This is a genomic window from Mycobacterium sp. 852002-51613_SCH5001154, assembly GCF_001667425.1.
Taxonomy (GTDB): Bacteria; Actinomycetota; Actinomycetes; order Mycobacteriales; family Mycobacteriaceae; genus Mycobacterium.
Map to the genome: position 1 here is coordinate 57,672 of NZ_LZII01000031.1, position 88,445 is coordinate 146,116.

Consider the following 88,445-nt stretch of genomic DNA (forward strand, 5'->3'; position numbering starts at 1 on the left):
CATTGCTCAGCAGATCCGAATCCGTCTGCGCCACAAGGCCATTGGCCGCAGCCAGGCCGCCGACCACGGCCGCCGCGGACGAGCCCAGGCCACGGGAGTGCGGAATGGCATTGCGGCAGCGGATCACCAGGCCCGGGGCCTGGACGCCGACGGCCCGCAGTCCGCATTCGACGGCACGCACCACCAGGTGTTCTGAGCCCCGCGGCACCTGCTCGGCGCCCTCCCCTTCGACCAGCACGACCAGGCCGGAATCCGTTGTCTCCACGACGATCTCGTCGCAGAGGCTCAACGCCAAACCGATGCTGTCAAAACCGGGACCGAGGTTGGCACTGGACGCCGACACCACGGCGCTCGCCACCAGCCCGGCGGACAGCATCTGGCTCACCGACAAACCGCCATCGGCTCTGCCGCGCTTTCGATCGCCACTATGCAAGCCCCAGCTTCTCGACGACGAGCACCGGATCGACGGGTAGCGGGGAGACGGTCGGCATGTCCCTCAGCGCGGTGTCGGGATCCTTGAGGCCGTTGCCGGTCACCGTGCACACCACGGTCGACCCGCGCTCCACCCAGCCGTCATCGACGGCCTTGAGCAGACCCGCGATGCTGGCCGCCGAGGCGGGCTCGACGAAGACGCCTTCACTTTCGGCCACCAGGTGGTACGCGGCCAGGATCTCCTCATCGGTGGCGGCCAGGAAGCGCCCGTTGGACTGCTGCTGCGCGTTGACCGCGGCCGCCCACGAGGCGGGCGCGCCGATGCGTATCGCGGTCGCGATCGTCTCGGGGTTGCTGACCGGGGCGCCGTGCACCAGTGGTGCGGCGCCGGCAGCCTGGGTGCCCAGCATCCGGGGCAGCTTGTCGATCACGCCGTCCTGGTGGTACTCGGTGTAGCCCTTCCAGTACGCGGTGATGTTGCCCGCGTTGCCCACCGGGAGAGCGTGCACATCCGGCGCGGCACCAAGCGCGTCGACGATCTCGAACGCCGCCGTCTTCTGGCCCTCGATGCGGACCGGGTTGACCGAGTTGACCAACGCGATCGTCGGGAAGTCGGCGGCCATTTTGCGGGCCAATTCCAGGCAGTCGTCGAAGTTGCCGTCGATCTGGATGATCTTGGCGCCGTGCATGACCGCCTGAGCCAGCTTGCCCATCGCAATCTTGCCCTGCGGAATGAGCACCGCGCAGGTGATGCCGGCACGAGCGGCGTATGCCGCCGCCGACGCCGACGTATTGCCGGTCGAGGCGCACAACACGGCCTGCTGGCCCCGCGCCAGTGCGTCGGTGACCGCCATGGTCATGCCCCGGTCCTTGAACGAGCCGGTCGGGTTGAGGCCCTCGACCTTGAGGTGGACCGTGCAGCCGGTCTTTTCCGAGAGACGCGTCGCGGCGATCAGCGGAGTGCCGCCCTCGAGCAGGGTGACCGGGGTCCAGTCGTCGCCCACCGGCAGCCGGTCGCGGTACGCCGCGATCAATCCGGGCCACGGTTGGTGCACGGCGGTATGCGGGACGCTCATGAACCGGTCTCTTCCAATCGCAGGACACTGGTGACGCCCTGCACGACGTCCAAATCCGCCAGCGCATCGACGGTTTCGGAGAGTGCGGCGTCGGTGGCGCTGTGGGTGACCACCACGACACGGGCTCCCACCCGCCGCCCGCCTTCGTCGGACACCCCCTCCTGCCGGACCTCGGCGATGCTCACCTCGCGCTTGGCGAATTCGGCCGCCACCGTGGACAACACGCCCGGCTTGTCGGCGACGTTCATGCTGACGTAGTAGCGGGTGCTGATGAAACCCATTGGGGCGATGGGAAGCTGGGCGTATTTGGACTCTTTCGGCCCGCGGCTGCCCAGTACCCGGTTTCGGGCGGCCATCACCAAGTCACCGGTGACCGCGGATGCGGTGGGTGCGCCACCGGCGCCCTGACCGTAGAACATCAGCCGGCCGGCCGCCTTGGCTTCGACCACCACGGCGTTGAACGCCCCACTGACGGTGGCCAACGGGTGCGACAGCGGCACGAGCGCCGGATAGACGCGGGCCGAGACCCGTTCCTGTCCATCGTCACCCGGGATGCGCTCGCAGATGGACAGCAGCTTGATGGTGCAGCCCAAAGACCGTGCGGAGGCGAAGTCGGCCGGGGTGATCTTGGTGATGCCCTCGCGATAGACGTCGTCGGCGGTGACCCGGGTGTGAAAGGCGATCGATGCCAGGATCGCGGCCTTGGCCGCGGCGTCGTAGCCTTCGACGTCGGCCGTGGGATCGGCCTCGGCGTAGCCCAGGGCGCTCGCCTCGGCCAGGGCGGTTTGGTAGTCGGCGCCGGTGCTGTCCATGGCGGACAGGATGTAGTTGGTGGTGCCGTTGACGATGCCGGCGACCCGCAGCACGGTGTCCCCCGCCAGCGACTGGGTGAGCGGGCGGATGACCGGGATCGCACCCGCGACCGCCGCCTCGAAATACAGGTCGACGTGAGCGTTTTCGGCGGCCTGCGCCAATTCCCCGGTGGAGGTGGCCAACAGCGCCTTGTTCGCCGTCACGACCGATTTGCCGTGCTCGAGCGCGCGCAGGATGGCCTTGCGGGCCGGTTCCACCGGCCCCATCAGCTCCAAGACGATGTCGACGTCCTCGCGGGAGACGAGTTCCTCGATGTTGTCGGTGAGCAACTCGATCGGGACACCGCGGTCGGCGGCGACCCGCCGCACTCCGACGCCGCGCAACACCAAGGGCGCGCCGACCCGAGCCGCGAGGTCATCGGCGCTGTCCTCGATGATTCGGACGACTTCGCTTCCGACGTTGCCGAACCCGAGTACCGCTACGCCGACAGGCTTTTCGTCACGGGGCACAGTTCACCTCACTTCCAGACTCAGTAGATCGTCAACCGTCTCGCGGCGCAGGATCAGCCGGGACCGCCCCGCGCGCACCGCCACCACCGCCGGCCGGCAGATCATGTTGTAGCGGCTCGACAGCGAATAGCAGTACGCGCCGGTCGCCGCGACCCCGAGCAGGTCACCGGGCCGAAGGTCGTCGGGCACCCACGCGTCGCGCACCACGATATCGCCGGTTTCGCAGTGCTTTCCGACGATCCGCGCCAGCGTCGCCGGTGCGTCGCTGTCGCGCGAGACGAGCCGGGCGTCGTACTGCGCGTCATAGAGCGCGGTGCGGATGTTGTCGCTCATCCCGCCGTCGACGCTGACATAGCGGCGTTGGGCCGAGCTGCTCACGTCGACGTCCTTGACCGTGCCCACCTCGTACAGGGTGATGGTGCCGGGCCCGGCGATGGCACGTCCGGGCTCCACCACCAGCCTCGGGGTGGGCAGCCCCACGGCCGCCGACTCGTTGCCGACGATGGCAGTTAGCTTGGCCGCCAGTTCCGCCACCGGTGGCGGGTCGTCGGTGCCCAGGTATGAAATCCCCAGTCCCCCACCGAGATCCACGGTCGAGATCTGCCCCGTCTTGTCGACGCCGAATTCGTCGACGATTTGCTGCAGCAGCCCGATGACGCGATGAGCGGCGACCTCGAAACCGTCGACGTCAAAGATCTGGGAGCCGATGTGGCTGTGCAGGCCCACCAACCGCAGGTGATCGGTGGCGAACACCCGGCGCACCGCGGCCATCGCTGCGCCGCTGGCCACCGACAGCCCGAACTTCTGGTCTTCGTGTGCCGTGGAGATGAACTCGTGCGTGTGCGCCTCGACCCCGACGGTGAGACGCACGTAGACGTCCTGGACGACTCCGGCCTCCCCCGCGATGGCGTCGAGGCGCTCGATTTCGGTCATCGAGTCCAGGACGATGTGCCCGACACCGACTTTGACCGCCGCGGTCAGCTCCGCGACGGATTTGTTGTTGCCGTGGAAGGTGATCCGCTCCGGCGGGAAATCGGCGTGCAGCGCGACCGCGAGCTCGCCGCCGGTGGACACGTCGAGCGAGAGGCCTTCCTCATCAACCCAGCGCGCGATCTCGCTGCACAGGAAGGCCTTGGCCGCGTAGCACACGTTGTGCCCACCGCCGAAGGCCGTCGCCAGCTCGCGGCACCGAGAACGGAAGTCGTCCTCGTCGACGACGAACAGCGGGGTGCCGTACTCCTGGGCGAGTTGGGTCACCGGGATTCCAGCGAGGCCGGCCACACCCGCGTCGTCGCGAACGATGTTGCGCGGCCACACGTTCGGCGCGAGCCGCAGCAGCTCGTCGGGGGATTGCGGTCGCGGCGGGCTATTGAGGGGCCGAGTCTCTTCGGCGTGCCGCGGACCGGCGGGGTGTACGTTCACATTCGCTCCGGAGCGGTGACGCCGAGGATCGTCAGCCCGTTGGCGATGACCTGGCGGGCGGCCTCGCACAGCGCCAGGCGCGCGACGTGCAGGTCGCTGGGTTGTTCGTCGCCCTGGGGCAGAACCCGGCATGAGTCGTAGAACCGGTGGTAGTCGCCGGCCAGGTCCTCCAAGTAACGGCACACCCGATGCGGTTCCCGCAGGGACGCAGCCGTTTTCAGCACACGGGGGAATTCCCCGATGCTGCGCAGCAGGGTGCCCTCTTTGTCGTGGCTGAGCAGCTCGAGATGGCCGGTGTCGGGGGCCAGGCCCAGTTCGGCGGCGTTGCGGGCCAGCGCCGAGAGCCGGGCATGCGCGTATTGCACGTAGTAGACCGGGTTTTCGTTCGACGCCGACGACCACAGCGCCAGGTCGATGTCGATCGGGGTGTCGACCGACGAGCGGATTAGGCTGTAGCGCGCCGCGTCGACGCCGATCGCCTCGACCAGGTCGTCGAGCGTGATAACGGTTCCGGCCCGCTTGCTCATCCGGACCGGCGCGCCGTCGCGGACCAGGTTCACCATCTGCCCGATGAGGACCTCGACGGTCGCCGGGTCGTCACCGAACGCGGCGGCAACGGCCTTGAGCCGGGCGATGTATCCGTGGTGGTCGGCGCCGAGCATGTAGATACACAAGTCGAAGCCGCGCTGCCGCTTGTCCAGGTAGTAGGCGATGTCACCGGCGATGTAGGCGGGCTTACCGTCGCTCTTGATCACGACGCGGTCCTTGTCGTCACCAAAAGCGCTGGTGCGCAACCAGGTTGCGCCGTCCTTTTCGTAGATGTTGCCCGTCCCGCGCAACCGGGCGATGGCTTGGTCGACCCGGCCGCTGGTGTGCATCGAGTCTTCGTGGGTGTAGACGTCGAAGTCGGTCCCGAACTCGTGCAACGACTCTTTGATGTGGGTGAACATCAGGTCGACGCCGATGGCGCGGAACGTCTCGCGCATGTCGGCGTCGGGCAGGCTCAGCGCGTCGGGCGCCTTCAGCAGCACCTGCGCGGCGATGTCGTTGATGTAGGCGCCGGCATAGCCGTCCTCGGGCGTTGGTTCGCCCTTGGCGGCGGCGATCAGCGAGCTGGCGAACCGGTCGATCTGGGCGCCGTGGTCGTTGAAGTAGTACTCGCGCTCGACGTCGGCGCCCTGGGTGGCCAGCAGCCGCCCCAAGGCGTCGCCGACGGCGGCCCAGCGGGTGCCGCCGATGTGGATGGGTCCGGTGGGGTTGGCCGAGACGAATTCCAGGTTGATCTTGTGGCCGCCCTGCGCGTCGGAGTGGCCGAAGGTGTCGCCGGCGTCGATGACGGCGTTGACGATCTTGGCCTGCGCGGAGGCCTCGAGGCGCAGGTTGATGAAGCCAGGACCGGCCACCTCCGCCGAGGCGACACCGTCCGCCTCGGACAATGCCTCGGCCAGCCATCCGGCAAGTTCACGCGGGTTGGCGCCGACCCGCTTGCCCAGCTGCAGCGCCAGGTTGCTGGCGTAGTCGCCATGCTCGGGATTGCGGGGCCGCTCCACGGTGACGGTCGCCGGCAACGCGGCAGCATCCAGCCCGCGCTCGACCAGCACCGCGGAGGCGGTGGTCTTGAGCAGCTCAGCGAGGTCAGCGGGGGTCACGAGCGTCCATCCTATTGGCTGAGGTGCCCGCGCCCCGAATCCATTGCGGTGGCAAAGCGGCTACCGACATGCGCTAGTCTGGCGGGGCCCAATGGCGCAACACCGAAGTCGTAGCGCCCCCGTAGCTCAGGGGATAGAGCGTCTGCCTCCGGAGCAGAAGGCCGCAGGTTCGAATCCTGCCGGGGGCACAAAAATAGTTGCAGGTCAGACGGTGTTTCCGTTAGTCAGCTCGGCTAATGAAACGCCGTTTCGGGCCTCAGTGTTACGAGGATGCCACCACTGTTCCCAAAGTCTTTCCGGCCGGCAAAAGCGCGTCGTCCTCGCCTTGGCTGGAATCGCCATCACGCACGCTGAAACGTTCACCGCGCATAAACCGGACTCAGATGGTGCATTTCAGCCCGACGTGGGCGGCGTGGTACCCGAGCCGGCGATAGAACGCCCGAGCCCTTTCGCGAGCCTCGTCTGTGGTCACCTGCGCCAGCTGTGCCCCGTGCGCTCGGCCGTAGTTGTGTGCCCACTCGATGAGCGCAGTACCAAGCCCCTGTGCGCGTTCGGCTTTGGCGACCCGTAATCCCTCGATCTGCAGCCGGGTGGCGCCGCCGCGGGAAAGGCCGGGAATGATCGTCAATTGCACAGTCGCGACGACCATATCGGAACCGTTCAGGACGACTCCGAGATAGTTGGATCGGTTGCGAACGACGATGTCGTAGGCCGCCTCGTAGCGTTCGAGTTCGGCGTCTTCGCGATCCTGACCGAATTCGTCGTCGGAGAGCAGCTGGGCGATCACCCCCACGTGTTCGCGCGTCGCGCGCTGCACACGATATGTGCGGCCCGCTACCCGCAGCAGTCCTCGGACCGAGGACTGCGCCAGTGCCTGTAGGCGCGCCACCAACAGGTCCAGCCACGCCCCCACGTTGGTTCGTGCCTCCGCGGTATCCGGGTAGCGGCATCGCAGATGCAGCCCGGACTCGTCCTGGATGAACCAGAGCATGACGCCGTCGGTGTCAACGCTCGCGCTCACATACTGGGCGTCGAGTCCGACCGAGTCGATGCGCACCGGAAGTCTGCTTTGGTCCAGCCAGGAAATGGCGAACATTCCGGGCGCGATGGGCATTCCACCCCACGGAGCCAGAACGTCGGCCAGTGGCCAGGAACCAAGCTGCACGGCTTCTTTGACGGCGGCGGCCGCGGCGTGCGGCTCGGCAACCGCCGACTCCAGGACCGAATTGGTGATGAACCAGCCCACCGAGTCGTGCCATTTGTCTTCAAATCGGCTGTGCACGGGGAAGACCGCGCGCAGCGGCGCCCCGGCCAACTCGCGGGTCACCCCTGTCATGGCGACCACAGCGAGTGCCAGCGTCGAGACACCGTCCTCGCGTGCCTGCGCCGCGAACGCGGCGCCGTCATCGACATCGAACACATCACGCACTTCAACGCGTTCCGGATGCGGCCCGGACTCACCCAACGGCAGCGGAAACCGTGGCATCACCCCACCGCTGTCGCTGATGATTTGCGCCCATCGCGCGCGCACGCGTTCCGGTGCCGCGGGACGGTCCAACAGTGCTTGCGTGTGCACGACAAATGCCGGCGGCGGCTGCAGCGACGACGTACGTCCGATCCGCGCGTCGGCGAGCATCGACAACAGGTCTCGGGCAATCACCAGCATTGACCACATGTCCACGTGGGCGTGGTCGGCAGCGATCACCACCGTCAATCCGGCGGCAGTCTCCAGCACACACAATCGATGTGAGGGTCGCTGATAGGGCGAGCACGTCGCATTGAGAACTACTCGCAGTGCGTCGTTGACCGCCTGGCCCGGAGTGATCTCATGCTCTACCCACTTGCCTGGGTGAATATCGATCTCATTCAGCTGCGGATCGCCGTCCGCCCCGAGCGTGAATGCCGTCCGTAGGGTGCCGTGGCGGGCGATCACAGCCAGCCACGCATCGGCCAACGATTGGCGGCTGACCCCCGCCGGCAACCGAATGGACAAAGCCATCCAGGAGCCGGGTCGTGCGCCCGCACCAACGTGTATGCGCTGGTCGAAAGACACCGGGAGCTGCCGGCCGAGGTCAGACACCGACACGTCGTAGCCCCAGAGTCGTCCAAAGGGTAGCCGCAGGTGCGCGACGTTGGTCAGCCGCATGGCGGTACCCTAACGCCCCGGTTAGCCTGAGTGCTCGGTCTGCGCGGTCGGCTCCGGGGCGAGTCGTCCGGTCGTGAGAAGAGTTGCGTGATGTCCACTTTCGTGGTTCCTGGAGCAGAGCTTGCGGTTGAACTGAGCGACGAAGGTGGTCATCCGGTAGTTCAACTGCACGGACTTACCTCCAGCCGCGCGCGTGACCGGGTGCTCAATCTTGACCTCGGAAGAGGCCTCAGCGGGACCCGGTTGCTGCGGTACGACGCACGCGGCCATGGCAAGTCGACTGGGCGCAAGGTCCCGGAGGATTATCGATGGGAAAGCCTTGCCGAGGATCTTCTGCAGCTGCTCGACAAATGGTTTCCCGGCGAACGGGTGCACGGAGTCGGCCCGTCCATGGGTACCGGCACGCTGCTGCACGCGGCTGCCCGCGAGCCGGACCGCTTCGCCGGCCTCACGCTCATGGTGCCGGCCACCGCGTGGGAAACCAGGCCCGCGCAGGCGGCGATCTACCGGGTTGCGGCCGAAGTTATCGAAACCGAGGGGGTCGGGGCATTCATCGCGTCGGCTCGTGGGGCGACTCCGCCGCCAGCCACGGTCGGCGCGCCCGAAACAGTTCCCGATGTGGCCGACGCGCTGCTGCCGTCACTGTTTCGAGGCGCGGCTCTCAGCGACCTGCCCGCACGCGAAGCGGTCGCACGAATCGATGTGCCGACGACGATTCTGGCCTGGGTCGGCGATCCGGCGCACCCGATGTCGACAGCGGAATCGCTTGCCGCACTGATGCCGCGGTCAACGCTCACCGTGGCGCACATCCCGGCCGATGTCGAGACCTGGCCCCAGATCCTGAGCCAAGACGTCGCCCGCAGAGGCTGACTTGTGCGCGGACGTCACGTCGGCTCGTGCCTGGGCTGAGTCGGCGCCTTGCATGGTGTAGGCCATCAGCGGCTTCCGTCTCTACGGAGTACCTACACCGCACGCCGCCCGAATCAATCGAGAGATCCCAGATGAATCCCGCTGCGATTGAGCGCATTGCCCAGCCGTTGGCCCAACGCGGCGGCGACGCCTTCGGGTGATCAGATTGGAACCGGTTGTCGCACAACGGAATTCATTTCGACCGAGCTGAGGCATCCGACAACGATCCGACACGCACACCGGCATTACGCATCTGAACTGCGAATAGTGGCCCTAAATCGCCTGCAGGACAGGAGAATCGGGCTTACTTCAACTTCGCGCCAGGACGAACGCTTCGATGTGGCGCTTGCCGGCTCGCGCTTCGTACTTTCGCCAGCCGGGGTAAAGCTCTAGGCCCTTCGCCCAGATTTCGTCGCGCTCGCCCGGCGAGGCGAGCCGCGCGTTCGCATGCCAGGTGTCCCGGCCGATCGCCACCGTCGCCTCCGGGTGCGCCTTGAGGTTGTGGTACCAGGCGGGATGCTTGGCGCCGCCGAAATTGGACGCGATGAGGGCCAGGCCATCCGGATGCGGGATTCCGTACACGGCGACGGTGCGGGGCTCACCGGATTTAGCGCCGGTGGTGGTGAGCATCACCACGGGGATGCCGGTCGCGAGCCCGGCGAAGCTGCTTCTGCCGCCCGTGAGCTTGGTGATGAGTCGGTCGAGGTGGTGCGCCGTGGGGCGCAGGAGCGCCACACCCACCGGGGTGGAGGCGAAGCGACGCACGATCCGGTGGAACGCATTGGCATCGCCGAACGATTGGCTGGGCATGGTGACATTGTGACCCGACCTTGGGTCGCTTAGGGCCTATTCGTCCGAGCTGAATAACTGGACGAAAACGTGTCACAGACGTCGCTTGCGGCACTAAGCTGCTGGTCGTGGGCAAGAACGTGTTAGCCAACGGCAGGGGCCGCTGGCTGGCGATTGTGGCCTCGTTCGCGCTTGCGGCCGCCATGGTCTACGCCCAAGACACAAAGCCGCGCTGCTGTGCGCCGAACGCGGTGGCCGCGGCCCCCACCACCACGGCCGCCGTGTCGATCAACGCCGCCGCCCCGCCGAACACCCCGCACACCGCCAGCCCCGCGGAAGTGGAAATGTTGACCGCCAGCGCACCGGCCGCCGCGCAGCAATTCCAGGTCGCGCTGCCCCGTGGAATCGCGTCGGAGGACAGGCTGCAGGTCAAGACAATCTGGGCGGAACGCGCCATCAGCGTGCTGTTTCCGCAGATCAAAACCATCTATGGGTACCGGGAAGACCCGCTGCCGTGGCACCCGAACGGGCTGGCGATCGACGTGATGATCCCGAACCACGGCAGCCCCGAGGGCATCGAGCTCGGCAACCAGATCGCCGGGTACGCCCTGGCGAATGCGAAGCGATGGGGAATCAACCACGTGATCTGGCGGCAGAAGATCTACCCGGGCGTCGGCGGGGGCAGCTGGACCGCCGACCTCGGTTCGGAAACCCTCAACCACTACGACCACGTGCACATCGCCACCAACGGCGGCGGCTACCCGACCGGGCACGAGGTCTACTACATCGCCTCGATGACGCCCGCGCCGCAGCAATGATTGGGTGACAACGAGATTCACTCCGGCCCGGCAGGAAACGCCGCCACCGGCATCTCGACGGTTCCCCGGCACGGGCCGCCGTTGATGTCGGTGTGCCAGGTGCCGCGCAGCGAACCGTCCGCCTGCGGCGTGTAGAACGCCCACGACCGCGCGGGCGCCCACACCTTCGGGACGCCGTCGCCCATGAAGCAATCCCATTGGAAGTCGAAGCGCTCAACCCAACGAGTGCCGTCCCAGGCGTAGTGAGACGGCTGGGGCAGCGTCGGGTTCTTGGGCGTGGGGCCGTTGGTGGCGGTAGCCACGTACTTGCCTGACGGGCAGGCGGTGACGAAGACGTAGTCGGCGCTGAACGTCGGCTCGGGCTGACTGGCCGCCGTGCTGGTGCCGGACTTGCTCGCGGCGTACCTCACCAGCGAATATTTCCCGTTCCACGCCGGTGTCGCCGCGTGCGCCGGAACGACGGTCATCGCGAGCACCGCCGCCGCGACGCCGACCAGCGGCACGGCGCCGAACCGCCACCCGGGAAACATCACGTCCATGGTGGGGGTTCGACGGCGCAGCCCATACTCCGCCAAGAATTCTTTGAGACTCCGTTAAGGCTCCGTGCTGATTCTGTGATCAACGCACTCCGCGTCCGTCAGAAAAGCCACCTCAGCACAAGGAGACCCCGATGTTTTCTCGCCGTTTCACCGCCTCCGTCGTCGGCACCGCCGCCCTGGGCCTGGCCGCGCTCGGCCTCGCCGGCACGGCGGGTGCGAGCTCGGTCGATGACGCGTTCCTCGCCCAGCTGGCATCGGATGGCATCACCCCGCCGAGCGCGTCGGTCGCCATCAAGGACGCGCACGCCGTTTGCAACGCGCTCGACCAGGGCCAGTCGAGCAAGGAGGTCATCAGCGCCGTGGCCAAGGCGACCGGCTTGAGCACCAAGGGCTCCAAGACGTTCGCGGTCGACGCGGCCTCGGCCTACTGCCCGCAATACGTCACGTCGGCCTGACACCGACCACCACAGTGCGGGGACCCGGCGGGCCCCCGCACTGTTCATGGCCGCCGCAACAGAAACAGGCTGTAGGCGGCGACGGACTGAGCGTCGGCGATCACTCCCGACCGGATCATCTGCTCGACGTCCTCGCGGGCGAACCAGGCACTGCGCAGGTCTTGTTCCTCGTGCTCGAGATCCGGCTCCCCTTCGGCGATTCCGGTGGCCAGGAACACCCAGCCGCGCTGGCTGGTCATGCCCGGAGCGACGTCGAGCTGGCCGAGCACCTCGAATGACGACGCACTCAATCCCGTTTCCTCGCGCAGCTCACGCTCGGCCAACTCGGACGGGTCGGTGTCCGCCAAGCCGGGAGCGGTGCCCTGCGGGAATTCCCACCGCCGCTCCCCGAGCGGATACCGGAATTGCTCAACCAGCCGGAATCGGTGCCCGTCGAACGGCATCACCAGCGCATAGTCCGGTTTGTCCACCACGCCGTAGATGCCCGGGCTGCCGTCCGGGCGACGGATGTCGTCTTCGCGGAGCACCATCCATTGGCTCCGATAGATCTCGCGGGACGCGACGCATTCGATGAAGGGCACCAACCCAGTATCACTGGGATGCCGTGAAGCGGTCGTACGTGCGGCGCAGGGCGCCGCGGTCGACGGAGTGCAGCGCCCGGGTGAGGACTTCGAACACGTCGACGTGCCCGACGGTGGGATCCGCCGTCTCGCCACGCGTGTATTGCCACGGCATGGACCGGCCGCGCCGCAGCACTTCGCCGAGGTACCACACGGCGCCATCGACGAACGGTTCATTCCGCTCTTCGTTCAGGAGCTGCTCGGGTGTCGAGGCCTTCTGAATGACAAGCTCTTCCAACGCGTCTAACGACTCCGGCGAGAAGTCCCACACGGCATCGCCGCCGTAATGACCTGCCCAGACCGGGAATTGGGCCCCCCGCTCGGCAAGCCAGCATCTCAGGTATTCCTCATCCGAAAACCGCTGGGTGACTTGCCTTTTAGCGCTGAAGCGGCGCTTTCCAGCTTCTTCGACCCGGTCGCGTAACTCGGCCACCCATCGGTGGTCCTCGGCGCGGTCGCGCCACTTCGCCAGCTCCTCCCTGGCCGCGACGGTGACCGGATTGTCTTCGCCGAAGACTCGTGCTTCGTCGAAGACCAGTGCCTGCCAGGTAGCCACCTTGTCCCCGTAGTCCATGGGTTCTGGCTCCCACAGTGCGATGGTGTGCCGCGCGATCAGCGTGTGGCGGTGGTCGTCGCCCAGCTTTTCGCGCATCACCTCGACCAGCGACTCGAGCTCAGCCACGGCGCCGGCGCCGTCCACCGATTCGCCGTGCCATTGCGCCAGCGACAACCGCATTCCCAACGTGTCCTCGTGGTCGTCGCCGAGCACCCTTCGCCGGGCGGCAAGGACGCGCTCGCCCTCGGCGACGGCACCCGGGTAGTCACCAAGCTCCTTGCGCTTGTGCGCCACGCGGTCCATGGACGTCAGCACGGTGGGGTGCTCGGCGCCCAGGACGCGTTCTTCGTCGGCCAGCAGCTGTGACCATTCGGCCAACGCGGCCCGCGCTTCCTGCTGGGGCCGGTCCGCGAACATGTGGCGCGCCGTCAACGTGGTGATGTGATCCCAACCGAGCACCTCCTCGAACTCGGGTACCAGCTGCTCGAGCACGGCGTAGGCCCCGGCCTGGTCTCCCATTTGGAGCTGCAGGTGTACCAGCGCAAGCTTCATGTCCAAGACGTTGGGGTGCCGTTCCCCCAGGATCGGGCGGCAGACCGCGACCAGCTCGTTCATGAGTGGCAACGCCCCGGCGAAGTCGGCCGCGGCGATGCGCTCCGAGATGAGCCGGGTCAAGGCGGCGAGCGGCCCAGGCAGTTCCGGCTGCGTCATACCGCTATCGAATCTCTCCTGCGGCCCCGTGGCAATTCACTCTGCGGCCGGTGTCGCGCTGGCATGAATCGGCACGGTGCCCGATAGTCATAGGAACAAAACTCCAACGTCAGCAGAGGTGGGGGTCATGCCGGACGACCCGGGGCGTGCCTGACCATGCGCGGGCACATCATCGTCAGTGGTGACGACGCGCTGGCGACCACGATCGTCGAGGAGCTCAACAACGCCGGTGTACACATCGTCAAGCTCCAAACCGCCGGCGAGCTCGACACCGCCGGTGTGACCCGTGCTCGCGCCGTGATTTGCGTCGGTGACGACGACGCGACCAACCTCGAAATCGCACTGCTGGCAAGGAAAGCCAACCCCCGGGTGCGCGTGGTGGCACGGCTGGGCAACGATGTGCTGCGGACGGCGATGGCGGCCGACAAGCGTCCCGGCGCGATCCTGGACGTCGCCGACCTCTCCGCGCCCTCGGTCGTCGAGGCGTGCCTGGCGCACACCGTGCACCCCTTTGAGGCGGCGGGCATCGAATTCGTCGTCTCCGGCGCCGAGGCACCGTATAGCGCGACGCTGCGCGAAATCTACGGTGACCTGGCACCGGTGGCGGTGATCCACGGCGAGAACTGCGCCACCCCGGGCGAGGTGGTGTCCTGTCCAGGCCGTGATCTGTCGGTGCACGCCGGCGACTGGACCGCGATGATCGGCACCGCCGAGGAATTGGCCGAACGCGGCATCAAGGTCCCGCGGCCGACCGTGACGCGCTATCGCCTGCCCCGGCTGCGGCGGATCCTCGACAGTGCGCGCGCGCTGCGCGACGACGTCAACCCGATGTTTGCCCGAGCGTTGCTGGCCGCGGCATGCCTACTGGTCGGGTCGACGGTAATCCTGCGGTTCAGCTACCAGCCGGGTCCGAAGATGACCTGGCTCGACGCGCTGTATTTCAGTACCGAGACGATCGCGACGGTCGGTTACGGCGATTTCAGCTTCCTCCATCAGCCGACCTGGCTGCGGCTGTTCAGCATCATGCTGATGTTCGCCGGCGTAACAACCACCGCGCTCCTCGTCGCTTTCGTCGCGGACCTGCTGATATCGCGGCGCTTCGCCCACTCCGTCGGCCGCCGCCGGGCGCGCCATCTGCGCAATCACGTCATCGTCGTCGGGCTCGGTTCGTTCGGCAGCCGCGTCGTCGCCGACCTGAGGTCAGCGGGATACGACGTCGCCGTGATCGAGCGGGACGAAAACAACCGTTTCCTGTCGGCGGCGGCCGACCTCGACGTACCCGTGATCTTCGGGGACGCGACGCTGCGCCAGACGCTGGAGGCCGCCCGCGTCGAGCATGCCCGCGCGGTGGCGGTGCTGACCCAGGACGACATGGTGAACATCGAGACCGGGATCGTGCTGCGCGAGATGCTGGGCCCCCGGGTGAAGCCCGAAGTCGTGCGCACCGACGTTCCGCTGGTGCTGCGCGTGTACGACCGCGCGTTGGGCGCCGCGGTGGCGCAGCGGTTCGGATTCGAAAACGTCCGGTCCACCGTCGAACTGGCCGCACCATGGTTCATCGGCGCCGCAATGGGCCTGCAAGTGCTGGGCACATTCTCCGTCGGGCAGCGCTCGTTCATGATCGGTGGAATGCACGTGGCGCCGGGCAGCGAGCTCGACGGGCTGAAGATGTTCGAACTGTCCACCCAGACCCGGGTCATAGCGATCACCCGCCAGGACGCGCCCGTCGAGCTGCACCCGCGGCGGGACGCCTGGCTTCGTGGCGGCGACACCGTCTACCTGGTCGGCCCGTATCGCGAGTTGTTGGCGACACTGCGCAAGGGGCAGCCGCCCCAGCAGCCGGCCGCGGGCGACGAGCGCGCGTCGGCCTAGTGGCGATCGCAAGCGCGGCGTAGCCGGGCGCAGCGGGTCGCCACCATCGGGCCAGTGGCGATCGCAAGCGCGGCGTAGCCGGGCGCGGCGGGTCGCCACCATCGGGCCAGTGGCGATCGCAAGCGCGGCGCAGCCGGGCGCGGCGGGTCGCCACCATCGGGCCAGTGGCGATCGCAAGCGCGGCGCAGCCGGGCACAGCGGGTCGCCACCATCGGGCCAGTGGCGATCGCAAGCGCGGCGCAGCCGGGCGCAGCGGGTCGCCACCATCGGGCTAGAGCCGGCCGGCCACGTCCGCCGCACGGCTCAGTTGGTCGACGTCCACGCTCGTCGGGATGAGCTGTACCTCGTCGGTGCCGATGTCCTCGAACTTGCGCAGCACCGCCAGCAGCTCGTCCTCGGAACCGGCCCATCCGGTCGTCGGCGCCATGGCGTCGACGTACTCCGCCGGTATCCAGTTCATGTAGCGCCGCAGGTGGCGATGCACTTGGGCCCGGGCCTGCTCCGGCGATCCGAACGCGAACCAGAACGACGTCACCAGGTGGGGTTTCCCCTTGCCCGCCTGCCCCCACGCTTCGCGCGCGACGTCGAACAGCTCGTTCTGCTTGGCGACGTCCAGGTCCAGCGTGGTCCCGGCCAGTCCAGCGGCCCAGGACGCGGCGCTGCGGATGGTCTTGGGGCCGATGCTCCCGACGAACAGCGGCGGGCCGCCGGGCTGCACCGGCGCCGGCCCCACTGGCAGGACGGACTCCGTGAGCTTTTCGCCGGCCCACACCCGCTTCATCACGGCGACGCGGTCGGCCATCTCGCGCATGGTCTGCGTCGCCGGATCGGCGCCGACGGCGTGGTAGTCCTCGTGCCTGCCGCCCACGCCGATGCCCACGCTCAGCCGCCCGCCGCACAGCATGTCGCCGGTCGCCAGGCCCTTGGCCAGCATGACGGGGTCGTGCAGCTGCGGCACGATCACGGTCGTCAGCAGCCGCACCCGGGTCGTCCACGCCGCCAGCGCGCCCAGCAGAGTCAAATTGTCGGGGTTGTCGAACGCGATGCGCTCGCCCCAGCACAGCGACGAGAACGGGCCGGCGTCGATCGCGCGCGCCCAATTCTCCAAAACTCCCGCGTCCAAGTCCGGCTCCATCACCGGTAGCGTCATCGCAATCCGCACGACGGCGATTCTGGCATGACAGTCAACATCCGGGCGTACAAGTGGCAGCATGGAACAGATGGGTTTCACCAGCAGTTCCATCGCGCACGTCCGCCTCACCGTCACCGATATTGAGCGATCCCGGCAGTTTTACGAGAGCGTGTTCGGTTGGCCGGTGCTACTGGAGGTGCCCGACAACGCCGACGAGGCCACCCGCAGCCAGTTGAGCTTTTTGTTCGGTGGCGTCATCTACGACCTCGGCGGCACGCTGCTGGGACTGCGCCCGGTTGCAACCGATCGCTTTGACGAGGATCGCGCCGGGCTCGACCACATCGCGTTCCGGGTCGGCAGCAAGGATGAATTGGACTCCGCCGCAGCGCATCTCGATGAGCTCAGCGTTGCGCACGAGCCCGTGAAAGACATCGGACCGTCGTACATCCTGCAGTTCCGCGACCCCGACAACATCGCCCTGGAGCTCACGGCACCCAAGTAGGAGGAGGAGGCCATGTCCATCAGTTTCAACCACACGATCGTCGCCGCCCGGGACAAGCACGAGTCCGCCGAGTTCCTCACCGAACTGTTCGGGCTGCCCAGCCCAAAGCCGTTCGGCCACTTCGTGGTTGTCGAACTCGAGCACGGCGCCACTTTGGACTATGCGGATGCTTCCGACGGCGGGAACATCCCGCGGCAGCACTATGCCTTCCTGGTGTCCGAAGAGGAATTCGACACGATCTACGGCAAGATCTCCTCGCGCGGCATGGAGCACTGGGCTGACCCGGGCGCCAATCGGCCGGGCGAGATCAACCACAGGGACGGCGGGCGCGGCGTGTACTTCCTCGATCCGTCCGGACACGCCATGGAGATTCTCACCCGCCCGTACGGGTCGGGGGGCTGACGCTCCGGCGGGCGGCGGCGCCTACTCGCCGGCGTGCGGTGTGCCGTGCCGCACGCTCTCCTGTGCCCGATAGTCGTGGGCGAACTGCGCGACATGCCCGGGCAGGGCATTGGCGGCGACGTCGGCCAGGGTTGTCTCCTCGAGCACCGACCGCATGCTGGCCCGCAACGCCCGCCAGACGTCGGTGAGCGCCGCGGTCGGACCGGAGTAGGGCAGGTCCCCCAGCCCGATGTCGCGCACGCTCGCGAGCGGGCCGTCGATACAGCGCAATACGTCGGCGATGCTGATCTCGTCTCCGGGACGGGCCAGTTCATAGCCGCCTTCGCGGCCCCGATGGCTTTTCACCAGCCGGTCGGTGCGCAGGTTGGTCAGGATGTCGACGAGGAATTGCGGCGGTATGCCCTGCGCTTGGGCCAAATCGTCGGTTTTCACCAATGTCCCGCTGGGGACCGTGGCGAGCTGGACCATGGCCCGCACCGCGTACTCCGCCTTCGCCGACATGCGCACTCTCAGGATTGTGCCACTCGGCACGCGGATTGCGGTGCAGCCGGGCTGTGGCGCTGCGCTAAGCCCGCGATTCGAGCAGATCGACGATGCTGCGCGCCTGCTCCTCGACGGTACGGTCCGGCGTAAGCCGCAGGTCGGGGTTGGCCGGCGGCTGATAAGGGCTGTCAATGCCGGTGAAGTGCGCGATCTCGCCCGCGCGGGCCTTGGCGTACAGGCCCTTCGGATCACGCTGCTCGCATTCTTCGATCGGGGTATCGCAGAACACCTCGACGAAGTCGAACCCCGCGGCGGCGTGCACATTACGAGCCATCTCGCGTTGCTCGGTCAGCGGGCTGATCGCCGGCACCAGCACGACGTTGCCGCAGTCGGCGAGCAACGCGGCCACATGTGCCAGCCGTCGCAGGTTCTCGGCGCGGTCGGCCATGCTGAAGCCCAGGTCGGCGTTCAAACCGTGTCGCAGGTTGTCGCCGTCGAGAACGTAAGCGGGCGTGCCCTTTTCGAGCAGCATCCGCTCGACCAGCATGGCCACCGAGGATTTACCGGAGCCGGACAGGCCGGTGAACCACACCGTCTTGCCCCGCGGCCGGGCTTCGGCGACGGCCGAAGACTTGTGCCGCACGGTGTTGGGGCTCGCCGTTTGCACCGAGACGTCGCGCAGCACCATGCCCGCGGCCACGGTGCCATTCGTGTGCGGGTCGATGAGGATGAACGAACCGGTGCTGGCGTTGCGGGTGTACTCGTCGAGCAGCAGCGGCACCTGGGTACGCACCGAAATGCGGCCAAGCTCGTTGAGCTGCAACGCCGTTGCGGACTTGTCGCGATGCAGGGTGTTCACGTCGAGCCGGTAGTCAAGCCCGGTCACCCTCGCGCGCGTGGTACGGGTGGTGTGCTTGATGACGTAGTCGCGGCCGGGCTCCAGCGCGGCGCCGTCGGCCATCCAGCAGACGGTCGCATCGAATTCCTGCGTGACCCGGGGATGATTGTTGGTGCGGGCGATGAGATCACCGCGCGAGATGTCGATCTCGTCGGCCAGGCTCACCGACACGGCCATCGGCGGAAAAGCTTCCTCCACTGGACCATTCGGCCCTTCGATCGCGGTGATGCGGGTGGCCTTCCCGACCGGCAAAACGACGACTTCGTCTCCCGGACGCATGACCCCGCTGGCCACGGTGCCGGCGTAGCTGCGGTGGTCTTGATGCTCGCGGGTGTGCGGCCGGATGACGTACTGGACTGGGAACCGCACGTCGACCAGGTTGCGGTCACCGGCGATGTAGACCTCCTCCAGGTGCGACAGCAGCGCCGGTCCCTCGTACCAGGGCGTCTGGTCGGATTTGGTCACCACGTTGTCGCCGTGTAGCGCGGAAAGCGGGATGGTGGCCACGTCGTGCACATCCAGGCGTGCGGCGAAGGCGTGGAATTCGTCCCGGATGGCCTCGAATTTCTCCCTGTCCCAACCGATCAGGTCCATCTTGTTGACGGCGAGAACGATGTGCTGAATGCCGAGCAGCGAGGCCAGGAAGGCGTGCCGGCGGGACTGCTCCAACAGGCCGTGCCGGGCATCGACGAGCACGATCACCAGCTGGGCGGTCGACGCGCCGGTCACCATGTTGCGGGTGTACTGGATGTGGCCCGGGGTGTCGGCGATGATGAATTTCCGCTTGGGCGTTGCGAAATAGCGGTAGGCGACGTCGATGGTGATGCCCTGCTCGCGTTCGGCGCGCAAGCCGTCGGTCACCAGGGCCAGGTCGGTGTAGTCGTGGCCACGATCCTTGGACGTCTGTTCCACCGCCGCCCACTGGTCCTCCATGACGGCCTTGGAGTCATAGAGCAGGCGGCCGATCAGCGTGGATTTGCCGTCGTCGACGGAACCCGCGGTGGCGAGGCGAAGCAGCGTGGCGGGTGTGGCCATCAGAAGTACCCCTGCCGTTTGCGGTCTTCCATCCCGGCCTCCGAGATTCGGTCGTCGGCCCTGGTCGCGCCGCGTTCGGTCAGCCGGGACACCGCCGTCTCGGCGATGACCTCTTCCACCGTCGCGGCCTCCGATTCCACGCATCCGGTGCAGGTGACGTCCCCGACGGTGCGGAAGCGCACCGTCGCTTCGAACACCGGCTCGTCGTCGCGCGGCTGCATGTGCCGGTCGACCGCCAGCAGCATGCCGTCGCGGCGGAACACCTTGCGCCGGTGGGCGTAATAGATCGAGGGCAGCCCGATGTTCTCCGCGCCGATGTAGGACCAGATGTCGAACTCGGTCCAGTTCGACAGCGGGAAGGCCCGGATGTGTTCGCCCTTGTGGTGCCGGCCGTTGTAGAGGTTCCACAGCTCGGGCCGCTGGGCCTTCGGGTCCCATTGGCCGAACTCGTCGCGGAAGCTGAACACCCGCTCCTTGGCGCGCGCCTTCTCCTCGTCGCGGCGGGCCCCGCCGAACGCCGCGTCGAAATTGTTCTCCCGAATGGCGCGCAGCAGCGTCACGGTCTGGATCGGGTTGCGTCCCTGCTTCGGCTCGACGACGCGCCCGGCGTCGATGTCCTCCTGGACCGAGGCGACCACCAGGCGCACCCCGTGCTCGGCGACCAGTTCGTCACGGGTGGCGATCACCTCGTCGAAGTTGTGGCCGGTGTCGACGTGCATCACGGGGAACGGCAACCGCCCGGGGCGGAACGCTCGCAGCGCCAGGTGCAGCATGACGATGGAGTCCTTGCCCCCCGAGAACAACAGCACGGGCCGCTCGAACTCGGCGGCCACCTCCCGGATGATGTGGATCGCTTCGGCCTCCAGCGAGCGCAGATGGCTCAACTCGTACTGGCCGGCGGCGGGGGCCGCCTTCAGATCGCTGGTCATAGCTTCCTCGGGTAAACCTGGTTGAGTCGGTCATATTTGGCAGCTTTGCCGTCCATAGCATCAGTTCGCGCCGATGGTTGTCAAGTGGCGGCCACCTCACGGCGCGGAGGACGGCCATGCGACGTATCGCGTCAAGACCGGCGGCAGACCTTTTCCGGCCGATGCCGGGTGCGACAGCATGAACGGATGACCTCCGACCCTGCACCCGCCGGCCCGCCACCGAGCGGCCGCGACGTCATCGCGCAGTTCCTCCCCCGATCGGCGTTCGTCGCCAAGCTGGGGATCGTCGCCGACCAACTCGAGGAGCACGAGGTCAGGCTGCGTCTGCCGTGGGACCCGTCCAACGTCACGATCGGCGACATGGTCCATGGCGGGGCTATCGCCACACTCGCCGATGTGACCGTGATGGCGGCGGCGTGGTGTGGGGTCGAGGCGCCCCCGGAACTGCGGGGGGTAACCGTGTCGATGACCTTGGACTTCATGGCCCCCGCCCGGGCCACCGACGTGATCGGCGTCGGCCGGGTGCTGCGGCGCGGCCGGTCGCTGGTTACTTGCGAGGCCGAGATCATCGACGCGCAGGGCCAGCTCGTCGCGAAGGCCCTCGCCACCTACAAGGTCGGCTAGAGCCTCACCGAACGTGCACTCAGGGCTCAGAAATGGGCAATTTCTCGCCCTGAGAACACGCTCGGTGAAGGGGGCGGCGCTAGAGCGTCACTTCCTCGAGCTTGCCCGTGGCGACGTCGAAGACGAACCCGCGAAGCGAGACATGCTTGGTGACGAACGGGCTGTTCTCGATGCGGCGCAGCGACTGCCGGACGTCCTCGCCCACGTCGGGGAATGACTCGGCCGCCCATGGCGGCTTGACACCGGTCTCCTCCTGAATGGCGCGCTTGAAGTCGTCGTCGGTGAAAGTCAGCATCCCGCAGTCGGTGTGGTGGATCAGGATGATCTCGCGGGTCCCCAGCAACCGCTGGCTGATGGCGAGCGAGCGGATGACGTCGTCGGTGGCGACTCCGCCGGCGTTGCGGATGACGTGCGCCTCGCCCTCGTTGAGGCCGAGGAGGCGGTAGACGTCGAGCCGGGCATCCATACACGCGACCACCGCGACGTGTTTGCTCGGCGGCATGGGCAGCGGGCCCTGGAAGCCGCTCGCGTATTGGGCGTTGTTGGACAGGTAGTCATCGGTAACCGTCACGCGCGCCTCCTCGGGATATCGCGGGCTGAACGTAGCAACTAACCACCCGTAATTCACTCATGAGAATCAGCCGGATCACAAGGACGGGCCCGGCTCGTTAACCTGTCCCAATGCGAGGCGGGCGGTGCGGTCGGGGATGATCCGCTTCTTGGCGCGCCGATTGCTCAACTACGTCGTGCTGCTGGCGCTGGCGTCGTTTCTGACGTTCTGCCTGACGTCGGTGGCGTTCCGGCCACTGGACAGCCTATTGCAGCGCAGTCCGCGTCCGCCGCAGTCGGTGATCGACGCGAAGGCCCATGCGCTCAACTTGGACAAGCCGATACCGATCCGCTACGCGCAGTGGGCTTCGCACGCCGTTCGCGGCGACTTCGGAAAGACCATCACCGGACAGCCCGTCGGCGCCACCCTCTGGCGCCGCGTCGGGGTCACCCTGCGGCTCCTGGTCGTCGGGTCGCTGGCCGGCACGGTCCTGGGCATCGTCGCCGGCGCCTGGGGAGCCATCCGCCAGTACCGACTGAGTGACCGCCTTGTCACGATGGTGGCGCTGCTGGTCCTGAGCACCCCGACGTTCGTCATCGCCAGCCTGTTGATCCTTGGTGCGCTGCGGGTGAACTGGGCTTTGGGCGTGCACCTCTTCGATTACACCGGGGAAACCTCGCCGGGGGTGAGCGGCGGGCTCGGACACCATTTGGTGGACCGGTTGCGGCATTTGATCCTGCCCACGCTCACCCTGACGCTGGCCGCCGCCGCCGGATACAGCCGTTATCAGCGCAACGCGATGCTCGACGTTCTGGGCCAGGATTTCATTCGCACCGCGCGCGCCAAAGGGCTCACCCGCCGCCGCGCCTTGGTCAAGCACGGGTTGCGTACGGCGCTCATACCGTTAGCCACCCTGTTCGCCTACGGGGTGGCCGGGCTGGTCACCGGTGCGGTGTTCGTGGAAAAGATCTTCGGCTGGCACGGCATGGGTGAATGGCTGGTACAGGGCATCGCCACACAGGACACCTACATCATCGCCGCGATCACGCTGTTCTCGGGCACGGTGGTGCTGCTGGCCGGCCTGCTGTCCGACGTCTTCTACGCCGCGCTCGATCCGAGGGTGCGGGTGTCATGACGACCGAACCCAAAGTGGAAGGCGCTCAGGGCCTCTCGGCACCCAAGGCAACGGAGTTCACCTCGCGCCGGAAACTCGTGCTGCGCAGGTTCCTCCGCAACCGCTTGGCGGTCGTGTCACTAACGCTGCTGGTGCTGCTGTTCGTCGGCTGCTACGCGCTGCCTGCGGTGCTGCCCTATTCCTATGACGACCTCGACTTCGACGCGCTGCTGCAACCACCGAACAGCCGGCACTGGTTGGGGACCAACGCGCTGGGGCAGGACTTGTTGGCGCAGATCCTGCGGGGCATGCAGAAGTCGATGCTGATCGGTGTCTGCGTGGCGGTCATCTCGACCGGCATCGCCGCCACGGTCGGGTCGATCGCCGGTTATTTCGGTGGCTGGCGCGACCGGGCGCTGATGTGGCTGGTTGACCTGCTGCTGGTGGTGCCCAGCTTCATCCTCATCGCCATCGTCACACCGCGAACCAAGAGCTCGGCCAACATCCTGATGCTCGTCTTGCTGCTGGCCGGATTCGGGTGGATGATCAGCTCGCGCATGGTGCGCGGCATGACCATGAGTCTGCGCGAACGCGAATTCATCAGGGCCGCAAGGTACATGGGGGTTTCCAGCCGTCGGATCATCCTCGGCCACGTGGTACCGAACGTGGCCTCCATCTTGATCATCGATGCCGCCCTCAACGTCGCCTCGGCCATCCTGGCCGAGACCGGGCTCAGCTTTCTCGGATTCGGCATTCAGCCGCCCGATGTGTCGTTGGGCACGTTGATCGCCAATGGCACCCAGTCCGCGACCACCTTTCCGTGGGTGTTCCTGTTCCCGGCGGGCGTGCTAGTTTTGATCCTGGTGTGCGCCAACGTGACCGGCGACGGCCTGCGCGACGCCCTGGACCCCGGCAGCGGCATGCTGCGAGGCGGCGCCCGGTGAGCGCGCTGCTGGAGGTGACCGACCTGGCCGTCACCTTTCCGACGGACGGCGAACCGGTGACCGCGGTGCGCGGGATCAGTTACAGCATCGCCCCGGGTGAGGTCGTGGCCATGGTCGGCGAATCGGGCTCCGGCAAGTCGGTTTCGGCGATGGCGGTGGTGGGCCTGCTGCCGGAGTACGCGCGGGTGCACGGCTCGGTGCGGCTGCACGACACCGAGCTGCTGGGCCTCGGCGACGACGCGATGTCGCGGTTCCGCGGCAAGACGGTCGGCATGGTGTTCCAGGATCCGATATCGGCGCTGACGCCCGTTTACACCGTCGGCGACCAGATCGCCGAGGCGATCGAAATTCACCAGCCGCACGTGGGCAAGAGCGCCGCCCGCCGGCGCGCGGTGGAGCTGCTCGAGCTGGTGGGCATCGCGCAGCCGGAACGGCGCGCGCGGGCGTTTCCGCACGAGCTGTCCGGCGGCGAACGGCAGCGGGTGGTCATCGCGATCGCGATCGCCAACGACCCGGATCTGCTGATCTGTGACGAACCCACCACCGCACTGGACGTCACCGTGCAGGCGCAGATTCTCGAGGTGCTCAAGACGGCGCGCGACGTCACCGGCGCGGGAGTGCTGATCATCACCCATGACCTGGGTGTTGTCGCCGAGTTCGCCGACCGGGCGCTGGTGATGTACGCCGGCCGGGTCGTCGAATCCGCCGGGGTGCAAGGCCTTTACCGCGATCGCCAAATGCCCTACACCGTTGGGCTATTGGGCTCCGTTCCGCGACTGGACGCGGCCCAGGGCACCCGGCTGGTCCCCATCCCCGGCGCGCCCCCGTCGTTGGTGGGGCTGGAGCCCGGCTGCCCCTTCGCGCCGCGCTGCCCTCTGGTCATCGACGAATGCCGAGCGGACGAACCGGAGTTGCTCCCAGTCGGGGTGGATCACCGCGCGGCCTGCATCCGCACCGACCGGGTGAACGGGCGCAGCGCCGCGGACATCTACGGGGTTAACACTGAGGCCCCCCGAACCGAATCCGGCGACTCGTCGGTCGTCGTGCGCGTGCGCGATCTGGTCAAGACGTACCGGCTCACGAAGGGGGTGGTGTTGCGCCGCACCGTCGGTGAGGTCCGCGCGGTCGACGGCGTCAGTTTCGAGCTGCGCCAGGGCCGCACGCTGGGCATCGTCGGCGAGTCCGGCTCCGGCAAGTCGACCACCCTGCACGAGATCCTCGAACTCGTTGCACCGCAATCGGGTTCGATCGAAGTGCTCGGTACCGATGTCGCGACCCTGAGCGCCTCCCGCCGGCGATCGTTGCGACGCGACATCCAGGTGGTGTTCCAAGACCCGGTGGCCGCGCTGGACCCCCGCCTGCCGGTGTTCGACCTGATCGCTGAACCGTTGCTGGCCAACGGCTTCGACAAAGACCGGACGAACGCGCGCGTCGCAGAGCTGCTCGACATCGTGGGGTTGCGCCGGGCCGACGCCGCCCGCTATCCGGCCGAGTTCTCCGGTGGGCAGAAGCAGCGCATCGGCATCGCCCGGGCGCTGGCATTGCAACCGAAGATCCTGGCGCTCGACGAGCCGGTGTCCGCCCTCGACGTCTCCATCCAGGCCGGCATCATCAACCTGCTGCTCGACCTGCAGGAGCGGTTCGGCCTGTCGTATCTGTTCGTGTCCCATGACCTTTCGGTGGTCAAACACCTCGCTCACCAGGTGGTGGTGATGTATGCCGGCGCGATCGTGGAGCAGGGCGACAGCCGGCAGGTGTTCGGCAGTCCGCAGCACGATTACACCCGGCAACTTTTGGGCGCCGTGCCACGAGCGGATCTGGGCAAACGTGTCTAGGCGGGTCGCGACGGCGCTTTTCGTTGTAGCGCTTACGGTTTCCGGATGCTCACCGGCCATCAACGTCATGCCGGAAACCGGCCACAACGCCGCCGAGATCGGCACCAGCAGCGATATCAACCCCCAGGATCCCGCCACATTGCGGGACGGCGGTAGCCTGCGGCTGGCGCTCAGTGATTTTCCGCCCAACTTCAACATCCTGCACATCGACGGCAATTCGGCCGAAGTGGCCGCCATGATGAAGGCCACCTTGCCACGGGCATTCATCATCGGCGCCGACGGTTCGACCACGGTCGACACCGACTACTTCACCAGCGTCGCACTCACCGGCACCGCACCGCAGGTGGTGACCTACACGATCAACCCGAAGGCGGTGTGGTCCGACGGCACCCCGATCACGTGGGAAGACATCGCCAGCCAAATCCACGCGCTGAGCGGAGCGGACAAGACGTTCGAGATCGCGGGACCCAGCGGCGCCGACCGGGTCGCGTCGGTCACCCGGGGCGTCGACGACCGGCAGGCCGTCATGACCTTCGCCAAACCGTATGCCGAGTGGCGCGGCATGTTCGCCGGCAACGGCATGCTGCTCCCCAAGAGCGTCACGGCCACGCCCGAGGCGTTCAACAAGGGCCAACTCGATGGGCCCGGCCCGTCGGCCGGCCCCTTCATCGTCACGTCGCTGGACCGGACCACCCAACGGATTGTGTTGTCCCGCAACCCGAAATGGTGGGGCGCCCGTCCGCGCCTGGACAACATCACCTACCTGGTGCTGGATGACGCCGCGCGGCTGCCCGCACTGCAGAACAACACCATCGACGCGTCGGGCGTCGGTACGGTCGACCAGCTGACCATCGCGCAGCGCACGAAAGGGATCTCGATCCGGCGCGCCCCCGCCCCCGCGTGGTCTCACTTCACGTTCAACGGTGCGCCCGGGTCGATCCTCGCCGACAAGTCGCTGCGCCTCGCGGTCGCCAAGGGCATCGACCGGCGCACCATCGCCAAGGTCGTCCAATATGGCCTGACCAGTGATCCGGTGGCGTTGGGAAACCACATCTATGTCGCGGGGCAGAAGGGCTACCAGGACAACAGCGCGGTCGTCCCGTACGACCCGGACGAGGCCAAGCGGGAGCTCGACGCATTGGGCTGGAAGCTCAATGGCCAGTTCCGCGAGAAGGACGGTCGCCCGCTGGTCATCCGCGATCTGTTCTATGACGCCCAGGGCAGCCGGCAGTTCGCCCAGATCGCGCAGCACAGTCTCGCCCAGATCGGCGTCAAGCTCGAACTGGTGTCCAGGTCCGGCAGCGGGTTCTTCACCAACTACATCAACGTCGGGGATTTCGACATCGTCCAATTCGGTTGGCTCGGTGACGCTTTCCCGCTCTCGGCGCTGACCCAGATTTATCTATCCGGCGGGGAAAGCAACTTCGGCAAGATCGGCAGCCCGCAGATCGACGCGGCGATCGAACGGACCCTCGAAGAACTCGACCCCGGCAAGGCGCGGGCGTTGGCCAACGATCTCGACAAACTCATCTGGGCCGAGGGGTTCAGCCTGCCGCTGACACAATCGCCGGGCGACGTCGCGGTACGCAGCACGCTGGCCAATTTCGGCGCCGCCGGGCTCGGCGACCTGCGCTACACCGCCATCGGATTCATGCGCGGCTGACCCGGCGCAGCGGCGCCGGGATCGGCAGGATGCCCTCCACCGCGGCGGCCACCCCGATCGCCTTCCACAGCAGGCGCAGCTCGGGGCGCGGCGGAAGCGCGTCGAGCGCCGGGGCTTTCGCGGCGAGCCCATCGAATTCGCCCCGCGACACCGCCTGGGCGATGGCGATCGCGGCGGGCTCGCGGAAGTCCAGCGCGCTGTGCGCCATGGTGGGCAGCTTCAACAGCACCGCGTGCGGCAGCAGTGCGGCGACGCGCTCGGCGACCGCCGGCGGGGTGATGAGGTCGCGACCGCCGGAAACCACCGCGGTGGGCCAGCCGAAATGCCGCATCTCGGCCACCAGGTCATAGGGCTCGTCCTCGAATGTCGCCGTCTGCGTGCGCGCCTCGCGTTCCGCCACGGCCGGGTCCAGCGGAAGCCCGTCGGGTTCGGCGGCGTAGTCGAGTTCGCGGAACGCGATGCGGCTCACCAGGTCTTCCTCGTAGCGATATGGCAGGTTGCTCAGGGTGGTGAACCGGGACATCACCCACCACAACAGCTTTCGGCCATCCAGCAGCAGGTCGAGTTCGCGCTCGAGCAGGCCGGCGCCGCCGTAGCCGTAGATCGTCGCGACCACCTGGGTGGCCGCCGCGGTCATCACCCCGGCGTCGACGAGCTTGCGCATTTTGGGCGCCAGCGCGGCGGTTTCGGGGCTATCGCCCCTGAGCAGGAGCCGACGAATCGCGCGGCGCACGATCACAATGTCATGCCGCGACAGCAACGGAGAGTCCAGGATCATCGCCCGCACCCGGCCGGGATGGCGCACACCGAACCCGGAGGCGATGTAGGTGCCGTACGACGCGCCGTAGATGTCGGCCGAGTCGACGTGGGCGTCGTCGAGCACGGCGGCGATGTCGTCGACAACCTGGTTCACGGTGATCGCTCCGGGGGGCAGGTCCGCGCCCGCGTCGTCGTGGCGCGACATACCCACCCCGCGGTGTTCGATCATGATGACGTCCAGGCCGGCAGCGGCGGCGCGGCCTCGCAGGCCCTTGTACATCTGCACCGACGCCACGCCAGGACCGCCCGGGATGATGACCAGCGGGTGCGCCGACTTGCGGCCGGTGCGCACGTAGTACAGATCGAACTCTTCGCTGGTTTCCGGCGAGATCGGCCGACGCACGGGCCGCACCCCGGGCAACGCCGCGAGCTTCTCCTGCACCCGGCGCCGTTTCGCATTCATCGTCATCGGTGTCGGCCCGCCATGATCCCATTCTGCCGGGACGGCCGGCGGGCTTCGCCGCGCCGGTCCACAGGCGGGGGTTCGACGCAGCTCAGCGGGTTCGCGCTAAGCGCTGAGATCGATGCGGTGCGCGCCCTTGACGCCGTCGTACCGGTCCGGACTGCAGGTGAGCACGATTACCTGACCGTGCGTGCCGACCGTGTCGAACACCTCCCCCATCTTCGCCAGCCGGTCGGGATCGGTGAACCCCAGCGCGTCGTCGACCACCACCGGAACGGCGTCCTCCTTGGCGACCAGGGCGGCGCCGGCCAGCCGCGCCAGGATGCCGAGCTGCTCCTTGGCTCCGCCGGAGAGGGATTCGTAGGGCACCGTGACGCCGTCGAGGGTGCGGCTGCGGATGCACAGGTCGCTGTCGATGTCGACCTCGAACGTGGGCCCGAACACCGGCCGGCCGAGCCTTTCCAGTTCCGCGCGGTAGGGCTCGACGTAGCGCTGCCGGGTGGTGTCACGGTGGCGCGTCATCACCGAGCGCAACAGCCGCGCCGCACGGGCCCGGCTGCCGACCCGGATGTGCTCGCTGGCGGCATGCTCACGTTCGGTCTCCGCGGCATCGAGCTTGCCCTGGCGTCCCTCGCTGCCGAACACCGAGAGTTCGATGGTGATCTCGCGCAATGCGCGCGCGGCCTCTTCGTAGCGTTCGCGAAGTTCCTCAGCTTCCTTGGTAGCAGAGGTCAATTCGCTGTGCACCGCGTCCGGATTCGCCGCTGCAAGGCCGTCGGCGAACTCGGCGTGGCGACGTTCGGCGGCCCGCGCCGCTTGCAGCGCCGCGTCCGCCGAGGCCGCGAGCTCGTCATCGCCGGCCGATGCCCGCTCCCGGGCCAGCCGGTCGGTGGCGGCGTCGAGCTCGCCGCGTTGCGTCTGCAACGTGTTGTGGAGAACCGTTGCGCGGGTTGCCAACTCGGTGAGCCGGGCGGATTCGGCGGTGGCGGTCCGACCGCGGTCGTCGCACTCCGCCAGCGCGGCCAGGTGAGCCTTCTCGAGGGCATCGAGTTCGTCGCGGGCCGCGCCGACGTCCGCCGGGGGGAAGCCGGCCTCGGCCGGTTGCGCGGCACGCAGCTCCGCGAGTCGCGCGCGCAGTTGGTCGATCTCCTGGTCGCCGCACAGGCCGGCCAGGGTTGCGCTCAGCTGGTCGCGGTTGCCCTGCAGTTCTCGGCGACGCTGATCGGCGGATCGAGCGGCGGCGAGGTCGACCACCCGGGCAGCGGATAACGCGGCGGCCAATTCTTCTTGTGCGGCAGTGTGTTTCGCTTGAACATCGAGCGCCGTCGCGCCCGGACTGACCCGCGCGGTCAGTATGCCGGGAACCTGGACCGAGGTGGGTCCGGTGGCCGTGATGGACCAGGTTTGGCCCGCGGACAGCGACACACGTTGCTCGCCGATGGAGAGTTCGATGTCCGCGGCGGCGGTGAACTCGACCGCGGCGGACGTCGACGCCAACTGGTCGCCGATGCGATCGGCAGCGGCGGCGGCGTTCTCGATTCGCCGCAGCAGCTGCTCGGTGATGGCGATCTCGCTGAGTGCCGCGCACACTTGATCGCGGTCCCGCCGGATTGCCTCGACCTTGTCCACTCGGGCGCTCAACCGGTCGGCTTCTTCGCGGTCGGTTTGCTCAGCGACGGCACGCCGGGCGGATTCGACGCCGAGTTGCAAGGCAGCGAGGGCCGCGGCGGCCTCTTGGGTCGCGGCGTCGGCGGCGTCGGCCCCGGCGCGCGCCGCGTCGCGCGCGTCGGCGGCGGCCTGCGCTTCGGCCTCGGCGGTAGCGACAACGGCTGTGCGGGTGCTGATTTCGGCGAGCAGTTGCAGGCGTGAGTGGTGGGCGGTTGTCGCGGCGGCGCTCGTCGCCGCTGCCGCGGCGGCGATCAACTCGGCCTCCCGCGCCTGGCCGGTGAGTTCGTCGATCTTCTCCGCGGCCTCCTGCGCGGCGGCGAGCCGGGGGCGGGCAGCGATGCGCTGCTGGGACAACTCCGCGACCCGTTCGGTCAGGGCGGCATGCCGGCACACCCGCTCGTCGACCTCGGCGACCGCCGCCGCGTACTCGGCGACCGCGGCTTCTGCGTCGGCCAGTCGCGCGATCGCCGCAGCCCATTCGCCCGTCGGACGCCCGGTTGCGGTGAAATAGCGTCCATATTCCGCGTCGATTCGCTCGATGAGCAACGGTTCGGTGCCCGACAGCGCCCCGGTGTCGCCGGCCGCCACATCGAGCGCGCGTGAGAGTGCATCGCAGCCCGAGAGATCCACCGCGGCGGTTGATGCGGACTGCAGCACCCGCTGGGCATGCCACAGGTCGCTGTCGACCGTCTCGGCCAGCATCGCGCGGACACGTTCGTGCGCCTCGTCGCCGGTGAGCTGCTCGCGGTGCGGGGCCTGAATCGTCAGCTCGGTTTCACATTTCTTATGGAACCGCTTCCGATAGATGAATCGATAAGGGCCGCAGCTCAATTCGGCGCTCACCTCGGAGCCGACATCACTGTTGGTGGGCTTGACCTGCTTGACTTCCTTCTTCGTCGAGCGGTCCCTGGACTCCAGCAGTAGGTCCAGGGCTTCGACCATCGACGACTTGCCGATCTCGTTGGCGCCGAACACCACGACGACGCCATGATCGGGAAACTCGATCTCCCGGTGCGTGATGCCGCGGTAGTTCGTCAGGATCAGGCGGTGCAACTTCATGCGGCACCCCGATCGGTGAGCCGTAGTAACAGCGCCAGCGCCGCCTGCGCGTCAACGGCGGTCTCGGAATCACCTTCGCGCGCCGTTGCCACGAGCTCGTCCACCGCCGCGGCGGCGAATCCCCCGATACCGAGATCGCTGAATTCGCCATCGGCCGGAATGACCGCCAGGTCGGTGCGGCGTTCCCACAGGCCGAGCCAGGCGTACAGCCGCGCGTACTTGTCCAGGCACGCGTCCAGCGCGGCGCGGTCGGTGACCGTCAGCGACCCGGTGAGCGCCAACCGCACCACGGTGCGGTCCTTTTCGGTCATCAAGTCCAAGTTGACGTCCAGGTCGGCGATGTCGCGCCGAGTGTCGACCTGTCGGTGCATGGTGACGAAGCGCCAGCGGCCGACATGTCGCGATTCCACCGTGACGGCCCGGCGCGGATCGGCTTCGTCGATCTCGACGATGAGGACGTGGCCTGGGTCCGATTCCACGTCGTCGAAGTTGGTGACTTCGGGCGCCCCGGAGTACCAGACCCGGCCGCTGTTCCCGACGTGCGTGCGGGAATGCTTGTCCCCCAGTGCCACATAGTGCACCGTGCCGGTCACCAGCGCGTCGTCGAGCGCGGCGAGCCGGATCAGGGAGGGCTTGTCGCGATCGGGGTCCAGCACGTCGACCCCGCCGTGGGCGACCAGGATCCGGGTGACCGGTTCCGGCGTCAGGGCTTCAAGGACTTCCGCGACCAGGTCGGTGGTCGGGGCCTTGGACCGCCAAGGCGCGGCGACGATCTCCAGCCCGGGCCTGACCTGGTGCACGCCTGCCCGGTCGAGCACCACCACGTTGTCGGGGCGTTCGGCGGTGAACAGCGCGCTGGTGTACACCGAGGACGCGTCCAGCGGATCGTGGTTGCCCGGCAGCAGGTAGACGGGAATCCCGATGGCGCGCATGGCTTCCAGGGACTGCCCGACAACCTGCGGGGGAAGCTGGTTGTGTTCGAAGACATCACCGGACACCACGACAAACTCGGCACCCACCTCCGCCGCCAGCGCCCCCAACCCGGCCACCGCATCCCGCCGGGCCGCGGAGTATCGCGGCTGGGCGTCGCCGGCGAGGAAATGCCGGGTCATCCCGAGCTGCCAGTCGGCGGTGTGCAGGAATCGCATGGCGGTGGCCTCCTTTCGAACTTCGTGGTTACCAGGGCATTGCGAGCTTAAGTCCGCACACCGACAAGACGCGGGACCTCGCCCGGCAGGTCTCCGAGCGGGTACGCCGCCGCGCGCTCGTCGAGAGGTTGATCAATCAGTGGTGCTCGGCGGCCTGGGCCGACCCCGCACCAACACGTTCCGCCACCCCAAAAAAGGCTCCTGCGTGACGACGACGATGACCACGACGCGGCATAGGGGTTAGCGTGGCTTCCGTGAAAGACCAGCGCACGTTGCTGTTGATGCGCCACGCGAAATCCGACTACCCGGCGGGGGTCACCGACCACGACCGGCCGCTGGCATCCCGCGGCATCAAGCAGGCCGGACTCGCCGGTGATTGGCTGCGCGCCAACGCGCCGGCCATCGACGCCGTCCTGTGCTCCACCGCGAAGCGCGCCCGGGAGACGTTGGCCAACACGCGCATCGATGCCCCGGTGCGGTATAGCGAGCGGCTCTACGGCGCAACACCCGGCACCATGATCGAGGAGATCAACACCGTCGCCGACGACGTCAAGACGCTGCTGGTCGTCGGACATGAGCCGACGATGTCCGCCCTGGCCCTCGGCCTGGCCGGCAGTGGTACCGATACCGCTGCGGCCGAGGGAATTTCGGCCAAGTTCCCGACGTCGGCGATCGCGGTGCTGGCCGTGCCGTCCGGATGGGGAGACCTCGAACTCGGTCGCGCGCAGTTGATCGGGTTCGAGGTGCCGCGCTGAGCTACGAGTTCGTGGCCAGCGTGAGTTCCATCAGCTTGAGGGCCTGACCGCAGGCGTCGATGCCGGGTGCCTGGGGGTTGACCCACCAGCCGACCACTCCGGCCGCGTCGCTGGCCACTCCGCATGCACCGTTCGGGTCATCCGGGCGCATCACGATCGAATCGATTCCCGCGATGTTGCGCGTCTCGACCTTGTACTTCAGGAAGTCGGCGACCTTGCGTTCGTTGCTCAGGCTGCCCTGCTCGAACCAGAACCGGGTGATGTCGATGAGCCCGGCCGGGTTGGCCGCCTGCCACCTACAGATGGCGCCGACGAACGTGCTCTGGATGTCGAGCGGGTCGGCACCCACGGTCTTGGCCAGGATGTCGCTGGTGAGCACCTCACACTCCTTGAGCAGGTTCGGATACTGCTGCTGGGAGTTGTTGTTGCGCGTGGGGCCACCCGCCTTCACGGCGTTGCCCGCGACGGACCTCGAACATCCGGTCAACACCAGTAACGCCGCGATCAAGACGGCTACCATGGGGCGGACGTTTCTTCTGGTCATTTGGAGTTCGCAATCGACTGACGCGCCAATTCTTTGGCTATGTCGCATGGCGGCGGAAACGGCTTTTGGCTGAAGCTGATCGACCACTCGATGAAGTCGTCCTGAAATTGGATGCCCACCTCGCATAGCGAGTCACCGAGGTTCGGTTCGTTTCCTATCGCGATGAAGCCGCCGTGTCCGTTGATGTTGATGTCATCGACGCTGGCGCGCGAGAGTTCCTCGGTCTTGCGCTCGCGTCCGATCGGGCTGCCGCGATACCAGGAGAAGGAGAAGTGCGGACCGAGGATGCCGCCGCCCGCCAGCCATTGGCAGCCGACGGAGTTCCGGGCCGTGTTGATCAGCCCGGTTACCTTGGTCAGCTCGGCCACCGTCTGATCGCTGATGCCGCCGCACTGGGGGAACATCGGCCCGTGGTGTCCCTCCGAATTCCCCGGCGCTGTCGACGACGTCGCCCCCGGTTTGTTGCCGCCCGAATCGGAGCACGCCGCAACCGCGGGAACCAAGATCGCCAAGGCTAATGCCGCACCGGCCAGCGCCCTCGAGTTACGCCGCACCGCTACCCTGCTTCTGCTCAGCCTGCTGCCGGTCCACACGATGCACTGTAGCGGCAGCTCAGCGGGTCAACCACCGACGCGCCTGAGCAGGCGTTTCAGTCGCCCCCACGCGGGTTGGGCCATCCGGCGGCTGCTGCCCACCGCGGGACGCGCCGTATGCGACCCTTACGAAATGCTCCTGGCACTGCTGCGCCAGTACATCCAGCCGTACCGGCGGCTGGTCGCAGTGCTGATGGCGCTCCAGCTGACCAGCACGCTGGCCTCGCTGTACCTGCCGACGGTCAACGCCGCAATCATCGACGAGGGCGTCGCCAAGGGCGACACGGCCACCATCGTCCGGCTCGGCATGGTGATGCTTTCGGTCACCGGGTTGCAGGCGTTGTGCGCGGTCGCGGCGGTGTACTTCGGCTCGCGAACCGGGATGGGCTTCGGCCGCGACCTGCGTGCCGCGATGTTCAACCACATCACCACCTTCTCCGAGCATGAGACCGCCCGCTTCGGCGCACCCACGCTGTTGACGCGCAGCACCAACGACGTCCGCCAGATTCAGTACTTGGTTCAGATATCGAGCACCGTGCTGGTCACCGCGCCCATCATGTGCATCGGCGGAATCTTCATGGCCATCCACCAAGAGGCGGCGCTGACCTGGCTGCTGCTGGTGAGCGTTCCCATCATGGCCGTGGCCAACTACTGGGTGATGTCGCACATGCTGCCCCTGTTCCGCCGGATGCAAGGCCTGATCGACGGCATCAATCGGGTAATGCGCGACCAGCTTTCCGGCGTCCGGGTCGTGCGGGCGTTCGCCCGCGAGGCCTACGAGCGCGACCGATTCGCCCGCGCCAATGCCGCCCTGTCGAACACCGCGCTGACCGCCGGCAATTGGCAGGCGGTGATGCTGCCGGTGACCACGCTGACCGTCAACGTTTCCAGCGTCGCGCTGATCTGGTTCGGTGGGCTGCGCATCGATCGTGGCCAAATGCAGGTCGGCTCGCTGACCGCCTTTCTGGCCTACTTCACCCAGATCCTCATGGCGGTGTTGATGGCGACCATGACGCTGGTGGTGCTGCCGCGAGCGTCCGTGTGCGCCGAACGGATCACCGAGGTGCTCGCCACCCAGGCCGCGGTCACCGACCCGCCGCGGCCGGTGTTTCCGGGCGGCGGGATCACCGGGGTGGTGCGCGTGGCGGGTGCGACGTTCACCTATCCGGGCGCCGACAGCCCGGTGCTGCAGGACATTTCGTTGACGGCACGGCCCGGCACCACCACGGCCATCGTCGGTAGCACCGGTTCGGGAAAGTCGACGCTGGTGTCGCTGATCTGCCGGCTCTACGACGTGACCGGCGGCGCCGTCCTCGTCGACGATGTCGATGTCCGCGATTACCACACAGAGCGGCTCTGGTCCGCGATCGGGCTGGTTCCCCAGCGCGGCTATCTGTTCTCCGGGACCGTGGCCGATAACCTGCGCTACGGCAAGGCGGACGCGACTGACGACGAGATGTGGGACGCGTTGCGGGTGGCCGACGCCGAAGGATTCGTCCGCGCACACGATGACGGGCTGCGAATGCGGGTGGCCCAGGGCGGAATCAACTTCTCCGGCGGTCAGCGGCAGCGACTGGCGATCGCGCGGGCGGTCATCCGCCGCCCGACCATCTACCTCTTCGACGACTCGTTCGGGGCTCTCGACGTGCACACCGACGCGCGGGTACGGGCATCGCTCCAGCAGATAGCGGGCGACGCCACCGTCATCGTTGTCACCCAACGGGTTTCGACCGCCGCCCAGGCCGACCAGGTTATCGTCATCGACGGCGGGAAGCTGGTGGGCACCGGCACGCACGAAACGCTGCTGACCGACTGCGCCACCTACGCGGAGTTCGCCGACTCGCAGTCGGTGAGCGCCTTGCGATCGGGTCGGGTCGGGGGCGCGCCATGACCGCGGCGGCCACCCGAGGTTTGACCCCGGCCCCGGCCGGGCGGTCGCGCGACTTCTGGGGTTCGGCTGCCCGACTGGTGAAACGACTTGCGCCGCAACGCCGGCTGAGCATTGCGGTGATCATCCTGGGTATCACGGGGACGGCGATCGGAGTTGTCGTCCCGCGAATCCTCGGGCACGCCACGGATCTGCTGTTCAACGGGGTGCTCGGTCGACAGCTCCCCGCGGGCATCACCAAGGCCCAGGCCGTCGCCGCGGCCCGGGCCCGGGGCGAGGGCACCTTCGCCGACCTGCTGTCGGGGATGAATGTGGTGCCGGGCAAGGGCGTGGACTTCGGCGCGGTGGCCCGGACCTTGGCCGTGGCGCTGGGCCTGTATCTGATTTCGGCCCTGTTGATTTGGGCGCAAGCGCGGCTGCTCAACGTCACCGTGCAACGCGCCATGGTCGCGCTGCGTTCCGATGTCGAGGACAAGATCCACCGGCTGCCGTTGTCGTACTTCGATGGCCGCCAACGTGGCGAGCTGCTGAGCCGGGTCACCAACGATATCGACAATGTGCAGTCGTCGCTGTCGATGACCATCAGCCAGCTGGTGACGTCGATCCTGACCGTGGTGGCGGTACTGGCGATGATGGTGTCCATCTCGCCGCTGTTGACCCTGATCGCGGTGGCGACGGTGCCGCTGTCGTTGGTGGCGACGCGCGCGATCGCGCGGCGCGCGCAGCGGCTGTTCGTCGCGCAGTGGACGAGCATCGGTCGCCTCAACGCCCACATCGAGGAGACCTACAGTGGCTTCACGGTGGTCAAGACGTTCGGCCACCAGGCCGCGGCTCGCAAGCAATTCCGCGATTGCAACGACGACGTTTATCACGCCAGTTTCGGCGCCCAAATGTTCTCCGGCCTGGTGGCACCGGCGACCGCATTCATCGGCAACCTCGGCTACGTGGCGGTCGCCGTGGTGGGCGGCCTGCAGGTGGCCACCGGCCACATCACTCTCGGAGGTATCCAGGCCTTCATCCAATATGTCCGGCAGTTCAACGCCCCGCTTAGCCAGGTGGCCGGGATGTACAACACCCTGCAGTCCGGGGTGGCCAGCGCTGAGCGGGTGTTCGATCTGCTCGACGAGCCCGAGGAATCGCCGGACCCCGAGCCCGCTCTGCCGGGGCTCGACGGACGCCCGGCCGGGCGGGTGGAGTTCCAGCACGTGAGCTTCGGTTACCACCCGAACGCCCCGGTGATCCACGACCTGTCGATGGTGGCCGAGCCGGGTAGCACCGTGGCGATCGTCGGGCCCACCGGAGCCGGCAAGACCACTCTGGTGAACCTGCTCATGCGGTTCTACGACGTCGATTCCGGCCGGATCCTGGTCGACGGGATCGACATCACCACGGTGAACAGGCAGGCGCTCCGGTCGCGAATCGGCATGGTCTTGCAGGACACCTGGCTCTTCGACGGGACGATCGCTGAGAACATCGCCTACGGGCGGCCCGAGGCCAGTGCGGACGAGGTGGTGCAGGCCGCCAAGGCGGCTTATGTCGACCGGTTTGTACACACCCTGCCAGCCGGCTACCAGACGCGCGTCAGCGGCGGGGGCGGCAATATCAGCGCCGGCGAGAAGCAGCTCATCACCATCGCGCGCGCATTTCTGGCCAGGCCGCGGCTACTGATCCTGGACGAGGCGACCAGCTCGGTCGACACCCGCACCGAAGCGCTCATCGCCCGGGCCATGTCTGAGCTTCGCCGGGATCGAACGAGCTTCATTATCGCGCACCGCCTTTCGACGATCCGCGACGCCGACCGCATCGTGGTGGTCGAGGCGGGCCGCATCGTCGAACAAGGCAGCCACGCCGAGCTGTTGGCCCGCCAAGGCGCCTACTACGCCATGACGCGGGCGTAGCGCAACATCCCGCCGCGTGGCCTGGCCGCAATCGCGTCGCGGGGAACGCATTTCACTCCCGGTGCCAAAAGTTAGTGTCACTGCGTCGGCTCCGTGGGGGTTGCAGCAGAATGGCAACGGTAGTGACCGGAAGGACCGATAGGCGATGGTGGACAAGCGTCTCGAACTCGGCCTGCTCGGACCGCTGGAGATGAGCGTCGACGGCACGCTGGTGCCCCTGGGCACCCCCAAACAGCGGGCGGTGCTGGCCATGCTGCTGATGAACCGCAACAGTCCGGTGGGGGTGGACCGGCTCATCACGGCTCTGTGGGACGACGAGCCGCCGTCGGGGGCACGCGCCAGCATTCATTCCTACGTGTCCAACCTGCGTAAGCTGCTCAGCGGCGCCGGCATCGACCCGCGGGCGGTGTTGGCCGCGGCGCCTCCCGGATACCGGCTCAACATCGCCGAAAACGATTGCGATCTGGGGCGGTTCATCGCCGAGAAGACGGCGGGCGTGCATGCCGCCGCCACGGGCAGATTCGAAGAGGCCGGCCAGCACTTGGCGGCGGCATTGGCGCAGTGGCGCGGGCCGGTGCTCGAGGACCTGCGCGAGTTCCAATTCGTCGACACCTTCGCCACTTCCCTTGTCGAGGAAAAGATCCTGGTCCATGGCGCAAAGGCGGAGGCCGAAATTGCTTGCGGGCGTGCGTTCGCCGTGATCACCGAGCTGGAGACGCTGACCGCGGAACATCCCTACCGCGAGCCGCTGTGGGCCCAGTTGATCACGGCATACTATCTGACCGACCGCCAATCTGACGCGTTGGCCGCCTACCGCCGCGTCAAAACCACTCTCGCGGACGACCTGGGGATCGATCCGGGACCGACACTGCGGTCGCTCAATGAGCAGATCCTGCGGCAGGAACCGCTAGACGTGAAGCGAACCGCCAAGACCGCCGCCGTCGATACGGTCACGGTCCTCGAACAGCACACCATGGTGTCCGGCCAGCAGGCCATCGCGTATCTGCACGAGATCTCGGGACGCAGCTATCCGCTGCGAGCGGCGGCGACCCGGATCGGGCGGCTCAGCGACAACGACATCGTCCTCGACAGCCCCAAAGTCAGCCGCCACCATGCGGTCATCGTCGACACGGGCACCAGCTTCATCATCAACGACCTCCGCTCTTCCAACGGGGTGCACGTGCAGCATGAGCGAATCCGCTCCGCCGCCACGCTGCGCGACGGCGACCACGTCCGCATCTGCGACCACGAATTCACGTTTCAGATCGCCACGGACGGCGAGAGCACACCGGGCTAATCGGTTGATTGTCATGCGTCGGGCTGGGCGGGGGCTTACGGTCATGGTTGCTGGGCCAGGGGGTTGCGGCTGACCCGTGTGCCCGGCGATTGTTGGGTTGTCGACGGTGTGGTGGCTGGGTGAAGGATCGGCGATGAGTGATGAGCAGGCCTCGCGGGCGGGGACGGAATTTGGGCCTTATCACCTAAAGCGGCTGCTGGGCCGGGGTGGGATGGGGGAGGTTTACGAGGCCGAGCACACCGTCAAGGAGTGGACGGTGGCGGTCAAGCTGCTCTCGGAGACGTTCAGCAGGGACCCGGTCTTTCGCGAGCGGATGAAACGTGAAGCCCGCACCGCCGGTCGTTTGCAGGAGCCGCACGTGGTGCCCATTCACGACTACGGCGAAATCGATGGGCAGATGTTCTTGGAGATGCGCCTGATCGAGGGCACCGACCTAGACAGCGTGCTCAAACGCTTTGGCCCGCTGGCCCCGCCGCGCGCGGTGGCCATCATCACCCAGATCGCCTCGGCGCTCGATGCCGCCCATGCCGCGGGAGTGATGCATCGCGACGTCAAACCGCAGAACATCCTGGTCACTCGCGACGACTTCGCCTACCTGGTCGACTTCGGCATCGCCAGCGCCACCACCGACGAGAAGCTCACCCAGTTGGGCACCGCGGTCGGCACCTGGAAATACATGGCGCCCGAACGCTTTTCCAATGCCGAAGTCACTTACCGCGCCGACATCTACGCGCTGGCCTGCGTGCTCTACGAATGCCTCACCGGCTCGCCGCCCTACACATCCAGCAGCGCGGGCGCACTGGTTACCGCCCACACCATGAACCCCATCCCCCAGCCCACCGCGGTGCGCCCGGGCATCCCCAAGGGCTTCGACGCGGTAGTCACCCGCGGGATGGCCAAGAAACCCGAGGACCGCTACGCCAGCGCCGGCGACCTGGCCCTGGCCGCCCACGACGCGCTCAGCGACCCCGACCAGGACCACGCCGCCACCATCTTGCGCCGCAGCCAAGAAGCCACCCTGCCGGGCACCGTGATGGCGCCTCCCCCGCCGCCGCGTCCGGCGGCCAACACCCCGCCACCGTCGCCGGGCCAGAATGCACCGACACCCACCCCGGCGCTCGGCTCGACTCCGGTTCCCGGGCAAAGCGCTCCGCCCTGGCGGCCCGACAGTGGGCCCATTCCGGCCGCCGCCCAGCCCCCGGTCACGCCGCCCTATTACCAAGCCGCCAACGCCAATTGGGGCAGTGCACCACAACAATTCGGCGGCCCACCCGCCTGGAACCAACCCCCACCGAAACGACGCAACCCCTGGCCCATCGTCGCCGCCGTCGCCGCGCTGGTGATCGTCGTGGTCCTGGCTGCCGTGGGCATCGCGATATTCATGGGAGGCGACGACAGCAACCCGCAGGCGAACCGCACGTCGACGACGACCACCACCAGGACCGTCCCCACCACCACGACAACTACTCGGCCCGCCAACCCGCAGGGCAAGCTGCTGGGCATGCTGCCCGCCGGGTATCCCAGTGGCGCTTGCACGCCCGCGACCCCGAAGTCCAACAGCATTTGGGTGAATGCGCTGGCCATGGTCGACTGCGACCAGAACACCAATCAGGGTGGCCCATCCCGCGCGGTCTACGGCCTGTTCGCCAACACGGACCTGCTCAAGAAGGCGTTCGACGACGACGTGGCCGCCGTGCAGCTGATGAATTGCCCCGGAGCCGGCACGTCACCGGATGGCTGGCACCACGACAGCACGCCGTCGGTGACCGCGGGCATGATCGCTTGCGGCACCTATAAAAACCACCCCAACGTGATATGGACCAACGAGGCGAAACTCATGCTCTGTGACGTCTACGGGGATCCCCCGGCCATCGAGGACCTGCATACCTGGTGGACCAATTACGGTGGCTGATCGGATCCAAACCTTTAGCCGCACTGTGACTTTGAATTACGACTGAAGGTCGGGGCCCTCGGCGCGCAGATCGTCGACCGCCGACATGGCGCTACGCAACTTGGCCAACCATTCCTCGGCATGTTCGCCGACGAGCTTGACCGACCACGCGAGCGCGTCCGCGCGGGACCGCGCGACGCCGGCGTCGACCAATGTGTCGAGCACCTGACGCTCCGGTTGCTTCAAGCGCGTCATCACAGGTACTGCGATGTGAGTGAAGAGGATTCGCTCCGCGCCGGTGCTGGAGCCGATCTCGACGCCCCAGGAAACCTTGCGGCCGTAGCGATCCTGCGCCTCGTCGGCGATGCGCATTCGCTCCGAACGGGTTTCCTCGCGGAAGCGCGACGCGCGCCCTTCCGCGCGGGCCTCGGTCTCTTTCTCCGAGCCCTGCGGTTCGGGCAGTCTCCCGATGACCGTGATCTCTTCGCGGTCGACGATGACCGTCGGGTCGCCGTCGAACCAGCTTTCGGGCAGGCGCCCGGCGAACCATTCGGCGGCGTCGCTCGCGTCGGGTTGCTGTGCCTGCTGCCAGCCGCCGGGGCGGCCGTAGCGCCGGCCGTGCGTGTGGTGAGATTTCATAATTACATGATTACATCGTTACAGCCGCAATGGAATGGCGTTCACCGCCGGCGAACGCAGCCCCGCACCGGCCCGCGCGCAGAAGGCGCGTCGGGTGCGGAAAACCCGTTGATATGGGCAGTTCAAAGTTGTATTTTTGGTAGCGAAGCAGGCCCGGAAACGACCAATTCCCAAGCGCCGGATGTCAGGGTAGAAAACCGGCCGCGTAGGACCCGCGCATGACGGAGCCCAACGCCCCCTAGCGTCGTCCGGGCCTGCCCATGTCCGCAGGATTTCCCCGGTCAGTCGCCGCCAGAACCGTCCCCGCGGCGGATCCGGAAGAGCTTGACCTCGTTCTTGATGCCCTTGAGGCGGCGCGCCCCGGCGAACGACGCATCGAATCGGCCGGCGTCGCCGATCGTCTCCCAGACCGAGTCCGCCGCCAGCACCGTGCCCGGGCGCGCCACACTGGTGACCCGGCTCGCGACGTTGACCGGGCTGCCGAACCAGTCTCCCGCCCGGCTCACCGCCATGCCGGAGGCCACCCCCGCTCTCAGCCGCGGGAAGTCGGCGTCGGTGTCGACGGCGTCCACGAGCTTCACCACCACGTCGAGCATGGGCAGCGGATCGGGGCAGACGAACATGACCGCGTCGCCGATCGTCTTGATGAACCGCACGGGCGGGACGGTGACGTCTCGGGCCAGGACCGCCAGCCGGTTGGCCAGATGACCCAGCTCCTCCGCCGACACCGCTTCGCCGATCCGGGTGAAGCCGACGAGGTCGGCGAAGGCCACCGTGATCTGACGCGCTCCCGGCAGCGGCTGGCCGGCGGCGCGCTCGGCGGCGTTGACCGCTTCGGTCTCCATCATGTGGCGCAGCTGCATGAACATCATGTGCCGCAGCAGCGGGCCGAGTTCGGGCGCGATTTGGCTGACTAATGCCTTTGACGCCTTGGCGATTTCCAGTTCGGTTGCCCCCGGCCGCATGATCGCCGAAAGCGCGGAGTAGCGCATGACCTCGGCGGCCCGGGACAGGCCTTCCGCGAGCACCCGGACCACCAGCACCACCTGCTCGGGATCCAGGCCCAGCTCGACGAAACGCCGGGCGTAGGCGGCGGCTTCACCGTCGGCGCGCATGTGCACGACGGCATCGGGGTCCTCGATTCGGGCCAGACCGATGGCGCGTTGCAACTGCTGCAGAAGGTCCAGTTCGATGCCGTGGGTCTCGCTGATCTCTCGGGCGGACACGTAACTGCCGTCGTCACCGATGAGGTGGCGGGTGGCCAGCAGCAGCGGCGGATTGGTCGTCCTGATCTCCTCGGCGGTGATGCCCTGCTCGAGCAGCCACTCCACCAATTCGGCCCGTTCGGCGCGTGCGCTGCCCTCGAGTCCGTCGAGTAGGTCCTCGTCCACTTCGTCAACGTACAACGGGCGCCGATCGCGAGCCATGATGGAAAGCGATGAGCACACCTCTGCTGCGGGGATTTCCGCCGATCGTCGATGAGCACGCGAGTGTGCTGATCCTGGGGTCATTTCCCAGCGCACAATCCCTGGCAGTCGGTCAGTACTACGGCAATCCCCGAAATGCGTTCTGGCCGATCACCGCCGAGCTGTTCGGGTTCGACGCGACGGCGCCGTACGAAGCACGGCTGGTCGCGCTGCAATCGGCGGGCGTGGCCCTCTGGGACGTCTTGCGCGCATGTCGCCGCGCCGGCAGCGCGGATGCGGCAATCGAGCCGAAAAGCCTGGCGGTCAACGACTTCGATGGACTGTTCGCGCGGTACCCAACGATCGCGCGGGTCTACTTTAACGGCGCCAAGGCTGCGGAGCTGTACCGCAGGCTCGCCGAGGCCGACGAGCGGGTCGAGTACCGGCGGCTACCGTCGACGAGCCCGGCAAACGCCATCCGACCGGGCGCCAAGCTGGCCGCGTGGCGCGAGATCACGTCGATCGCGAGCGCGGCGAAGCCGGGCGAAGCGGGTCGGCGCAATAGATGAGGCGCTCTTTATGACACCGGCGGTTGCCGGTGTGCCCACGGCCTGACGGATTCGATCTGCGCGGCCAGCGACAACAGCGTCGCTTCGTCGTACGGCCTACCCACCAGCTGCACGGCGATCGGCAGACCGTCACCGTCGAAGTCCCACGGCACGGCCGCCGCAGGCTGTCCGGTCAGGTTCCAGACCTGCTGGTAGGGCACCTGTTGCGCCACCGCCAGCAGCGTCCATACCGCGCCGCGGCGCTGGTAGGCGCCGATGCGAGACGGGCCCGTCGCGTTGCCGGGCGTGACGACGACATCGACGTCGTCGAAGATCGCTTGGATCCGGGCGGCCGCTGCCGGCTCCGCGTCGCGAAGGGCGGTCATTCGGCGGTCCGAGAAAAACGAACCGGCGCGCGCCAGGTTGCGGGTGCGCGCTTCGAGACGTTCGGGGTAAGCGAGCGAATCGGCGTCGTCACTGATACCGCGCAGGTAGCGGGGCAGGTAATTGGTCATGATGGCCGACGGCGGATAGTCGGGGTCGGCGGTGATCACGTCATGACCGAGATCGCGGAGCAACGCGCCGGCCTGTTCTACCGCCGTGAGCTGATGCTTGCCGATCCTGACGGGCAGCGGCGTTGGCGACTTGGTGCTCAAGGCAATTCGCAGCTTGCCGGGGTGACGCGTCGCCGCGGCCGCGAACTCGCCCTCGGGCCCCGGCACGGTCGACGTCGCATCGAGGAAAAGCGCCGCGTCCAGGACCGACCGGGCGAGCGGGCCGTTGACACTCAGCCCGTACCACGCATCGTCGTGCGGCTCCAACGACACTCGATCCCGTTGTGGTTTGACGCCGAACAGTCCGCACCAGATCGCCGGGATGCGAATCGACCCGCCACCGTCGGACCCCAGCGCCAGCGGAGCGAGTCCGGCGGCCACCGCGGCGGCGCTGCCGCCACTGCTGCCGCCTGGAGTTCGCCTGGGATTCCATGGGTTGCGGGTCGCACCGAACGTCAGCGATTCGGTGTAGGGAAACATCATCAGCTCGGGCACATTGGTCTTGCCGAGGATGACGGCGCCCGCGGCGCGTAGCCGGCGGACCACCTCCGCGTCGGAGGTCGCGGCGGGGCGGTGTCCGCCGCTGCCATAGGTCGTCACCTCGCCGGCGACGTCGACATCGTCTTTGATCGCGATCGGCACCCCGAGCAGCGGGAGCCGCTCGCCGGCGTCGAGGCGGTCCTGCGCGACGGCGGCCTCGTAACGCGCGCTGTCCGAGAGCACCACGCGATAGCAGCGCAGCTGGCTGTCCAGCCGCGCGATCCGTTCCAGGTAGATTTCGAGCAGCTCGGGCGCGGTCAGTTCGCCGTCGGCCAGCATTCGTGCCTGAGCCGCCGCGCCGGCAAAGGCCACGTCGCGAGCGTCCACTGCGGCAGCGTATCCCCCGCACCGGGCCGGCCAGTACCGTGGGCGACATGCCCTGCGTGTTCTGTGCGATCGTCGCCGGCGAGGCCCCGGCCATCCGGATCCATGAAGACGACGACTACCTGGCGATCCTCGACATCCGCCCGTTCACCCGCGGCCACACCCTGGTGATCCCCAAGAGGCACAGCGTGGATCTCACCGACACGCCGCCGGAGACGCTGGCTGGGCTGGTCACCATCGGCCAACGGATCGCCCGCGCCGCCCGCGCGACGGAGTTGGCCGACGCGACCAACATCGCGATCAACGACGGCAGCGCCGCCTTTCAGACGGTGTTCCACATCCACCTACACGTGCTGCCCCGGCGCAACGGCGACAAACTGTCGGTCGCCAAGGGAATGTTGCTGCGGCGCGACCCCGACCGGGACGCCACCGCGGAAATCCTGCGCTCGGCTCTGGCCCGCATCGACGCCAGCCAGTAATACTGGGCGGATGGCACTTCCGTCCTGGGTCGAGCAGCGGTTGCTGCCTCAGGTCCTGCGCGTACACGACACCGTCTATCGCAGGACGAACGGCTGGATCGGTCATCGCATGCTGCTGATACCCAGCCTGCTGCTCCATACCGTGGGCGCTAAGACGGGCCAGGCGCGAACAGCGGCGCTCACCTATGCCCGGGACGGCGACGACTACCTGATCGTCGCTTCCAAGGGCGGCGACCCGCGCGCGCCCGGCTGGTATCACAACCTGCGCAAGCATCCGGACGTGGAGATCAACGTCGGGCCAAAGCGTTTGGCGATGACCGCCCGCGCGGTGCTGCCGGACGATCCCGACTACGCCCGGCTGTGGCAGATCGTCAACAAGAACAACGGCGACCGGTACACGGCCTACCAGCAGAAGACCTCGCGACCGATTCCCGTCGTGGTACTCGCGCGACGTCGACCCTGAACCTGACGCGGAGGTTTATTCTCCACTAGCGCGCGGTGAATTACTCGATGGCTCACCAAACGGCGCGGGATCGGCTGGAGCGGGTATGAGTCCGTGGGCGGGAAACCCTTGGCGGCGATTCAGGCTGCCCCCGCGGCTCGGTTGGCTCTTCGTCGGTGCATACGGTTTGGCGGCCGCCCTGGTGGTGGCTTCCTCGATCGGCGGCTGGGAGGGCGCCTACGCAACCCGACCGGTCGACGAAATCGCCCTGGCGGTGTGCCTGCTGTTCGGGGCGGGGTGTGCCGGCTACGCGGCCCGGTCGGCGGCCGGTCGGCAAAGGGCCGGGTGGCTGGCAATGGTGACGGCCCAGCTGGGCTGGGCGGCGGGCGAGGTCATCTGGGCCGTGTACGACGTGCGTCCGGAACTGGCCCACGCCACCCATCCCGCCGCCGCGGAGATCGTGCTGTTGCTATGGCCGTTCGGCGCGTACGCATCGCTGGTGCTGTTGTCGCGCTTCTCGCGGCAAAGCCCGCGGCGACTGGTGCTGGACGGCCTCATCGTGGCGACGTCGCTGTTCGTGGTGTCGTGGGTCTTCGTCCTCGAGAAACAACTGCGCGAGGACAGCGGTTCGCAGGCGACGACGATCGCCGAAGTCTTCAACGACGTCCTCCTGCTGACGACCTCGATCCTGATGCTGTCCCGGGTTCGTCGCGGCGACCCGCCGAGCCGCAACCTGCTGGCCGGGGGCGTGACGACGATCAGCATTGCCGACATCACGATGGTGTTCAAGAGCGGGATCGGCAGCTACCAGGTCAGCGATCTCGTGGACCTCGGCAGAGTGGGCGGGCTCGCCATGATCGCGCTCGCCGCGCTGTCGAGCGTCTACGAGGTGCCGGTGCCGGGGGCGCGTGACGACGAAATACGGTCGCGCACCCGGCTGTGGCTGCCGTACCTGCCGCTGCTGGTGGCCGCCGCAGTCGGGCTGACCCGCGCGGTCAGGTTGATGGCGCACGGACCTCTGCTGATCGCGCTGGGGATCCTGGTGGCCGCGGTGCTCGTCCGGCAATTCGTCATGCTGATGGAGAACCAGAGGTTGTTGTCCGAGGTGGCGCGGGAAGCGTTCCGTGACAGCCTGACGGGGCTGGCCAATCGGGCCTACTTCCTCGATCGGCTGGAGCAGGCCGTCGCCCGGCGAAGCTGCGAAATTTCGCCCATTGCGGTGTTGTGCCTCGACCTCGACAATTTCAAATCGGTCAACGACGCCCTCGGCCACCCTGCCGGTGACGAATTGCTGATCCGGGTCGCCGGGCGGCTCACCGCCGCCTTGGACGACAGGTGCGTCACCGCTCGCCTCGGTGGTGATGAGTTCGCAGTGCTCATCGAGGGGTCCATCGAAGAATCACAAGGAGCGGCGCGACGGGTTCTCGAGGCGTTCAACGCCCCGATTCTGGTCGATGGCGTTCCGATACCGGTCCGACCGAGTGTCGGTTACACGGTCGCCACCGCCTCGTCGGACTGCAGCGTCGAGCAGCTCCTCAGGCATGCCGACCTGGCCATGTACACCGCTAAACGCGAAGGCGGCCAATGCATTCGGAGCTTCGTGCCGGATCTGTCCCTCTCGTTCTCGACCGCGCAGCCGACGGGGCCCATCCCGGCGGCAGTAAAGGTCGCCAAGCCGGGCGCCGCACCGATGTTCAGGCGCGCCGCTGACGTAGGGACGTCACGGCCGGTGCAACCGCAGGAAGGTATCGACGGCGTCCGGTGGCCCCCGACAGCCATCCGGATTGCATTGGCCCTCTTGATCATTGGCGTGGTCGCGTTCACTGCGACCAGCGCCCTCTACCCGAACGCCAGCCACAGCGTCTTCTTCGCCAAATCCCTGTACTCGGCGTTGAACCTGCTGGCGGCCGGGCTGATTGCCGTGCGCGCGTGCCGCCTCAAGGCCGACCGCCTTGCGTGGTCTTTGATCGCGGCGGGCATGGCGTTGTCGGCGCTAGGTGACGTCGCCTATGCCTTATGGGTCCCGAACGCCCAGTCGCCCTCGGTTGCCGATCCCGAATACCTGGCTTTCTATCCGCTCGTCTATGCCGGGATTCTGCTGCTGATGCGATCGCGCCTCAAGCGGGTGCCGATGCCCATCCGCCTCGATTCCCTGGTGTGCGCGTTGGCCGTCGCCGCACTGGCCGCGGCGCTGCGGGCCGGGCCCATGCATGGCGCCGCCGCACGGACACCCGCCACCGTGCTGGTGGGTCTGGTCTACCCGTGGGGCGATCTGGTCCTGCTGGCGCTGGCCGTCGGCATGCTGCCAATCCTCGGTTGGCGCAGCGAATTTCGCTGGGGTTTTCTGGTGGTCGGGCTGGTTGGCTTCGCGGTCGCCGACACGGCCTACCTCTTTCAAACCTCGGCGGGCTCATACCGGGTCGGCACCACGCTGGACGCGCTCTGGCCGGCTTCGTCGCTGCTGGTGGCGATGGCCAGCTGGGCGCGTGGGTCGTCGGCGGCGCCGGCGGCACGGCGTGGACTCGCCTCCTACGCGGTTCCGGTGACCTGCACCGTCGTAGCACTGGGCGTCACCATCCTGGGGCACGGTTCGCGGCTCGCGTCGACGCTCGCCGCGCTGAGCCTCGTTGCGGTCGCCGCCCGATTCTCGGTGACCTTCCGGGATATCAGCATGCTGGCCGAAAGCCACCAGCAGGCCATGACGGACGAATTGACCACCCTGCCCAATCGGCGATCACTCGCGACGGCGCTGACCGAGCTGTCGGCTTCCGCGTCACCCGTCGGGACGTCGTCGCGTCGTTCGCTGCTCTTGCTGAATCTGCATAAGCTGCGCGAGATCAACGACTCCGTCGGTCGCCACTTCGGTGATGAGCTGGTGTGGCACATCGCAAACCGACTGGCGCACAGCGTTCGTCGCGATGACCTGCTTGCGCGCGTGAGCGACGAAGAATTCGCCATCCTGCTCGGTGAGGGATCGGATCTGGTCGCCGCACGCGCCCAGGCGGGGCGGTTGCTCGAAGGCGTCAGCATCCCATTCGAACTCGACGCCATCAGCGTGCAGATCGATGCTTGCATCGCCATCGCGCTCTACCCCGATCACTGCGACCATCCGCAGGAGCTGTTGAATCGCGCCGAGGCGGCGATCCCGCACGCCAAGTCCGCCCTCAGCAGGATCGCGGTGTACGAGTCCGCCTTTGAGATTGACCGTGATCACGACCCCAACCTCGTCGGGGAGTTGCGGGCCGCGCTGATCGATGGCGACCAGTTGACGGTGCACTACCAGCCCAAGGTGAACGCGAGTGACGGAAACGTCCACAGCGTCGAGGCGTTGCTGCGCTGGCGACATCCCACCCGCGGGTTGCTGCTGCCAGAGGAATTCCTTCCGGCCGCGGAGCGGGCCGGCTTGATGCGCACGATCGCCAATCGCACCATCAACCTCACGCTCGAGCAGGTTCGGTCCTGGCGCGACCAGGGCATTCCGCTGACAGTCGCGGTGAACCTGTCGACGACGAACCTGCTCGACCTCGACCTCGCCGTCACCATCGAGCGGCTGCTGCGGGTCCACGGCCTACCCCCCGAAGCGCTGATCGTCGAGATCACCGAGAGCGCCCTCGTCGATTCGGAGCGCTCCCGCAACACCGTCGCCGCCCTGCAGCTTCTCGGCGTTCGGATCTCGCTGGACGACTACGGCACCGGATGGTCGTCTCTGGCGCGCCTGCAGGATGTCTCGGTCGACGAACTCAAACTCGACCGAAGGTTCGTAGCGCGGCTGGCCCAGGACCCGCGGTCGGTTGCCATTGTGCAGTCCACCGTGGACTTGGCCCAGAACCTGGGCGCCGACCTGGTCGCCGAGGGGGTCGAAGACGAGGTCACCCTGAGCGCGCTGCGGCGCTACGGCTGCACCATCACCCAAGGGTTCGTGCACAGCGCGCCGTTGCCGCCGGACGAACTGCAACGCTGGATCACAACCCGGAGCGCGATCGCGGGCATCCAATCCGAACGATCGGCTATGACGGACGGTTAAAACAACTCCTTGGCCAGCAATTCCAGCGTCAGCACCCGTGCCGGAGCGGTGGCCGGGTCGATGCCGCGGCGAGCCGAGGCGACCGGGTGCACCATCACCTCGTCGACGTCGAACCGCTGCGCAAGCGCTCGCAACTGGTCGGCGGCCTCGGCCGGTGTACCGAGGACCGCTCGTTGCAGCCCGCTCTCCACGATGCGCTCCTGCTGCGGCGTCAGCTCGGCGTCTTGGGCTTCCTCAACCAGGGGCACCGGGCCCAGGGGCTGTCCGGTGCGCAGCTTCGCCATGATCTGTAGGTTGGGCAGCATCAATGCCGTTGCCTCGTCGCGTGTTTCGGCCACCGCGGCGTTCACGGTCAGGAACGTCAGCGGTTCGGGGGTTAGGGGGCTGGGCCTGAATCGGGAGCGATAGAGCTCGAGCGCCTCTTCGGTTCCGCTGCCCGAGAAGTGATGCGCGAAGACGTACGGCAGCCCCTTGGCGGCGGCCAGATGCGCCGAGTACATCGACGAGCCCAGTAGCCACAAGCGTGGCTCACCGGCCGCCGCCGGAGTCGCCTTGAGGCGATAGTCCCCCGAGCGCAGCGGTACCACCACGCCGCGCGCGCTCATCAGCGCCGCCACGTCGTCGAGGTACTCCGGAAAGTTTTCGATGTCACGGTCGTCCCGGCCGCCGCGCAGCGCGTAGGAGGTCACCGGGTCGGACCCGGGCGCCCGACCGATGCCCAGGTCGATGCGGCCCGGGGCGGCGGCCTCCAGCAGCGCGAACTGCTCGGCCACCGCCAGCGGCGCGTGATTGGGCAGCATCACACCGCCGGACCCCAGCCGCACCTGCGTGGTCTGCGCGGCCAGATAGGCGATCAGGACCGGCGGGCTGGTGGCGCCGACCGACGGCATGTTGTGGTGCTCGGCGACCCAGTAGCGCGTGAAACCCAGGCGATCCGCGGCCTGTGCCAGTTGCACGGTCGCGGCGAGCGCATCGCTGGTCGTCTGGTCGGTGCGCACCGGGACGAGATCAAGGACGGAAAGACGCACGTTCGCGTCAACGTCTGATGGCGTGCGAACGTTCCCGGGCGTCAACGGTCCTTCGTATCTCAGTAGTCCTTCAGCGTGATCGAACTGACGATGCGGTCGAAGACCTCCTGCGGGATCGGCGCCCCGCCCGGAATGTTGTCGACGACAAGCCATTGGTTGCGGCTGACGTAGTCGTTGAACTCCTTGCGGTAGTTGGTGAAGCCGAGTTCGTAGTCATCACCCGCGGTGGCGAGCTCGCCGGCCAGGATGTAGGCGCCCAGGAGGGCGACGCTGGTTCCCTGGCCCGACAACGGCGAACAGCAATATCCGGCATCGCCGACCAGCGCCACCCGGCCCTTCGACCAGCGGTCCATCTTGATCTGGGACATCTCGTCGAAGTAGAAATCCGCTGCGCCGCGCAGGTATTCCAGCAGTTGGGGACGGACCCACCCGTCGTCGGCCATCCGCCGCTCCAGCTCGGCGAACTGCGCCTCGGTATCGCGGTAGTCGATGCGCAGATCGGTGTCCATGAAACCCAGCATGGCCCGGGCCTCGCTGTTGTTGCGGGCGCTGTACACCCCGGCCATCGTGGAGTCCCCGTAATGCCACGTCTGCCAATAGTCCAAGTCGAGAAAATTGGGCACGGTGAAGATCGCCGCGTAAGTGCCCAGCCGCTCGATGAATTGGTCCTCGGGGCCGAACACCAATCGGCGCACGTTCGAGTGCAGTCCGTCTGCCCCGACGACCAGGTCGAAGCTGCGCGGAGGGGCACGTTCGAAGGTCACGTTGACGGCCGTGCCGTCGTCCTCCAAGCCGATGATGGTGTCATCGAAGATGTATTCGGCCGTCCATTGGCTTGCGCCGTACAACAATTCGACGAGGTCGTCACGCAAGAGCTCGATATCGGGGCTGTCGATGGGTCCGCCGGTGGGCGTCGACTCCGTGTCGCGGGAGAGCTCGTTGCCGTCGCGGTCGACGACGGAAGCGCCCCGAATTTGCGTCTTCCGTTTTTGGGCGGCGGCCAGCAGCCCCATGCGTTCCAGCACTCCCAGCGCCGGCCCGCGCACGTCGATCGCCTGACCGCCCGGCCGCGGCCCGGGGTGGCGCTCCACCACGGTGACCGAATAACCGTGCCGTCCAAGCCAATAAGCCGCCGTTGCACCGGCCACGCTCGCGCCGGAAATCAGAACGTCAGTCACTTGATCCCTGCCAGCCTTTTCGCGTCTCGGAAAACGTCGTCGAGCATTGCTGGTGTCAACCTACCGGTAAACATGTTTTGCTGGCTCGGGTGGTAGCAGCCGAGTAACCGCACACCAGGGGCGAATTGCGCCACCACCCCGTGGCCGAACCGCGGTTTGCGCATGGCGGACGCTCCCGGCAGGCGCAGCGCGATTTGCCAGGCGAAGCCGCCCAACGCCACGATCGTGCGCACATGCTCGGATACCAGCCGCCATTCGGCCTCCAGCCAGGGCCAGCAGGTGTCGCGCTCCGCCGGCGTCGGGGCGTTGGCCGGGGGCGCGCACCGCACCGGTGCCGCGATGCGAACCCCGTTGGCCCGCAACCCATCCGCGGCATCCACGCTGGTGGGTTGGTTGACGAGCCCGGCCCGGTGCAGCGCCGCGTAAAGCTGATCGCCGGACCGGTCGCCGGTGAACATGCGTCCGGTTCGGTTGGCCCCGTGCGCGGCGGGGGCCAACCCGACGATCAACAGCCGCGGCCGCTCCGACCCCCAGCCCGGCACGGGCCGGCCCCAATACGGCTGGTCGGCGAACGCGCGGCGCTTGATGACGGCCACGTCTTCGCGCCATTCGACCAACCGCGGGCACGCCCGGCAGACGCTGATCAGGGCGTCGAGTTCGGGGATCGACGCGGCGTGCGGCGCGAGCGCGGCGACCTGTGCGGCGTCGGCGGCCACGGTGGTCTGCGGGGTCGCCGGATCACCCGGCCATCCGGTGCCGGGGACCACTGGGGAATCGAACGCCTGGCCGGTACGAGGGTGGAGGAGCACATGAACATCCTGCAGTCAGCCGGTAGGCGGCGGCCGAACGCCCCGAAATATTCGGTGGTCTCGCCGCAAATCAACGGCTAAATTCTGCCCGGGATATTTCATGAGCCATACGAGCCGCGGCCCGGCGCTTCTCATCTTGTCCGCCACGCTGATGGCGACGGCCGGTACCGGCATCTCGGTGATCGCGTTTCCATGGCTGGCGTTGCAGCATCATGACCGCGCGCGCGACGCGTCGATCGTGGCCGCGGCCATGACGCTGCCACTGGTGCTGTCCACCCTGGTCGCCGGCACCGCGGTCGACTTCTTCGGGCGGCGCCGGATTTCGCTCGTTTCCGACTCGCTCTCCGGCGCGGCGGTGAGCGCCGTCCCGCTGACCACCTGGGTGTTCGGCGTCGACGCGATCAACGTCGCCGAGCTGGCCGGATTGGCCTTCTGCGCGGCGGCCTTCGACCCCGCGGCGACCACGGCGCGCCAGTCGATGCTGCCCGAGGCCGCCGCCCGCGCGGGCTGGTCGTTGGACCGCACCAACGGCCTCTACGAGGCGATCCTCAACCTTGGTTTCATGGTGGGCCCCGGCATCGGCGGCCTGATGATCGCCACGGTCGGCGGCGTCAACACCATGTGGGTCACGGCGGGTTGTTTCGGGTTGTCGTTGTTGGCGATTGGTGCGCTGCGGCTCGAAGGCACCGGCAAGCCCCACCACGCGACCCGCCCCGGCGGGTTGGTGTCCGGCATCGTCGAGGGCCTGCGGTTCGTCTGGACTCTGCGGGTGCTCCGGACGCTCGGCCTGATCGACCTGGCCGTCACCGCGTTGTACCTGCCGATGGAAAGCGTGCTCTTCCCAAAGTATTTCGCCGAGCAGGGCCAGCCTGCGGAGTTGGGTTGGGCGCTGATGGCCCTCGCGGTCGGTGGCGTGGCGGGCGCGCTGGGCTATACGGCGCTCTCGAAATACACCCGGCGGCGTACGGCCGTTCTGACGGCGACCCTGACCTTTGGCGCGGCGACGGTGGGCATCGCGTTCCTGCCGCCGCTGCCGGTGATCTTGGTGCTCTGCGCGGTGACCGGCCTGGTCTACGGGCCGATCCAGCCCATCTACAACTACGTCATGCAGACCCGCGCGCCTCATCATCTGCGCGGCAGGGTGGTCGGGGTGATGGCGGGGCTGACCTACGCCGCCGGGCCGTTGGGCCTGCTGGTGGCCGGTCCGCTCGCCGACGCCGCCGGGTTGAACGTCACCTTCCTGGCGCTCGCGGTGCCGATTCTGCTGATCGGGTTGTTGGCCATCCGGCTGCCGTCGTTGCGGGAGTTGGACTTGGAGGCAAGTCGGCAGTCGCCGCTGTGATCCGTCAGTCGCCGAGGATCTTGCGCTTTTGCTGCTCGAATTCCTCATCGGTGAGCAATCCCCGGTCTTTCAGCGCGGCCAGCCGCTCGAGCCGCTCGATCGGGTCCGCAGCCTGTTGGGTCTGCGCCGCCTGCATGGCGCCGAGCGCCTGCTGCTGCATCTCGGCTCCGCGCCGCATCATCTCATCCCGGAATGCGGTCGGATCGGCAATGGCTTGGCGGATGACATCGGCCATCGGCATACCCATGACCTGAGCGCCCGCCAGGTCGGGACGGGCCGAGGTCACGGCGTCGATTGCCACATCGGCCGTGGCGGCCGGCTGGCGGTCCATTTGGATGCGGCTGTGGTCCTTCGGGTCGTAGAGCACCGGCAGTCTCATGCCCGGACGCGGTGGGCTCAACTGAGGTAGCAGCGCGGTGAGGCTGGCCTCGAACGGCGGTTCGGCGTCCGGCGTGACCCGCAGCAGCAGCTTCCAACGAACTTCGGTGTTGCCAACCAGGTTCGGGTTGCCGATCGTGACGGAAATCGCCGACTGCTCGGCGGCGAGGACCTCCGCAAACGCACGGATGCCGACTTTGCTGAGATCTCGCCGTCCGAACATCTCTGACCCGCCTTTCGCCAGAATCGCTCAACTGTACAGCGCCCCCCGGCCCGTAGGATCGGTCCGTGACCGCTGATGTCCTGGCCGAGCTCATCGCCGGCCTGCCCGACGGCATGGTCGTCACCGACCCGACCGTGACCGAGGGCTACCGCCAGGACCGCGCCTTCGACCCGTCGGCCGGCAAACCGTTGGCCGTGGTCCGGCCGCGGCGCACCGAAGACGTGCAAACCGTGTTGCGCTGGGCGTGTGCTCATTCGGTCCCGGTGGTGACCCGGGGCGCCGGCAGCGGCCTGTCCGGTGGGGCCACGGCGCTGGACAACGGAATCGTCCTGTCGACGGAGAAGATGCGCGACATCACCGTCGACCCGGTCACCCGCACCGCGGTATGCCAGCCGGGTTTGTTCAACGCCGAGGTCAAGAAGGCCGCCGCCGAGCACGGCCTGTGGTATCCCCCCGATCCGTCGTCCTTCGAGATCTGCAGCATCGGCGGCAACATCGCCACCAACGCCGGCGGCCTGTGCTGCGTCAAGTACGGCGTCACCACCGACTACGTGCTGGGGATGCAGGTGGTGCTGGCCGACGGCACGGCGGTCCGACTCGGCGGCCCAAGGCTCAAGGACGTCGCGGGGCTGTCGCTGACGAAGCTTTTCGTCGGCAGCGAAGGCACCCTGGGCGTCGTCACCGAGGTAACGCTGCGCCTGGTGCCCAAGCAGAACGCGTCCAGCATCGTGGTGGCCTCTTTCGCGACGGTCGAGGCGGCCGTCGAAGCGGTGCTCGGGGTCACCGCGCGGTTGCGCCCGTCGATGCTGGAGTTCATGGATTCGGTGGCCATCAACGCCGTCGAGGACACCTTGCGCATGGACCTGGACCGGGGGGCGGCCGCGATGCTGGTGGCCGGGTCCGACGAAAGGGGGCGCGCGGGCTCAGAAGACGCTTCGGTGATAGCCGCGGTGTTCGCGGAATGTGGTGCGGCGGAGGTATTTTCGACCGACGACCCCGACGAGGGCGAGGCGTTCGTCGCTGCCCGCAGGTTCTGCATCCCCGCGGTGGAGGCGAAGGGATCGCTACTGCTCGAGGATGTCGGGGTCCCGCTCCCGGCGCTGGGCCAGCTGGTCACCGGCATCGCGGACATCGCGGCCGAGCGTGACCTGACGATCTCGGTGATCGCCCACGCCGGCGACGGCAACACCCACCCGTTGATCGTGTACGACCCCGGGGATGCCGCGATGACCGAGCGGGCCCATCTCGCGTTCGGCGAGATCATGGATTTGGCCGTCGGCCTCGGCGGGACGATCACCGGCGAGCACGGCGTCGGCCGGTTGAAGCGGCCGTGGCTGGCCGGCTACCTCGGGCCCGAGGTGATGGACCTCAACCGGCGGATCAAGCAGGCCCTGGACCCACGGGGCATCCTCAACCCGGGCGCGGCGATCTAGGGCTTTGTATCTACTCGAGTGTGCGGCTGGCCGCACACTCGGTGCTCAGCGTGCGGCTAGGCGCACACTCGCCGGCGACCGCGTTGACATTCTGGCCTGAGTGTCGTACGAATGAGACATGTCCCCGGTTATGTCCCGTAACGCGCCGGTCAAGTTCGAGCTGGCGACCGCCGACACCTGGCGGGATCCGTGGCCGATGTACCGCGCGCTCCGCGACCAGGATCCGGTGCACCACGTCGTGCCGGCCAAGCGGCCCGACCACGACTACTACGTGCTGTCCCGGCACGCCGACGTGTGGGCCGCCGCCCGCGACCATGAGACGTTTTCCTCCGCGCAGGGATTGACTGTCAATTACGGCGACCTGGAAATGATTGGGCTGCAGGACAACCCACCGTTCGTCATGCAGGATCCGCCGGTGCACACCGAGTTTCGGAAACTCGTATCGCGCGGCTTCACGCCACGACAGGTGGAGGCGGTGGAGCCCAAGGTGCGCGAGTTCGTCGTCGAGCGCATCGAGCGGCTGCGCGCGAACGGCGGCGGCGACATCGTCACCGAGTTGTTCAAACCCCTGCCGTCGATGGTGGTCGCGCACTACCTCGGTGTCCCCGAGGAAGATCGGGCGCAATTCGATGGATGGACCGACGTGATCGTCGCGGCCAACACCGTTGAGGGCGGCGTCGCCGGTGCGCTGGAAACGGTCGGTGATGCCGTCGGGTCGATGATGGCCTACTTCACCGCCTTGATCGAGCGCCGTCGGACCGAGCCCGAAGACGACACCATCTCGCACCTGGTGGCCGCCGGCGTGGGCGCCGACGGTGATATCGCCGGCACGCTGTCGGTGCTGGCGTTCACGTTCACCATGGTCACCGGCGGCAACGACACCACCACTGGAATGCTCGGCGGCTCAATGCCTTTGCTGCATCAACGCCCCGACCAGCGCCGGCTGCTTGCCGACGATCTCGGGCTGATCCCCGACGCGGTCGAGGAGCTGCTCAGGCTGACCTCGCCGGTGCAGGGATTGGCCCGCACGACCACCCGCGACGTGACGATCGGCGACACCACCATCCCCGCCGGTCGCAAAGTTTTCCTGCTGTACGGGTCGGCCAACCGCGACGAGCGCCAATATGGTCCGGACGCCGGCGAACTCGACGTGACGCGACGCCCGCGCAACATCATGACCTTCAGCCACGGTGCGCACCACTGCCTTGGCGCGGCGGCGGCGCGCATGCAATCCCGGGTCGCCCTGACCGAACTGCTCACCCGCTGCCCGGATTTCGAGGTCGACGAGTCCGCGGTCGTCTGGTCGGGGGGAAGCTACGTGCGGCGCCCGCTGTCGGTACCGATGCGGGTGAAGCGCTGATGCCGAACGACTGGCTGGGCACGCACCGCACCGAAGCGGCCGCGGACCGGATCCTCGACGCGGCCGAGCAGCTCTATACCGAGCGCGACCAGGCGTCGATCGGCATGAACGACATCGCCAGGGCCGCCGGCTGTTCCCGCGCCACGCTGTACCGGTACTTCGAGAACCGCGAGGCGCTGCGAACCGCCTACGTACACCGCGAAACCCGTCGACTCAGCCGCGCGATCAAGGAGCGGATCGGCGGCATCGACGATCCCCGGGAACGGCTCGTCGCGAGCATCACCGCCACGCTGCGGATGGTTCGCGGCAGCCGCGCGTTGGCGTCGTGGTTCGCCATCACCCGGCCGCCGATCGGCGCCGAGGTGGCCGGGCAGTCCGAGGTGATCACCGCCCTGGCGGCCGCGTTCGTCGGCTCACTCGGGCCCGAAGATCCCGCCGTGGTGGAACGCCGGGCACGTTGGGTGGTGCGAGTGATCACTTCACTGCTGCAGTTCCCGGGCCGAGACGACGCCGACGAGCGGGCGATGATCGAAGAGTTCGTCGTGCCGATCGTGACACCGGTTCCCGCCCGGAGTTAGGCGCCCGTTTCACCAGACCGGGCCCCAACGACCCGGGCGCTCAGGTTCGCACGCGCGTGAAGCGGTGCAGCAGCCAGGCCAAGGGGATGGTCAGCGCCATCGTCGCGACGAACAGGCCCGGCATCGAACCGGTGTACACGTGGGCGCGGACGATGTACACCATGGCGAATTCCATGGTGATCAGGTGGATGAGGAAGATTTCGTAGGAGATCTCCCCCAGCCACACCATCGGCCGCGTCGCCAGCATCCGCCAGTACCAGCCCTGGTCCCCCAGGGCCAGCGGCGCCACCGCGAGCGCGGCGATCACGGCATAGAAACAAGTCTTGAACAGGGCCTCGCTCAGCGTCGCCGGCGACGTGGTGGGCGCGCCGGCGATGGGAGTCGAGACGATGAAGTAGCAGATCGTGGCGAGCGGTATGGCCACGAACGCGTACCCGCGCACGCCCATCGCCTGCAGCACGGCCAGCAGCATCCCGGCGAGGAACCAGGCCAGATAGGTGGGCAGCCAGAGCCGCGCGCCGTCGGGGAACCAGTGATCGGTGTGCACGAGGATCAGCCACGCCGGGCTGATCAGCGTCAGCGCGGCCAGCGCGCCCAGCAGCAGCCTCGGCTGCCACCGCCGCCGGCAGACGAGCACCAACAGCAGGTATGCCAGCAACGGAAGCAGCACGTAGAAGGAAGCCTCCACCGCGAGGCTCCACATCTGGGTCAGGCCCTGATGCAGGTACTTCCCCAGGTAGCCGTTGCAGTAGATCTGCGTCAGCGTCAGGTTGCGCGCCAGGCCGAGCCATGTGTGCCCGGGGTTGGGTCCCGCCTCGCGGAAGTGGTACAGCACGTAAGCGAACAGCACGGTGATGACGTAGGCCGGCATGATGCGCCGAACCCGATGCCACGCATAGCGACTCAGCGACGGTGGCGGCCCGCCGGTGGCCGCCGATTTCAACCACGGCCGGAACAGCAGGAAGCCGGAGAGCACGAAAAAGATCGGCACGCCGATCTCCATCCGGGAGCCGACCAGGCCCCAATAACCGTGGGTGTACTTGCCGGTGGTGTAGGCCGCGTGGGTGCCGACGACGAGAAGTGCGGCGACGGCACGGATTCCGGTCAGGGAGGCGACCCGGTCGACGTGGGCGGTCTGCTCGAGTCCGCCCTGGGCGTCTTGTTCTTCGGACAGGGTCATCCGGTGTGTTTCCTGCGCGGCTTTCCGCCATCCCGGCTGCGTGGCTTGGTCGCCGAACGGTCCGGCTGAAGGTTGATCAGCACTCCCGAAATGCGGGTGTGCTCGAGCTTTTTCAGGGTCGACGTCGGCAGCTTGGCCGGCAACTCCACCAGCGAGAAGTCCGGGCCGATCGCGATGTGGCCGAAATCGCTGCGATGCAGGCCGCCCTCGTTGGCGATGGCACCGACGATGGAGCCGGGGCCGATCTTGTGCCGCTTGCCCACCGCGATGCGGTAAGTGGTGAAGGGTCTGGTCTGTCTTGGCTTTTCGGGACGCTCCCGATGTTCGGTGTGCCGCTCGCGCCGCTCGCGCGGCGGCTCGGGCGACATGAGGAATTCTTCGCCATCGCGGGACTGCAGCGCCAGGGCCGCGGCTATGTCGGCCAGCGGGACATCATGCTCGCGTTCGTAGTCCTCGACCAGCTTGCGGAACAGCTCGATTCCCGGACGGCCCAGCGCGTTGGTGATGGAATCGGCGAACTTCGCCACCCGCTGGGCATTGACGTCCTCGACGGTGGGCAGCTCGGCCTCGGTGAGCGTTTGCCGAGTCGCCTTCTCGATCGCCTTGAGCAGGTGGCGCTCCCGCGGGGAGACGAACAGCAGCGCGGTCCCCGAGCGGCCGGCCCGGCCGGTGCGTCCGATGCGGTGCACGTAGGACTCGGTGTCGTGCGGGATGTCGTAGTTGAGGACGTGCGATATCCGCTCCACATCCAGCCCGCGTGCGGCCACGTCGGTGGCGACCAGGATGTCGATGCCACCGTCCTTCAGCGCGGCGACGGTCCGCTCCCGCTGGCCCTGAGGAATGTCCCCGTTGATGGCGGCCGCGGAAAAGCCTCGGGCCCTTAGTTTTTCCGCGACTTCTTCGGTAGCCTGCTTGGTGCGCACGAAGACGATCATCGCCTCGAACGGCTCGACTTCCAGCACCCGGGTCAGCGCGTCCATCTTTCGCGGACCGGCGACCTGGATGTAGCGCTGTGAAATGTTCTCCGCGGTAGCGGTTTTCGCCTTGGTGGAGACCTCGAGCGGATCGTGCAGGTACTTGGTGGTGAGCTTGCGGATCGCCGCCGGCATGGTCGCCGAGAAGAGGGCGACCTGTTTGTACTCGGGGGTGTCGGCCAAGATGCGTTCGACGTCCTCGGCGAAGCCCATGGTGAGCATCTCGTCGGCCTCGTCAAGCACCAGGTAGTCGACGTGCGACAGGTCCAGCGTCCCGCGTTCGAGATGGTCGATGACCCGGCCGGGGGTGCCGACCACCACCTGGGCGCCGCGCCGCAGCCCGGCCAGCTGAACCGTGTAGGAGGAACCGCCGTAGATCGGCAGCACGTTGATCTTCGGCAGGTGGGCCCCGTAACGGCTGAACGCCTCGGCCACCTGCAGCGCCAGCTCCCGGGTGGGGGCCAGCACCAGCGCCTGAGTCGCCCTGCTGGCGGCGTCGATCTTGGACAGGATCGGGATCGCGAACGCCGCGGTCTTGCCGGTGCCGGTCTGCGCGAGCCCGACGACGTCCGAGCCCTCCATCAGCGCCGGAATCGTCGCGGCTTGGATGCCCGTGGGTGACTCGTAGCCGACGTCGGCGATCGCCCGCAGGACCGAGGGATGGATCTGCAGGTCGGCAAACGTCGGAGAGGCAGCCTCAGGCGAGGTGTCCGGGAGGGTCATCGTCCAAGGAGTCTAGTGGTGATCGCGAGCTCAGCGGGAGCTGAGCGCTGCGGGTCACCACCATCGGGCCCCGTGGTGATCGCGAGCTCAGCGGGAGCTGAGCGCTGCGGGTCACCACCATCGGGCCCCGATCGCGAGGCCCCGTGATCATGAGCACAGCCGCGCCGGGCCCGGCCATGCCTGTCACACCTGCGCGCGCGATGACGGTACGGTGCGCGATGTGTGGTCGATACCCCGCCGTACCGAGCCACTGACCGGCTCGGCCGCTCTCGCGTTGATCGCCATGACGTTGACCGGCTGTGGTTCGGGAGACTCCACGGTCGCGAAGACGCCGCAGGCTACGACGACTACGGACACCCCGTCCATCACCGCCCCGGCTCAGCCCTCCGGCGCCGCCGCACCGCCCGGCAGCACCGCGCCGGCGGACCCATGCGCGATCAACCTCGCCTCCCCCACGATCGCGAAGGTGGTCTCTGAGCTCCCGCGCGACCCGCGCAGCCAGCAAGGCTGGAACCCCGAGCCACTGGCCGGCAACTACAACCAGTGCGCCCAGCTGTCGGCGGTGATCATCAAGGCCAATACCAACGCCGTCAATCCCACCACCCGGGCGGTGCTGTTCCATCTCGGGCAGTTCATCCCGCAGGGGGTCCCCGACACCTACGGGTTCAATGGCATCGACGCGTCGCAAACCACCGGCGACACGGTGGCGCTGACCTACCCCAGCGGCATCAACGGGTTGAACACCGATGTGCGATTCCACTGGAACGGCAACGGCGTGGAGCTGATCGGTAACGCACCGGGTCACTGAGCCTCCGTTTCCGTCAGTCCCCTCACCTACAGTTGCTGCTGTGTTCGTCACCGGCGACAGCATCGTGTACAGCGCGTCGGACCTCGCCGCCGCAGCCCGCTGCGAGTACGCCCTGTTGCGGGATTTCGACGCGAAGCTGGGCCGGGGACCCGCCGCCACGGTCGAGGATGATTTGCTCGCGCGGACCGCGGTCCTCGGGAACGAGCACGAGCGACGCGAATTGGACCGGCTACGCGAGAAGTTCGGTGATGGCGTTGCGGTCATCGGCCGCCCGGCCTACACGCTCGCCGGCCTCGCGGCGGCCGCCGAGGCAACCCGGCGCGCCATCGCCGACGGCGCGCCCGCGGTGTATCAAGCCGCCATGTTCGACGGCCGCTTCCTCGGCTTCGCCGACTTTTTGGTGCGAGACGACGAGCACTACCGAGTGATCGACACCAAGCTGGCCCGTTCGGCCAACGTCACCGCGATGCTCCAGCTGGCCGCCTACGCCGACGCGCTGGCCGCCTCCGGTGTGCCGGTGGCCCCCGAGGCCGAACTGCACCTGGGCGACGGGACGGCGGCGCGCTACCGCGTCCGCGACCTCGTTCCCGTCTACCGCTCCCAGCGCGCCCGATTGCAGCGGCTCCTGGACGAGCACCACGCCGGGGGCGCCGCGGTTCGCTGGGATGACGAGGGCGTGGGCGCCTGCTTGCGTTGCCCGTTGTGCACCGGGCAACTGCGGGCCACCGACGACCTGCTGCTGGTCGCCGGCATGCGAGTGGGCCAGCGGGACAAGTTGATCGACGCCGGAATCACCACGGTGTCCGAGCTCGCCCGGCACACCGGCCCGGTACCGGAGATCGCGTCCGGCACACTCGGCAAACTGACCGCCCAGGCGAGCCTTCAAGTTCGCCAACGCGAAACCGGCACACCGCTTTTCGAGATCGTCGACCCGCAGCCGCTGACGCTGCTACCCGAACCGGACCCGGGCGACCTGTTCTTCGACTTCGAGGGCGACCCGCTGTGGACCGTCGACGGACGGGAGTGGGGTTTGGAATACCTGTTCGGCGTCCTGGAAGCGGGGCCGGCCGGCGGCTTTCGCCCCTTATGGGCGCACAACCGGGTGGACGAACGCAAGGCCCTGACCGATTTCCTGGCGATGGTGGCCAAGCGCCGCAAGCGCCGTCCGAACATGCACATCTACCACTACGCGCCGTACGAGAAGACCGCGCTGCTGAAGCTCGCCGGCCGCTACGGGGCCGGCGAGGACCAGGTTGACGAATTGCTGCGCAGCGGAACGCTCGTAGACCTTTACCCGTTGGTACGCAAGAGTATTCGCGTGGGCGCGGAATCGTTCAGTCTGAAGGCGCTGGAACCGCTCTCCATGGGAGCGCAGCTGCGGGCCGGCGACGTGACCACGGCCACCGGTTCGATCACCTCCTACGCGCGGTACTGCGAACTGCAGGCCGACGGCCGACGCGACGAGGCCGCCTCCGTGCTCAAGGAGATCGAGGACTACAACCACTACGACTGCCGCTCGACCCAGGAACTGCGTAACTGGTTGATGTTGCGCGCCTACGAATCCGGCGTCGTACCGGTCGGAGCCCAGCCCGTGCGGGGCGGCAACACCGTCGAGGACCACGACCAGTTGGCGGTGACCTTGTCGGGGTTCACCGGTGACCCCGCCATCGGTGAGCGCACTCCCGAGCAGACGGCGGTCGCACTGCTGGCCGCGGCGCGCGGCTACCACCGGCGCGAGGACAAACCGTTCTGGTGGGCCCACTTTGACCGGCTGAACTTCCCCGTCGAGGAATGGGCGGACAACACCGACGTCTTCATCGCGGAGAACGCGTCGCTTGCCGTCGACTGGAACACGCCGCCCCGCGCGCGCAAGCCGCAGCGACGGGTCCGACTGCGCGGTGAGCTGGCACGCGGGGAGCTGGTGGCCGACGTCTTCGCGCTCTACGACCCGCCGGCCCCACCGGGGATGTCCGACGATCCCGACCGGCGGGCGGCCGGACGCGCCACTGTCGTCGAGGCCGACGACCCGGCGCTGCCCACCGAGGTGACCATCGTTGAGCGAGTGGGCAACGACGGCAAGCCATTCCACCAACTCCCGTTCGCGCTCACCCCGGGCCCGCCGATTCCGACGACCGCACTGCGCGAATCGATCGAAACGACGGCCACCGCCGTGGCGGCCGGCTTGCCGCAGCTACCCCGCAACGCCGTCGCCGACATCCTGCTGCGCCGCGCGCCCCGCACGCTCAGCGGGACCGCGCCGCCGCGTGGCACCGACACCGCAGCCGACATCGCCGCCGCGGTACTGGATTTGGATTCGTCGTACCTGGCAGTGCATGGACCGCCGGGCACCGGCAAAACACATACCGCCGCCCGCGTGATCCAGCGCCTGGTCACCGTCCACGGCTGGCGCGTCGGCGTGGTCGCGCAGTCGCATGCCGCGGTGGAGAACCTGTTGGACTGCGTCATCGACGCCGGGCTGGAGCCGGCGCGGGTGGCGAAGAAACGCAATGACCACAACGCCCCGCGCTGGCAGGAGATCGACGGCGGCGCTTACGCCAGTTTCATCGCTGACACCGCGGGCTGCGTGGTGGGCGGAACCGCATGGGATTTCGCCAACGCCAATCGGGTCCCGCGCGACAGCCTGGACCTGCTGGTGATCGACGAGGCGGGCCAATTCTGTCTGGCCAACACCATCGCCGTGGCGCCGGCCGCGGCGAACCTGTTGCTGCTCGGCGACCCCCAGCAGCTGCCGCAGGTCAGCCAGGGAACCCATCCCGACCCGGTTGACACGTCCGCCCTCGACTGGCTGGTGGACGGCCAGCGCACGCTGCCCGACGAACGGGGCTATTTCCTGGACCTGTCGTACCGGATGCACCCGGCGGTGTGCGCCGCGGTGTCCGCCCTGTCCTACGAGGGCAGGCTGCGTTCCCACGAGTGCACCGCCGCCCGACGCCTGGCCGGATACCGGCCCGGCGTCCGGACGCTCACCGTCGGGCACCACGGCAACTCGACGGAGAGCCCCGAGGAGGCGGAAGCGATCGCCGCCGAGATCGATCGACTGCTCGGAACACCGTGGACCGATGAGCACGGCACCCGGCCCCTGACCGCTTCCGACGTGTTGGTGCTGGCGCCCTACAACGCCCAGGTGGCGCTGCTGCGCCGCCGGTTGACCGCCGGCGGGCTCGGCGAGGCCCGGGTTGGCACGGTCGACAAGTTCCAGGGCGGGCAGGCGCCGGTGGTGTTCATCTCGATGACGGCCTCTTCCGCGGACGTGGTGCCGCGCGGAATGTCGTTCCTGCTCAACAGGAACCGGCTCAACGTCGCCATCAGCCGGGCTCAGTATGCGGCGGTTATCGTGCGCTCGGGGTCGCTGACCGAGTACCTGCCCACCACGCCCGCGGGGCTGATCGACCTGGGCGCATTTCTGGCGCTGACGCAGCGGACGTGACAACCGGCCCGGGCCTAGTTGCCGGACGAGTGGCGACCGTAACCGGTCGGGTCTTCGTCGGCATCGCGGCGGTGCCGATGACCGCGCGCCGAGCCGTTCTGCGGCCGCGGGGGCGGCGGCGCGGGCCGATCGCGGGGGGCGGACCGGTAGGCGCGCGCAGACAGTTCGGTTACCGGACGGAACCGCTGACGGGCGTCGACATGGGAGCCGTTGTGCGCGAAACCGATTGGGCCACCGTTCGGAACGGGGTCGTCGCGCCGGCTGTGCCATGCCGACGGCGGGCGCGGGCGGGCGGGACGATCGGCCGGAGTCCCGGCACCGCTTGCGCGCCCGTACGCCGCGCGCGATGCGGGGGCGGCCTCCGGTTCACCAAGGATGAATTCGACGTAGTCGTCGTCGTCATAATCATCGCCAACCAAATCGCCCACCCCGGGCGGCCCGCCGGCCGCGGCCGACGGAACGTAACCGATCAAGAACAAGGCGGCCACGATCCCGAACAGCGCAATGAACGCGGGCAACAGCACCGATTGCGACATGGCGGCCGCGAACGGGTCGCGCAGGAACTCGGGCAGTTGCAGCGTGGCGGGCGCCTCCTCGCCGATACCGCCGGACGGCTGCGGCGGCATCTCGGCGCCGATCCGTGCGGTCATGAACGCGGCCATGCCGGCGCTTCCGAGCACCGCGCCGAGCTGGCGGACGGAGTTGTACACGGCGGAGCCCGCGCCGGCCAGGCGCGGCGGCAGGTTGCGCGTCGCGGTGGCGGTCAGCGGCGACCACACGAACGCCATCCCGACGCCCGACGCAAAGAACGGCAACACCAGCCGCCAGATCGGCGTCGCCGGTGACATCTCGAAGGTGAGCCAGGTCAGCGCTATCGCCAGCACCGAGAAGCCGAACCCGAGGACCGGCCGTGGATGGTATTTGTCGACCATCCTGCCGACGAACGGGGCGAACACACCGTTGGCGATCGCCATCGGCGCGATCAGCAGGGCCGAGCGCGTCGGCGACAGCCCGCACACGGCCTGCGCGTAGAACGTCAGCGGCAGCATCATCGCCGTCGCGGCGAACGAGACGATGGCCACCCCGACGTTGCACAGGCCGAAGTCGCGGTCGCGGAAGATCACCAGGGGAATCAGCGGCTCGTCGGTGTTCATCGACTGCCAGAACACGAACACCGTCATGAACCCGGCTCCGGCGACCAGCATCGCCCAGATCCACGGCTGCCAGTGCGCGGCCTGGCCCTGTTGCAGCCCGAACACGATCAGGAAGATCCCCACGCCGGACAGCGCGACGCCGACCACGTCGAACCGGTGCGACTGGGTGGGCAGCACCGGCACCAGCCAGTACGCCAGCGCGAGCCCGGCCACGCCGATGGGGACGTTGACGAAGAAGATCCACTGCCACCCCAGCCCGTCGACCAGCACGCCGCCGGCCAGCGGGCCCACCAGGCTGGCGACCCCGGCGGTGGCTCCCCAAAGGCTCACCGCGACGCCGCGCCGCTCCGCCGGGAAGATCCGGGTGATCGTCGACAAGGTCTGCGGGGTGAGCACCCCGGCGCCGACTCCCTGCACCACCCGGGCGGCGATCAGCATGGCGGCGCTGCCCGACAGCCCGCACCACACCGAGGCGACGGTGAACACCACCAGACCGATCAGGTACAGGTTCTTGGGGCCGAATCGGTCACCGAGCCGCCCGGCCACCAGCAACACGACCGCATAACCCAGCAGGTAGGCGCTGGTCACCCAGACCACGGTGTCGTAGCCGATGTGCAACTTGGTCATGATCGTCGGGTTCGCGATGGCGACGATGGTCGAGTCGACCATGATCATGAAAAAGCCGATCATCATCGCCCAGAGCGCGTTCCAGGGCTTCTGGGATTGCGGGGAATTCTGGGTGAGGAAGTTCCAGCGCTTGGTGAGGTGGGCTGGGTTCGGCGCAGCGCGCCGGGTCATCCCGGACGACGGAGGCGTCGCCGCGGTCATCTACCCACCTCGTTTCAGCTTCCGTGGATGGCCGGCTGCACGGGGCCGTCTCGTCGGCGGGCCCGGACCGTCACGGACATCCAGCCTGCATTATGGCCGCTGACGCAATTGAGGGCAGCGACTGACCCGATCCGGGTACATCACGCGAAGGTTTCGTGCGTTCTGCAGCGCGCAGGTTAGCCTGGTAGGACGCCATTTGCAGGAGAGGCAAGATGCGGGCCCGACGGAAGCGGTCTTCGAACCGGTTTTTTAGCATGTCGCACGCGGAGCAGGCGCCGACGCCCACCAACGGCCGGCCCAAGACGTCCGCGCGGGCTTTGGCCCAGGTCATCGAGCGGAGCTCGCGGATCCAAGGACCGGCGGCCGAGGCCTATGTGTCCCGGCTGCGCAACGCGCACCCGAGCAGCAGCCCGGCCGACATCCTCGCCAAGCTGCAGAAGCGCTACGTGGGCATGGTGACGGCCAGCGGCATGGCGGTGGGCGCGGCGGCGACGATCCCCGGCATCGGCACCTTGAGCGCGCTGTCTGCCGCCGCGGCGGAAACGGTGACGTTCCTGGAGGCCACCGCGTTCTTCGTGTTGGCCGTCGCGGTGGTCTACGACATCCCCGCCGATCACCGGGAACGCCGCCGCGCCCTGGTGCTGTCGGTGCTAGTCGGCGACAACAGTAAGGAAGCGGTCACCCAACTGTTCGGCCCGAGCCGCACCAACGGTGGCTGGATTTCCGAGAGCGTGGCCGCCGTGCCACTGTCGTCGATCTCAGGGCTGAACTCGCGATTATTCAAGTCGTGGGTCAAGCGGTACGCGCTGCGGCGCGGCGCCCTGGTGTTCGGCAAACTGCTCCCGGTGGGCATCGGGGTCGTCGTCGGGGCCGTGGGCAACTACTTCGCGGGCAAGAAGATCGTCCGCAATGCCGACCGGGCATTCGGCGCCGCGCCCGTGCGGTGGCCGCGCGCCCTGCACCTGGTGCCGCCGTTCCACGAAGCCGGCTAGCGCCCCCTCCGGACCCCGTCTCCCTGGCGAATTGCTGGCGAAAGGTTAGCCTTTATAGGGCGGGAAACGTGGAGCATCGCCACGACTGTGACATGCTGCACAATCCGGGGCCCGAGAAACGTACAGGCGCCGTGCAAGAGCTGTGTAAGCGCTTGCAGGACAGAGGAATTGAGGCGAACAGCGGTCGTGAGCAACATAAGTTCACCATTCGGGCAGAACGAATGGCTGGTCGAGGAGATGTACCGCAAGTTCCGCGATGACCCCTCGTCGGTGGATCCGAGCTGGCACGAGTTCCTAGTCGACTACAACCCCGAGCCGACCAACGACTCGGCTTCGAGCGCCCCGGCCGCCGGCGACGGCCGGCCCGCCGCGAGCGCCCCGCAAGCACAACCCGCGCCGGTCGCCCAGCCGTCCGCCCAGACCGCGGCGCCGGCCCAACCGGCCGCCGGCAACGGTGCCGCCAGCGTCCCCGCGGCAGCACCGGCCAAAGCCAAAGCCCCGACTCCCCCGCCCGCGGAAGGCGACGAGCTGCAGACGCTGCGCGGCGCCGCGGCCGCCGTCGTCAAGAACATGTCAGCCTCGCTGGACGTGCCGACCGCCACCAGCGTCCGGGCCGTCCCGGCCAAGCTGATGATCGACAACCGCATCGTCATCAACAACCAGCTCAAGCGCACCCGCGGCGGCAAGATCTCCTTCACCCACCTGCTGGGCTACGCGCTGGTGCAGGCGATCAAGCAGTTCCCGAACATGAATCGGCACTACGCCGAAGTCGACGGCAAACCCACCGCGGTCACCCCGGCTCACACCAACCTGGGCCTGGCCATCGACCTGCAGGGCAAGGACGGCAAGCGTTCGCTGGTGGTGGCGGGCATCAAGGGTTGCGAGACGATGCGCTTCGCGGAATTCGTCTCCGCGTACGAGGACATCGTGCGCCGGGCCCGCGACGGCAAGCTGACCGCCGAAGACTTTGCGGGCGTCACGATTTCGCTGACCAACCCGGGCACCATCGGCACGGTGCACTCGGTGCCGCGGCTGATGGCCGGCCAGGGCGCCATCATCGGCGTCGGCGCGATGGAATACCCCGCCGAGTTCCAGGGCGCCAGCGAGGAGCGCATCGCCGAGCTGGGAATCGGCAAGCTGATCACGCTGACCTCGACGTATGACCACCGGATCATTCAGGGCGCGGAATCCGGGGACTTCCTGCGCACCATCCACGAGATGCTGCTGTCGGACGCGTTCTGGGACGACATCTTCCGCGAACTGGGCAACCCGTACCTGCCGGTGCGGTGGAGCACCGACAACCCGGACTCGATCGTCGACAAGAACGCCCGGGTGATGGAGTTGATCGCGGCCTACCGCAACCGCGGCCACCTGATGGCCGACATCGACCCGCTGCGGCTGGACGGCAGCCGATTCCGCAGCCACCCCGACCTGGAGATCCTCAACCACGGGCTGACGCTGTGGGATCTGGACCGGGTGTTCAAGGTCAACGGCTTTGCCGGCTGCGAGTACAAGAAGCTGCGCGACGTGCTGGGCCTGCTGCGCGACGCCTACTGCCGCCACATCGGCGTGGAATACACCCACATCCTCGAGCCCTCGCAGCAAGAGTGGCTGCAGCAGCGCGTCGAGACCAAACATGTCAAACCGACGGTGGCCGAGCAGAAATTCATCTTGAGCAAGCTGAACGCCGCCGAGGCATTCGAGACGTTCTTGCAGACGAAATACGTTGGGCAGAAACGGTTCTCGCTGGAGGGCGCCGAGAGCGTGATCCCGATGATGGACGCGGCGATCGACCAGTGCGCCGAGCACGGCCTCGACGAAGTAGTCATCGGGATGCCGCACCGCGGGCGGCTCAATGTGCTGGCCAACATCGTCGGCAAGCCGTACTCGCAGATCTTCAGCGAGTTCGAGGGCAACCTCAACCCGTCGCAGGCGCACGGCTCCGGTGACGTCAAGTACCACCTCGGCGCCACCGGCGTCTACCTGCAGATGTTCGGCGACAACGACATTCAGGTCTCCTTGACCGCCAACCCGTCGCACCTCGAGGCCGTGGACCCGGTGCTCGAGGGCCTCGTCCGGGCCAAGCAGGACCTGCTGAACCGCGGCGCGCACGACGATGGGGACGAGAAGGCCTTCTCGGTGGTGCCGATGATGCTGCACGGTGACGCCGCCTTTGCCGGCCAGGGCATCGTCGCCGAGACGCTGAACATGGCGGACCTGCCCGGTTACCGGGTCGGCGGCACCATCCACATCATCGTCAACAACCAGATCGGCTTCACCACCGCGCCGGAGTACTCGCGTTCCAGCGAATACTGCACCGACGTCGCCAAGATGATCGGGGCGCCGATCTTCCACGTCAACGGCGACGACCCGGAAGCTTGCGTGTGGGTGGCACAGCTGGCCGTGGACTTCCGGCAGAAGTTCAAGAAGGACGTCATCATCGACATGCTGTGCTACCGCAAGCGCGGCCACAACGAAGGCGACGACCCGTCGATGACCAACCCCGCCATGTACGACGTCGTCGACACCAAGCGTGGGGTCCGCAAGAGCTACACCGAGGCCCTGATCGGCCGCGGCGACATCTCGCTGAAGGAGGCCGAGGACGCGCTGCGCGACTACCAGGGCCAGCTGGAACGGGTGTTCAACGAGGTCCGGGACCTGGAGAAACACGGCGTCCAGCCGAGCGCATCCGTCGAGGCCGACCAGATGCTTCCTGCGGGCCTGTCGACCGCGGTGGACAAGGCGTTGCTGTCCCGCATCGGTGACGCGTTCCTCGCCCTGCCGGAGGGCTTCAGCCCGCACCCGCGGGTGCAGCCGGTGCTGGAAAAGCGCCGGGAGATGGCCTACGAAGGCAAGATCGACTGGGCCTTCGGCGAGCTGCTGGCGCTGGGTTCGCTGGTGGCCGAGGGCAAGCTGGTGCGGCTTTCCGGCCAGGACACCCGGCGCGGGACCTTCTCCCAGCGGCATTCCGTGATCATCGACCGCAACACCGGCGAAGAGTTCACCCCGCTGCAACTACTGGCCACGAACACCGACGGGACGCCCACCGGCGGCAAGTTCCTGGTGTACGACTCACCGCTGTCGGAGTACGCCGCCGTCGGATTCGAATACGGCTACACCGTGGGCAACCCGGACGCCCTGGTGCTGTGGGAGGCGCAGTTCGGCGACTTCGTCAACGGCGCGCAGTCGATCATCGACGAGTTCATCAGCTCCGGCGAGGCCAAGTGGGGCCAGCTGTCCAACGTGGTGCTGCTGCTCCCGCACGGCCACGAAGGTCAGGGCCCCGACCACACCTCCGGCCGCATCGAACGCTTCCTGCAGCTGTGGGCGGAGGGTTCGATGACCATCGCGGTGCCGTCGACGCCGTCGAACTATTTCCATCTCCTGCGCCGCCACGCACTCGACGGGGTTCAGCGGCCGCTGATCGTCTTCACGCCGAAGTCGATGCTGCGCAATAAGGCCGCCGTCAGCGACGTCAGGGACTTCACCGAGATCAAGTTCCGCTCCGTGCTCGAAGAGCCGACCTACGAGGACGGCATCGGTGACCGCACCAAGGTCACCAGGATCCTGCTGACCAGCGGCAAGATCTACTACGAGCTGGTGGCGCGCAAGGCCAAGGACAACCGGGACGACGTCGCGATCGTGCGCATCGAGCAGCTCGCCCCGCTGCCCAAGCGCCGGCTCAACGAGACGCTCGACCGCTACCCCGGCGCCAACGAGTTCTTCTGGGTGCAAGAGGAGCCGGCCAACCAGGGTGCCTGGCCGCGGTTCGGCCTCGAGCTGCCCGAACTGCTGCCCGACAAACTGACCGGGCTCAAGCGGATCTCGCGCCGGGCCATGTCGGCCCCGTCGTCGGGCTCGTCGAAGGTGCACGCGGTCGAACAGCAGGAGATCCTCGACACCGCGTTCCGCTAGACGGGGCGATCCCGCAATACCCGCCGGTACGAGTGACCGCTGGTACCGGCTAGCCTCGACGCAAACGAGCCGACAAGGAAGGGTGCTCATGCAGGGGTTCGCCGGCAAGGTGGCCGTGGTGACGGGCGCGGGTTCGGGCATCGGACGGGCGCTGGCCGTTGAGCTGGCCCGCTCGGGCGCCAAGGTCGCGATCAGCGACGTCGACGTCGAAGGCCTGGCCGAAACCGAGGCGCAGCTGAAGGCGATCGGTGCCGAGGTCAAGTCGGACCGGCTCGACGTGACCGAGCGCGAGGCGTTCCTGGCCTACGCCGACGCGGTCAAGGAGCACTTCGGTAAGGTCAACCAGATCTACAACAACGCCGGCATCGCCTTCACCGGCGACGTCGAAGTCAGCCAGTTCAAGGACATCGAACGGGTGATGGACGTCGACTTCTGGGGCGTGGTCAACGGCACCAAGGCATTCCTGCCGCACCTGATCGCCTCCGGCGACGGCCACGTCATCAACGTCTCCAGCGTGTTCGGGTTGTTCTCGGTGCCCGGGCAGGCGGCCTACAACTCGGCCAAGTTCGCGGTCCGGGGATTCACCGAGGCGCTGCGACAGGAAATGGTGGCGGCCGGGCACCCGGTGGCGGTAACCACCGTGCACCCCGGCGGCATCAAGACCGCGATCGCCCGCAATGCCACCGCCGCCGAGGGGCTCGACCAGGCCCAGCTGGCCAGCCTGTTCGACAAACGGCTCGCCAAGACCAGCCCGCAACGGGCCGCCCAGATCATCCTGGAGGCCGTGCGCAAGAAGAAGGCCCGGGTTCTGGTCGGCACGGACGCCAAGGTGTTGGACGCCTTGGTGCGGCTGACCGGCCCCGGATATCAGCAGCTCTTCGGGCCCGTCATGGGCCGGCTGATGCCCAAGCAGTGATGGCCGCCGGTAACGGATAGCCTGACGCAGCACGCCATCACGAGGGAGTACGCATGCATGGGTTCGCCGGCAAGGTCGCTGTGGTGACCGGCGCGGGTTCGGGGATCGGCCAGGCATTGGCGCTCGAACTGGGGCGCGCGGGCGCCAGGCTCGCGATCAGCGACGTCGGCGTCGATGGCCTGGCCGAGACCGAGGCGCAGTTGAAGGCGATCGGAACGGAAGTCAAGGCGGATCGGCTCGACGTGACCGAGCGCGAGGCCTTTCTGGCCTACGCGGACGCGGTCGGCGAGCATTTCGGGCGGGTCAACCAGGTCTACAACAACGCCGGCATCACGTTCGTCGGATCCATCGAAGACAGCCGGTTCGAGGACATCGAACGGGTTATGGACGTCGACTATTGGGGCGTCGTGAACGGCACGAAGGCATTCCTCCCGCACCTGATCGCCTCCGGCGACGGCCACGTCATCAACGTCTCGAGCGCGCTCGGTCTGTTTTCGGCTCCCGGCCAGGCGGCGTACGTTTCCGCCAAGTTCGCGGTACGCGGATTCAGCGAGGCGCTGCGACAGGAGATGGTGCGGGCCGGCCATCCGGTGCGGGTCACGACGGTGCACCCGGGCGGGGTCAAGACGGGGTTCGCCCGCAACGCCATCTTCGCCGACGGGCTCGACCAGGACGGCCTGGCCGAGAAGTTCGAGGAACAGCAGGCCAAGACCACACCACAGCGGGCGGCCCAGATCATCCTGGGCGCCGTGCAGAAGAACAAGGCCAGGGTGCTGGTCGGACCGGACGTGAAGGCGATGGACCTGGTGGTTCGGCTGACCGGTTCGAGACCTGAGCGGCTGCTGGGCGGGCCGGTCATGGCACGCGTGCAGCAGGTGGTACACCAGCTCATGCCCAAGCGCTGACGCCCGCCTTACCGCCCCAGCGGATGCTCCGCCAACCACCCGCCGGCGACCGCCTGCGGGTCGGCTCCGCCGGCCACCTGGCGGCGCATGTCGACCAGGGCCGCCGTGTCCAGCACGCCGGCGACCTCGTTGATCGCCAGCAGCTGCCGATCGCTCAGCGCGTTGCGGCGATACAGCGGCACCACGTTCTCGGCCCGGATCAGAGCGGGTTTGCCGTCGACGAGCGTGACGAGGTCGGCGGGGAGGCCGGGGTCGGCGGTCGTCGTCCACCCCGCGGTCAGCTGCCCGGCCCGAACCGCGGCGAACATCGTTGCCTCATCGGGCAATTCGCGCGGAGCGGGAAGCCGGCAGGTGCCCACGCTCGACGGGGCCCGACGGCCGGTGACGGTGCCCACGACCAGGCCGGCGCAGTGCTTCGGCAGCGTGCTCAAGTCGGCGCTGACATCGCTGCCGCCCCACGCCTTGGCGGTGGCTCCCGTCACCAGCAGCACGGGTTTGTCTTCCGCGGCGGTCGTATAGTCGCCCGCGGCGACTCCCTCGGGCAGCGCGGCCACCATCGCGCGGTAGACATCCGCGTCGGAGATCGCCACCGTGCCGGGCTGCAAACTCTCCAGCTTGCGGCCGGTCAGGGCCGGGACGACAGTGAACGCGCCCGAGTCCAGGCGCGCCATCGGATCGTCGGCGGTCTCGGCGCGCGCCGCGAAACCGTAGGACCGCAGCGCGGCCACGTAGACGCCGGCCAGCAGCGCCGACTCGGGATCCGTCCCGGAGCCGACCACCAGTTCCGGACGGGCGCGGTGGTCGCCGGTGTCGGTCCCGCAACCCGCCACAACGAGTAGGGCGGCGAGCAGCGGCACCGCCAGCCAGCCGGTCCTCACCCCGCGATGTCTGCGGGGTCCGCGGCCAGGGCCACCGCCGTGGCGACCGCATCCCCGACGCGCAGGTCCAGCGGGCTCGGGACGATCCGGTCGAACGCCAGGTCGTCGCTCACGACCGAGAAGATCGCCTCGGCCGCGGCGACCATCATCTTTTCCGTGATCCGGCGCGCCCCGACATCCAGCGCCCCCCGAAAAACGCCGGGGAAGGCCAGCACGTTGTTGATCTGGTTGGGGAAGTCGCTGCGGCCGGTGGCCACCACCGCGGCGTACTTGGCCGCCACCTGCGGATGGATCTCCGGATCGGGGTTGGACAGCGCGAAGACGATCGCGTCGGGCGCCATCGTGGCGATCATCTCCTCGGGCACCACACCACCCGAGACCCCGAGAAACAGATCGGCGCCGCGCAGCGCTTCCGCCATGCTTCCCGTGAGACCGTCAGGGTTCGTGCGCTGCGCCAGAACACTCTTCACGCTATTCATGTCGCCGCGCCCGGTGTGCAGGATCCCCCGCGAATCCAGCACGGTGATGTCGGAAACACCCATCGCCAGAAGGAGATTCGTGCACGCGACACCCGCTGCCCCGGCGCCGGAAACCACTACCCGCAGCGACGTCATGTCGCGGCCGAGCAACTTGGTGGCGCCCATCAGTGCGGCCAACGCGACGATCGCCGTCCCGTGCTGGTCGTCGTGCATCACAGGGCAGTCCAGCGCTTCGATGACGCGCCGTTCGATCTCGAAACAGCGCGGAGCGGAGATGTCCTCGAGGTTGACCGCGCCGAACGTCGGGCGCAGGCGTATCAGGGTTTCGACGATCTCGTCGGGATCCTTGGTGTCCAGCACGATCGGGATCGCGTTCAGCCCGCCGTACGCCTGAAACAGGGCGCACTTGCCCTCCATCACCGGCAGCGACGCGGCGGGGCCGATGTCGCCGAGGCCCAGCACGGCGCTGCCGTCGCTGACGACGGCGACCAGCCGGTTCGCCCACGTGTACCGGGCGGCCTTGGCGCGATCGGCGGCTATCGCGCGACTGACCTGCGCCACACCCGGGGTGTAGGCGATCGACAATGCCCGCTGGGTGTCCAGGGGGGCCGTCAGGCCTACGGAAAGCTTGCCGCCTACGTGTGCCTCGAAGATCTCCGCGTCGGTGATCGCGCCCTGTTCGGCGCGTATCTGTATCGATTCAATCAACTCGGACACGCGCCCCAGGGTACTGACTACCGATTAGTAGGCCTAATCTGCGCGGGATGACTTCCGCGACGGCCGGGTGGCGTCAGATCAGTTTCAGCTCGGTCACCGCGTTGCGCTCGTCGACCAGCTCGGCGGTGGTCTTGTCGATGCGGCTGCGGGAGAAGTCGTCGATCTCCAGCCCCTGCACGATCGACCAGTTGCCGTCCTTGGTGGTCACCGGGAACGACGACATGATTCCCTCCGGCACGCCATAGGAGCCGTCGGAGTAGACCGCCATCGACACCCAGTCACCGTCCGGGCTGCCCAGCAGCCACGAGCGGGCGGCGTCGATGGTCGCCGACGCGGCCGAGGCGGCCGAGGAGGCACCGCGCGCGTCGATGATCGCCGCGCCGCGCTTGGCCACGGTCGGGATGAAGTCGTTCTCGATCCAGTTCTGGTCACCAACGACCTCCGCGGCATTCTTGCCGCCCACCTCGGCGTGGAAGATGTCGGGGTACTGGGTGGCGGAGTGATTGCCCCAGATCGTCATCTTCTTGATGTCGGTGACCTTCGCGCCGGTCTTCTTGGCCAGCTGCGATATGGCCCGGTTGTGGTCCAAACGGGTCAGCGCCGAGAACCGTTCCTTCGGGATGTCGGGCGCGTTGCTCAGCGCGATCAGCGCGTTGGTGTTGGCCGGATTGCCGGTCACGCCGATGCGGATGTCGTCGGCGGCGACGGAGTTCAGCGCCTTGCCCTGCGCGGTGAAGATCGCGCCGTTGGCCTCCAGCAGGTCGCTGCGCTCCATGCCCGGGCCGCGCGGGCGGGCGCCGACCAGCAGGGCGAGGTTGGCGCCGTCGAAGATCTTGTTCGCGTCCGCACCGATCTCCACCCCGGACAGCAGCGGGAACGCGCAGTCGTCCAGCTCCATCACGACGCCCTCGAGCGCCTTGAGCGCCGGCTCGATCTCGAGCAGCCGCAGCTCGATCGGGCGGTCGGGGCCCAGCAGTGCACCGCTCGCCAGGCGGAACAACAGGCTGTAGCCGATCTGGCCGGCGGCGCCGGTGACGGCGACCTTGAGAGGACTTGCGCTCACGTCGAAATGCTCCTTGTGGAGATAGTCATGCAGATTCGGGTCTCGGCACGAAACTAGCGCACCCCTCTCGGCTGCCAACCTCCGGTCCGACACCCGGCCCACTCCGCCGCGCTCCGATCGGCGCGCTTTGCGAAGCCAGGGCGCGTAGCATGAAGCACCGCCCGGTCAGACCTGCGCAGCGATCGGAGGTGGATGTGTTCCAGGGTTTTGACGCATTGCCCGAAGCGCTTCGGCCGCTCGCCCACGAGCCGCGTCCGCCGCATCCCGATCCCCCACCCCACTCCCCCAACGAGACGTTGGTCGACTGCGCCGTCTACGCCGACGGCCACCGGCTGCCCGGGAAATTCAGCTACGCCGCGGCCCGGGACAAGGTGCGCCAGATCGAAATGCTCGGACACGAAGCGTTCGTCTGGGTCGGCCTGCGCGAACCCGACCAAACCGAGATGCAGGACGTCGCGGACGTTTTCGGGCTGCACCCGTTGGCCGTCGAGGACGCGGTCTGCGCGCATCAGCGGCCCAAGCTTGAGCGGTACGACGACACGGTGTTCCTTGTCTTGAAGACCGTTACCTACGTCGCGCACGAATCGGTGACGAAGGCCCGCCAGATCGTCGAAACCGGCGAGATCATGGTCTTCGTTGGCAAGGACTTCGTGGTCACCGTCCGCCATGGTGAACACGGCGGGCTATCGGAGGTGCGCAAGCGCATGGAAGCCGACCCGGAGCAGATGCGCCTGGGACCGTACGCGGTGATGCACGCCATCGCCGACGACGTGGTCGACCATTACCTCGAGGTGAGCGGCCTGGTCGAGTCCGACATCGACAGCATCGAGGAGGTGGCGTTTGCGCCGGGCCGCAAGCTCGACGTCGAACCGATTTATCTCCTCAAACGCGAGGTCGTCGAACTGCGCCGGTGCGTCAACCCTCTGTCCGGCGCGTTCCACCGAATGCAGGTAGAAAACAAGGACCTGATCTCCAAAGAAGTGCGGCGGTACCTGCGCGACGTCGCCGACCACCAGTCCGAGGCCGCGGACCACATCAACAGCTACGACGACATGCTCAACTCGCTCATACAGGCGGCATTGGCCCGCGTGGGCATGCAGCAGAACTCCGATATGCGCAAGATATCGGCCTGGGCCGGCATCGTCGCGGTGCCGACCATGTTCGCGGGCATCTATGGCATGAATTTCGAGTTCATGCCTGAGCTGAAGTGGCACTGGGGCTATCCGGTGGTGGTCGGGATAATGGCCACCGCCTGCCTGACCCTGTACTTCAGCTTCCGCAGGCTCAACTGGCTCTAGCCGCTCGATCAATTAGGTTGTGCGGCAGGGCGATTCGGGTTCAGCACATCGACGCCGTCGTTCTGCCACGCCTGTCGCATGGCTTCGGCGCCCTTCAACCGCACCCACGCCGCTTCGGTCGCGGTGATGGGAGTCGCCGCGAGGAATCGCACCGGGTCGCGGGGCGGTTCCAGCGGTAGATCGTCGATGTCGCTGGGGCCCAACAACACCGCGGTGAACGGCACTCGCCCCGCGGGTCGCGTCCACAGCGGCGAGCCGAGATCGACCAACGCGTCGGCGGTCAGCACCAACCCCTCGACGGCCGGTGTCGCGGCCAATACCGCCAGGCTGCGGGCAATTCCGCTGACCGGCCCCGGATTCCGCAGGCTCAGCACGACTTCGGCGCGCGGGCCCCGCGTCCGGTCATCGACGATCTGTGTCGGGTCGGTCATCGGATAACGCGAACAGCCCAGCGACACGTAGTGCAGCAGCCCGTCGGTCCCGCGGAAGCGCAGTACCTCAATGGGTTCGGTGCCCAGGAATGTCACGCTCGCCGAATCGGGCTCGGCGCCGGCGAAGTGGCGGCGCAGGTGGGCCCGCACCCGGTCCAGGATCCGGCTCACCGCTACCCAGACGCCGCGTTGGTCAGGTTCGCCCCGGTGCCGGGGTCGAAAACGGCGAGCTTCGCGGTGTCGAACGCGAGCTCGAGAGACTGCCCCATTGCCGCTTTGGACTCCGTGGGAACCCTTGCCACGAACTGGTTTTCGTGGGCGTGGGCGGCGGCGGCCAGCTCGTCGAGCTGGGCTGAGTGCGCCGCCCACCCCGCGGTGGAAAAGTAGACGAACTTGTCGGCACCCAGCGACTCAACCAAGTCCACCTTCACCTCGAAGGTGAGCGCCCGGATGCGCTGGTACCCATCGATCAAAGCGGCGTCGTGCAGATGCTCGGGCCGTACCCCGACGATGACGTTCTCCGGCGCGGGGTGCCGGGCGATCGCCTGTTGCACTTCCGGTGTCACCACCACTTCCCCGAACGGCAGCGTCAGCCCGGTGGGCGTCAACGTGGCCGGGAAGAAGTTCATGGCCGGCGAGCCGATGAACCCCGCGACGAACAGGTTGGCCGGATGTTCGTAGAGCTCGTCGGGGGTGCCGATCTGCTGCGCGACGCCGCCGCGCATCACCACCACCCGGTCTCCCAGCGTCATGGCCTCGGTCTGGTCGTGGGTGACGTAGACGGTCGTGGTGCCCAGCCGCTTCTGCAGCCGTGCGATCTCACCGCGCATCTGGACGCGCAGCTTGGCGTCCAGGTTGGACAGCGGCTCGTCCATCAAGAAGGCTTTGGGGTGGCGCACGATCGCCCGGCCCATCGCGACCCGCTGTCGCTGCCCGCCTGACAACTGGGAGGGCTTGCGGTCGAGCAGTTCAGTCAGGTCAAGGGTTTTGGCGGTCTCCTCGACCTTCTGGGCGATCTCGGCCTTCTTCATTTTGGCCAGCGTCAGCGGAAACGCGATGTTCTGCCGCACGGTCATGTGCGGATACAGCGCGTACGACTGGAACACCATCGCGATGTCCCGATCCTTGGGCGCCTTCTCGTTCATGCGCTCGCCACCGATGCGCAGCTCGCCCGACGAGATGTCCTCAAGGCCGGCAATCATGTTCAGCGTTGTCGTCTTACCGCACCCCGACGGGCCGACCAGAATCAGGAACTCGCCGTCGGCGATGGTGATGCTGAGGTCTTTTACCGGGGTGGCGCCGTCCGGGTAGCTCTTGGTGACATGGTCCAGCACAATCTCGGCCATCGCGCTATCCCTTCACAGCGCCGGAGGTCAACCCGGCGATGATTCTTCGTTGGAAGATTAGAACAAAGAGGACGATCGGGACCGTGATCACGACGGCACCGGCCGCGATCGACCCGGTGGGTTCCTCGAATTGCGAACTGCCACCGAAGTTCGCGATGGCCACCGGGGCGGTGATCGCCGCCTTGGTGGCGGTCAGCGACAGCGCAAGCAGCAGGTCGTTCCAGGCGAAGATGAACACCAGAATCGCCGCGGTGACCACCCCGGGCGCGGCCAGCGGGACGATCACCTTGCGGAACGCCTGGGCCGGTGTGGCACCGTCCATTTTCGCCGCCTTCTCCAGATCCCACGGAATCTCCCGGAAATACGCCGACAGCGTGTAGATGGCGAGCGGCAGAGCGAATGTGATGTAGGGCAAGATCAGCCCGGGCCAGGTATCGAACAGGCCGACGAAGCGTTCGATGTTGAACAGCGGGGTGACCAGCGAGATCGCCGGGAACATGGTGACCAGCAGGGTGGCACCGATCAGCATCCGCTTGCCCGGGAAGTTCAGCCTGGCGATCGCGTAGGCCGCCATCGCGCCGAGCCCCACCGCGATCGCGGTGGTGATCAACCCAATCCCGATCGAGTTGACCAGCGCCGAGCTGAACAAGTCACCGCGGAAGATGCCACGGTAGTTCTCGAAGGACACCGACGACGGAATCAGCTTGCCGTCCTTGACCGTTGACGTCGGCTTGAGCGAGAGGCTCAGGATCCACAACACCGGAACCAGTGCGTACACCACCACCACGGTGTCTAGCAGGACCCAGCCGGCCCAGGCCCGCCCGGGGCCCGCTTTGTTAGCGGCCACCGACGTCACCACCGGGCGCCGCGGCGCCGAACGCCTTGATGTAGACCAGCGCGATGATGCCCACACAGAGGAAGATGAGCACGCTGATCGCCGAGCCCAATCCGACGTTGAACCCCTTGAAAAGGTTGTCGTAACCCAGGATTGACACCGAGTCGGTGTTGTTGGCGCCGTCGGTCAGCACGTAGATGCTGTCGAAGATGCGAAAGGCGTCCAGCGTTCGGAAGAGTAACGCGACCACCACCGCCGGCTTGATGATGGGCAGGGTGATGCGCATCAGCCGCCGCCACGGCCCGGCGCCGTCGACCTGGGCGGCCTTCAGCAAGTCTTCGGGCACCAGCGCCAGCCCGGCCAGCAGGAGCAGCGACATGAAGGGGGTCGTCTTCCAAACCTCGGCCAGGACGACGATGCCGAGCGACGGGATCTGGGCGGTCAGGGGGGCGCTGCCCTGCGGCAGAAGGTTGGCCAGATAGCCGGTTCCCGGCGTCCAAGCGTAGTACCAGCTGTAGGACGCGACCACGGTGACGATGCCGTACGGAATGAGCACCGCGGTGCGCACCAGGCCCCTACCGACCAACGTGCGGTGCATCACCAGTGCCAGCGCCAGGCCCAACACGAACTCGAGCGACACCGAAACCGCTGCTATTCCCAGGGTTACGGCCAGAGCGGTCCACCAATAGCGGTCGGTCAAGATCGTTTGGTAGTTGCTCAACCCGACGAATGCGGTGTCGTTGGGGGTGGCGAGGTTGTTGCGCTGCAGGCTCAGCCACACCGCATAGCCGATCGGGTAGGCCGTCACCGCCAGCATCAGGATCGCCGCAGGCGCGACGAGCACAAAGGCAAGTCGCCGTTCCGGCAGCTGGTTTCGGGCCCGAGGGCGTGGCGCGGCGGCTACGGTCATCAGCGTCGCTCTCCCCCGCGAGCGGGCGGTACCCCCACTGCATCGTCGCCGGCGCGGGTCACGGCAACAGCCCCTTGCCGTCGATGGCCTTCTGCGCCTGCGCGGTGAGTTCGTCGGCCGTCCGCTCCGGGTCGATTTCGGCGATCGGGCTCAGCGCCGCCGACAGCCGCAGCGACAGCGCCTGATACACCGGCGTGGCCGGCCGCACGGCGGCATCGGTGAGCTGTTGCCGAATGATCGTGTACATCGGATATTTGGTCTGGAATTGCGGGTCGGAGTACAACGACGCCCGGACCGCGGGCAGGCCACCCGCCATCGACACGTATTTCTGGCTCTGCAGGCTGCGCAGGCAGCGCACGGCTTCGAAGGCCTCCGCACGGTGGCGGGTAGTGCTGGCCACGGCGAGGTTCAACCCGCCGAGCGTCACCTTGGCTGGCCGGCCCGGCGCCACACCGGGATACGGCGCGAATCCGAAGACCCGCCGGCTGGCGTCGTAGGCGATGCGGAACTGCTCGTCGCTGGGCACGAACGTCCCGACGTCGTTGATGCTGCCCGCCAGGGCCGGGTCGCGGTTCAGCGGCAGAAAGGGGACACCGCCCTTCACCGCGTTCTCCAGCATGGAGGCCAGCACATACGGCCAGTTGACTTCCAATGCGGCCTTGCCCTGTTCGACCGCCAGGCGCGCCGTGCCTTCATCGGTCCGGCTGATCGACGGGTCGGCCCCGGGGGCGGAAGCGACGGACTTGAGGATGCGCAGCGCGTTGACGGTCGCGGCCCGGTGTGCGGGCGTGTCGGTCAGCGTGACCTGGCGGCCGTCCTCGGAGAGCACCTGACCTCCGCCGCTCACCAGCAGCGTGTTGAACCACACAACCAGGCCCTCACCCTCGTTCGCCTGCACGGCGATCCAGGCGGGCTGACCCGCGGCGTGCAACCGGGCGGCCTCGCCCACCATCGCATCCCAGTCCTGCGGCGGTTGGCTCACCAAATCGGGCCGGTACCAAAGCAATTGCGTGTTGGTTATGACGGGTTCGGCATACAGCCTGTGCTTCCAGCGGGCCGTCGCCAGCGGGCCGGGCAACGTGTCAACGGCGGCGTCCGCGTCGGCCCGCCCCTCGGGGTCGTCGGATAACGGCAGCGCCCAGCCCGCCTCGGCGAACTCCGCGGTCCACACCACGTCCAGCGCCATCACGTCCAGCCCGCGGTCATGGGCGCTCAGCCGCCGCGCCAGCTGCACTCGCTGCTCCCCGGGACCCCGCGGCAGGCTCACGTGCTGGACGGTGAACCGTCCCCGCGATTGCCTGGTGCACTCTTGTGACACCGCCGTGAACGTGGCCGAGTCGGTGGCCGGCGTGAAGAAAGTGATCACCAGCCCGTTTCCGGCGGACCCGCAGCTAGAAAGCGCCGCCGTGGTGGTCACCGTCGCCAGCGCGATGACGCCCATCCGGCGCAGGCGCCCGGGACGTTTCACCACCGATTCACACCTCTCGCGCGCGGCCTCAAATCGCTAAGCGCGCCAACAGATCCCGTGCCTTCTCCGCGTTCTGCGGATCGCAGAGCACGTCGTAGCGGCCGGCCACCAGCTGCATGGTCGAGCTGAAATCCCTTGTGCCACGGGCCATCGCGTACGGGACCGCGGAGGTGATCAAACCGAAGAAGACACCGGCGACCAGGCCGGTGGCCAGCGCAGCCCACGGATTCGGGCTGAAGAACCCGAGCACCAGCCCGATGAACAAGCCCAGCCAGGCCCCGCTGAGCACACCGCCGCCGAGAACCTTTGGCCACGTCAGCCGACCGGTCACTCGTTCGACCTGCATAAGGTCGACGCCGACGATGATCACTTGCTGCACCGGGAACTGTTGCTCGGAAAGGTAGTCGACGGCTCGCTGCGCCTCGGCGTAGGTCGGATAGGAGCCGACCGGCCAGCCCTTGGGCGGGGTCGGTAACGAGGGGACGCCGCGCCGGGCGGCCGCCGCACCGGCGGGCGTGGCGCCTGGAACTTGACCGGGCTGGAAAGGACTAGTCATTGGTGCTCATTCTGCTCCGCCCTGGCCGAGGTCACATCTCGGGCCCTCATAGCCTATCCAGCGACCGCACGCCAACCTGCGAAGACAAGACCCCGCGGTCCGCAGGTCCGCGGCGATTCGCCACCAATCCCGCACTTGAGCATCGGCTAGGTTGAACAGCATGACAGCGCCCGGCGATGACTTCGGCGAACGCGCCCACGATGACCAGGCCAAACCGACGCCCGCCGGCAGCGGGGCTCCGGAACAGCCCGAGGCGCCGTGGGAGCCGCCCGCATCGGCGCCGACGCCGGAATATCCGCCCCCGGCCTATCCGCCGCCGGCGTATCCCACCGAGCACCACCCGGGTTACGGGAGCCAATACCCGCCGCCGCCACCCGGATACGGGCAGCCGCCGGGCTACGAACAGCCGCCGGGCTACGGCCCGCCGCCGTACCAGCCGGTGCCTCCGCAATTCGGCGGGCCGCCCGCCGGCTACGGGCCACCGTCTTATCCGGGCGGCTACTACCCCGCGCCGGACTACCTGGGCGGCTACGGGTTGCCGAGCGGACTCAAGCCGGGCACGAACAAGCTCGCTATCGCGTCGCTCATCTCGTCGTTCACCGGTGTGTTCTGCTGCTGCCTCGGCTCGATCGCGGGCATCGTGATGGGAGTGGTCGCGCTCAATCAGATCAAGCGCACCCAGCAGGACGGCTACGGCCTCGCGGTCGCCGGCATCGTCATCGGCGTCGCAACCCTGGTGGTGGGCCTGATCTTCGCGATATTCGCGATGCACTCGCGTTAGCACCATCGCGTAAGCGAGCGAACACCGCCGCCATCTGCCCTGCCGCCCGGCGCTGCCTAGGCTTTCCCCATGGCATCGGTCAACAGGGTCTACATCGCCCGGCTCTCGCGGATGTTGGTGCTGGGTCCACTCGGCGAGTCCTTCGGCCGGATCCGCGATGTGGTGATCAGCATCAGCATCGTGCGTCAGCAGCCGCGCGTGCTGGGGTTGGTCGTCGATTTGGCGACGCGGCGCAGCATCTTCATCCCGATGCTCCGGGTCACCTCGATCGAACCGGAGGCGGTCACGCTCAACACCGGCAGCGTGTCCCTGCGCCACTTCGAACAGCGTCCGGGCGAGGTGCTGGCGATCGGCCAGGTGCTCGACACTCAGGTCAGGGTCAACGACCCCGCGCTGCCCGAGCTGGCCGGTCTCGATGTCGTCGTCACCGACCTGGGCATCGAACAAATGCGCACCCGCGACTGGATGGTGAGCCGGGTAGCGGTCCGCAGTCAGCGGCGGCTGGGCCGGCGCGGCCCCGTGCACGTCGTGGATTGGCAAAACGTGCAGGGCCTCACCCCGTCGGCGCTGGCGCTGCCGGGCCAGGGGGTGGCGCAGCTGCTGAACCAGTTCGAGGGCTGGAAGGCGGTCGATGTGGCCGACGCCATCCGCGGGCTGCCGCCCAAGCGGCGCTACGAGGTGCTCAAAGCGCTCGACGACGACCGGCTGGCGGATGTCCTGCAGGAACTGCCCGAGCTGGACCAGGCCGACGTGCTGTCCGAGCTGGGCACCGAACGCTCGGCCGACGTGCTCGAGGAGATGGATCCCGACGACGCCGCCGACCTGCTCGGCGTGCTGAATCCGACCGACGCCGAGATGCTCCTGACCCGGATGGACCCGGGCGAGTCGGCCCCGGTACGTCGGCTGCTGGCACATTCGCCCGACACCGCGGGCGGCCTGATGACGTCGGATCCGGTGGTGCTGACACCCGACACGTCGGTCGCCGAGGCGCTGGCCCGGGTCCGCGACCCCGACCTCACCCCCGCCCTGTCGTCCATGGTGTTCGTGGTGCGCCCGCCCACGTCCACACCCACGGGGCGGTACCTGGGCTGTGTGCAGCTGCAGCGGCTGCTGCGCGAACCACCGGCGGCGTTGGTCGGTGGGATAGTCGACAACGACCTGCTCACCCTGACGCCGGAAACGCCGCTGGGGGCGGTGACCCGCTACCTGGCCGCCTACAACCTGGTGTGCGGACCGGTCCTCGATGACCAGAACCACCTACTGGGCGCGGTGACGGTGGACGATCTTCTCGATCACCTGTTGCCGCACGACTGGCGGGTCGATGTGCAGGCGCTCGACGTCACCGGCCGGCTCGAAGAACTGGGAGGATCCGCGTGAGCACGTCCTCGACCCCGCGCCGGCTCTACACCCCGCGGACGTCGCGCAGGTACTCGCCTCGCCTCGACCCCGAGGCCGTCGGCCAGATCACCGAGTCGATCGCACGCTTCTTCGGCACCGGCCGCTACCTGCTGGTGCAGACCATCCTCGTGGTGGCCTGGATTGCGCTGAACCTGTCCGCGGTGAGTCTGCGGTGGGACCCGTACCCCTTCATCCTGCTCAACCTGGCCTTCTCCACGCAGGCCGCCTACGCGGCGCCGCTGATTCTGCTCGCCCAGAATCGTCAGGAAAATCGCGATCGGGTCGCGCTCGAACAGGATCGCCATCGCGCCGCGCAGACCAAGGCCGACACCGAGTTTCTGGCCCGCGAACTCGCAGCCGTGCGACTGGCGGTCGGTGAGGTCGTGACCCGCGAATATCTGCGTCACGAGCTCGAGGGCCTACGCTCGCTGCTGGCGAATTTGGACGTCGAATCCGAGGGCTCTGAGGCGGCGCAGGGCGGTGACAGCGTCGACCGAAACGCAAGGAAATAGGGGCGTAATCAGTTCCGACCATTGCGCCACTCTGGTCACAAGAGTTATGTATGGTGATCTAGTTCACGGCTGAGAAGCAGTTGACCAGCTCACATACCTAGGACGGTCGAGTGCGCATAGGGGGACGCCGGGGTGCACACCCGGCCGCCGCGGCGGAGCGGCAACGAGCACTTCAGGTAACACGCACGCGTGCGTTCGGGGTCGCGACCATCACCCCGTTGATTTTCGCCGGAGCAGTGAGCGGAGCGGCGCCTTCGCTTCCCGAAAAACTCCCTCCGGTGCGCGCGAACATCACCCCGGTGGCCGCGGTGTCCCCTAGCATCCCCGACCTCTCCGGGCCCGCCGTCGTCCCCATCGACCGTTCCCCGGCCGCTTTCCACGTAGCCGAACCCGCCTTGTCGGCACCACCGCCAGCGATGATCGTGAATGCGCCTGGGGCGCTTGGCATCCCGAGCATCGCGCTGGCGGCCTATCGCAGTGCCGAGCAAAAGATGGCCGTGGCCGCCCCGAACTGCGGCGTCAGCTGGAACTTGCTGGCGGGGATTGGACGCATCGAGTCGGGGCATGCGGGCGGCGGCGCCGTTGACGCGCGCGGCACCGCCGTCGTCCCGATCTACGGCCCCTCGTTGGACGGCACGCTGCCGGGCAACGAGGTCATCCTGCAGAGCAGCACCGGCAACCGCCCCACCTATGCCCGCGCGATGGGACCGATGCAATTCTTGCCGGGCACCTGGGCGCGATACGCGTCCGACGGCAAAGGCGACGGCGTGGCCGATCCGCAGAACCTGTTCGACTCCACCCTGGCGGCGGCCCGCTACCTGTGCAGCGGCGGCCTCAATCTCCGCGACCCGTCGCAAGTGATGGCCGCGATCCTTCGCTACAACAACTCGATGGCCTACGCGCAGAACGTGCTGGGCTGGGCCTCGGCGTACGCCACCGGGGTGGTTCCGGTCGACCTGCCTCCGATGACGGGTCCGCCGCCTCCGCTCGGCGACGGCTTCCTCGAGCACCCCGAGGGACTCGGCCCCAACCTGCCGATGAACGTCAACGGGCTGCCGGTGGACGATCCCCTGGCGCGCGTGCCGCTGATCGACCTCGGCCAACCGCAGAGCGCCGGTCCACCGCCGATGTTCCCGTGGATGACCCCCGCCCAACAGCAGGCCCCGACGCGGCAGCCCGGCTGCACGGTGATCTGCGTCGGCTCCCAGAACCCGCCGCCCGCCGCCCCACCGTGGGCGCCGGCGCAGGCCCCACC

General features: G+C 67.7%; 74 protein-coding genes and 1 tRNA gene (1 of these 75 only partly in view). 36 read left to right on the plus strand and 39 right to left on the minus strand.

The window, feature by feature from the left end:
- The 5 genes in view from thrB to argS are tightly spaced (at most 49 nt apart) and all read right to left on the minus strand, a layout consistent with a single transcriptional unit that may run on beyond the window.
- On the minus strand, positions 1-376 hold the 5' end (the start) of the coding sequence (gene thrB, locus A5750_RS08015) for a homoserine kinase (RefSeq protein WP_066948537.1). 560 nt of this gene lie to the left of the window's left edge; the window shows 376 of its 936 coding nt (coding positions 1-376); its start codon is at positions 374-376; its stop codon lies off the left edge, out of view.
- Between the two features lie 49 nt (positions 377-425).
- Entirely contained in the window at positions 426-1,508 is a 1,083-nt protein-coding gene (gene thrC / locus A5750_RS08020; protein WP_066948479.1) for a threonine synthase, read from the minus strand.
- Positions 1,505-2,830 (minus strand): homoserine dehydrogenase, encoded by a 1,326-nt coding sequence (locus A5750_RS08025; RefSeq protein WP_067261924.1) that lies wholly within the window; start codon positions 2,828-2,830, stop codon positions 1,505-1,507. Before A5750_RS08025 ends, thrC begins: the two co-directional genes overlap by 4 nt.
- A 3-nt stretch (positions 2,831-2,833) precedes the next feature.
- Positions 2,834-4,252, minus strand: coding sequence for a diaminopimelate decarboxylase (gene lysA, locus A5750_RS08030; protein WP_067261926.1), 1,419 nt, complete (start codon positions 4,250-4,252; stop codon positions 2,834-2,836).
- Entirely contained in the window at positions 4,249-5,901 is a 1,653-nt protein-coding gene (argS, locus tag A5750_RS08035; RefSeq protein ID WP_067261929.1) for an arginine--tRNA ligase, read from the minus strand. Before argS ends, lysA begins: the two co-directional genes overlap by 4 nt.
- 115 nt (positions 5,902-6,016) lie before the next feature.
- Between argS and A5750_RS08040 the strand changes: the two genes are divergently transcribed.
- A tRNA-Arg gene (locus A5750_RS08040) sits at positions 6,017-6,089 on the plus strand.
- A gap of 191 nt (positions 6,090-6,280) precedes the next feature.
- Here the strand turns inward: A5750_RS08040 and A5750_RS08045 are convergent.
- A complete protein-coding gene (locus tag A5750_RS08045; protein WP_067261932.1) occupies positions 6,281-8,047 on the minus strand; it encodes a GNAT family N-acetyltransferase in 1,767 nt (588 codons plus the stop codon).
- 90 nt (positions 8,048-8,137) lie between these two features.
- Here A5750_RS08045 and A5750_RS08050 point away from each other — a divergent pair, with 90 nt between their 5' ends.
- Complete coding sequence (locus tag A5750_RS08050; RefSeq protein WP_066953023.1) at positions 8,138-8,917, plus strand: alpha/beta fold hydrolase; 780 nt, start codon at positions 8,138-8,140, stop codon at positions 8,915-8,917.
- A gap of 348 nt (positions 8,918-9,265) precedes the next feature.
- Here A5750_RS08050 and A5750_RS08055 read toward each other — a convergent pair whose 3' ends face one another.
- The gene (locus tag A5750_RS08055) at positions 9,266-9,766 is read right to left on the minus strand and encodes a nitroreductase family deazaflavin-dependent oxidoreductase (RefSeq protein WP_067261934.1); all 501 of its coding nucleotides are present in this window, start codon (positions 9,764-9,766) and stop codon (positions 9,266-9,268) included.
- A gap of 107 nt (positions 9,767-9,873) precedes the next feature.
- Here A5750_RS08055 and A5750_RS08060 point away from each other — a divergent pair, with 107 nt between their 5' ends.
- Positions 9,874-10,563, plus strand: coding sequence for a glycoside hydrolase (locus A5750_RS08060; RefSeq protein WP_067261936.1), 690 nt, complete (start codon positions 9,874-9,876; stop codon positions 10,561-10,563).
- Between the two features lie 17 nt (positions 10,564-10,580).
- Here the strand turns inward: A5750_RS08060 and A5750_RS08065 are convergent, their stop codons facing one another.
- Positions 10,581-11,030 (minus strand): hypothetical protein, encoded by a 450-nt coding sequence (locus A5750_RS08065; RefSeq protein WP_067262002.1) that lies wholly within the window; start codon positions 11,028-11,030, stop codon positions 10,581-10,583.
- 203 nt (positions 11,031-11,233) lie between these two features.
- Here A5750_RS08065 and A5750_RS08070 point away from each other — a divergent pair, with 203 nt between their 5' ends.
- A complete protein-coding gene (locus A5750_RS08070; protein WP_066953017.1) occupies positions 11,234-11,557 on the plus strand; it encodes a DUF732 domain-containing protein in 324 nt (107 codons plus the stop codon).
- 44 nt (positions 11,558-11,601) lie between these two features.
- Here A5750_RS08070 and A5750_RS08075 read toward each other — a convergent pair whose 3' ends face one another.
- Both A5750_RS08075 and A5750_RS08080 read right to left on the minus strand, forming a co-directional pair.
- A complete protein-coding gene (locus A5750_RS08075) occupies positions 11,602-12,087 on the minus strand; it encodes an NUDIX domain-containing protein (protein ID WP_231989158.1) in 486 nt (161 codons plus the stop codon).
- Between the two features lie 61 nt (positions 12,088-12,148).
- A complete protein-coding gene (locus A5750_RS08080; protein WP_066953015.1) occupies positions 12,149-13,444 on the minus strand; it encodes a tetratricopeptide repeat protein in 1,296 nt (431 codons plus the stop codon).
- Positions 13,445-13,600: 156 nt separating this feature from the next.
- Between A5750_RS08080 and A5750_RS08085 the strand changes: the two genes are divergently transcribed.
- A complete protein-coding gene (locus A5750_RS08085) occupies positions 13,601-15,316 on the plus strand; it encodes an NAD-binding protein (RefSeq protein WP_066953013.1) in 1,716 nt (571 codons plus the stop codon).
- Between the two features lie 271 nt (positions 15,317-15,587).
- Here the strand turns inward: A5750_RS08085 and A5750_RS08090 are convergent, their stop codons facing one another.
- The gene (locus tag A5750_RS08090) at positions 15,588-16,466 is read right to left on the minus strand and encodes an LLM class flavin-dependent oxidoreductase (RefSeq protein ID WP_067261937.1); all 879 of its coding nucleotides are present in this window, start codon (positions 16,464-16,466) and stop codon (positions 15,588-15,590) included.
- 70 nt (positions 16,467-16,536) lie between these two features.
- Between A5750_RS08090 and A5750_RS08095 the strand changes: the two genes are divergently transcribed.
- Both A5750_RS08095 and A5750_RS08100 read left to right on the plus strand, forming a co-directional pair.
- On the plus strand, positions 16,537-16,950 hold the full coding sequence (locus A5750_RS08095; protein WP_066953059.1) for a VOC family protein: 414 nt from the start codon (positions 16,537-16,539) through the stop codon (positions 16,948-16,950).
- A 12-nt stretch (positions 16,951-16,962) separates the two neighbouring features.
- The gene (locus tag A5750_RS08100) at positions 16,963-17,352 is read left to right on the plus strand and encodes a VOC family protein (protein ID WP_067261938.1); all 390 of its coding nucleotides are present in this window, start codon (positions 16,963-16,965) and stop codon (positions 17,350-17,352) included.
- A gap of 21 nt (positions 17,353-17,373) precedes the next feature.
- Here A5750_RS08100 and A5750_RS08105 read toward each other — a convergent pair whose 3' ends face one another.
- Genes A5750_RS08105 through cysD form a run of 3 tightly spaced genes read right to left on the minus strand, consistent with a single transcriptional unit; the run spans position 17,374 to position 20,697 of the window.
- A complete protein-coding gene (locus A5750_RS08105) occupies positions 17,374-17,859 on the minus strand; it encodes an RrF2 family transcriptional regulator (RefSeq protein WP_066953007.1) in 486 nt (161 codons plus the stop codon).
- Positions 17,860-17,917: 58 nt separating this feature from the next.
- Entirely contained in the window at positions 17,918-19,768 is a 1,851-nt protein-coding gene (gene cysC, locus A5750_RS08110) for an adenylyl-sulfate kinase (RefSeq protein ID WP_067261939.1), read from the minus strand.
- Positions 19,768-20,697, minus strand: a complete 930-nt coding sequence (gene cysD / locus A5750_RS08115; protein ID WP_067261941.1) for a sulfate adenylyltransferase subunit CysD — start codon at positions 20,695-20,697, stop codon at positions 19,768-19,770. The genes cysC and cysD overlap by 1 nt, the downstream gene beginning before the upstream one ends.
- Positions 20,698-20,883: 186 nt before the next feature.
- Here cysD and A5750_RS08120 point away from each other — a divergent pair, with 186 nt between their 5' ends.
- On the plus strand, positions 20,884-21,321 hold the full coding sequence (locus tag A5750_RS08120; RefSeq protein WP_067261943.1) for a PaaI family thioesterase: 438 nt from the start codon (positions 20,884-20,886) through the stop codon (positions 21,319-21,321).
- Between the two features lie 79 nt (positions 21,322-21,400).
- Here A5750_RS08120 and A5750_RS08125 read toward each other — a convergent pair whose 3' ends face one another.
- Positions 21,401-21,892: a carbonic anhydrase gene (locus A5750_RS08125; protein ID WP_066953000.1), complete on the minus strand. Its 492-nt coding sequence runs from the start codon at positions 21,890-21,892 to the stop codon at positions 21,401-21,403.
- A 136-nt stretch (positions 21,893-22,028) separates the two neighbouring features.
- Between A5750_RS08125 and A5750_RS08130 the strand changes: the two genes are divergently transcribed.
- From A5750_RS08130 to A5750_RS08145, 4 genes are all read left to right on the plus strand, one after another.
- A complete protein-coding gene (locus A5750_RS08130; protein WP_066952998.1) occupies positions 22,029-23,006 on the plus strand; it encodes an ABC transporter permease in 978 nt (325 codons plus the stop codon).
- Positions 23,003-23,929, plus strand: coding sequence for an ABC transporter permease (locus tag A5750_RS08135; protein WP_067261945.1), 927 nt, complete (start codon positions 23,003-23,005; stop codon positions 23,927-23,929). Before A5750_RS08130 ends, A5750_RS08135 begins: the two co-directional genes overlap by 4 nt.
- Positions 23,926-25,764: an ABC transporter ATP-binding protein gene (locus A5750_RS08140; RefSeq protein WP_067261947.1), complete on the plus strand. Its 1,839-nt coding sequence runs from the start codon at positions 23,926-23,928 to the stop codon at positions 25,762-25,764. The genes A5750_RS08135 and A5750_RS08140 overlap by 4 nt, the downstream gene beginning before the upstream one ends.
- Positions 25,765-25,831: 67 nt before the next feature.
- Positions 25,832-27,427: an ABC transporter family substrate-binding protein gene (locus A5750_RS08145; RefSeq protein ID WP_231989157.1), complete on the plus strand. Its 1,596-nt coding sequence runs from the start codon at positions 25,832-25,834 to the stop codon at positions 27,425-27,427.
- Here the strand turns inward: A5750_RS08145 and A5750_RS08150 are convergent.
- The 3 genes from A5750_RS08150 to A5750_RS08160 form a co-directional block, all read right to left on the minus strand.
- Positions 27,414-28,655 carry an alpha/beta hydrolase gene (locus tag A5750_RS08150; protein WP_067261949.1) on the minus strand — a complete coding sequence of 414 codons (1,242 nt, stop codon included), beginning with the start codon at positions 28,653-28,655 and terminating at the stop codon, positions 27,414-27,416. The two genes, A5750_RS08145 and A5750_RS08150, sit on opposite strands and share 14 nt — an antisense overlap.
- A gap of 99 nt (positions 28,656-28,754) precedes the next feature.
- The gene (locus tag A5750_RS08155) at positions 28,755-31,376 is read right to left on the minus strand and encodes an ATP-binding protein (protein ID WP_067261952.1); all 2,622 of its coding nucleotides are present in this window, start codon (positions 31,374-31,376) and stop codon (positions 28,755-28,757) included.
- On the minus strand, positions 31,373-32,524 hold the full coding sequence (locus tag A5750_RS08160) for an exonuclease SbcCD subunit D (RefSeq protein ID WP_067261955.1): 1,152 nt from the start codon (positions 32,522-32,524) through the stop codon (positions 31,373-31,375). Before A5750_RS08160 ends, A5750_RS08155 begins: the two co-directional genes overlap by 4 nt.
- A gap of 254 nt (positions 32,525-32,778) precedes the next feature.
- Here A5750_RS08160 and A5750_RS08165 point away from each other — a divergent pair, with 254 nt between their 5' ends.
- Positions 32,779-33,279: a histidine phosphatase family protein gene (locus tag A5750_RS08165; RefSeq protein WP_156659496.1), complete on the plus strand. Its 501-nt coding sequence runs from the start codon at positions 32,779-32,781 to the stop codon at positions 33,277-33,279.
- 1 nt (position 33,280) lies between these two features.
- On the opposite strand, the gene A5750_RS08170 is transcribed toward A5750_RS08165, so the two are convergent.
- Both A5750_RS08170 and A5750_RS08175 read right to left on the minus strand, forming a co-directional pair.
- Positions 33,281-33,799, minus strand: a complete 519-nt coding sequence (locus A5750_RS08170) for a DUF3558 domain-containing protein (protein ID WP_156664294.1) — start codon at positions 33,797-33,799, stop codon at positions 33,281-33,283.
- A 20-nt stretch (positions 33,800-33,819) separates the two neighbouring features.
- Positions 33,820-34,377 (minus strand): DUF3558 domain-containing protein, encoded by a 558-nt coding sequence (locus tag A5750_RS08175; RefSeq protein WP_066952984.1) that lies wholly within the window; start codon positions 34,375-34,377, stop codon positions 33,820-33,822.
- 172 nt (positions 34,378-34,549) lie between these two features.
- On the opposite strand from A5750_RS08175, the gene A5750_RS08180 reads away from it, so the two are divergent.
- The 4 genes from A5750_RS08180 (at position 34,550) to A5750_RS08195 (ending at position 41,411) form a co-directional block, all read left to right on the plus strand.
- Positions 34,550-36,307, plus strand: a complete 1,758-nt coding sequence (locus A5750_RS08180; protein ID WP_067261959.1) for an ABC transporter ATP-binding protein — start codon at positions 34,550-34,552, stop codon at positions 36,305-36,307.
- Positions 36,304-38,202 (plus strand): ABC transporter ATP-binding protein, encoded by a 1,899-nt coding sequence (locus A5750_RS08185; RefSeq protein WP_066952979.1) that lies wholly within the window; start codon positions 36,304-36,306, stop codon positions 38,200-38,202. Before A5750_RS08180 ends, A5750_RS08185 begins: the two co-directional genes overlap by 4 nt.
- A 145-nt stretch (positions 38,203-38,347) precedes the next feature.
- Positions 38,348-39,499 (plus strand): ATPase/transcriptional regulator EmbR, encoded by a 1,152-nt coding sequence (gene embR / locus A5750_RS08190; protein WP_067261960.1) that lies wholly within the window; start codon positions 38,348-38,350, stop codon positions 39,497-39,499.
- A gap of 133 nt (positions 39,500-39,632) precedes the next feature.
- Positions 39,633-41,411, plus strand: coding sequence for a serine/threonine-protein kinase (locus A5750_RS08195; protein WP_066953052.1), 1,779 nt, complete (start codon positions 39,633-39,635; stop codon positions 41,409-41,411).
- A gap of 36 nt (positions 41,412-41,447) precedes the next feature.
- Here A5750_RS08195 and A5750_RS08200 read toward each other — a convergent pair whose 3' ends face one another.
- Positions 41,448-42,029: a hypothetical protein gene (locus tag A5750_RS08200; protein WP_066952975.1), complete on the minus strand. Its 582-nt coding sequence runs from the start codon at positions 42,027-42,029 to the stop codon at positions 41,448-41,450.
- A 281-nt stretch (positions 42,030-42,310) separates the two neighbouring features.
- A complete protein-coding gene (locus tag A5750_RS08205) occupies positions 42,311-43,456 on the minus strand; it encodes an adenylate/guanylate cyclase domain-containing protein (protein WP_066953050.1) in 1,146 nt (381 codons plus the stop codon).
- A gap of 11 nt (positions 43,457-43,467) precedes the next feature.
- On the opposite strand from A5750_RS08205, the gene A5750_RS08210 reads away from it, so the two are divergent.
- Positions 43,468-44,004: a DNA-deoxyinosine glycosylase gene (locus A5750_RS08210; RefSeq protein ID WP_067261961.1), complete on the plus strand. Its 537-nt coding sequence runs from the start codon at positions 43,468-43,470 to the stop codon at positions 44,002-44,004.
- A gap of 8 nt (positions 44,005-44,012) precedes the next feature.
- Here A5750_RS08210 and A5750_RS08215 read toward each other — a convergent pair whose 3' ends face one another.
- Entirely contained in the window at positions 44,013-45,404 is a 1,392-nt protein-coding gene (locus tag A5750_RS08215) for an amidase (RefSeq protein ID WP_082959066.1), read from the minus strand.
- 47 nt (positions 45,405-45,451) lie between these two features.
- Between A5750_RS08215 and A5750_RS08220 the strand changes: the two genes are divergently transcribed.
- From A5750_RS08220 to A5750_RS08230, 3 genes are all read left to right on the plus strand, one after another.
- Positions 45,452-45,880, plus strand: coding sequence for an HIT family protein (locus A5750_RS08220; protein ID WP_066953048.1), 429 nt, complete (start codon positions 45,452-45,454; stop codon positions 45,878-45,880).
- A 10-nt stretch (positions 45,881-45,890) separates the two neighbouring features.
- Positions 45,891-46,343, plus strand: coding sequence for a nitroreductase family deazaflavin-dependent oxidoreductase (locus A5750_RS08225; RefSeq protein ID WP_066952968.1), 453 nt, complete (start codon positions 45,891-45,893; stop codon positions 46,341-46,343).
- 85 nt (positions 46,344-46,428) lie between these two features.
- Positions 46,429-50,346 carry a bifunctional diguanylate cyclase/phosphodiesterase gene (locus A5750_RS08230; protein ID WP_082959067.1) on the plus strand — a complete coding sequence of 1,306 codons (3,918 nt, stop codon included), beginning with the start codon at positions 46,429-46,431 and terminating at the stop codon, positions 50,344-50,346.
- On the opposite strand, the gene A5750_RS08235 is transcribed toward A5750_RS08230, so the two are convergent.
- Genes A5750_RS08235 through A5750_RS08245 form a run of 3 tightly spaced genes read right to left on the minus strand, consistent with a single transcriptional unit; the run spans position 50,343 to position 53,376 of the window.
- Complete coding sequence (locus tag A5750_RS08235; protein ID WP_066952966.1) at positions 50,343-51,374, minus strand: LLM class flavin-dependent oxidoreductase; 1,032 nt, start codon at positions 51,372-51,374, stop codon at positions 50,343-50,345. The two genes, A5750_RS08230 and A5750_RS08235, sit on opposite strands and share 4 nt — an antisense overlap.
- A gap of 59 nt (positions 51,375-51,433) precedes the next feature.
- Entirely contained in the window at positions 51,434-52,552 is a 1,119-nt protein-coding gene (locus A5750_RS08240) for an FAD-binding protein (RefSeq protein ID WP_067261966.1), read from the minus strand.
- Entirely contained in the window at positions 52,549-53,376 is an 828-nt protein-coding gene (locus A5750_RS08245) for a uracil-DNA glycosylase (RefSeq protein WP_067261968.1), read from the minus strand. Before A5750_RS08245 ends, A5750_RS08240 begins: the two co-directional genes overlap by 4 nt.
- Before the next feature lie 85 nt (positions 53,377-53,461).
- On the opposite strand from A5750_RS08245, the gene A5750_RS08250 reads away from it, so the two are divergent.
- Positions 53,462-54,703, plus strand: coding sequence for an MFS transporter (locus A5750_RS08250; RefSeq protein WP_067261970.1), 1,242 nt, complete (start codon positions 53,462-53,464; stop codon positions 54,701-54,703).
- 4 nt (positions 54,704-54,707) lie between these two features.
- Here A5750_RS08250 and A5750_RS26060 read toward each other — a convergent pair whose 3' ends face one another.
- Positions 54,708-55,304, minus strand: coding sequence for an SHOCT domain-containing protein (locus A5750_RS26060; protein WP_066952958.1), 597 nt, complete (start codon positions 55,302-55,304; stop codon positions 54,708-54,710).
- A gap of 65 nt (positions 55,305-55,369) precedes the next feature.
- Here A5750_RS26060 and A5750_RS08260 point away from each other — a divergent pair, with 65 nt between their 5' ends.
- The 3 genes from A5750_RS08260 (at position 55,370) to A5750_RS08270 (ending at position 58,675) form a co-directional block, all read left to right on the plus strand.
- Positions 55,370-56,737, plus strand: a complete 1,368-nt coding sequence (locus A5750_RS08260; protein ID WP_067261972.1) for an FAD-binding oxidoreductase — start codon at positions 55,370-55,372, stop codon at positions 56,735-56,737.
- Between the two features lie 118 nt (positions 56,738-56,855).
- The gene (locus A5750_RS08265) at positions 56,856-58,097 is read left to right on the plus strand and encodes a cytochrome P450 (protein WP_197505384.1); all 1,242 of its coding nucleotides are present in this window, start codon (positions 56,856-56,858) and stop codon (positions 58,095-58,097) included.
- On the plus strand, positions 58,097-58,675 hold the full coding sequence (locus tag A5750_RS08270) for a TetR/AcrR family transcriptional regulator (RefSeq protein ID WP_066952953.1): 579 nt from the start codon (positions 58,097-58,099) through the stop codon (positions 58,673-58,675). The genes A5750_RS08265 and A5750_RS08270 overlap by 1 nt, the downstream gene beginning before the upstream one ends.
- Before the next feature lie 40 nt (positions 58,676-58,715).
- On the opposite strand, the gene A5750_RS08275 is transcribed toward A5750_RS08270, so the two are convergent.
- Together A5750_RS08275 and A5750_RS08280 are read right to left on the minus strand one after the other, a co-directional pair.
- On the minus strand, positions 58,716-59,855 hold the full coding sequence (locus tag A5750_RS08275; protein WP_067261977.1) for an acyltransferase: 1,140 nt from the start codon (positions 59,853-59,855) through the stop codon (positions 58,716-58,718).
- Positions 59,852-61,552, minus strand: coding sequence for a DEAD/DEAH box helicase (locus A5750_RS08280; RefSeq protein ID WP_066952949.1), 1,701 nt, complete (start codon positions 61,550-61,552; stop codon positions 59,852-59,854). Before A5750_RS08280 ends, A5750_RS08275 begins: the two co-directional genes overlap by 4 nt.
- A gap of 211 nt (positions 61,553-61,763) precedes the next feature.
- Between A5750_RS08280 and A5750_RS08285 the strand changes: the two genes are divergently transcribed.
- Together A5750_RS08285 and A5750_RS08290 are read left to right on the plus strand one after the other, a co-directional pair.
- Positions 61,764-62,360, plus strand: a complete 597-nt coding sequence (locus tag A5750_RS08285) for an LppP/LprE family lipoprotein (protein WP_066952947.1) — start codon at positions 61,764-61,766, stop codon at positions 62,358-62,360.
- A 40-nt stretch (positions 62,361-62,400) separates the two neighbouring features.
- Positions 62,401-65,808: a TM0106 family RecB-like putative nuclease gene (locus A5750_RS08290; RefSeq protein ID WP_067261979.1), complete on the plus strand. Its 3,408-nt coding sequence runs from the start codon at positions 62,401-62,403 to the stop codon at positions 65,806-65,808.
- A 14-nt stretch (positions 65,809-65,822) separates the two neighbouring features.
- Here the strand turns inward: A5750_RS08290 and A5750_RS08295 are convergent, their stop codons facing one another.
- A complete protein-coding gene (locus A5750_RS08295) occupies positions 65,823-67,790 on the minus strand; it encodes an MFS transporter (protein WP_082959068.1) in 1,968 nt (655 codons plus the stop codon).
- A 212-nt stretch (positions 67,791-68,002) separates the two neighbouring features.
- Here A5750_RS08295 and A5750_RS08300 point away from each other — a divergent pair, with 212 nt between their 5' ends.
- The 4 genes from A5750_RS08300 (at position 68,003) to A5750_RS08315 (ending at position 74,518) form a co-directional block, all read left to right on the plus strand.
- Positions 68,003-68,782, plus strand: coding sequence for a hypothetical protein (locus A5750_RS08300; protein ID WP_066952941.1), 780 nt, complete (start codon positions 68,003-68,005; stop codon positions 68,780-68,782).
- A 186-nt stretch (positions 68,783-68,968) separates the two neighbouring features.
- The gene (locus tag A5750_RS08305; RefSeq protein ID WP_066952939.1) at positions 68,969-72,697 is read left to right on the plus strand and encodes a multifunctional oxoglutarate decarboxylase/oxoglutarate dehydrogenase thiamine pyrophosphate-binding subunit/dihydrolipoyllysine-residue succinyltransferase subunit; all 3,729 of its coding nucleotides are present in this window, start codon (positions 68,969-68,971) and stop codon (positions 72,695-72,697) included.
- 88 nt (positions 72,698-72,785) lie between these two features.
- The gene (locus tag A5750_RS08310) at positions 72,786-73,613 is read left to right on the plus strand and encodes an SDR family oxidoreductase (protein WP_066952937.1); all 828 of its coding nucleotides are present in this window, start codon (positions 72,786-72,788) and stop codon (positions 73,611-73,613) included.
- 53 nt (positions 73,614-73,666) lie between these two features.
- Positions 73,667-74,518: an SDR family oxidoreductase gene (locus A5750_RS08315; RefSeq protein ID WP_066952935.1), complete on the plus strand. Its 852-nt coding sequence runs from the start codon at positions 73,667-73,669 to the stop codon at positions 74,516-74,518.
- Between the two features lie 8 nt (positions 74,519-74,526).
- Here A5750_RS08315 and A5750_RS08320 read toward each other — a convergent pair whose 3' ends face one another.
- The 3 genes from A5750_RS08320 to A5750_RS08330 all read right to left on the minus strand — a co-directional run bounded on the left by A5750_RS08320 (position 74,527) and on the right by A5750_RS08330 (position 77,655).
- Positions 74,527-75,396, minus strand: a complete 870-nt coding sequence (locus A5750_RS08320; protein ID WP_067261983.1) for a glycine betaine ABC transporter substrate-binding protein — start codon at positions 75,394-75,396, stop codon at positions 74,527-74,529.
- Complete coding sequence (locus A5750_RS08325) at positions 75,393-76,592, minus strand: NADP-dependent malic enzyme (protein WP_067261985.1); 1,200 nt, start codon at positions 76,590-76,592, stop codon at positions 75,393-75,395. Before A5750_RS08325 ends, A5750_RS08320 begins: the two co-directional genes overlap by 4 nt.
- 73 nt (positions 76,593-76,665) lie before the next feature.
- Positions 76,666-77,655, minus strand: a complete 990-nt coding sequence (locus tag A5750_RS08330) for a malate dehydrogenase (RefSeq protein ID WP_067261987.1) — start codon at positions 77,653-77,655, stop codon at positions 76,666-76,668.
- A gap of 194 nt (positions 77,656-77,849) precedes the next feature.
- Here A5750_RS08330 and corA point away from each other — a divergent pair, with 194 nt between their 5' ends.
- Positions 77,850-78,953, plus strand: a complete 1,104-nt coding sequence (gene corA / locus A5750_RS08335; protein WP_066953044.1) for a magnesium/cobalt transporter CorA — start codon at positions 77,850-77,852, stop codon at positions 78,951-78,953.
- 8 nt (positions 78,954-78,961) lie between these two features.
- Here corA and A5750_RS08340 read toward each other — a convergent pair whose 3' ends face one another.
- The 6 genes from A5750_RS08340 to A5750_RS08365 are packed head-to-tail and all read right to left on the minus strand — an operon-like array spanning position 78,962 to position 84,499.
- Entirely contained in the window at positions 78,962-79,555 is a 594-nt protein-coding gene (locus tag A5750_RS08340; protein ID WP_066952927.1) for a suppressor of fused domain protein, read from the minus strand.
- 2 nt (positions 79,556-79,557) lie between these two features.
- Positions 79,558-80,730, minus strand: coding sequence for an ABC transporter ATP-binding protein (locus A5750_RS08345; protein ID WP_067261990.1), 1,173 nt, complete (start codon positions 80,728-80,730; stop codon positions 79,558-79,560).
- A gap of 4 nt (positions 80,731-80,734) precedes the next feature.
- Positions 80,735-81,577, minus strand: a complete 843-nt coding sequence (locus A5750_RS08350) for a carbohydrate ABC transporter permease (protein ID WP_066952923.1) — start codon at positions 81,575-81,577, stop codon at positions 80,735-80,737.
- The gene (locus A5750_RS08355) at positions 81,567-82,475 is read right to left on the minus strand and encodes a carbohydrate ABC transporter permease (protein ID WP_067261992.1); all 909 of its coding nucleotides are present in this window, start codon (positions 82,473-82,475) and stop codon (positions 81,567-81,569) included. Before A5750_RS08355 ends, A5750_RS08350 begins: the two co-directional genes overlap by 11 nt.
- A 58-nt stretch (positions 82,476-82,533) precedes the next feature.
- Positions 82,534-83,916 carry an extracellular solute-binding protein gene (locus tag A5750_RS08360; protein WP_369829482.1) on the minus strand — a complete coding sequence of 461 codons (1,383 nt, stop codon included), beginning with the start codon at positions 83,914-83,916 and terminating at the stop codon, positions 82,534-82,536.
- A 55-nt stretch (positions 83,917-83,971) separates the two neighbouring features.
- A complete protein-coding gene (locus A5750_RS08365; RefSeq protein ID WP_066952917.1) occupies positions 83,972-84,499 on the minus strand; it encodes a general stress protein in 528 nt (175 codons plus the stop codon).
- A 160-nt stretch (positions 84,500-84,659) separates the two neighbouring features.
- Between A5750_RS08365 and A5750_RS08370 the strand changes: the two genes are divergently transcribed.
- The 4 genes from A5750_RS08370 to A5750_RS08385 all read left to right on the plus strand — a co-directional run.
- Entirely contained in the window at positions 84,660-85,280 is a 621-nt protein-coding gene (locus A5750_RS08370) for a DUF4190 domain-containing protein (protein ID WP_066952915.1), read from the plus strand.
- A gap of 69 nt (positions 85,281-85,349) precedes the next feature.
- A complete protein-coding gene (locus A5750_RS08375; protein WP_066952913.1) occupies positions 85,350-86,657 on the plus strand; it encodes a magnesium transporter MgtE N-terminal domain-containing protein in 1,308 nt (435 codons plus the stop codon).
- A complete protein-coding gene (locus tag A5750_RS08380) occupies positions 86,654-87,190 on the plus strand; it encodes a DUF1003 domain-containing protein (protein ID WP_067261997.1) in 537 nt (178 codons plus the stop codon). The genes A5750_RS08375 and A5750_RS08380 overlap by 4 nt, the downstream gene beginning before the upstream one ends.
- 110 nt (positions 87,191-87,300) lie before the next feature.
- The coding region (locus A5750_RS08385; RefSeq protein WP_082959070.1) for a lytic transglycosylase domain-containing protein at positions 87,301-88,445 on the plus strand (1,145 nt) is incomplete at its 3' end.

Coding starts and splice junctions, on each gene's coding strand:
- thrC (WP_066948479.1), bottom strand. CDS start 1,508: ATGAGCGTCCCGCATACCGCCGTGCACCAACCGTGGCCCGGATTGATC.
- A5750_RS08045 (WP_067261932.1), bottom strand. CDS start 8,047: ATGCGGCTGACCAACGTCGCGCACCTGCGGCTACCCTTTGGACGACTC.
- A5750_RS08050 (WP_066953023.1), top strand. CDS start 8,138: ATGTCCACTTTCGTGGTTCCTGGAGCAGAGCTTGCGGTTGAACTGAGC.
- A5750_RS08055 (WP_067261934.1), bottom strand. CDS start 9,766: ATGCCCAGCCAATCGTTCGGCGATGCCAATGCGTTCCACCGGATCGTG.
- A5750_RS08065 (WP_067262002.1), bottom strand. CDS start 11,030: ATGACCGTCGTTCCGGCGCACGCGGCGACACCGGCGTGGAACGGGAAA.
- A5750_RS08070 (WP_066953017.1), top strand. CDS start 11,234: ATGTTTTCTCGCCGTTTCACCGCCTCCGTCGTCGGCACCGCCGCCCTG.
- A5750_RS08075 (WP_231989158.1), bottom strand. CDS start 12,087: ATGGTGCTCCGCGAAGACGACATCCGTCGCCCGGACGGCAGCCCGGGC.
- A5750_RS08080 (WP_066953015.1), bottom strand. CDS start 13,444: ATGACGCAGCCGGAACTGCCTGGGCCGCTCGCCGCCTTGACCCGGCTC.
- A5750_RS08085 (WP_066953013.1), top strand. CDS start 13,601: ATGCGCGGGCACATCATCGTCAGTGGTGACGACGCGCTGGCGACCACG.
- A5750_RS08090 (WP_067261937.1), bottom strand. CDS start 16,466: ATGACGCTACCGGTGATGGAGCCGGACTTGGACGCGGGAGTTTTGGAG.
- A5750_RS08095 (WP_066953059.1), top strand. CDS start 16,537: ATGGGTTTCACCAGCAGTTCCATCGCGCACGTCCGCCTCACCGTCACC.
- A5750_RS08100 (WP_067261938.1), top strand. CDS start 16,963: ATGTCCATCAGTTTCAACCACACGATCGTCGCCGCCCGGGACAAGCAC.
- cysC (WP_067261939.1), bottom strand. CDS start 19,768: ATGGCCACACCCGCCACGCTGCTTCGCCTCGCCACCGCGGGTTCCGTC.
- cysD (WP_067261941.1), bottom strand. CDS start 20,697: ATGACCAGCGATCTGAAGGCGGCCCCCGCCGCCGGCCAGTACGAGTTG.
- A5750_RS08120 (WP_067261943.1), top strand. CDS start 20,884: ATGACCTCCGACCCTGCACCCGCCGGCCCGCCACCGAGCGGCCGCGAC.
- A5750_RS08130 (WP_066952998.1), top strand. CDS start 22,029: ATGATCCGCTTCTTGGCGCGCCGATTGCTCAACTACGTCGTGCTGCTG.
- A5750_RS08135 (WP_067261945.1), top strand. CDS start 23,003: ATGACGACCGAACCCAAAGTGGAAGGCGCTCAGGGCCTCTCGGCACCC.
- A5750_RS08145 (WP_231989157.1), top strand. CDS start 25,832: ATGCCGGAAACCGGCCACAACGCCGCCGAGATCGGCACCAGCAGCGAT.
- A5750_RS08150 (WP_067261949.1), bottom strand. CDS start 28,655: ATGACGATGAATGCGAAACGGCGCCGGGTGCAGGAGAAGCTCGCGGCG.
- A5750_RS08155 (WP_067261952.1), bottom strand. CDS start 31,376: ATGAAGTTGCACCGCCTGATCCTGACGAACTACCGCGGCATCACGCAC.
- A5750_RS08160 (WP_067261955.1), bottom strand. CDS start 32,524: ATGCGATTCCTGCACACCGCCGACTGGCAGCTCGGGATGACCCGGCAT.
- A5750_RS08170 (WP_156664294.1), bottom strand. CDS start 33,799: ATGGTAGCCGTCTTGATCGCGGCGTTACTGGTGTTGACCGGATGTTCG.
- A5750_RS08180 (WP_067261959.1), top strand. CDS start 34,550: ATGCTCCTGGCACTGCTGCGCCAGTACATCCAGCCGTACCGGCGGCTG.
- A5750_RS08185 (WP_066952979.1), top strand. CDS start 36,304: ATGACCGCGGCGGCCACCCGAGGTTTGACCCCGGCCCCGGCCGGGCGG.
- embR (WP_067261960.1), top strand. CDS start 38,348: ATGGTGGACAAGCGTCTCGAACTCGGCCTGCTCGGACCGCTGGAGATG.
- A5750_RS08195 (WP_066953052.1), top strand. CDS start 39,633: ATGAGTGATGAGCAGGCCTCGCGGGCGGGGACGGAATTTGGGCCTTAT.
- A5750_RS08200 (WP_066952975.1), bottom strand. CDS start 42,029: ATGAAATCTCACCACACGCACGGCCGGCGCTACGGCCGCCCCGGCGGC.
- A5750_RS08205 (WP_066953050.1), bottom strand. CDS start 43,456: ATGGCTCGCGATCGGCGCCCGTTGTACGTTGACGAAGTGGACGAGGAC.
- A5750_RS08210 (WP_067261961.1), top strand. CDS start 43,468: ATGAGCACACCTCTGCTGCGGGGATTTCCGCCGATCGTCGATGAGCAC.
- A5750_RS08220 (WP_066953048.1), top strand. CDS start 45,452: ATGCCCTGCGTGTTCTGTGCGATCGTCGCCGGCGAGGCCCCGGCCATC.
- A5750_RS08225 (WP_066952968.1), top strand. CDS start 45,891: ATGGCACTTCCGTCCTGGGTCGAGCAGCGGTTGCTGCCTCAGGTCCTG.
- A5750_RS08230 (WP_082959067.1), top strand. CDS start 46,429: ATGAGTCCGTGGGCGGGAAACCCTTGGCGGCGATTCAGGCTGCCCCCG.
- A5750_RS08250 (WP_067261970.1), top strand. CDS start 53,462: ATGAGCCATACGAGCCGCGGCCCGGCGCTTCTCATCTTGTCCGCCACG.
- A5750_RS26060 (WP_066952958.1), bottom strand. CDS start 55,304: ATGTTCGGACGGCGAGATCTCAGCAAAGTCGGCATCCGTGCGTTTGCG.
- A5750_RS08265 (WP_197505384.1), top strand. CDS start 56,856: ATGTCCCCGGTTATGTCCCGTAACGCGCCGGTCAAGTTCGAGCTGGCG.
- A5750_RS08270 (WP_066952953.1), top strand. CDS start 58,097: ATGCCGAACGACTGGCTGGGCACGCACCGCACCGAAGCGGCCGCGGAC.
- A5750_RS08275 (WP_067261977.1), bottom strand. CDS start 59,855: ATGACCCTGTCCGAAGAACAAGACGCCCAGGGCGGACTCGAGCAGACC.
- A5750_RS08280 (WP_066952949.1), bottom strand. CDS start 61,552: ATGACCCTCCCGGACACCTCGCCTGAGGCTGCCTCTCCGACGTTTGCC.
- A5750_RS08295 (WP_082959068.1), bottom strand. CDS start 67,790: ATGACCGCGGCGACGCCTCCGTCGTCCGGGATGACCCGGCGCGCTGCG.
- A5750_RS08300 (WP_066952941.1), top strand. CDS start 68,003: ATGCGGGCCCGACGGAAGCGGTCTTCGAACCGGTTTTTTAGCATGTCG.
- A5750_RS08310 (WP_066952937.1), top strand. CDS start 72,786: ATGCAGGGGTTCGCCGGCAAGGTGGCCGTGGTGACGGGCGCGGGTTCG.
- A5750_RS08315 (WP_066952935.1), top strand. CDS start 73,667: ATGCATGGGTTCGCCGGCAAGGTCGCTGTGGTGACCGGCGCGGGTTCG.
- A5750_RS08345 (WP_067261990.1), bottom strand. CDS start 80,730: ATGGCCGAGATTGTGCTGGACCATGTCACCAAGAGCTACCCGGACGGC.
- A5750_RS08355 (WP_067261992.1), bottom strand. CDS start 82,475: ATGACCGTAGCCGCCGCGCCACGCCCTCGGGCCCGAAACCAGCTGCCG.
- A5750_RS08360 (WP_369829482.1), bottom strand. CDS start 83,916: ATGGGCGTCATCGCGCTGGCGACGGTGACCACCACGGCGGCGCTTTCT.
- A5750_RS08365 (WP_066952917.1), bottom strand. CDS start 84,499: ATGACTAGTCCTTTCCAGCCCGGTCAAGTTCCAGGCGCCACGCCCGCC.
- A5750_RS08370 (WP_066952915.1), top strand. CDS start 84,660: ATGACAGCGCCCGGCGATGACTTCGGCGAACGCGCCCACGATGACCAG.
- A5750_RS08375 (WP_066952913.1), top strand. CDS start 85,350: ATGGCATCGGTCAACAGGGTCTACATCGCCCGGCTCTCGCGGATGTTG.